We start from the raw sequence: 115,343 nt of genomic DNA on the forward strand, positions 1-115,343 counted from the left end.
GGTCGGCACCGGGTCCGCCGACGGCTGCGACACCTCGTCTCGGGGCGGGGTCGCCGGTCTCCGTCGGGCTCCGCCGGGTCCCGGGAGGATCCGACGGAGTCCGACGGCGGGCGTGCGGCGCTCCGCGGCCACCGGCCGCGTGGGCCGGGGTCGCCCGACACGGTACCCACCCCTGGTCGCATCGCAGGCGGCGTGCGGTCTCAGTGCTCGCGGGGCGCGGGCACCACGCGCTCCACCTCGGGGTGGACGGTGAGCAGTTGCCGCATGGCACCCTCGGCGGCCGCGCCGTCGCCCGCGGCGAGCGCGTCGACGATACGGGCGTGCTGCGACAGGGCCGCGTCGTTCGGGCGGTCGCACCCGGTGACCGGGCCGCCGGAGACCTGGAGCGCGGCCGAGACGATCCCCGAGAGGTGCTCCAGCATGCGGTTGCCGGCGACCTGGATGAGCAGCGAGTGGAACTCCGCGTCGGCGCGCGAGAAGGTCAGGGAGTCACCCTGCCCCATGGCGTGACCCATGATCTCGACCATGTCGCCGAGCCTCTGCTGCACCTCCTCACGCCCGTGCCCGGCGGCGAGGCGCGCGGCGAGCGGCTCGATGGTCCAGCGCAGCTCGCTCAGCTCGCGGCGCTGGTCGTCGCGCTGCGGCCCGAAGGCGCGCCACTCGATGATGTCCGGGTCCAGGAGGTTCCAGTCGCTGACCGGGCGTACGCGTGTGCCGACGTTCGGACGGGCGCTGACCAGGCCCTTGGCCTCCAGGACGCGCAGCGATTCACGGACGACGGTCCGGGAGACCTCGAAACGCTGGCCGATCTCCTCCGGCACCAGCGGGCGGTCGGCCCCCAGATCGCCCGAGACGATCATCTGGCCCAGCTGCTGGACCAGTTGGCCGTGCAGTCCGCGTCCGCGGCTGCCCGTGGCGCGCCGGCCGACGCGGCCGAGCTCCTGGTCCCCGCCCTCCCACGAGGGAGCACCGACGCGGTCGGCGGCGGGCGCCTCGGCGTAGGGGTAGCGGTCGAGTTCGCCCGGTCCGGCCAGGCCGGAGTCTGCTGAGCGGGCGGCGGTCATCATGGTGTGCGCAAGGGTACTCACGGATCCTTTGTCGGCGCCCTGTCCAACTCCCTTGAGGTCTTTGGTGAAAAGCACACGAAAGGGTGATCGCTCACGGCGTCGCAATTGACGCCTTATCGGAAAGAAATGGGCGCTTTTCAGGGGAGTTGTGACACGCGGGGACCGGATCGGCGTGCACTGTTGTCACCGGGCCCTGCTACGCAGGCTTGTGATCAGGTACGCGCACAGCAGTGCGGACAGGGACAAGGTCAGTGCTCCACCCACGGGTTGAGCGATCAGGTGCGCCGCCGCGGCCAGATACCGCTCCCCGCCGAAAGGCCACCGCAGCAGCGCCAGGGTGTGCATCCGCTCGGCGAAGCCCGTCGCCGCCCGCACGGACGGCCCCGTCAGCGCCTTCTCGACCAGGGGTACGACGACGACCGGCACCGCGAGGACGGCGGCGAGCCCCGCCGACGTGGACCGGAAGAGACCGGCGGCCAGCACACCGGCCCAGGCGCATCCTGCGACCAGCCCGCACCAACTCGCCGCAAGCGGAAGCCAGTCGGTGGGAGCACGGGCGACTTCCCGCCCGTAGACGAAGTGGAGCGCCAAGAGGTCGCAGACGGCGGTGAGGGCGGCCAGTGCCAGTGCTGTGGCTCCGGCGACGAGGAGTTTCGCGGTGAGCAGTCCCAGGCGGCGGGGGACGGTGCCGCGGTCCGCCGCCAGGGAGGGGTGGCGGAACTCGTCGCCGAAGGCGAGAGCGCCCAGCAGTCCGGCGCCGAGCCCCGCGGGCGGCAGGGGGAGCTGGTGCGGCCAGGCGGCCAGCAGACGGGGCTGCGGAGTGTGCCCGGTGCGGGCCAGGAGGACGCAGAGGAGGACCGAGCCGACAAGGACGGCGGCGGCGGTGGCGTAGCCGGTGCCGATCCCTGCGGCACGGCGCAGCTCGTAGCGCAGCGGACGCAGGGGACTCGGGGTGGACCGGACACTGACGGGCGGCGGCAGCGGCGGCGGCAGGTCGCCCTGCCGCGGTGTCCCGGCCGACGGGGGCGGGGCGGTCCGGGCACCGGTCGGCCCCATGTCGGCGACCTCGTCGGCCAGTTGGTGGACGAGGATGCCGTGCCGGAAGGCCGCCTCCCCGATGTCGGCGCACGTACTGCCGTACACCGACAGCCGGTTGCCGTCCTCCTGGACGATCTCCACGGAACGCTGAGCGGCTCTGGCCTCCTTGGCGAGCAGCGCGCCGAGGCGGGCGGCGTGCGGACTGCGAACGGCCACGCGGGGGCGCAGCCGGGTGCGGGCGAAGTCGGCGGCGGGCTGGTCGGCGAGGAGGCGGCCCTGGTCGAGGGTGACGACGTGATCGGCGGCGCGCGCCGCCTCCTTGGGGTCGGCCGTGGTGAACAGAACGGTGCCGCCCTGGGCGGCGTGCGCGCGCAGAACGCCGTGCAGCCAGCGCCCCTCACGGGCGGAAAGCCCGCCCGCGGGGTCGTCGAGCACGAGCGTGTGCGGGTCGGCGAGCAGAGAGCAGGCGAGACCGAGGCGGCGGTCCATGCCGCGCGAGAGGCCGCCGAGGCGCTGGTCGCGCAGCCCGGCGAGTCCCACCGCGTCGAGGACCTCGTCGGCGCGACGGGCCGGCACGCCCGCGGCGGCGCTCAGCATGCGCAGCTGTCCGCGGACCGTGCGCGCGGGGTGGCCCGGCATATCGCCGAGCAGAACGCCCACCTCACGGGCGGGGTGGGCGATGCGGTGCAGTGGACGCCCCCGGAAGTAGGTGATGCCGCGGCCCGGCTGAAGTTCGAGCATGAGCCTGAGCGCCGTCGTCTTGCCCGCACCCGGGGCTCCCAGAAGCGCGGTGACGTGGCCTGCGTGGGCCTCGAAGGACACGTCGTCGACGGCGGGCGGAAGGTCCTTGCGGGGGGTGCTGGTCAATCCGATCGCCTGGATCACTCGAAGCAAGATAGCGCGGTATGCCAGTTTTGTCGGGAACCTTGCGGGCGGATCGGCTCTCATTTTAATGAGAAATAAGATGATCGGACGTACATCCGGAGCGATTGCCGGCAGTCGGCGGTCAGACCTCAGGACGCAGCATCGGCGGGTTGAGCAGCGTGGCGCCGCCCGCGCGGAAGAGCTGTGCGGGGCGGCCCCCCTGCCGGGTCGTCGTACCGCCCGTGGGGACCAGGAAGCCGGGGGTACCGGTCACCTTGCGGTGGAAGTTGCGTGGGTCGAGCGCCACGCCCCACACGGCCTCGTAGACCCTGCGCAGCTCACCGACGGTGAACTCGGGAGGGCAGAAAGCAGTGGCCAGCGAGGAGTACTCGATCTTGGATCGGGCACGTTCGACACCGTCCGCGAGGATCTGGGCGTGATCGAAGGCGAGCGGAGCCACCGGCTCGCCGGCGCGGCCGTACCCGCCCTGCTGCAGCAGTTCCTCGACGGGCGCCCAGCGCACGTTGCTGGCGTCGCCGCCGGCCCGGGGCGCGGGCAGGTCGGGGGCGAGCGCGAGATGGGCCACACTCACCACCCTCATCCGCGGGTCGCGCTTGGGGTCGCCGTACGTGGCCAGCTGTTCCAGGTGCGCGCCGTTGTCCTGGGCCGGTGCGGAGGGGTCGTGGGCCCGCAGTCCCGTCTCCTCGGCCAGCTCGCGCGCGGCGGCCTGCGCCAGGTCCTCGTCCGCCCGGACGAAGCCGCCCGGCAGCGCCCACCGGCCCTGGAAGGGCGGCTCGCCCCTGCGTACCGCCAGCGCACACAGGGCGTGACGACGCACGGTCAGCACGACCAGGTCCACGGTGACGGCGAAGGGCGGAAAGGCTGACGGGTCGTAGGGCATGCCGCGATCATAGTCGTCTGCCTGACGATAAACACTCCCTTCCGAGCCCGCTTCGTCAGCCGGTCCGCCTGTGTCCGGCACAGGTCTCATCGACGGCCGCCCTCCGTTCTGCCGCGCCACGTCATCGGAGGTCACACACCCAGCTGCAGTCCTTCGGCGGCCTCCTCCACCATGGCGAGGCCGAGCCGGCCCACGCGCACGGAGAAGGGGGCGCCGGCGAGCCTCAGTCCGGTCAGGACGATCTCGCCGAGCGGGGCGCTGCGGACGGGACAGAGGGTCACCGTCCCGGCGGGCGCGTCGGGCCGGATTCCGGCGAGCGCGGTGAGCAGGAGCACCCCGGCGGCGGCCGCCGTGGCGGCGGGCCGGCAGGCCGCCGGATGCGGCAGCGGTGCGCCTCCTTCCGTCCGGGGCTCGCCGGCGAACATCTCGGGCAGCCGGTATCCGAACGCCTCCGCCGCCACCAGCATCCCGCCCAGCAGTCCGCCCGCCTCCTTCTCGTAACCGGCGGCGGCCAGCCCCGCGACGGCGACCGCCGTCTCCTGGACGCGCACCGCTCCCGCGCGGTGTCCGAAGGGGTTGTACGCCGCCTCCCTGGCAGCCAGGCCGCGCAGTCCCCAGCCCGAGTCCATGGCGGGGCCGCCGAGCAACCGCGCGAGCTGCTCGGTGCGTACCTTGTCCAGCAGGCCGGGCGCCAGGGTGCCGCAGCCGAGCAGTCCGGTGTCGAGGAGATGGGCGACGCTCGCCACGAGGTGCGGCACGAGACGGCCGTCCCTGGTCCGGGCGGCCGCCGGTCTGCCACCCGAGCGGTCCTCGATCCAGAAGTCCTCGCAGAACGCGTCGCGCAGCTCCTCGGCCCATTCGCGCAGCTCAGCCCCTCCGGATCGTCCGCAGGCGTCGAGCAGGTCCGCGCCGACCACAGCGGCGCGGTGGGCATGCGCCTGAGTCTCGCAGCGCAGCGGCCCGGCCGGCTGCGGATCGGGGAGGTAGAGGCCGTCGCCGACGGTGGTACGCAGCCACCGCAGACAGTGCTCGGCCGCCGGCAGCAGCTCCTCCGTCTCCCGCTCGGGAAGCCCCCAGCGCCAGGCCTCCGCGAGGAGCACGGGGAACAGCAGGGTGGCCTCGGTGCCCGTGCAGCCCGGTGGCAGATGCGCGCCCGCGTCCCGGCGGGGCCCCGGGATCATGCCCGAGCGGAGGCCCGGGCCGCCGAGTTGGGTACGGGCGAGGATCCGCAGCGTGCCCGCGGCCAGCCGGGTGCCGAGCGGCAGCGTCATCCGGGCCGCCGCCAGCGACTCCGCGGGCGCCGGGCCGCAGCGCCACGGTGCTCCGGCCGCCAGCTGCGCGTCGGAAGGGTGCGCCGGGTCCCGGAGCAGCAAGGCCCGGAGGTCCTCTACACAGGTGTGCAGCAGCGGCCGGATGCGGGGGTCGTCCCCCGTGGCCCGGGCCTGCGCGAGCGGGCTCGTCGCGCCACGTCCCACCGCTCTGGCCGGGCCCGCACCGTCCGACCGCACCCGTAGCTCCACGCTCCGCGTACCGCCGGGGGGCAGTTCCAGCTCCCAGCGCAGGAGTCCCGCCGAGGCGAGGGCGTCCGTGGGGGGCGGTGCGACCGTGACCGCGCAGTCGCCCTTCCGACCGGACCAGCGCAGCCCGGAGTCATGGACGGTGGCCGGGAGTTCGGGCCCGGTGCCGCCCGAGGCGATCTCTCCCAGCTCCGCGAGGTCCGTGCCGAGAGCCACCTCCACCGGCAGCCGCAGCGGGCGCGGGGCCGCGCTGTGCAGGGTGATCCGCTCTCTGCCGTCGGCATACCGGACACGCTCCACGACGACGTCGGGATCCGGTCCCGCGTCGGGGGACGCGTGCACCGTCCCCACGAATCGGGCCCGGTCGGCCGCGAGCATGCGGGCCTGCACGGGGAGCGGCTCGCGCCCGGCCACCCGCACCTGGCAGCGGGAGAGCACGCGCCGCCCCGCGCGGTAGAACCCCTGCAGGCCCTGTCCCGTCAGCTGTCCCTGCTCCGTGGAGATCACAAGACCTGGCAGGGCGACGCAGATCAGCGAGGTGTGGGCGGGCGGCAGGTCGGAGGCACGGCGCGGCGGAGCGGGCGGGGGCGGCGGGCAGGCCTGGAGCCGGTCGGCGTGCGGGGCAGGAGCCGGTGGGGTCCCCGGCAGCCTGGACGCGGCCGGCGGGGCGCCCGTGGACGGGCCGGACGACGCCGAGGAGCCGTGGCGGGGACGCCGGTTGCCGTCGGGAGCGAAGAACGGTGCGGGCAGGGGCATGGGGCGGCTTTCTCTGCGCTCGGTACGCCGGGGTGTGCTCGGAGCCGGGGAGCGGCTCCGGAAAGGGTCGTGAGCGATGCGGCGGCGCGACCCGAGCACGGGTTCCGCCACTCAGGTGAACGGGCCGTGCCTGCCCGGGGTCACGCCCGCGGGCGGGGAAGCCGACCGAACGGCGGTACGCCGCGCGGCAGGACGTGCTCATGTGCCGCCCTCCTCCGTACAGCGGCCGGAACGACGGCGGGCACCGGACCGGCCGGTCTCCTCCGTCGTTCCCCGCGCCCCTTCGCCACCGGGAGGGTTGTCGGCGGGGCGCCGGTGACGGACGCCGGGCGCCTTGACGGGGCCACGGGTGGCCCTGCTTCCGCTCGCCGGACGGACCGGACGCCTGCGCCGCGGAGCGCCAGGGGCGTGGGCGAGCTGCTGCGGGACGGGTGCCCCGTCCGCGGCGGGGGGCGCGGCCCCGCCCGGGAGCCCGGCCCCGTCGTCGGGCTCGGCGACGGGCCTCTGGTGCTTCTCTTCGCGGCCCGCCCGTTCCGCACGCAGGCAACGGCGGACGGTCTCCGGGCTGAGGCCCTCGTTGCAGGCCTGGTGCAGCAGGCGGGCGAAGAGGTAGTCCGGGTCCGCGCCCAGGGCCATCGCGAGGGCTTCCCGGGCCTCGAGCTCGTCACCGGTCGACCAGGCGACCCATCCGGCGAGCGTCAGCGGCGCCGCGGCGTGCTCCCCGTACGAGCCGACGCAGCGGCGGGCCAGGGCACGCCACAGCCGCAGCGCCACGGCGGCCTCCGCACCCTCCATCCACTCCGCCGCACGGTCCCGGGTCATGCGGTCCTGGAGGCCGACGATCAGGGCCGCGGCCTCGTCGTGGCCGAGCAGTTCGTCGTCGCGCCGGTCCGCCGCCGGGGCTCCGGCCACCGGCGGGGCCTCGGCAAGTCGGGCCATGACCCGCTCGGCGAGTGCGAGCGTCTCGGCGGCGGCCTCGTCACGGGTGCCGTCGTCCAGCATTCTCCGGACCAGCGCCATGCTCGCGGCGTCCAGCGCCACTTCCTGATCGAGAGCGGCCGCAGTCTGCCGGGGGCTGAGCCTGGCCCGGAACTCCTTGAGCGTGCCGCGCACCTGGAGGCCCGCGTAGGCCGCGGCGGCGGCCAGCACGGAGGTGCCGGGCAGGCCCATCGGCTGCCCCTCGGGAGGACAGCAGCCGGGACCTGGGCACACGTAGGACCAGAAACGGCCGCCGGAGAGGCACAGGGCTTCCACCACGGGGGCGTCGAGACTGCCGCAGGTCGTGCGCAGCGACTGGGCCAGTGGCCGAAGGCGCTCCATCACGTCGCGTCCCGTCTCACCGCTCGATGGTTCCTGGACGAGGTAGGCGACCATGCTCTCCGGCCGGGCTCCTCTGCGTTCGCTGCCGGTCACCAAGCCGTGCGCCAACTGCCGCGCCGCGGACGGCCAGTCGCCGGACTGGGTGGGGATGCCGAGCCGTGCTCGCCCGCCGAACCTGCCCCACCCGTCCCGGTCGTGCAGTGCCACCAGCACGATGCTGTCCTCCGGGCGGTACCCGAGCAGGTACGGCAAGGCGTCGGCCAGCTCGGCCGGAGTGCGCAGCGTGACCTGGGTCTCGCCGGGACCTCCCGCCGGGCGGCCGTGTCCGCGGTGCGCGGTGGGCTCGCCGCTGTGGTGTGCGGATCCGTGCATGTCTCCGATGCCGGAGGGGCCGGCCGCTTCGTCGTGGTTCGTCATGCGGCGACCATCTCGCGGATCTTGGAGTTCCGCTTGCCCTGTGGACAACCATGACCATGGGCACGCCAGGAGTTGTCCACAGGCAGGCGGGGTCGGTCGCGGGATGTCCGGCTGATCGGGTTGTCTTGACACCATGACCGACAACGGAAAAGGCCCCGGGCAGGCGGTGACGCCGGCCAGGGGCCCCTCGATCCGAACCGCTGTGTCAGCCGTCGGACTCCGACGACGGGATGTAGGCGCCCGGCACGTCGTTCGGCGCGTAGATCTTGTTCTCGCCGGGGTAGGGCGTGGTCCAGTTGTGCGTTTCGTACCACGTGAGGTGGTTCATCTGCGCGGGGTTCGCATAGTCCGGCACGGCGTTCGGTCCCGTCAGCCGCTGGTGCGACTCCCAGGCCTTCCACCGCGCAGCGACCTTCTGCTCGGCCGCCGGCACCATGGTGGACGTCGGCGCGGGCGCCGCCTTGGCGTCCTGCGGTGCCGGGGTGTCCGGACCGCAGGAGGGCTGGGTGCTCAGACCGAGGGTCAGGGACGTGCGGTTGGGCACCGCCTTGAACGGTGTGTTGTTCGCCTTCCGGGTGAAGGCACCGAACATCGGGGTGGCCGCGCTGTCCTTCTGGTTCATCGGGTGGATCCCGAGGATCTGCTCGATGGTGCGGATCATGGTGATCTGCGAGTAGTAGTGGTTGTCGACGGTGCCGTGCTTGGCCCAGGGGCTGATGATCTGGACCGGGGCACGGTGGCCGTCGACGTGGTCGAGGCCGGCCTGGGAGTCGTCCTCGACGACGAAGATCGCCGAGTCCTTCCAGTACTTGCTGTGCGAGATCTCGTCGACCATCTTGCCGACCGCGAGGTCGTTGTCCGCCACCTCGGCGGCCGGGCTCGGCGGACCACCGGTGTGGTCGTTGGAGAACCAGAACATGTTCAGGTTCGCCGGACCGTTCTTAGCGAAGTCCTGCTTCCAGATCTGTTCCTTGTAGATGTCCGGGACGCTGAGGTCGAACAGTGGGAAGCCGGGCACCGACACCTTGTTGAGCGACGGGATCGCCGAGCCCGTCTGAATGGGGTAGGCGGTCTTCTGCCCGGTCGCCTCCATGTTCTTGGCGTCGCAGTACAGGTTCTGCCAGGTCGCGCCGGACGGCTTGCTCTCGGACGACTGGAACTCGCCGAAGTCCTTGACGGACTTCCCGGCCGCCTGCGCACCGGTCCAGATGAAGCCGGACTTCTGGTGGCCGAGAACGTCGTCCTCGGTGTCGTAGCTGCGCGTGTACTCTCCGGCGGAGGACTCGGTGTACTCCGGGTTGTCGGACTGCATCAGCCAGTTGTGACCCTCGGCGGAGTTCGTGCCGATGTCGTAGAAGTTGTCGTACAACCCGAACTGCTGAGCCAGGGCGTGCTGGTTCGGCGTCACGTTCTGGCCGAACTGCGTGAGCGACGGATCGCCGTTGCCCTTCGGTATGTCACCGAAGACCTGGTCATAGGTGCGGTTCTCCTTGACGAGCAGGAAGACGTGCTTGATCGTCGAGGGGTCGCCCAGCCGTACCGGGACCGGCACCGGCTTCGCGTGGCTCTTGCCCTTGGCCGTCTTCACCGAGCCGCGGGTCCAGCCGTTCTGTTTGAAGACCTTGGCCGTCTCGGACCGGATGACGCGGTCGTCCGGCAGCTTGAACTGCGTCAGGCTGGACGTGGTGTCGTGAGTGCCGTGGCCGGCGCTGTTGGTGGGGCGGCGCGCGTCGATACCACGGGTGTTGGAGACGACCACCTTCTTGCCCACGGCGGCGATCTCCGCGGGGAAGTAGTCCGTCGGGAGCAGGCCGACGTAACCGGCCGGCTGCTGCGGGGAGGTGTACCGGTAGACGGCGACCGCGTTGGCGCGGCCGAGTGTCACCAGCAGGTGGCCGTCGTCGGTGAGGGTCACCGCGTCGGGCTCGTAGCCCACCGACGCCTCCGGCCACGGCTGGGTGGCGATGGTCTGCACGACCTTGTCGTTCGCGGTGTTGATGACCGACACGTTGTTGTCGGCGGTGTTCGTGACGAACACCGCGCCCTTCTTGGCGTACACCGCGGTGGGGTGCAGACCGACGTCGATGCTCGCGACGGCGCCGGACGGCTTCGCCAGGTCGATGACGCTGACCGTGCCGGTGGTGGCGGCGCCGCTCACCGGGTTGGCCGGCACCTGGGTGCCGTAGGAGTTCATCGTGGTGTCGCCGGCCTTGGCCGGACGCCCGCCCTCGTTGCTGACGTAGAGCTTGTCGCCGACCATGGCGATGCCGCGGGGGGCGTTGCCCACGGCCCAGCTCTGCTTGATGGCGCCGGTCGCCGCGTCGATGGCGACCACCCGGTTCTGGCCGTTGACCGCGGAGTACACGGTGGAGCCGTCAGCCGCGAACACCGCCGCACCCACCAGTGCGCGCCGGGATCCGTCGGCCGGGATGGAGATGGTCGTCGGGTTGGAGAGGGTGCCGTCCGGGTTCACGGTGAACTTGGTGTAGCCGTCGCCCTGGCCCAGCCACAGCTGCGAGCCGTCGGGCGAGTACGTCGGGCCCTCCTGGCCCACGGAGCCACTCTTGATGCGCAGGTCGTCCGCCGCGTTGGTGCCGACGCGCTGCTTCACCTGCCCGGTCCTGAGGTCCATGACGACCAGCGACGCGTCTCCGTCGGCGATCGAGGCCGCGAGGTGGCTGCCGTCCGGGCTGACCGTGGACGACATGATCTTGCCGTCGTTGATGACGGTGCGGTTGCCGTACGGGGCGATGTACTGGTCCGCGGAGACGACCTGGCCGTCCGCGGTGGCCTGTCCGACCTGCTGGGTGCCGAACCGGTACGTCTGGGCGACAGCGGTGCCCGTGACCCCGAGGGCGACGGCGATGCCCGCCGTCACCAGCAAGGTCCGGCGGCCGACGCGTCTGCCGAAAAGGCTGATCTGCTCCTTCTCGTTGATTCGGCGCTGCCGTGTTACCTGCATGCAACTATCCCTTCGAGGAGGTGTCGAGCAGGTCGACGTTGCCGTCGAACTGCCATAGGGGGTTCGGGGCGTCCCCGGTGGGGGTGCGGACCAGGAAGTAGCCGTTCACTTCCTTCGGTCCGTCGCCGTCGGCCACGAACCGCCCGTCTGAGCCGACGTCGAGTTGGTAGATGGCCGTCCCCGCGGCCTCGACGCCGGGGAGATGCCAGGTGACGGCGCAACGCCAGTCATTGCCCGCCCCCTGAGGGGCGACCTGGCCGTCGCCCTTGTCGCACGCCGCCGTGACCCGTAGCTGGGCCTCGGTGACGGCGGGGCGGTGGAGCTGCCGGGTCTGCATGCGGTAGAGGTGGGCGAATGCCGTGGCGAGTGACCGCTGGACCTTGTCCTGCTCGATGCCGGAGCCCATCGACGGGGTCGCCACGGCGACCACCGCGACGGTGAGGGCGGTCAGTGCGACCAGCGGCAGGAGCCCGACGGTGATCGCGCGACGCCCGGAACCGTCGTGGGCCGGATTGGTGAAGTCGCGGCGGAGGAAGAGAAGATACGCCAGCGCTGTCGCGAGCACGGCCCACACCAGGCTGACCACGACGCCGACCAGGAGCGGGCCGGCCTGTGCCGGGCTGGTGAACAGGCCGTTCCAGGAGATGAAGGCGTACCCGGGCAGGGCGAGGCGCACGGCGACGGGCAGCGGCAGCATCTGGGCGACCTGCATCGCGAGCGCGACGAGCGGGGGCAGCAACAACCCCATCGGGGACCGCCCCAACGCGACCGACCCGAGCAGTCCGATCGCGGCGAGGGCCAGAGCCGGGGCGAGGGCACAGACCCAGGCGAGCAGAACCTTGCCGGCGGCGTCCCCCGGGGTCAGCAGGTGGCCGTCCAGGCCGACCAGCGGCTGGTTGCCGACCGCCACGACCCCGCCGACCGTGCTGGAACAGACCAGCCCGGCCACCAGCAGCAGGATGACGGTGAGGCTGGCCAGTGTCTTCGCCGCGAAGATCCGCCCGGGCGACCGGACCGCCACGAGCAGGTGGCGCCAGGTGCCGAGGCGGTCCTCGGAGGCGAACACGTCACCGGCCACCACCGAAGTCAGCAGCGGGAGCGCCCAGGTGCCCGCGAAACCGAGCATCACCAGCGGTCCGGCCCACCCCGTCGCGTGCATCCAGCGACCGAAGAGGGTGTCGGCGGGGAGTGTGCTCTGCCGGCTCACCCCGGCGACGAAGAGCGCCGGTGCGATCCAGCAGGCGAGGACCAGCAGTCGGATCCGCCACTGTGAGACCAGCTTGACCAGTTCGAAGCGGTAGCCGCGGGAAACCGGGACGCGACGGGCACCGACGACCTTGTCGTCGGTGACGGTAGCGGTCATCGGGCTGCCTCCTGCTGCTCGGTGAGGGCGAGGAAGGCGGCTTCGAGGGGCGACACCACGGGGGCGAGCTCCCGCACCGCGATGCCCGCCTGAACGAGCCCCACCACCAGTTCGTCGAGTGCGGGCACCAGCGCACGCACGACGAGCACCTCGTCGTCGTGCCGTGCCCCGGCGACGTCGACCACGCCGATCCCGGCCGTGCCGGCGGCCAGTCGGCGCGCGGCCTGCGGGTCGGAGGTCCGCAGCCGGTAGTCGAGTTCACGGTTCTCGGCGGCCAGCTTGCCGGGCGGGCCGGAGAAGACGACCCGTCCGGCGGCGAGGATGGTGACTTCCGAGCACAGTGCCTCGAGGTCGTCCATGCGATGGCTCGAGAGCACGACGCCGGTGCCGTCCGACGCGAGCTGCGTGAGGACACCGTGCACATGTCTTTTGCCGGCCGGATCCAGGCCGTTGGAGGGTTCGTCGAGCACGAGCAGCCGGGGCCTGCTGAGCAGCGCGGCAGCGAGTCCGAGCCGCTGACGCATGCCGAGGGAGAAGCCGCGGGTCCGGTCGTCGGCGACAGCCGTGAGCCCGACCTGGTCGAGCACGTCGTCGATCGCCGCCGTCCGCGCGCCGCGGCCGTGGAGAGCGGCCAGCGCGGAGAGGTTCTGCCTGGCGGTGAGGGAAGGGTAGAGACCTGGCCCGTCCACGAAGCCCGAGACACCGTCGGGAGCGGCGAGCGCCCGCCCGGCCGGCGTACCCAGGATCTCGAGACGGCCGCTGTCGGCAACGGCGAGGCCCAGCAGGAGACCGAGCAGTGTCGTCTTGCCGGCGCCGTTCGGCCCGACCAGACCATGGATCTGACCTGGCGTCACATCCAGATCGATGCCGTCGAGGGCGATGACGTCGCCGAAGCACTTGGTGATCCCGCGAGCCCGGACTGCGAGGAGTGTGTCCATGAGTCCCTTCTTCGTAATCCGCAGGGACCCTAAGGAGGCCACACACCCCGGACGCAGACGACCGGTTGAACGTACGCAGAACGGATCGTCAAGGCGTCGGCAAGTCGTGCGCACGAGTAACCGGCATCGAGCCGGACTTGGGCGACGCCACCATGCGGACGTCAACAGCGGAGGGGCTCGAAGCCCACTGCCGTGGACGTCCGTCAGTCGCGCACGTGAACAATCAGCCGAGGAACTCGACTCGGGCGCGCATCACCCGGGCGAGCAGACCGATGAGAGAAGGACCTCGATGGGCGAGGCTCAGCCTGTCGCGGCAAGGACCAGCGGAAGGACCTGTTCGCTGCCTGCCCGGCGCAGGAGGCGGGCAGCTACCGCGAGGGTCCAGCCGGAGTCGGTGTAGTCGTCCACGAGCAGGACGGGGCCGGGAGAGCCGGCCAGGGCACCGGCGAGTTCCTCGGGGACGGCCAGTGCGCCGGACAGGGCCCTGAGGCGTTGGGCGGAGTTGCTGCGGCGCGCCGCGTGCGCGCCACTCGGACCGGCGTACGTCAGGGTGCCGAGAAAGGGAAGGCGACCGACGGCCGCGATGCCCTCGGCGAGGGAGCCCACCAGTTGCGGGCGGGTCAGGGACGGTACGGCGACGACTCCCACCGGCCGGGAAGACGCGCCCGGGGCGTTCGTCGCCCAGCCGCCCGGGGAGCGCGCCCAGTCGGCGAGGACGGCCACCGCGGCCCGCAGGACATCGTCGGGGACCGGACCGTCGGGCGCGTTCTCCGCCAGCAGCGGGCGCAGCCGGTTGCCCCAGCCGATGTCGGAAAGCCGCCCCAGGGCACGCCCGGTGGAGCACTGCTCGTCGGCCGGGATACGCCCCTTGAGGTCGATGCCCAGCGCGGGCATGCCCGTCGGCCACATGCGGCGAGGTTCGATCTCCGCCCCCGGGCGGTCCAGCTCCTTCGCCGCCCCGCTCAACGTCTCCGCCGAGACAGCGGAATCGGCCCAGGCCCCCGCGCAGTTGTCGCACCGCCCGCAGGGGGCCGCCCGCTCGTCGTCGAGCTGCCGGCGCAGGAACTCCATCCGGCACTGGGACGTGCTCGCATAGTCACGCATGGCCTGCTGCTCGGCAGCCCGCTGCCGAGCCACCCAGGCGTACCGTTCGGTGTCGTGGACCCACTGCCGGCCGGTGGACACCCAGCCGCCCTTGACCCGCTTGACCGCCCCCTCCACATCCAGCACCTTCAGCATCGTCTCCAGCCGGCTGCGCCGAAGATCCACCGCCGCCTCCAGCGCCGGCACGGACAGCGGTCGTCCCGCACCGGCAAGGGCCGAGAGGGTCTGCCGGACCTGCTCCTCGGGCGGGAAGGCGGTGTCCGCGAAGTAGCGCCAGATGGCCTCGTCCTCCTTGCCCGGCAGCAGCAGCACATCGGCATGGGTCACACCGCGCCCCGCACGCCCCACCTGCTGGTAGTAGGCGATCGGCGAGGACGGCGAGCCGAGGTGCACCACGAAGCCCAGGTCCGGCTTGTCGAAGCCCATGCCCAGCGCCGAGGTCGCCACCAGCGCCTTGACCCGGTTCTCCAGCAGGTCGGCCTCGGCCTGCAGTCGGTCGGCGTTCTCCGTGCGCCCGGTGTAGGAGGCCACCCGGAAGCCGCGCTGCCGCAGGAAGGCGGTCGCCTCCTCGGCCGCGGCCACCGTCAGCGTGTAGATGATCCCGGAGCCCGGCAGCTCGTCGAGATGCTCGGCCAGCCAGGCCAGGCGGTGTGCGGCATCCGGCAGCTGGAGCACGCCCAGCCTCAGGCTCTCCCTGTCGAGCGGGCCGCGCAGCACCAGAGCCTCACCGGCGCCGGTACCGAGCTGCTCGGCCACGTCCGCCGTGACCCGCGCGTTGGCGGTCGCGGTGGTGGCCAGCACCGGCACGCCGGGGGCGAGCTCGGCGAGCATGGCCCGCAGCCGGCGGTAGTCCGGCCGGAAATCATGCCCCCAGTCGGAGATGCAGTGCGCCTCGTCGACCACCAGCAGACCGGTCGTGGCCGCGAGCCTGGGCAGCACCTGATCACGGAAGTCCACGGAATTGAGGCGCTCGGGGCTCACGAGGAGTACGTCGGTCTCGCCACGCGAGATCTCCTCGTGGATGGAGTCCCATTCCTCCAGGTTGGCCGAGTTGATGGTGCGCGCCCGGATTCCGGCGCGCGCCGCCGACTCGACCTGGTTGCGCATCAGTGCCAGCAACGGTGAGACGATCACCGTCGGGCCCGAGCCGCGCCGGCGCAGCAGAGCGGTGGCGACGAAGTACACCGCCGACTTGCCCCAGCCGGTGCGCTGCACCACCAGGGCACGCCGACGCTCCTTCACCAGGGCCGACACCGCCTGCCACTGGTCCTCCCGAAGCCTCGCCGAGCCCCCCGGGTCACCGACGAGCTCGGCGAGGATGGCGTCGGCTTCTGTGCGGAGCTCGAGTTCGTCCATGTCCCCATGCAACCCGATGGCACTGACAATCGGCCACCTCACCCAGCGTGACGAGCGGCTCGCGGAAGGGCACGGCCGGGGACCGCCCTCGCCGTGCAGGCGTGACCCGCCCACTCGCCGGGAACACACCGGACAGAGAAGTGGAGGGGATATAGGCCACACATCACCAGAAACCGGCCAGCGGCACCAATTGCTCGTTGCCGCAACCAAGTTCGACGGGAAGAATTGAGGTCCGCTCCCCGCACGGCTCGTCCGTGATCCGGCAGGGCTCTGCTGCGGTGTGCGCGCCCCAGTCCCACCTCGCCCGCAGTGTGGGCGCGTCAGCCGAAGGGAGGATCGTGACCTTCGGATTCACTCCGTCCTCGGCGGCATCCCTGGCAGATTCCGCCGACCCGTCCGCCGCTTCCGCCCAACCGGTGGCCCGGTTGCTCGAGCCGGCGGAGTGGGCGGCCGCCGGGATTCCCCTGCTGCGCAACCCCCGCGAAGTCGTCAGCGGGCTGCACGCCCGGCACCGGCCACGGCCCTCCACGGCCGTGGTGGCCGTCCTGGACCCGGACGAACGGCTGTGCGCCAGCGCATCGTTCACCCGGCGTCCCACTCCCGCGGACGGATGGGTGTTCCGTAACGCGCTGCTGGCCCAGCTGCGCCGGGTGATCCCGCACGACCTGAGGCGCCGGACGCCGGTGCGGACGGCGGTGCTGCTCTACTGCCGCGAGGGCGACACCCGGTGGACGGAGGAGGACGGGGCGTGGATGTGGGGCCTGCGTGACGCGTGTACGTTGCACGGGCTGCGCTGTGGTGCGTACATCACGCTGACGCTCGGTGGCTGGCAGGTCCTCGGTGAGGACCGCGGCGGCCGCCGCCCCAATGCGGAGTCGGCGCCCGAGGAGTTCGATCCGGCAGGGATACCGCTGCAGCAGCCACGCACCGGGGGCGTTCCCTCGTACCTGCTGCGCCGGGCCGCCGCCCGCTGAGCGACACGGCAGCCGTCCGAAGCACGCCGCCGGCGTACGACAAAGCCCCCGCACCAGCCCGTGAGGCCCCCGACTCGAGGCATCGGTCATCGCCCGTGCCCCCGGTCCGCGAAGGGCTGCGCACCGGCGGGACGGGACCCGACCGCAGAAGGGCATGGCGGAGGGAGCGCCGTTCCGATGCCGTCGAGCGGCACTCACCGGCCGCCCGGCCGAAGCCCGAACCGGCCACCCGGCTCCAAGCCCCGGCACCGGGGACGGGGCACGAGCGGACCGGGCCGGACGACTCAGACGCCCGCGCCCAGCACCGAGTTGATCTGCTTCGGGTCGCCGCAGACGATCAGCAGGGCACCGGCCCGGGTGAGCGCCAGCGGAAGCACGGCGGCGACGGCGGCGACGGTGCCGCCGTTGACGGCGACCACGACGACCGGTCGGGCGGCCGCACGGGGCGCGACCGAGGCGTCGGCGTAGAAGACGTCGTCACCGGCGTCGTGCTGCGCCCAGTAGGCGGCCTCGCCGAAGGACAGTTCGTGCGCGGCCCACGGGTGCGGCTCGCCGGTGGTGATCACCAGCACGTCGCCGGGGGCGCGACCGGACTCCAGCAGCAGGTCGACGGCTTCCTCCGCGGCATCCAGCGCACCCTCGGCGGAGGCCGGGATCAGCTGGATCTGCGGAGTGGAGGCGGGAGCGGACGGTCCGGGCTTGGCCGGCTCGCGCGGGGTGCGCTGGGCCGGCACCGGCCGGATGGGCCCCGGACGGCCGGGGCGGACGGGGGCCGCGGGGCGGGGGCCCGGTACGGGACGGGGGGTCGGCGCGGTACGGCCGCCGGCCGGAGTGGCGCGGGGACCCTGGGCACTCTCGTGAATCTGAGGCTCCTCGGGAATGAGAGGCATGAGCTGATTTTTATCAAACGCCGAAGCGACCGGCATCGGCGGGTGGCACGTCAGTACGACCGGAACCGGTCAGAAGTCGAAGCCGAGCTGGCCCCCGATTTCCGGAACGCTTCCGTCCGCCCAACTGCGGACCTTCTTGAGGTGCCGCCACTGGGGCAACGCATCAAGATACGCCCACGACAAACGGTGGAGGGGGGTGGGGCCCCGTTCCTCCAGTGCGGCCTTGTGCACCGGTGAGGGATAACCGGCGTTGGCCGCAAAACCGAAGTCTGCATGGTCGACACCCAGTTCGGCCATCATTTTGTCGCGGTGAACCTTGGCGATCACCGAGGCCGCCGCGACCGCCACGCATGACCGGTCGCCCTTGATCACCGTACGGACCTTCCAGGGCTCGCCCAGGTAGTCGTACTTCCCGTCGAGGATGACCGCGTCGGGGCGGACGGGCAGCGCCTCCAGGGCGCGTACCGCCGCGAGTCGCAGGGCGGCCGTCATCCCGAGGTCGTCGATCTCCTCGGGGGAGGCATGACCGAGGGCGTAGGCGGTGACCCACTTCTGCAGCAGCTCGGCGAGCACGGTGCGCCGCTTGACGGTCAGCAGCTTGGAATCGGTGAGACCCTCGGGCGGTCGGCGCAGACCCGTGACCGCCGCGCAGACGGTGACGGGACCGGCCCACGCGCCGCGCCCCACCTCGTCGACACCGGCGACGACCTTCGCTCCGGTCGTTGCGCGAAGGGAGCGCTCGACGGTGTGAGTAGGGGGTTCGTACGGCATGGCGCCCTTAGCGTACGCCGCCGGGATCACCGAGCGACACCCCGGTTTCCCCGGGCGGCGGCACCTACGCCGGAGGCGGCCCGCAAGCGCGGCGACGGCGGCACCGCGGCCCGGTCGACGCGGTGTCCCACGGCCCCGGTCAGTCCTCCACCGGACGCAGCAGGGGGACCATCAGCCGGTCGACCAGCTCCTCGATGTCCTGGTCATCCCATTCACAACCGCTAACTTTCGCACGGTACATCATGATCGCCGGTACGACATCGAAGACATACCCGTTCGCCGCGTCGGGCCGCACCTCTCCCCTCTCGATTCCACGGGTAATGACCTGGCGCAGTAGCCTGATGCCCGGCTCGATGACCCCCTCGTGGATCACACCCTGGAAGCGCCCCACCTCCAATGCATCGCATTCGTGAATGACCGACCGGAGAGCGAATCCGGGACGTGAGTACATCGCGTCGCGCGCCTGACGGCACAGGACCAACATGGTCCCGCGGCCGCCCCCGGTACGGCCTTGGGGCGGCCGGCCGGTCACGCCCGCTTCGTCCTCGAAGCAGATGAACGCGCCGGTCGCCGCCCGGAGGGTTTTACCTCCTGCCAGGTCACCCCCGCCACGCGGTGACCTGGTCCGCATCGCGTTCGGCGGCGGGCCGGGCGGGCATCTGCACGCTGTAGCCCATGCGATGCAGCAGCCGGGACACGCCGGAGACACTGTGGGAGATGTGGAACTTGCGGCCGATCAGAGCGCGGACTCGCGCGGCCGTCCACACCTGGTCCTCGCTCCAGCCGTGCGCGGCGGGTCGTTCGTCGAGCCAGGCTGCGAGCTTCGCCTGCAGGTGCAGGCCGAGCCGGCAGTCGCAACCCGGGTGCCCCTTGGAACACCGCGCCTCGCGACCGCCGGCGGGCCGGATCCGGCTGCAGTTCCTCGAAGCGCGCGAGGGCCGCCTCGAACAGCGGGTACTGGATACTCGTCGCGAGCATCACCCCCACCAGAAGCTGGCCTCCGGGAGCCAGCCGATCGGCCAGGCCGGTAAGCGTGCGCGCCGGATCGGCTACGTGGTGCACCGATTCCTTCCGGGACATCTGAGTCACCGGTGCGGCCGCACCCTTCCTGACCCCCACGAATGCGGGTCCGAGAAGGGTGCGGCGGCATCTCTGGGACTTCTCCTGGACTTTGGACCGGGACCTTTCACTCAGTGGAGTTGTGTGCGCGGGGAAGTCTCCTGCTTGCCCGCGGTGACGACGAAGGCCATGATCAGCGCGCCTGCGAGGAACACCCCGGACCCGGCGATGAACGCTCGCGTGAAGCCGTATGTCATGGCGTCCTGGGCCCGCACGACGAGGGCAGTGTCGCCCCGGTCCACAGCGTCGAGGTACACCAGGCCGGCCCGCGGCAGACGGGTGTCGGCGACGGTGGCCGCCAGCATGGCGAGGCTGGCGACGCCGAGGGCGCCCCCGATCTGCTGGGCGGTGTTGAGCAGGCCGGACGCGCTGCCCGAGTCGGCCTCGTCGACACCGCTCACCGCGCCGAGCGTCAGCGGCACGAAGGCGCAGCCGAGTCCGGCGGCGGTGACGAACATGGCGGGCATCAGGGTGCCCACGTAGGCGGAGTGCGGGGTCAGCCGGCTCAGCCAGAGCATTCCGGTCGCGGCGGCGACCAGGCCGATCCCGGCCACCAGCCGAGGCTGCAGCTTGACCACGAGCTTCGAGGAGATCGGGGCCATCATGCCGATGCCGACGCTGAACGGCAGGTAGGCCAGGCCGGTCTTGACCGCTCCGTAGTCCAGCACGTGCTGCATGTAGAGGGTTAGGAAGTAGAAGGTCGAGAACATACCGAACCCGGTGAGGAACAGCGTCACGTACATGCCGGCGCGGTTGCGCTCCTTCAGGTTGTGCAGGGGCAGCATGGGGCGTGCGATGCGGGCCTGCCGCTCCATGAACACCACCAGCAGCACCGCGGCGACCGCGATGCAGACCGCCGTGACCAGACCGGTCCAGTGGGTCTGTCCGCCGCGGGTGACTCCGTAGATCAGGCAGAGCAGACCGGCCGTGCCGACCGCCGCGCCCGCGATGTCGAGCCTGCCGTTGTCGCGGTCGGCCTCTTCGAGCACCGTCGTCCCGGCCAGCACGGCGATGCCGATAGGGATGTTCACCAGCAGTACCCAGCGCCAGTCGAGGTACTCGGTGAGGAGTCCGCCGAGGATCAGGCCCATCACCGACCCGACGCCCGCCATCGCGGCGTACGTGCCCATCGCCCGGTTGCGCTGCTTGCCCTCGGGGAAGTTCGTCGCGATCAGTGCGAGCGCCGTGGGCGCCGCGATGGCCGCGCCCACGCCCTGGAGCACCCGGGCGCAGATGAGCAGCGCTGCGTTGGGGGCCAGGCCGCCGAACACCGAGGCCAGGACGAAGGTCACGATCCCGAGCCGGAAAACGCGGCGGCGACCGAAGAGGTCGCCGGCCCGGCCGCCGAGGAGCATCAGTCCGCCGAAGGTGACCGCGTACGCGTTGACCACCCAGGCCAGATTGCCGTCCGACATGTCGAGCGCGCTCTGGATGCTCGGCAGGGCGATGTTCACGATGGTGGCGTCGAGCACCACCATCAACTCCGCGGCGGCGATGACCAGCAGGGCGAGTACCGGACGGCGGCTGAACCGGGTGACGGCCGCCGTCTCGTGGCTCGTGCGTGTCTGTGCTGCCGATGACATGTGACCTCCAGGTCGTGGCCCCCGCTACCGTGGACGATCTCGCCCCCGCGGCGACTTGTGGAGCAAGAGCCGGATTAATCAAGTGAGGGAAGACTGATGCGTGTTCGTACGACAAAGGCCATCGCGGTCACGGCCACCGGACTGCTCGCCGGCGCGTTCGGCTATGGCGCGGTCAATCTGGGACCGACCTTCTGGAATGTGCCGCTGGACACGCGGCTGTCGTTCCATGCCGAACTAATGAAGATGAACTCTCCGGTGATGCTGACGGCGATGGGAACGGCCGCCCTCAGCTCCCTGGCGCTGACCCTGCAGACCAGTGGCCGCCAGCGCCGGCTCGCCGCAGGAACGACGGCGCTGACGGGGACTTCCTTTCTGGTCACGCGATTCGGCAACGTACCGATCAACGCACAGATCAAGGTGTGGGCTGACACCTCGCCGCCAGCCGACTACGCCGAGATCCTGCGCCGTTGGGACCTGTTCAACCGGACGCGCACCGTCACCGCGCTGGCCGCCTTCGTCCTGCTCGTGGTCGCTCAGAGCGGTTCCGGGCCGCGTGCGACCCGTTCCGCCACGCCTTCCAGCTGACGGTCGAGAGCCAACTCCGTCTCCGTCAAATACTGGTTCCCGGGTATGCATTCCGGGTGCCCCGGTGCGGCCGGTTCGCCGATGACCGGGGTGGGAATGAAGAACTGGCTCCGGCCGTAGGCGATCAGTGCATCCGCGCAAAAGCGCCACAGGGACCTCAAGGACAAACGCATGAAGTCATCGTGGCCGGTCGTGAAAAAGCACGGATAAAGCCCGGCTTTCGTCATGACCGGCCGTCGTCCTCCCGTCAGGCCGAGGCCCGCATCGGCCTGTGGAGCACCTCGTCGTCGGCGAGCACGCTCTGGTGGGCCATGCGCAGTTCCATCCCAGGTTCGATGCCGAGTTCCTCGATGAGATGCGCTCGGGTGCGGCGGTAGGAGGCGAGCGCGTCACCGCTGCGGCCGCTGCGATGGAGCACCGTCATGAGCCGCGCGCAGAATCCCTCACTGAGCGGGTTCTCGGCCACCAGCCTGCTGAGTTCGCCGATGAGTTCGAGGTGCCGACCGAGCTGCAGGTCCAGGTCGATCCGCCGCTTGAGGGCGCTCGTCCACGCCTCGTCGTACTGCAGCGCGGTGCCGGAGAGCGCGGAGCCCTCCCGCAGACCCTCCAGCGTCGGCCCCCGGCGCAGGTCCAGGGCTTCCCGGTACTGCTTCGAGGCCAGTGCGTGGTGGCCTGCCGCCGCCGACTCCGAGGCCATGGCACACAGCCGGTCGAAGCACACGGTGTCGAGGATGCCCTCGTTGACTTGGAGCTGGTAGCCGGGTACCCGGGTGCGCAGGGTGCACCAGCGGCCGTCGAGGTCGTAGCGGATCAGGAACTTGCGCAGCTGCGAGACGTACACGCGGAGCGCGGCGAGGGCCGTGGTCGGCGGTGTGTCGCCCCACAGTTCGCGGATGAGCGCCTCGTTGGACACGGTCGCGTTGGGCCGGATGAGCAGGGCGGCCAGCAGCTGCCGCAACTTGCGCTGGGGCAGCGGGACCTCCGCGGACCCCACGACGATTTCCAGCGGCCCCAGCAGGCGCAGCGCCACCCCGCGGGAGGAGACGTCCGGCAGACCGTACGTCGGCTGCTTGTCCAAGGTGAGGGTCATCCCAGCACCTCCAGACGCGGGTGGGTACTGCGGAAGAACGTCAGCGGCTGGTCCTCGCGCAGCAGGCCCAGGTCGACGACCTCACCGACGATGATCACGTGGTCCCCGCCCGGGAAGGCGGTGTGCAGCCGACAGTCGAGGAAGGCCAGCGCGTCGCCCAGAACCGGGGAGCCGGTCACGCCGGGGCCGTGCGGCAGGTCGCCGAAGTCCGCGGTGTCGCGGCGGGCGAAGGCCCGGCACAGGCCCGCCTGGTCGGCGGCCAGGATATTGACGGCGAATGCACCGGCTTTCTTGACGGCGGCGAGCGCCCGTGAATCCTTGTGCACGCAGAACAGCACCAGGGCGGGATCGAGGGAGACCGAGGTGAAGGAATTCACCGTGACCCCGACCGGCTCCTCTCCGACGGTCCGCTGACACGTCACCACTGCGACGCCGGTCGGATAGCGCCCGCACACCTCGCGAAGCACCCTTGTCTCCACGGGCGCAGCATCTCTTTCTTCCGTATCGGAAACGGTCAAGTCCAACGTGTCCCCCTAGAAAAGCCGTGCTCAACGGCGCAAAGCGGCGCCGTCAACGGGCAGTGCCCGTACCCGACCCTAACGAGACCGCGTCGGCAGCGCCTACGTCCCAAAGGACGAGGCAGGACGTACTTTCGGCCGGACCGGCCCTACCCGGGCACGGCTCCGGATCGCATAGGCCCTGTTCAAGGACGGGTCGGGAAGCTGCTCCGAGCTGGGACGGGATCGCCGACTGGGCAATCTGGGAGAGCGGCGCCGGGCCTGCCGCCGGGCTGCGGCCCCGGTCGACGCACGGCACCCCACTGGTCTGCGGCCTTTCCCGCGTGCGCTTTTCGCTGCCCTCATCCCCGCTTTATCACACCGCGTGATCCTGTTTTGGCCGGTCACCCAGCGGCCGGACCCGGAACCGAAGGAACAAAAATGCGCAGCACTCTCATCGTGGCTCGTATGAAGCCGTCCGCCGAAGCTGACGTGACGCGCATCTTCGCCGAATCCGACGCCGGCGAACTTCCCCGCCTGATCGGCGTGAAGGAACGCAGACTGTTCCGTTTCCACGATCTCTATATGCACTACATGGCGTCCGACGAAGACGTGCGCGAACCAATCTCCGAATTGAGGGGCCACGAGCTCTTCGTCGATGTCAGCAAGCGGCTGAGCCCCCACATCACGGCATACGACCCGGCGACGTGGCGCGGCCCTCAGGACGCCATGGCCCACGAGTTCTACACCTGGCGCGCGGAGGGCTGAGGCGGCCCGCGCCTACACATCCCGGCGACGAGACGTCACCGGTTGGGGGACCGCACAGCAGGTGCGGGACAGCGAGAGGAGGCTGGCGTGGCCAGCGAAGGAATGACCAAGATCGCGGCGAAGGACGTCGAGTCCAACAGGCGTCGGGGGGGCGACCTGCGCACGCTGCTCAGCCCGGCCACCGCCGAGGCCACCGCAGGCTTCATGGGGGTGCTCACCCTCCAGCCCGGCGAGGTCGTCACCGAGCACTACCACCCGTACTCCGAGGAGTTTCTGTACCTCGTCAGCGGAGAGCTGCTGGCGAAGATCGACGGGGAGCCGGTCCCGCTTGCCGCGGGCGAGGCACTGCACCTGAAGATCAACGTCCGCCACCGGCTGGAGAACCACGGCACCGAGCCGGCCTTCATGGTCTTCCAGTTGGGCCCGCTGGCGCCCCGTCCCGAGCTGGGCCACGTCGACACCGAGCCCCTGCCGGGCCAGGAGTCCGCGTGACCCGCCGCAAGGCCGTCGTCACCGGGATCGGAGTCGTGGCCCCGAGCGGAGTCGGCACCAAGGTTTTCTGGCAGCTGCTGACCGACGGCCGTACGGCCACCCGCACCATCTCCCACTTCGACGCCTCGGCCTACCGCTCGCGGATCGCGGCGGAGTGCGACTTCGACGCCGCCGCCGCGGGGCTGACCTCCGAGGAGATTCAGCGCATGGACCGCGCCGCGCAGTTCGCCGTGGTCGCCGCGCGGGAGGCTCTGGCGGACAGCGGCAGCGCGACCGACCGGGTGCGGCCGCACCGCATCGGCGTCTCGATCGGCAGTGCCGTGGGCGCCACCATCACGCTGGAACAGCAGTACGTCAAGGTCAGCGACCACGGCGACAACTGGGTCGTGGACGCGTCGAACCCGTACCCGCACCTGTACGGTGCACTGGTCCCCGGCGCGCTCGCCGCCGAGGTGGCGTGGACGGCCGGCGCGCAGGGCCCGGTCCGGGTGGTGTCGACGGGCTGCACCTCGGGGCTCGACTCCGTGGCCCAGGGCGCCCAGTTCATTGAGGACGGGTCGGCCGACGTCGTGCTGGCCGGTGCCACCGACGCGCCCATCTCGCCGATCACCGTGGCCTGTTTCGACGCGATCAGGGCGACCTCGGCCAACAACGAGAATCCCGGGTCCGCTTCGCGGCCCTTCGACCGCGACCGTGACGGCTTCGTGCTTGGCGAGGGCGCGGCCGTACTGGTCCTGGAGGACGAGGAGTCCGCGCGGCGCCGTGGTGCCCATGTGTACTGCGAGATCGCGGGATACGCGCAGCGCAGCAACGCATTCCACATGACCGGTCTTCGTCCGGACGGCAAGGAGCTGGCCGAAGCGGTGCGGGTGGCGCTGGACCGCGCCCGGTTGCCGGCGGACGCGGTGGACTACGTCAACGCCCACGGCTCCGGGACCCGGCAGAACGACAAGCACGAGACGGCCGCGGTGAAGGCCTCGCTCGGCGAGCACGCGTACCGCGTGCCCATGAGCTCGATCAAGTCGATGGTGGGTCACTCCCTGGGTGCGATCGGCGCCCTGGAGGTCGCCGCCTGCGCCCTCGCCATCGACCAGGACACGATCCCGCCGACGGCCAACCTTCACCATGCGGATCCCGAACTCGGCTTGGACTACGTCCCGTTGACGGCTCGCGAGCAGCGGACCGACAACGTGCTCAGTGTGGGCAGCGGCTTCGGCGGATTCCAGACGGCGATGGTGCTCACCGCGCCAGGGAAGGGAGCCCGCGATGTCTGACACGGCGACAGCCACGCGCCGTGCAGTGGTCACCGGCATCTCGGCCGTGGCGCCGAACGGTCTCGGGGCGAAGGAGTTCTGGGAGGCCGTGCTGGAGGGCCGCAGCGGCCTCGGCCCGGTGACGCACTTCGCGGCGGACGGCTTCCCCGTGCGTACGGTCGGCGAGGTCTTCGGGGACGGCAACCTGCCCGGTGTCGACCGCCGGCTGGCGGTGCAGACCGACCGCTGGAGCCAGTTCGCGCTGCTGGCGGCCGACGAGGCGCTGGCCGATGCCGGCGTACAGCCGGCGGAGTTCCCCCCGTATGACCTGGGGGTCATCACGGCGTCCTCTTCCGGCGGGAACGCGTTCGGCCAGCGCGAGATCGCGGCACTCTGGTCGAAGGGGCCGCGGCACGTCGGCCCCTACCAGTCGATCGCCTGGTTCTACGCGGCCACGACCGGCCAGTTGTCCATCCGGCACGGTATGAAGGGACCCTGCGGTGTCGCCGTGGCCGAGCAGGCCGGCGGCCTGGACGCGATCGCGCAGGCCCGCCACGCCCTTCGCCGGGGCGATGCCAGGCTCATCCTGACCGGTGGCACCGAGGCGCCGCTGAGTCCGTACGCGCTGACCTGCCAGACCACTTCGGGGCGGCTGAGTGACAGCGCGGACCCGGAGCGCGCCTATCTGCCGTTCGGCGCGACCGCCCGCGGCCACGTGCCGGGCGAGGGCGGAGCGATCCTCGTGCTGGAGGACGAGGTGAGCGCGCGTGAGCGCGGCGCCGGGACTCCGTACGGTGAGATCGCCGGTCACGCGGCCACCTTCGACCCCGCTCCCGGCACACCGGAGGCCGGGAGCGGTGGCGCACTGCGCCGGGCCGTGCTGCTCGCCCTGGCCGACGCCCGCATCCGGCCACAGGAGGTCGACGTCGTCTTCGCCGACGCGGCAGGCACCCCGGAACTCGACCGTGCCGAAGCGGACTGCCTGGCCGAGGTGTTCGGGCCGCACGGGGTGCCGGTGACGGCGCCCAAGGCCCGCTACGGACGGCTGTACGCGGGCGGCGCGCCGCTCGACGTCGTGACCGCCCTGCTGGCCCTGCGCGAGCAGGTGATCCCGCCGACCGGGCCGAGTGCCGTCGCGGACACGGCCTACGGCATCGACCTCGTGGCGCAGCCGCGGCCGGCGCGGCTGCACACGGCCCTGGTCGTCGCCCGCGGCCACGGCGGCTTCAACTCCGCGCTCGTCGTCCGGTCCCTCACCCCGTGACGGCGCATCTGACGGACCCTTACCCCGCGACTTCGAAAGGACCCCGCCCATGACCGCGGCGCCCCTTGAGTACGACGACTTCCTGACCATCGTCGAGCAGTGCACCGGCGTCCCGCTGGAGACGCTCCGGACGGACGACCCGATCGCGACCATCGACGACCTGGGCGTCGACTCGCTGGGCCTGATCAACGTCCTCACCGAGGTGGAGAACCGCTACGACATCCGCCTGGACGCCGAGGGCCTCACCCGCTTCCCGGAGATCTGCGCCCTGATCAACGAACAGCTGCGGCCCGCAGCCGCGCGCACCGAGAACAGCATCGTCGTCGACGCGCCGTTCGACCTGGTCTGGGACATGACCAACGACGTCGCGAACTGGCCGAACCTGTTCAGCGAGTACGCCCTCGCCGAGATCCTGGAGCAGCACGGCGACACTGTGCGCTTCCGGCTGGCCCTCCACCCGGACGCCGACGGCAAAGTCTGGAGCTGGGTCTCCGAGCGTGTCACGGACCGTGAGAACCGGTCCGTCAAGGCACACCGGGTCGAGCCCGGCCCCTTCGCCTTCATGAACATCCACTGGACGTACGCGCAGACCGACGCGGGTGTCGAGATGCGCTGGGAGCAGGAGTTCCGCATGAAACCGGACGCCCCGCTGGACGACGCTGCCATGACAGAGCGCATCAACAAGAACTCGAAGGTCCAGATGGCGCTCATCAAGGAGCACGTGGAAGCGGCAGCCCGGGCCGGCGCCGGTGCGGCGGTGGCCCGATGACCGCCTTGGACTTCAGCCTCAAGGGCCGGCACGCCCTTGTCACCGGCGGCGCCCGGGGCATCGGGCGAGCCACCGTGCTCGCCCTGGCGGAGCAGGGTGCCGCGGTGACGGCCTGCTACGTCAACGAGAGCGAGCAGGTCGAGTCGCTGCGCGAGGAACTGGCGCAGCTGGGCGCCCGGGGCACTCTTGTGCGCTGCGACATAGCCGACCACGAGCAGGCCGCTCGGCTGTCGGCCGAGGCACACGAGCGGTACGGAGCGATCAACACCGTCGTGAACAACGCGGGTGTCATCAGCCACCTTCCGCTCACCGACCTGGCTCCCGACGAGTGGCACCGCATCCTGGACACCAACCTGTCCGGCATGTACCACGTGATCCGCGGGGCGCTGCCGTACGTCGCCGGGACCGCCTCGATCGTCAACATCAGCTCCGCCGTGGCCCACCACGGCATGCCGGGCGCCGCCCACTACGTGGCGTCGAAGGCCGGCGTGATGGGCCTGACCCGGGCGCTGGCCAAGGAACTGGGCCCGCGCGGGATCCGCGTCAACTGCATCGCCTCCGGGCTGGTCGAGACCGACCAGATGAAGGCCGTCACCGCCGAGGGCCGGGCCGCGTACGAACAGCGGATCTCGCTGCGCCGGCTCGGGCAGCCGGCGGAGATCGCCGACGCGGTGCTGTTCCTCGCCTCGGACGCCGCCCGCTATGTCACCGGCGCCACGCTCGACGTCGACGGCGGCATCTGACCCGAAGGAGACCGCACGCCGTGCTCCGCACCGTGTTGGAGATGACGGTCCGGGAGGGCTGCGAGGACGAGTTCCGTGCGGCCTGGCTGGAGACCGCGCGGGCCGCCGCGCGACTGCCGGGCTCCGTGGCCCAGTCGCTGCTGCGGGACCCGCGCACCCCCCGTACGCATCTGGTCATGGCCGACTGGACCGACCGGGCCGCTCTGGAGGCATTCCAGAACGGCCCCGAAAGGGAGCGGCTCAGCGCCCGTCTGGAGCCGTTCCGTGAATCCGCCCGCAAGCACGTGCTCGACGTGGTCGAGCACGTGCCGGGCGCCGCATCGACGAAAGGTGGTCCGTCGTGACCGTACGCATCATGGTTTCCGCCCGTGTCCAGGAGAAGGACCAGGAAGCCTTCGAGGAGGCCTATCGACAGGTCACCGCCGTGGTCAAGGGCACCCCGGGCCACCTGCGCGACGAGCTGCTGCGCGACGCCGAGCAGCCCGGCCGCTACATCCTGCTTGCCGAGTGGGAGAGCGAGGAGGCGTTCCGCGCCTGGGAGGACGCCCCGTCCCACCGCGAGATGGCCGCCCCGATGTACCCGTACTGGAGCGGCGGCGAGATCGAGCGGCGGATCTTCGATCTGCGTGCTCGCCTCGACAGCGCGCCATCGCAGGTCTGAGCGGACCGCTTCCATGGCGACCATCCGCAAGACCCTGGTCATCGGGGCCGGCATCGGCGGGCTCACCACGGCGGCGGGCCTGCTGCGTCAGGGCATCGAATGCGAGGTCTTCGAGGCGCGTCCCACTCCGGGACGGCTGCTGACGGGCGGCGGATTCATGCTCTGGCACAACGCCTTCCTGGCGCTGCGGCGGATCGGGCTCGACGAGGCCGTCGCCGCCGACGCGGTGCGCATGCGCTTCCACGAGTTCCGTTCCGACTCCGGACGGCGCCTGGCGCGGTGGCACCTGGACGGCCCGACGGAGCAGGCCGGCGCGCCGGCCTGTGCGCTGCGGCGGTCCGCCCTGCACACGGTGCTCACCGAGGCGGTCGGTGAGCACCGGATCCGCCTCGGCCGCCGCCTCACCGGCTACGACGAGGACACCGACGGTGTCGTCGCGCACTTCGAGGACGGGTCCACGGCCCGTGGCGACGTGCTGATTGGAGCGGACGGCCTGCGCTCCACCGTGCGCGCCGCGATGCGCGGCGGGTTCGAGCGGCCGCCGCGGTACGCCCGCTATACGGCCTGGCAGGCCATCACCCGGCTGCCCGGGGAGTCGCTGGTGCCCACCGGCACGTTCTTCAACCTGTGGGGAAAGGGCGGACTGCGGTTTCTGTACTGCCGGTTGAACGAGGACGAGGTCTACTGGGACGCGATCACCAGTGACCGCGCGGCAGCAGGTATCGACACCCTGCGACTGTCGCGGGGGGCGGCGCTGGCGGCCGCGTACCGGCACTGGCCGGACCCGGTCGGAAGGATCATCTCCTCGACCGACGAGGAGGCGATCCTGCCGGTGCCCATCCACGACCGGTCGCCGACCGGCGGGTGGAGCAAGGGCCGGGTGGTGCTCGTCGGCGACGCGGCCCATCCGATGACCCTCAACCTCAGCCAGGGCGCGGGCCAAGCCATCGAGAGCGGTGTGGTGCTCGCCGACAGGCTGGGTCGCTGCGAGCCGGACGCCGTGCCCGCCACGCTGCGTGCGTTCGAGTCCGCGCGTCGCGCGCGGGCCGCGGACATGGTGACGACCTCGTGGCGCATCGGCACGCTGGGGCTCGCGCACAGCGGTCCGCTGTGCCGGCTGCGCGACATGTTCATGTACGCCTTCTTCGACTCGGTCGCGCGTGACCAGAGCTACTCGCTGATGCTGGACGACCGGCTGGAGCGGGCCCCCCTGCAGGCGGCCGAGCCGCTCGGCCACCGGGCGGGGTGAGCCCACCCGTGCTGATCGCCCCTCTGGCCGTCGTCTTCGTCCTGTGTACGGGCGTCCTCGCGGGCGCCTTGATCGCGGTGGAGCGCGCCATCGTCCCCATGCTGCTGCGGCTGCCGCGGCAGACATGGTCCGACGTACACCGGTTGCTGGACCCCGGCTTCGACCCGCTGATGCCGACCGTCAACAAGGTGGCCCTGGCCACCGGCCTCGGCCTCGCCGTGCTGGCTCCCGGTGCCGCCGCGAAGGCCGCCTTCGCGGCGGCACTGTCCGGGGTGGTGGGCGTCGCCCTGGTGTCCGAGCTGCGCAATGTCCGGATGAACCGGCGGATCGACAGCTGGGCCGCGGACGGGGAGATCCCCGACGACTGGGACGCTCTGCGCGCCAGATGGGCGCGCGCCAACCTGCTGCGGACCGTCTTCGCCGGCCTGGCGTTCTGCGTCGCGCTCGGCGGCTGCCTGCTGGTGTGGGCCTGAGCGGACCTGTACGCCGCCTCCCCGTCCCTTACCTGCATTTCGTTTCCGTACTCCGTCCCCTGACGGACGAGTACCCGTTCCCGATGTAAGGAGCTGATCCGGTGAATCCGGCACACGTGGAGCGCGAACCGAGCGCGTACGCCCCCGAGGTGGCCGGGCAGACGCCCGAGCCCGCGGAGTTCGCGGGCCGGGTCGCCCTGGTCACCGGTGCCGCCCGCGGCATCGGCGCGGCCACCGCGCGCATCCTGGCGGCCCGGGGGGCCCGCGTCGCGGTCAATTACCACAACAGCGCCGACCGGGCCGAGGAGCTCGTGGCCGAGATCCGCCGGTGCGGCGGGAAGGCGGTGGCCGTCCAGGGCGACGTCACGGACCCCGACGGGGTCTCCGCTCTGGTCGAGGGCGTCAGAACCGAACTGGGCCCGATCGACGTCCTGGTGCTCAACGCCGCCGGTCTGGGCGCCCACGAGGCGCGCATCGCCCCCGCGGCGGACCTAGCGTGGGAGGACCTTGAGCACGTGGTGAACCAGCAGCTCAAGGCGCTGTTCCTGACCGTGCACGCGGTGCTTGGCGACATGACCGCCCGGGGCGGCGGCTCGGTGGTGGCGGTCGGGGCGGCGCTCGCCCGCCGGCCGGCGCCGCGGTTCCTCCCGCTGACCGTGGCCAAGGCCGGGGTCGAGGCCGCGGTGCGCACCCTGGCCCTGGAGGCGGGCCCGCACGGGGTGCGGGTCAACGCGGTGGAGCCGAACCTCATCCTCACCGAACTCGCCCGTTTCATCCCCGAGGAGCAGCGCCGGGCCGCCGCCGAGCGCGCGGCGCTGCGGCGCAACGGCACTCCGGAGGACATCGCCGAGGTCATCGCGTTCCTCGCCTCGGAGCGCGCCTCGTACCTCACGGGCACTTGCCTGGTCGCCGACGGCGGCACGGCGCTCGCCTGACCCGTGACCGGGCGACGCCCGCCGCCATCGGGTTTTCCCCGTCTTTATCACCGCCTTTGCAGCCGCTGATTGCCTGTCACCAGGGGTGCCGTCCGCCATCGGGCGACCCGAGCGAAAGGAATGAACCTTGTCGAAGACCGAACGGAAGGTCGTCAGCCGGGACGACGTCGAGCCCGTCTGCTGGTTCGGTGAGGAAGGCCGGTTCCTGTTGCGCAAGGAGGACACCGGCGGCCTGTACAGCTTCTACCAGATCACCACGCAGCCGGGCAGCGGTCCGCCACTGCACGTCCACGAGACCGCCGACGAGGCGTTCTTCGTCAACAAGGGCACGTACGAGTTCGAGGTCGGCGGCGTCACCGAGACCATCGGCGAGGGCACCGTGATCTACGGCCCGCGCGGTGTGCCGCACCGCTTCCTCAACGTCGGTGACGAGCCGGGCCAGCTGCTGGTCATCGCGACGCCCGGTGGCGTGGAGAATTTCTTCATCGGGCTGTCCGAGCTCGTCTCCGGCCGCGGCATGCCGGACTGGGAAAAGATGCAGCAGCTCGCCACCGAGAACGAGATGCGCGGATTCATGCCGAAGCCGGGCGCCCGCGGCGACCTCGGCGGCCCGCCGGCCGGGCTGCACGGCCGCCCCAGTGCTCCGGCCGGCGCGCCGTCCCGCGGCTGACCCGCCCGGGTCTGCAAGGTCCGAGCCCGCCGCCTTCCGCCACCGGCCGTCCGTACACCCGCCGCGTGGCCAGGAGTACCCCGGCCGGGGCAGCGCGCCGTTCCGCGCTGCCCCGGCCGACCCCGTTCCGCTCCGGCGCACTTCAGGCGCCGCCACTCGCTTACCGTCCGACCAGGAGGACACCATGCCCGGACACCCCTCCGGCAACCGCGCCGGCCTGCGGCTCGCCGCGCCACCTCGACACGACGTGATCATTCTGGGTTCCGGCATCGCCGGGTCGACCCTGGGCGCCATCCTCGCCAAGCAGGGCGTTTCCGTCCTCCTCCTGGACGGGGGCACCCATCCGCGGTTCGCGGTCGGCGAGTCGACGACGCTCTACACGCTCAAGGTCTTCCGGCTGCTCGCGCGCCGCTACGGCATCCCCGAGCTGGAGTCGCTGACCTCCACTGACGGCATCCGCGACGACATCGCGCCGACGTCGGGCACCAAGCGGCACTTCGGCTTCATCCGGCACGAGGAGGGCAAGGAGCCCGACGCGGCCGAGTTCCTGCAGTTCAGTCCCCCGTCCAAGGCCCTGCAGACCGGCCATCTGTTCCGCCAGGACACCGACGCGTACCTCTTCCACGCCGCCATCCGCTACGGCTGCGACGTCCGGCAGGCGTTCCAGGTCGAGGACGTGGAGCTGGCCGAGGACTACATCGCCGTGGTCGGCAAGAGCGGCGAGCGGTACGAGGGCCGCTACCTGGTCGACGCCAGCGGGTTCCGGTCGCCGATCGCCAAGGAACTCGGGCTGCGCAAGCCGCCGGAGGCGCTCAAGCACCACTCCCGTTCCATGTTCACCCACATGCTGGGCGTACGGCCAACCGACGAATGCCTGCGCGTGAGGCCCGAGGACGCGCCGCCGATCCCGTGGGTGGAAGGCACCATGCACCACCTCTTCGACCGCGGCTGGTTCTGGTCGATCCCATTCAACAACGCGGCCGCGTCGAAGAACCCGCTGGTCAGCGTCGGGCTCACGCTCGACGAGCGAATGTACCCGAAGAACCACGACGTCTCCCCGGAAGAGGAGTTCCGCACCTTCGCGGCGCGCTTCCCAGCGGTGGAGCGGCTGTTCGCGGACGCCCGCACCGTACGGCCCTGGGTGTCGGCCGACAGGATCCAGTACGCGTCGACGAAGTCCGTGGGCCATCGTTGGTGCCTGATGTCGCACGCGGCCGGCTTCATCGACCCGCTGTATTCGCGCGGCCTCACCAACACCGGCGAAGTGGTCAACTCGCTCGCGTGGCGGCTGCTTGAGGCGCTCGCCGAGGACGACTTCGACGAGGAGCGTTTCCGGTACGTCGACGAGCTCCAGCAGGGGCTGATCCGGTACAACGACGAACTGGTCAACTGCTCCTTCATCTCCTTCCAGGACCACTCGCTGTGGAACGCCGTCTATCGCATCTGGTGCGCCGCCGAGGTGCCGATCAACCTGCGCTTCGACCGGTTCACCGAGCGCTTCATGGACTCCGGTGACGACGGCGTGCTCCGCGCGATGGAGAAGGCTGCCTACCCGGGTCTGCCGGTCCCCGGGTCCCCGGGCTACAAGGCGCTGTTCGACGACATGGTGCGGATCTGTGAGGCGGTCGACCGCGGCGAGCGCACCGCCGCCGACGCGGGCGCCGAGCTGCTGAAGACCGTGGTCGAGACCCCGGTGGTGCTGGACCACCTGGGGCTGCGCGACCCCGAGTGCCGGTTCGTCTACCCGATGCGCGACGATCTGCGGCGGATGGCGCAGTGGCTCCGCCACGACGGCCCCGACGAGCTGCGCTACCTCACCACGGGCGTCGACGTACACGGTGCGCCGCTGCCGGCCGAGCCCGACGCGGAGAAGGCGCTGCCGCACTGACCGAGACGCGCACCGCAGCACTGAGCGGGCGGCCCCACAACGTTGTGGGAGCCGCCCGCTCACTGCCGTGTACGGCCCGCGGGTACGCCGCGGGCCGCTCGTCAGGGCGTACGGGGGACGACGCGGAAGACGGGGCAGCGCGCCGCGGCCTCTTCGAAGTGCTCCGGGGAGCCGGACTCGACCAGCCCGTTGCGTACGAACGCGTCGACGCCGCGCGGGACCTGGCCCGGGAACTCCCGCAGTATGCGGCCCCGTTCCTCCTCGGGCAGCTCGACGAGGTCCACCCGCTGCGCCCGCCGGCCCCGGGTCAGCACCCCGTGTCCCGCGGCCCGGGCGTTCCTGACCCAGTCGGACTGCGGGTACGCCTGGAGGATGTAGCGGGTGCCGTCGACGACCACCGGGGCGACCGGATTGGTACGGGGCAGGCCGCTTTGCCGGCCGGGGACTGTGAGCAGGTGCATGGGCCCGAAGGGCAGCCCCAGCCGGTGGAAGAGGATGACGACCTTGTTGCGGACCTTATGCCGGGGGGAGAGCGAGCGCTGCGTGGTCATGCAGGTCACCTTTCGTGGACGCGTCGCGTGATGGCCCGCACTACGGACCGTGGCATGGCCCGCATGAGGGGGAGCCTGATCCGGTACGCCAGACCGGGCACCGTGGACGCCCGTCCTTCGGCCACCGCGTCCAGTCCCGCCCGGGCCACTTGATCGGCCGTCAGCCACTTTATGTTGGGCAGCGCATCGGCCGACACCCCGGCCGCCTGGTGGAAGCCGGAGCGGGTCAGACCCGTGTGCACGGTGGTGACGTTGACTCCGTGGCGGGCGACCTCCATGGCGAGGCTCTCGCCGAGCGACGACAGGAAGGCCTTGGAGGCGGCGTAGGTCGCGGAGCGCGGCTTGGGCAGGACGGCGACGAGCGAGGAGACGTTCACGATGCCGCCGGCGCCGCGGGCGATCATGCCCGGCAGGCAGGCGCGGGACAGCCGCAGGGGGACGATCGCGTTGAGCACCGCCGTGTGCAACTCGCGCTCGGCGGGCAGCTCCGCGAAGTAACCGGAGCCACTCGAACCGGCGTTGTTGACCAAGAGCTCCACGGGCCGCTCGGGATCCGTGAGCCGCTCCTCGGCCATCGCGAGCTGCTTCTCGTCGGTGAGGTCGAGCCGGAGCACCTCCACGGTCACACCGTGTGCGGACTCCAGCTCCCTCGCGAGCTGTTCGAGCAGGTGGCCCCGCCTCGCCACGAGGACGAGGTCGACACCCTCCTCGGCCAGCAGCCTGGCGAATCCCTCGCCGATCCCGCTCGACGCCCCGGTCACCATGGCCGAAGCGTACGGAAACCTCCGCATGACATTCCTCAAATCTCTTCGGAAATTCGACTGGAAACGTCCTGACACATTAGCCGCTGCCGTAGGTGATGAGCCAGCGAATGGAAAACATGGACAGCCCTGCGGGCCGGTTTATTCCGGCTTAAGCGAGGGTTCATCGGTCGATGGTGAAATACTTCCGCACGATTGGCAAGACTTCGAAAGTCCGCCACCTGTACCACGTTCCCATCCCCGTCGAAATGGCTGGTGTCGTTTCCATGAGTCCCTCCGCGCAAACGCGGGAATCACAGTCCCCGACGCCCCTCGCGCCCGGCGCCGGCACGGCCGACCGACTGCACTCCCTCACCGGCCTGCGCTGGATCGCGGCTCTCGCCGTCTTCCTCTCACACGTCGGCACCCTGCTGCCCATGCCCGACGCGAGGCCGGTACTGACCCTGGGCTCCTCTGGCGTGACGTTCTTCTTCGTCCTCTCCGGATTCGTCCTCACCTGGACGTACCTGGCAGGCGACCGGGCCGTTCCGTTCTACGGCCGCCGGTTCGCCCGTATCTGGCCGATGCTGCTGGTGGCCGTGCTGATCCCGCTCTTCCTGCAGCTTCCCGACGCGGGGCCGGGCCAGGGCGGCACCCTGAAGCTCATGGCGCTCTCCGCCGTCCTGCTGTACCAGGCGTGGGTGCCCACATACATCCTGGGCAGCACGAACCCGGTGACGTGGTCCCTCGCCTGCGAGGCGTTCTTCTACGTGGTCTTCCCGTTCGTCGCCAAGTTCACGGTGCGCCGGTCGCTGCGCTGGCTCGGCGGCGCGGCCGTGGCGCTGGTGCTGGTGGGCTGGGGCATCAAGCTGTGGCTGTGGCACGCCTACCCGCCCCAGCTGCGCCCGGTGTTCACCGGTGTGGACGGCCTGATCTTCGGCACCTACTCCCCGATCGCCCGGGTCTGGGAGTTCCTGCTCGGCGTGGTCGCGGCGACGGCCGTGCGCAAGGGCTGGCGCCTCCCGCTCAGCGTCGCCTCGGCCACCACGCTGCTGGCCGCCGGCTTCGTCGCCCTGTGGGTGCTGCGGTTCGAGACCTGGCGCATCATCGGCATATACGACGCCCTGCCCCAGGTCACCGCTCCGCTGTACGCGCTCCTAGTGGTCGCCGTGGCCCAGCGCGACCTCGCGGGTGGCCAATCGTGGCTGAAGGCGAAGCCGATGGTGGCGCTCGGCGAATGGTCGTACGCGTTCTACCTCCTGCACTTCACCGTGCTCTTCGAGATTGCCTCCAGGGTATTCGGCAGGAAGAGCATCATGGAATTCTATATGCGCCCCGCCGAGGCGAGCTGGTCGAATGCCGGTTGGGCGGCGCTCGCCCTCGTCATCAGCATTACGGTTTGCGCCCTGCTGTACCGGCTCTACGAGCGCCCCGTGGAGCATTGGCTGCGTTCCCGAATCGGCCGCCGCGACGTCCGCGTTCCGGCTCCCGGCCTTTCGGCTGCAGACGCCGGGCAGCTTCGCGACGAGAGCGGTAACGCACCGAAGAATGAGGTTCGACAGATATGACGTCGACAGCACTCGACACGGACGGGGCACTCTTTTGGCAGTCCCGTCGCACCGCGGAGCGCCCGGTGGAAGACCCGTTCGACGTGATGTTCGTCGGGTGGTCCTTCTTCCGGAGCAAGCTCCTGACCGCGGCGATGGAGCTGCGGATCTTCTCGGTACTGGGCGAAGGCACGCTCGACGCCGCCGAGTTGGCCGACCGTACGGATCTGCACCCGCGCGGCGCCCGGGACTTCCTGGACGCACTCGCCGCCGTCGGTCTCATGATTCGGGAGGACGGCCGCTACCGCAACAGCCCCGGCACCCTGCGGCACCTGCTGCCGGAGGGCGAGGAGTTCGTGGGCGGCTTTCTGCGGATGACCACCGAGCTCATGGGCCGCGACCAGGAGTCCTTCACCGGACTGCTGCGGGACGGCACCGCGCGCAACCAGGGCGCCGGCGGCGAGGTCCCGTTCACAAAGATATTCCACGACCCGGACCGGCTGCGCCAGTTCCTGTCCGCCATGGACAGCTTCAGCGGCGCCGTCGGGGTGGAGTTGGCGCGGGTCTTCGACTGGTCGCGGGTGGCGACGTTCAGCGATGTCGGCGGCGCCCGCGGCAACCTGGCGGCGCATCTCGCTGCCGCCCACCCCCAGTTGACCGGCACCGTGCTGGACCGTCCGTCCATGGCGGAGCACTTCGACCGCCTGGTGTCCGAGCGTGGGGTCGCGAACCGACTGCGCTACGTCGGCGCCGACTTCTTCGAGGTCGAACTGCCGCGTGCGGACGTCGTGATCCTCGGCAGCGTGCTGCACGACTGGCCGATGGAACAGCGCGCGATCCTGCTGCGCAAGGCGTACGACGCGGTCCATGACGGCGGCTGGGTGATCGTGTACGACACGATGCTGGACGACGAACGGCGCGACCCGGACAGCCTGATGCTCAGCCTCATCATGATGCTGCAGTCCGCTCAGGCCGCCGGCTTCTCACCTGCCGAGTGCTCAGGGTGGATGGCGGACGCGGGCTTCGCGGTCGAGCGCGTCGTACGGCTGCCCGCCCTGACGACGGCGGTGATCGGACGCAAGGTCTGACGGAAATGACGAGCACCCGCTCCCCGACCGGTGACCGGTCCTGGAGCGGGTGTTCAGCACATTTCGGCTTCCCGCCCGGGCTGCGCTGTCCCTCACGACGGCCCGGAGTCCGGCGGAAGGCCCGGCTCCGGCGAACACCCGCCAAAATCGACCGGGCTATCCTGGCGAGCGACTGCACAACCTCGGGGGAGATATATGTCCGTGCTGCCACAGTTCAGCGTTCTGGTGGTGGATTCCCATCCCATCTCACTGACGGGACTGCATACGATTCTCGACGCCTGTGCCGATCTGCGCGTGGTCGGCACAGCCCAGGACTGCGAGACGGCCGCCGCGCGGTACCGGGAGCTGCGTCCCGACGTGGTTGTCGTCAACACGCACAAAGACGCAGGCGGGGCGCTGGACATCGTGCAGGCAATGTCCAGGCCCCGGTCCCGGCTGCCTCCGGCCAACACCCTCGTCCTGGTCGACGACGTGGACGCCGCGACGGGCCAGGTGCTGCAGGCCGGCGTGCAGGGCGTGCTGTCGTGCAGATGCAGCTCCGAGGAACTCACTGCCGCGGTCCGCATCATGGCCACGGGTCGGTCCATGCTCATCCCGCGGGCCCGAAAGGAGGCCGGAGAATCTCCGCTGGAAATTCTCACGGCCCGGGAGTCCGAGGTCTTTCACCTCATGACACGTGGATACAGCAACACCGAGATTTCGGCGGAATTGGCGCTCAGCCAGAGCACCGTGAAATCCCATATTCAGAAAATAATGGAGAAATTAAAGCTTCGCAACCGCGTGCATGCTGTTATTTTCGCTTACGAAAACAACATCATCCACGCAGGCCCTTAGCGAACGGGGCCGGCCCCGGAGTCTTCCCCTCCGGGGTCCGCAGCTGGCCGAGGACCCGCTGCACGTCGAAGACATTCCGATCTTCGACGACGAGACCGTTCTCCACCCGCCACAGCTGAATTCCCTCCGAGGAGACCGCGCGTCCGGTGGGCGCCACGCCGGCGAACTCCCCCACGTGCGTTCCCCGCGTCGTGTACCAACTCGCCACCCACGGACCCTCGGCCACCTGCAGCCCGACCTCGACCGTGAGTCCGGAGAACGCCGCGCGCCGCAGCCGTACGCTCTCCTTGGGGCCTTCGGGGCCGACCGGCCTGCCGCCCAGCAGGAACTGTGGGGCGAAGATCTCATCGGCCACATCCAGTTCCCCACGGCTCCAGCCCTCGTCGAACCAGCGGCGGGCGAGCGCCTTGTTGGCCTCCTGGGCGCTCGTTCGGCCGTCCTGGGCCGCGGCCGTCATCGGACCGTCTTCCCGGGACGGGAGGCCGGCGCGGCACCCGCGGCGCGCAGCGCCTCCAGGCTCTCCCGGCCGATGGTGTTCAGCGCCGGAACGGGGGACCGCGCGGCCCATTGCAGGAAATCGGCTATCTGGTCGCGGTCAGGGTGGATGAACCGCCGGCTCACGTCCTTCCAGCCGAATCCCGCGTGCACCGCGTCGGATTCGTTGATCAGTCCGAGAATGATGTCCGCCGCCCGGTCGCCGTCGATCTCCTTCGCCTCGTACTGCGCGCAGGCCTTCGCCGTTCCGTCGAGGAGGGCCTTGAAATCGTCGTTGTCGGGCCACCAGAGGCCGGTGTGCGGAACCTTCTCCAAGGCGTCGAACACGCTCGCGTCGCGGTCGGTGCGGTACTTGCGCAGGGCGTTGTTGATCCGCAGGGTGCCGGGGGTGTTGCCGCTTCCCCAGATGCGGAATACCGCGTCCCAGAGGCGGAAGTGCGAGAAGGCGATGAACGAGCAATTGACAAGCGTGTCGTTGTAGTCGAGCAGGCCCTGCTCCAGCTCCTCGACGTAGCGGAAGCGCTCCTCGTCGAAGTCGTCGTCCGCGAGTGCGGCGAGGAGTCGCGGGGCGAGGGCGTGGATGATCTCGAACGTGTTGGACATGCCGCGCGAGTACAGCGGGTCGAGAAAGCCCGCGGCGTGCGACATCAGGCACCACCGCTGTCCCACGGTCTTGTTGGAGGAGTACTGCAGCCGGCCCGTGGACACCCACTCCCTGACCTTCCTGGCCCCCTCGAACTGCCGCTCCACCGCCGGGAACAGTCTCAGCAGCTGCGCGAACTCCTCCTCCGCGCCGACCCCCTCCGGCTTGGGGTGCAGCCGCGGGTCGAGCGTGACGCCCACGCTGCACAGCGGGTTGCGGGAAAGCTCATGGTTGTCGAAGGGGATGATCCAGAACCAGCCCCGCTCGAAGATGTGGTGCATGGTGCCGTTGTGCCAGGGCACCGGCGGCCGGCTCTTCTCGGACACGTCCAGCACGTCGTCGAACGGCTTCACGCCGATCATGTGCGTGAACAGTGACCGGGAGTGGTGCCGGAACCGGGCCGGCTGCTCGCGCAGGCCGAGGTGGTCGGCCAGCGGGGAGCGGAAGCCGCTCGCGTCCACCAGGTAGCGAGCCCGGACCACATACCCGTCGGCGCCGGTCACAGTGACGCCGTCGTCGTCGAAGTCGATCTTCTCCGCGCGCCACTGCTGGCGTGTGTCGCAACCGTGTCCGACGGCGACGCGCAGCAGGTAGGCGTCACTGTCCTGGCGGAACAGGTGGCTGGCGGACGTCAGCGCGTCGGGGATGACGAACTGGTGCGACTCATCCGGGTCGGGCTCCTGGCCCGGTCGGTGCAGCATGAAGCCGAAGTGCTGCTTGCGGCCGAAGGTGTTGCTCACCTTCTCGTTGATGGTCGTCGCGTCGGTGAGGGCCTCGAACTCGGGGATGTCGTAGCGTTCGGCGAGCACCTGGAGCCAGGAGACCAGCTGGGGAATCATGGACTCCCCCACCGCGAAGCGGGGGTGGGTGCCCGCGTCGGCGATCAGTACCTTGGCCCCGCTGCGAGCCAGTACCGCGCCCAGAGTGGATCCGGCGATTCCCGATCCCAGGATCACCACGTCGTGGCTGGGCTTCTGTGTGGACACTGTCGGTCCCCTTCGCACTCGTCCGGTCGGGCCGCCGTATTGCCGTCGACGCCCGCGGGACCAGCCTTGCGTACGCCGATGAAGCCGTGAGAAAGCGCGCGCAGGCCACCGCGCCGTGGCGCGGTGGCCTGCATCGTCAGGCGCGGCTCTGCGTGCCGGCCTGCGTGGCGGGGGCTGCGGCGTCGGACGCCGCCTCCTGCCCCCCGCACCCGGCCGCGTCGTCGTCGGCAGGGTGGGTCCTCGGGCCGGCTGCCTGTCCGGGGGTGGTAACAAGCAGCCGGCCCAAGGAGCGCGGGAACCACCAGTTGGACCGCCCGAGGAGGGTGACCAGAGCCGGGGTGAGAAGGCCCCGGACGACGGTGGCGTCGATGACGATGCCCGCGGCCAGAGCCGTGGCGAACACCTTCACGTCGGTGATCGGAATGGTGGCCAGCGCGGTGAACGCCAGGAAGAGGATGAGCGCGGCGGAGGTGACGAGCCGGCCCGTGCGGCTGATGCCGGTCACGACGGAGGGGACCACGGTGTCTCGCTCGCCCTCGGCCGTCAGGTCCAGGTGGGTCTCGCGGATGCGATGGAGGATGAACACCTCGTAGTCCATGGACAGCCCGAAGAGGAAGGCGAAGACCGCCATGGGGATCCAGATGGTCACCGCCCCGATCGCCGGGGTGTCGAACAGCGCCTCGCTGCCGTAGCCCTTCTGCCACACGAGGACGACCACACCATAAGCCGCGCAGGTGGACAGCGCGTTGAGGATGAGGGCCTTGATGGGCAGGACGACCGAACGCAGGGTTCGGGCGAGCACGACGAACGTGAGCAGGGCGACGAAGACCAGAATGAGCCCGAGGGAGCCGTAGACGGCGTCGATGAAGTCGACGTCCGTGGCGGGCCCGCCGCCGGCGAGGGCGCCGGGAGTGTCCTGGGCGAGGCTCATGACCTTGGTCACCGTGGACCGGCCGGCGCTGCTGGACGGGTCGGCCGTGGTCCACACGTCGATGACGCGCTGTCCGCCGCGCGCCCAGTCGGCCGGGGCCGCGGAACCCGCGACACCTTCGATCCCGGCGAGTTTCGCGTGCAGGGAGTCGCCGCCGCCCGCGGGCACGATGACCTCAAGGGGGCGGGCGATGCCCTCGCCGAAGCCCGCGTCGACGATCCGCTGGAACGCGGCGGCGGGCTTGCCACCCTGGGCGAGGGTCACGGTGGCCGGCTGCCCCAGGCGCAGGGCGAGGACGGGCGCGGCCAGGCACAGCAGCACGGCGCCGCTGAGCACGGCGCACAGCGCCGGGCGGCGGGTGGTGAGTCCGGCGATCCGGCCCCACAGCTTGCTGTCCGGGCGGTGGGCCCGGCGCGGCCGGTCGAGCTTGTCGCCCCAGGCATACAGCAGGACGGGCAGCAGGGTTACCGCGATGGCGACGCTGACCAGCGGGATGAGCAGACCCGCATATCCGACACTGCGCAGGAACGGGACGGGCAGGACCACGAGCGCGGCGAGGGAGATCGCCACCGTGGCGCCGCTGAGCGCGACCGCGTGACCGGCGCTGGCGACGGCCCGTACGACTGCCTCGCGGCGCTCGGCGGGGTCGGCACCGTCGGATCCGGGCTTGTGCCGCTCCTCGCGCCAGCGGGTGACGATGAGGAGCGCGTAGTCGATCGCGATGCCGAGGCCGATGAGCGCCACCAGGAACTGGACGATGAAGGAGACGTCGGTGATCCCGGTGATGCCGCGCACCAGCAGGAACGTGGTGGGGATGGCGACCATGGCCATCAGCAGGGGCACGATGGCGAGGCCGCTGGCGAAGACGAGGGCCAGGACGACCAGGGCGCCGAGGGCTCCGATCAGGGTCTCGTAGATCGGGCTGCGCGCGGCTCCGCTGTCACGGCCGGAGAGGACCGGCTGACCGGTCAGCTCGACCGGGGCGCCGGCGATCTTCGCGTGCTCGACCACCGCCTTGATGCCCGGGAGGGACTGGGCGTAGGGGACGTTGGAGCGGTTGGCCGGCGGGTAGACCAGAGCGACGGTGGTGCGCTTGTCCCGGGAGACCAGGGACTCGCCGCCGGGGTCCGCGTAGGAGACGTCGCGGCCGCCCTTCGGGGTGACCTTGGCCATCAGGTCGCCCCACTGCTTGCGTACGCCGTCGTCGTCGACGGTCGTGCCCTTGGGCACCGTCACCACGAGCAGGAGGGGCGCGTTCTTGCCGCCGGTCTGCGCGAAGCGCTGGGCCAGGGCGTCGTTCGCCGCCTGTGACTGCTTGTCAGGGAGCCGGGACTCGTACGAGAGCTTGTCGATGGTGCTGCCGGACAGGGCCCCTCCGGCCAAGGTGAGCACCACCCAGACCAGGACGACAGGCAGCCGATGGGCGAGCACCCATCGCGTCATGCGCTCCAAGGTAACCCCTCATGTAGGGACGCTACTGTGTAGCCACGCTACGTATGTCGGTGGACAAGTTAGCCCGGTGATCGCGATGACGCAACAGCAAAGTCGCTGCAGCACCGGTGAATTGACGTGGAGTGATGCGTTCCGGAAACGCGGAGAGCCCTCGGCGAGCGCATCCCGGGAAAGGAATGTCGCCCGTCGAGGGCTCTCTCTTCGCGGCCCGCTCGTGGGCGGACCGCGCAGCCGGCGGTTGCCGGTGCCGAACAGGGTGGGCGCTACCGGGAGTCGGTCCCGCGCAGGACGGCGAGGAAGCGCTTCAGAGCCGTGCCGAAGTACGCACCGGCCAGGAGCGTCAGAGTCGCGGGGATGGCGACCATCGGCCAGTCCAGGGACTCCGGATGGCTCAGGCCGCGGTTGAGCAGGAGCAGGATCAACGCCCCCAGCACGCAGAGCAGTCCGATGAGGGCCGCGAGGGTGCCGGTGGTGACCATCTCGTCGCGCCGGACGGCCGCCGCGGCGATGCCGGTGCCCTTCCGGAGCCCGGAGAACGCGCCCGCCAGGGACAGCACGCAGCCGAAGCCCACGATCGACAGCCCCGTCAGCAGCAGCGGCGGGTGGTACGGCCATGGCCCGGCCGGGCCATGGAGCAGCGCGGATGCCCAGGTCGCCGCGAGCAGCGGCAGAGCGCAGAGCGCCTGCAGGGACAGCCGGTTCGCGCTGAGGCGCAGCGTGGCGTCGTTATAGGCGCGGGCGACCTCCGACGGGGGACCCCACTCCAGGACGGCGCGGTGCGCCGCTTCCTCGATGTCGGTGCAGTCGTCCAGATTGCACTCCGCCGCGCACTGGAGGCCGTCCAACACCTCGTCGAGGATGGCCGAACGGCGCGAGTCCGGTCCGACCAGGTGCTCGGCCAGGTGGTCGGTGTAGCGCTGCAGTACGGCCGTCACGCCTGCCCGCCAAGGACGACCGAGATGAGGGAGGAGACCTCCTGCCACGCCGTCCGCTTGTCGGCCAGGGCCCGGCGACCGGCCGTGGTGAGGAAGTAGTTACGGCGGCGGCGGCCGTTGTGGGTGATCCACTCGCTGCCGACCAGTCCCGCGGCCTCAAGCCGGTGCAGAGCCGGATAGACAGTCCCGGTGGGGAGGTTGATGGCATCGCCGCTGCGCCGCCTGAGTTCTTCGATGACGGCATAGCCGTGCTGTGCGCCGGGTTCGAGCACCGACAGCAGCATGCCTTCCAGATTGCCTCGCAGGTTCTCAGCCTTCACGTTTCCCCACACTACACAGCGGGACCGGAACCGGACACGCCTGTTTGGACCGTGCGGCCCCCGGCCGGCCACGGTGGCGCGGGTACGGCGGCCACCTGCTGGTCGGCGTCGCGACCGAGCGCCGCCGCGAGGTCCCGGCGGGCTCCGACCTGCAGTTTGCGGAAGACGCGGGTGAGGTGCTGCTCCACTGTGCTGACTGTGATGTGCAGGCTTTGCGAGATCTCCTTGTTGGTGTGCCCGGCCGCCGCGAGTGCGGCCACCCGCCGTTCCGCGGCGCTGAGCGGGCCGGCCGCCCCGTCCACACGGCGGTTCCCCGGTCGCCGCCCGTACGGCTCCGGAGCTTCGAGCTCTTCCGCGAGGGCGGCCGCCGGCAGCCGCGCCCCGCACCGCAGGGCGAGCCGTGCGGCCGTCGCCAGGCCCGTCCGTGCCCGACCGGTGCGGCCCGCCCCAAGGTGCGCACGGGCGAGCTCGGCCAGGGCGTGCGCGGTCTGCAGCGGGTCGCCGGCGGCGCGCAGCACGGCGACGGCCTCCGTGAGCAGGGCGATGCGTTCGGCGCCGCACTGGGTGTCCGCGAGAACCCGCAGCGTGAGTCCGCGGGTTCGGGTGCGCGAAGGTCCCGCCAGGGTGAGCTGCTCCTGGGCCAGGGCATGGGCCGTGGTCGGGTCGCCCCAGGCCAGGTGTGCCCGGGCCGCCTCCGTCCGCCACGGCACGAGGGCGGGGCGGTCGCACCCCCAGCGGCGCATGAGGTCCGCACAGGCGGTGAAGTCGTCGAGGGCCTCGTCGGCCCGCCCGGTCTCCAGCAGGTGGCGGCCGCGGGCGTGCAGGAAGTGCAGCCCGAAGCGGGTTTCGAACATCGCGTCCGGCACGGGTACGGCGAGGTACTCGGCAGCGGCCAGATGGTCGCCGAGGTCCGTGGCGGCCTGCACCAGGTCGGCCAGCGGCCGGCCCAGGACCACCCCCCAGCTCTCGACGGGTACGTGCCTCAGAGCCGCCTCGGCCAGGCCGCGCGCCGCCACGGGATCCCCTCGACGGCGCCGGATGCCGGCCAGCAGGGACGAGAACTCCGCCTGCCACAGCGAGACCTGGCGGGTACGGGCCTCGGCCAGCCAGTGCCGGCACCAGTGCTCGGCGGCCTCGGTCCGCTCGGCGTAGATCAGGGCCGCGACGGCACACGCGATCCATTCGGAGGTGTTCCTGCCCAGCCGCATGCCGCGGAGCGCGGCCTCCGCTTCGGCGGCCGCCGAAGCGCCGGGGCCGTGCGCGAGCACCTCGGTGAGGGCCGATGCCGCCCGGATCCGCGGATCGCCCCTGTCACCGCCGGCGGCCACCAGCACCGGGGGGTGGATCGTCGACAGCAGGCTGCGGGTGGCCCGGACCTCGGTGCCGGCCGGGGGATCCGCGGCCGGTCCCCCGGCCCGCGGCGTCGCCCGCCGGACGGCCAGCGCGGCTTCGTCGAACCGACCGTGCCACAGCAGGTGCCGGGCCAGGGCCAGGGCGTACCGGCCGGGAAGCAGGCCGTCGCGCAACGCCGTTGCGAGTTCCGCGAAGTGGCGCGCGCCGAGAGCCGGGTCGAGCAGCCAGGCAGTGGCCGCCAACCGGGCTCTGAGCACCGCGCGTTCGCCGTCCTCCCGGCACCCGGCGAGAGCGGCGGCGAGGCAGTCCCGCGCCTCGCGGATCCGGTCGGCGGCCAGGTGCGGGGCCGCGGCGTCGCGCAGCACGGCCGTGGCCCAGGGCAGGTCGTCGTATGCCGTCGCGAGCAGATACGGGGCGATCCGCGCGGCGGTGGCCCCGTCGGCGTGCAGCAGTTCGGCCGCCCGGCGGTGCAGGTCCCGGCGGGCGGGGGCGGAGAGGCTGCGCAGTACCGCCGCACGTGCCGCGGGATGCCGCAGCCGCGTACCGTCGAGGAGTCCGGCCGTCTCCAGCTCCCCGCAGCGCTCCGCGACGGCCGCGGGCTGCTCGTCGAGCATCCGGGCCGGCAGGTCGGTGTCCGTTTCCGCCTGATCGAGTACGGCAAGGACCTGCGCGAGCGCGAGGACGGCGGGCCCGCCCCGGTACAGGCAGCTCAGCACGGCGTCCGCGTAGGCGTCGGCGAGAACGGGCTGCGCCGCGCCGGCGCCGCCCACCGTGGGGCCGGCTCGCCGCTGGTCCGCCACGACCGCCCGCAGGAGCAGGGGGTTGCCGGCGGTGATGCGGTGGCAGCTCGCGGCCAGCGCCGCTGCCGCGGTCTCGCCGAGGGAGCGGGCCAGCACGGTGGCCACCGCCGGGAGTGAGAGGCCTTCCAGTACGACCTGGCGGTAGCGGGGGTGGCGCCGAAGCTCGGCGTGCAGCTGCGGGTGGGTCGGCGGGGAGGCGGTGCACTCGGCGACCACCACGGCGATGCGCGACGAACGCGGCTGCCGCACCAGTTGGAGGATCGCGTGCACGGAGAGAGGGTCGACGAGGTCCATGTCGTCGACGCACAGCAGGACCGGCACCTGCTCGGCGAGCCGAAGGAGCCCCGCCGTCAGGTCGTGCAGTGCTGCTCCGGTCGCGCGGTCGGGCGGCCACTGGGCCGGGCCACCGCCGGGCACCTCTCCGGGCGGCCGCCCCAGGGTCCGGGCAAGGACCTCGCCGTGGTCTCCCGGGAGTTCCGCGTACCGCACCAGCTGACCGAGCACGCCGCCCTGCGTATCCCGCTCCGGCCTGGAGCCGGTGGCCCGCAGCACGGCGTGCCCCGCCCGGAGGGCTTCGCACCGCAGCGCGTCGAGTAGTTCGGTGCGCCCGCAGCCGATGCCGCCGCTGACGACCGCGACGCCGCCCCGGCCCTGGGCCGCGTCCTTGAGTGCCCCGGCCAGTTCGGCGAGTTGGGGAGCCTGTTCAACCGGCCGCACGGGTACCTCGTTCGGGGTCGGCCCCGCCCTCCTCGGCCGCGTCGCAGCCGACGGCGCCTTCCCCGGTCACGACGGCCAGGCCCCGCCGGGAGCTCTTGGCGCGGATCAGGTTCAGCACCGGGCCGGTCATGACGGTGGTCACCAGGGCCATCACGACCATCAGGGAGTACAACGGGCCGTCGAGCAAACTGAGTTGCAGGCCCACCTCGAGAATGACCAGCTCGGTCAGGCCGCGGGTGTTCATCAGCGCGGCCAGGGTGCCCGAGTCCTCGGAACTGAGCCCCTGCGAGCGGGCGCCGAGGTACGTGCCGCCGAACTTGCCGACGATGGCGACGAACAGGATGACGGCGAGCTCGGTGAACCCTTCGACGCCGACGCTGCGCAGATCGACCTTGAGACCCGCGACCACGAAGTAGACGGGGAGCAGCAACGAGGTGATCTCGCCGGTGCGCTCGTAGATCTCCTGGCGCAGCGCCTCGGTCCCCTCGCGGGGCATCAGCGCTCCGAAGAGGAACGCGCCGAAGATGTACTGCATCCCCATTACCTCGGTCGCCACGCCGGACAGGAAGATGCCGACCATCACGACGGCCATGCCCGTCGGCGTGAGGGAGCCGGATCCGTCGTGGGTGAGCACCCACCGCAGCAGCGGCCGTACGGCCAGCAGGAGCAGCGTGAACGGGATGAGCAGGGAGACCTTCCAATAGTCGGCTGCTCCGCCGACGGCCGCCTGCACACCGGCCAGCGCCGACCAGGCGAAGACGTCGACGACCGCCGCGGCGGCCAGAGCGAGGCCGCCGATCGCCAGGCGGGACATGCCCCGGCTGACCAGAATGCGGGCGAGGACGGGGAACGCAGTCACCGAGACGGACAGGCCGGTGAACACCACGAACGCGGCGCGCTGTTCGGTCGGGTGGTGACGCAGCAGGAAGAAGGCGAGCGGGATGCCCAGGGCGAACGGCACCAGCGTCGAACCCAGCGCCGCTCCGAGGGTGATCCTGACCCGGCCGCGGAGGAAACGGTGTTCCAGTTCCAGTCCGACGACGAACATGAAGACGGCCACTCCGATGTTCGCCAGTGCGCCCAGCAGCGGCCGCACGTCGGCCGGGACGAGGCGGTCGGAGAACTCGGCGCCGAACAGCGTGGGGCCCATGAGGATGCCGGCGAGAATCTCGCCGACCACGGGCGGCTGGCCGATGCGGCCGGCCAGGGCACCCAGGCTGCGGGCGAGCAGCAGGGTCAACCCGAAGTCCAGGAGCAGGAACTGCACTTGATGGCTGGTCATGATCGGTACGGTCCTCGCTTGGCCGGCGTCGATGAGCAGGTGATGGCAGAGCGCGACCCGCGCAGCGGCAGCGGCAGCGGCGGGGTGGTGGTGGTGGTTCCGACATGAGTGCGATCACATGACAGCCCACTCACGTGGTGTCTCGCGGCGCTACGGCCCTTCCTCGGTACGGGACAGACGCGGGCGGCGGGCGCCCTGCGCACCGCTGCCCCGTTCAGCAGCCACGCGGCGGCCTCCCGGCAGGAAGGGCGCGCGTCCCCTGTCGGCGCCCCAGCCTGGTGCGGGGACCGCTCCCGTGTCATCGCCCAGATTGCTCACGTGCCCGGTACACACCGGCCAGGATCAGGCTCGGGCCGGGGGGACCGGACGACCGCGCCCGGGTACCGTATTCCTTCCGGCCTCAGGACATACGCGGATTTCTCCTCGGGCCCGGCAGAGCCCGCCCCCTAATGGGCTCTCAACAAATACTCATCCACCGAGTCGGCTTGACGGTTGCTTCGAGGCGGACAGGTGTGCGAGGCTCGAACCCTTAGTGACAGATTGCAACGGGGGTTGCCAACATGCCCAAGGATGACCGCAGGCGCCTGCGACGCCGACTCTGGTTCGGTGGACCGCACAACCAGTCTGGCTGATTCGCCGCACATCCCTTCAGCCGTGCCCTGACCGGAGTTCCTGCTCGCGATCCGGCAAACGTACGGCACGTTTGGTTAAACAATCAATCTTCCGCACAGCCGTCCCCACGGGCCGAAGCGCCCCTTCGGCGGCTGACCTGCGCGGGTCGTCATCCCCGTGCGGGTGTGCGGCCTGCCTGAACGGGGCCTCATCCGCTCCGTAGCCGAACTCAGCGAGCGTCACCACGCCTTGCACGGGTGTGTTCCATGCTGCCGTGACACGTCTCTGCGTGACGGTACGGCGCAATAACGACCCCACACCCGTTTCGTACCGTCGTCGACCAGCTCAGGGAGTGCGGAGAATATGGAGCATCTCGCCCACCGCGCCATCAAGACCATTCGCGAAAATTACCACGAGCCATTGGTACTGGACGACCTGGCCCGGTCGGTAATGATGAGCAAATTCTATTTCATCCGGGTATTCCAGCGCACCACGGGTGTGACGCCCGGGCGTTTTCTGAGCGCCGTACGCCTGCACGAGGCCAAATCCCTCCTGGTGCACAGCTCTTTGAATGTGGCCGAGATATCCGCGCAGGTGGGTTACAGCAGCGCCAGCACGTTCTCCCGGCGCTTCACGGCCTCGGTCGGGCTCTCGCCCACCCAGTTCCGGCGGATCGGCCGGGGCGATACGTACGAGGACCCCCGGATCACTCCCTCTCCCGTCGAGCGCGGGCCCCTCGCGTCCGTGGCGGGGACGGCCCATGTACTGGGGACTTCGCGGTCCCCGCTCGTCATCGGCCTCTTCGACAGCCCCATCCTCCAGGGGCAGCCCGCGGCCTGGACGAAGCTCCACGGTGCCGGGCCCTTCCAGCTGGAGAGCGTCCCGCCGGGCACGTGGTACCTGCACGCGGTGACGCTCGGCGCCCGCACGTCCGGTGACCAGTGGGGCGACTCCCCGCTGCTCGTGGGAACGGTCGGCCCCGTGGACATCCGTGCCGACACCCGCACCGGCATCGACGTGGCGCTACGGCAGGAGGACTGGACCCGGCCGCCGGTCCTGCTCGCCCTACCCGGATTCGGCTCGCGCCCGGCCCGGCCGCGAGCGGCTCACGATGCCCCTGAAGCCGACCTCGACGTCCCCGAGGCCACGTACCGCGCCCAGCGCCGGCGCACGGCGGCCGACACGCGACTCGTCGGCGTATGAGACCGGCCGGCCCTGGCACGGGAGGGGGACCGTAACCCCGCCGCGCTACGGGTCAGCCCCGCCAACTGTGCGGCGGCTGGAAGCCCCTGCTTCGCCAGCCGGCCTTGCGGGGGCTTTCGTCCGGCCCGGTGGCGGCCCGTGCCGCAGCCCGGGACAGCAGGACCGCGGTGACGGCCGCGACCTCCTCCGGCTCGGCATGGCCCTTCTCGACGCGCAGGACACCCTCGACGGAGATGGCGCTCATGTATTTCCCACCCTTCTCTCGTGCGGTGAACAGGCCCTCTACAGCGGGGGGTTGCCGTGCTTGCGGGACGGCAGATCGGCGTGCTTGGTCTGCAGCATCGCCAGGGAGCGGATGAGGATCTCGCGGGTCTCGGTCGGATCGATGACGTCGTCGACCAGGCCGCGCTCGGCCGCGTAGTACGGGTGCATCAGCTCGGACTTGTACTCCTTGACCATGCGGGCCCGCATGGCCTCCGGGTCCTCGGCCTCTGCGATCTGTCGCCGGAAGATGACGTTGGCGGCCCCTTCGGCCCCCATCACGGCGATCTCGTTCGTCGGCCAGGCATACGTGAGGTCCGCACCGACGGACTGGCTGTCCATGACGATGTACGCACCTCCGTACGCCTTGCGCAGGATCAGCGAAATCCTCGGCACGGTCGCGTTGCAGTAGGCGTACAGCAGCTTCGCGCCGTGACGGATGATTCCGCCGTGCTCCTGGTCGACACCGGGGAGGAACCCCGGGACATCCAGGAAGGTCACGATCGGGATATTGAAAGCGTCACACATCTGGACGAAACGAGCAGCTTTTTCCGATGCCTCGATATCCAGAACACCCGCGAGGGTCTGCGGCTGGTTCGCGACGATGCCCACCACCTGGCCGTCCAGGCGGCCCAGCGCGCAGATGATGTTGCGGGCCCAGCGCTCGTGGACCTCCAGGTACTCGCCGTCGTCGACGATCTCCTCGATCACCTCGGCCATGTCGTACGGCCGGTTGCCGTCCGCCGGGACCAGGTCGAGCAGCACGTCGCTGCGGCGGTCCGCCGCGTCCGTGGACTCCACCCGCGGCGGGTTCTCCCGGTTGTTCTGCGGAAGGAGGGAGAGCAGGTAGCGGACCTCGGCGATGCAGGTCTCTTCGTCGTCGTAGGCGAAGTGGCACACGCCGGAGGTCTCCGCGTGCACGTCCGCGCCGCCCAGGCCGTTCTGGGTGATCTCCTCGCCCGTCACCGCCTTGACCACGTCCGGGCCGGTGATGAACATCTGCGAGGTCTCGCGGACCATGAAGACGAAGTCCGTCAGGGCCGGCGAGTACGCGGCGCCGCCGGCGCAGGGGCCGAGCATCACCGAGATCTGCGGGATGACGCCGGACGCCTTGGTGTTGCGCTGGAAGATGCCGCCGTAGCCGGCGAGCGCGGAGACGCCCTCCTGGATGCGGGCGCCGGCGCCGTCGTTCAGGGAGACCAGCGGGGCGCCTGCCGTGATGGCCATGTCCATGATCTTGTGGATCTTGGTGGCGTGGGCTTCGCCCAGCGCGCCGCCGAAGATGCGGAAGTCATGGGCGTAGACGAAGACCGTGCGGCCCTCCACCGTGCCCCAGCCGGTGATCACACCGTCCGTGTAAGGCTTCTTGGCCTCCAAGCCGAAGCCGACCGCGCGGTGCCGGCGCAGCTGCTCGACCTCCTGGAAGGAACCCGCATCCAGCAGCAGCTCAATACGCTCCCGGCCGGTCAACTTCCCCTTGGCGTGCTGCGCCTCGGTCGCGCGGTCACTCGGTCCGCGACGCGCCCGCCCGCGCAGGTAATGCAATTCAGCCACCCGCCCGCGGGCTCCGGCTCCGGCTCCCGGAAAAGCAGCATGCCCGGGAATTTCATTGGCAATTTCCGTCTTCATCGACCGCCCTCGTAGGTCGCGCGCACCCCGGCGCACCCATTTCCTTTCTCACGCTACACGCTGGTCACGACGGGAAGAACCCCTGTTCACCACCCCCCTCTGTTTTACCGGGGCTTAATAGTGGTCCCCTATTCCAGGGCGCGCACGAAAAGAGGGCCGCCCGTCAGCTTGCCGGGCGGCCCTCAAAGAGGTCGCAGGTCGTTCAAGTGAGGGTGAAGCGGTCCGCCAGGGGCCCGTCGAGCCGCCCCTCGGGCAGCTTGCGGCCGAAGGTGAGGAGCAGGAGGTCCTGTGCGGCGCCGATGACCGGCGTTCCGCTCCCGAAGGTCCAGTCGAGGTCGTCGGCGCGCAATTGGACGCCGTCGAGCCGCGCACCGAAGAACTTGAAGGCCTTGGGGTCGACGGCGTCCAGCAGGATGCGAAGCCGGTCTTCGGGGACCGCGCGGCCGACACCGGTCGGCACCGTGACGTCGAGTCCGTGTACGACGTCATGGCCGAGCGCCGCGACGAAGCCTCCGACCGGCGGCTTCCACGGATGAGTGGCGTTGTCCCGGAGGAAGGCCGCGAGCCGTTCGGCGGAGAACTCGGCGGCATCCTTGCGCGCACAGCGGTCGGTCATGCGGTGCAGACTGCCGCGGGCCCTCACGAGCTCCTTGGCCACCTGGGGAAGGGAGTACCGGAACCCCAGCGACATGTGGGCGACGACTTCCCGGACCCGCCAGCCGGAGCACAGAGAAGGCTCGTCCCATTTCTCTGCGGGCAGATCGTCGAATACGGCGGCGAGTTCCCGGCGTTCGGCCGCTATCGCTGCACGGACCTCGGATTCCGGTTGCCCGTTTGACACGTTAGCCATGCGCTCACCCTACAGTCGGATTGCAACGGGGTCGAAGAATGATCCTCTACCGGCCCCATTGAGAAACGTTATGACTGCCCGTCACGTGCTCCGATTCGCCGCCACCGCGAAAACCCGCCAGAACCACACCTGGCCCAGAGCCACGAGGACCAGCGCCGGAAGCACGGTCGCGGTCAGCAGCGTCAGAGAGGCCGATTCGGCGATCGCACGGGACAGCTCCAGGCCGCCCTCGCCCGCGCGGGTGGCCAGCACCGTGGTGCCGTTCACCGCGCCGACCATGGCGGGCAGGGCCACCAGCGGTGCGGCACCCAGCAGCAGGGCCACTCCGGTGCGTCCGGTCGCCTGGACGCGGTCGGAGGCGTACACGCCGGCCACGGCGAGGGCTGCGGTGATGCCCACTGCCACGGGGGCGTCGGTCATCATCGCACCGGTGACGACGACGAGGAGCGGCAGCACGAGCAGGATCGGGGTCAGCACCCGGGTCAGGCGGCCGCACTCACCCCGCAGCGTGCTGCCTTCCGGCAGGCCGCGGGCCGCGTGGAGCGAGCCCTGACGCAGGCTGCCGGTGACGGCCAGGGCCCCGCAGAGCAGCGTGAAGGGGTGGGTCAGATCGGCCATGGCGGCCACCGGGTGCCCGTCGGACGAGGTGGACAGGCCCCGGGCCAGCATGCCCAGAACCATGCCCCAGCCGGCCGCGAGGACCAGACTGGCAGCCGCCAGCACCGCGTCCCACGTCCGTCGCCAGCCGGCGCCCTCCTGCGCGGCACGGAACCACAGCGCGCCGTCGCGCAGGAACCACGCGGCGAGGACGGCGAGGATGGGCAGTCGCAGCGCGTGCAGCACCTCGCCCTCCGCCACGGGCAGGACTCCGAAGAGAAGTCCGCCGAAGGCGACGAGCCACACCTCGTTCGCCAGGAAGAGGGGGACGATCGTGCGCCGCATCCGTGCGCGGCCGGACTCCGTGTCGGCGAACGGCATCAGCATGCCCACACCGAAGTCGACGCTTTCCAGGGCCAGATAGCCGGCGAGGAGGAGCCCGACCAGGGCGTACCAAAAGACATCCACGGTTGATTCCCCGTCAGCTGGGCGTGAGTGCGTTCATGGGATGGTCAGTAGGATGGGCGGACGTCCGCCGGGGGTGTCCCCCGGCCGTCCTCCCGTAGTACCCGTCGCTCTTCGGCGTTCGGGAAGAGCCCGGCGTCGCCGAGCAGCCCCACGTCCGGTCCGAGGCGCGCGAAGCGGGTCATCAGCACCCAGTCGACGACGGCCAGGACACCGAGTACGAGTGTGAAGAGGACGAATGAGGCGAGCATCCCCCCGTAGGAGACGTCGGCGACGGCGTCGCGGACGGTGAGCTCCCCGGTGACCATCCACGGCTGCCGGCCGACCTCTCGGCTGAGCCAGCCGCAGACCAGGGCCAGGAAGCCGAGTGGCAGCAGGATCGAGGGGAGTCGCAGCCGGAACTTTCGGCGGGCGAGCGTCTCGCCCGGGGCCTGGCTTCGGGCAGCCGTGGCCGGGATCCAGGCCAGGAAGGCCAGCAGCACGCCGATGACGAGCATGAGCACGGACGCCCCGCCGACCCAGGCGGGCGGCATCCAGTCGCCGGCGCCGTACCGGGCCGCCGCGTCGGCGCGCACCCGGTCGAGTTCGGCACCGGTCTGGCCCATCAGGACGGCGTACTTCTCCGGCTGGTAGTCCTTCAGTGCTCCCAGGTGGACGAAGCCCGCCACCACAGTGACGAGCGCGCCGCAGCCCGCGAGCAGCGATCCCTGGACAAACGTCGGGCGGAAGAAGTCGGTGTCCCGGCTGCGGCGCAGGTGGTAGGCGCTGACGGCGGCCATGAGCAGTCCGGCGAGCAGGGCCACGGCACCTGCGATGTGCAGTACGGCATACCAGGTCGCGCCGTTGGTGAGGAGGGCGCCCCAGTCGGTGACGTACGCGGTGCCGTGGCGCATCTCGTAGCCGACGGGCTTCTGCATGAAGCCGTTGACCACCATGACCCAGAAGGTGGAGGCGTACGCGGTGAGGGCGACGCCCCAGATCAACGCGAGGTGGGCGCGGGGCGGCACGCGGTTGAACCCGAAGGCCCAGAGCCCGAGGAAGGTCGATTCGAGGAAGAAGGCGGCCACACTCTCGACGGCCAGCGGAGCGCCGACGACGTTGCCCATGACACGGGAGAGGCCGGACCAGTTCAGGCCGAACTGGAACTCCTGCGTCAGTCCGCTGACGATGCCGAGTGCGTAGTTGATGACGTAGAGGCCGCCCCAGAAGCGCACGCGGCGCATACGGATGGCACGCAGGGCGAGTTCCTCGGTGCGCATCGCCCGGGTCTGGATCAGGGCGACGACCGTGACCAGTCCGAGGGTCACCGCGACGAAGAGGAAGTGCAGCGTCGCGGTGACGGCGAACTGGAGGCGCGCGAGGTCAACTGCGTTCACGTGGCGCTTTCCGGTGAGAGGGATCAGGAACGGTCGGTCTGCGGTTCGCGGTGGGGTGTCGGCGTCACGGGCCGGCCGAGCTCGGTGCGCGCCCGGGCCACAAGTGCCCTGGCGGCCGGACTCATGCGTCCGCTGGACCGCCAGGCCAGGGCGAGGCCGCCCCGCAGGTGCATGCTGGAGATCTCGACGGGGTGCAGCAGGTCCGGCTGGGAGAGCACGAACCGCTCCGGCAGGATAGCCATTCCCGCGCCGCGGGCGGCGAGTTGGGCCAGTACCCGGGGGTCGCTGGCCTCGAAGGCGACCCGGGGCTTGACTCCCGCGGCCGCCCAGGCGGCGTCGGACGCGGCACGCATGGCGCTGCCGCTGGGCAGGCACATCATCGCGTGGCACTCCACCTCGTCGACGGTGATGCTGGTGCGCTGTGCGAGCGGGTGGTCGTGGCTCACGGCCCCGATCAGCAACTCGTCGGCGATGACCAGCGTTTCGAGGCCGGCCGGCGGGTCCGAGCCGACGCCGATGATCGCGACGTCGATGCGGCCCGCCCGCACGGCGTCGACCAGCTGTTCCGTGCTCCCCTCGCTGAGGGAGATCTCCACGGCGGGGTACTGCTCGCTGAAGTCCGCGACCAGTTCCGGAAGCCGCAGGGAGAGGGAGGAGGCGACGGAGCCCAGCGCCACCTGTCCGCGCACGACGCCGGAGGTGTTCTCCACCGCGTCCCGCACCCCGTCGAGGGAGGCCAGCACCGCGCGCGCGTGCGGCAGCACCGCCGCGCCCACATCCGTCAGCTGGACCGTCCGGCCGCCGCGGTCGAGCAGGTCCTGCCCCAACTCGCGCTCCAGTCGCCTTATCTGCGCACTCACGCAGGGCTGGGTCACGAACACCCGCGCGGCCGCCTTCGTAAAGCTGGCTTCTTCGGCCACCGCTACGAGGTACTCCAGCTGACGCAGTTCCATACGGTGATCGTACCGGCCGGGTCTCCACGGAGACTTCGCATCCGGGACAACTGGCGAACGGTATGTCCACGTACCTTCAAATCCATGTGCGGGGAATGTCAGATCCATGTGAACCCGACGCCGGAACCGGTCAGGCCCCGCCGGACGGCACGGCGAGCCAGCTCAGGGTCCCGGCCTGGTACTGCTCGCGGCAGGGGCGGCGGCGCACCTTCCCGCTGGTGGTCTTCGGCAGGGTTCCGCGGCGGATCAGGACCACGTCCGCCACGTCGATCCGGTGGTTGAGGCGCAGCGCCTCCCGCACGGCGGTCGTCACCTCCTCCGCGCTCGCGTACCTGGCCACCCGGCTGTCGCCCTCGACCACCACGACCACGGACTCCTGGGTGCCGTCGTCGACCGGAAACGCGGCGGCGGACGCCGGGCGCAGCAGTGGATGGCTGCCCTCGACGGTGTGCTCCAGGTCCTGCGGGTAGTGGTTGCGGCCCTTGACGATGATCAGGTCCTTCAGGCGGCCCGTGACGAAGACGTCGCCGCCGTGCAGGAAGCCCATGTCGCCGGTGCGCAAGTAAGGCCCGTCCGCCTCGGCACCGGCGATGCGCGCCCGGAAGGTCCGCTCGCTCTCCTCCTCGCGTCCGAAGTAGCCGGCCGTCACGCACGGACCGGACACCCAGATCTCGCCGACCTCGTCGGCTGCCGCCTCCCTGAGGGTGTGCGGGTCGACGATGCGCACCCGGGTGTCCCCCACGGTGCGGCCGACGCTCATGACCGTGCTGGTCACCACCGTCGGAGCCGGCTTGTCGGCAACCGGGACCACCTTGCCCCGGCTCAGTGCCCGCGCGTCCAGCGCGAGCGGCGCCGGCTCGGCGTCGGGCGCGCTGCCACTGACCTTCAGGGTGTGCTCGGCCAGGCCGTAACTCGGGGAGAGAGCACGGCTGTCCAGCCCGCTGGCGGCGTACTTGCCGATGAACTCCCGCAGCGTGTGCTCGCGGACCGGCTCGGCACCGTTGGCGGCCATCCGCCAGCGCGAGAGGTCGATCGGGCCGCGCACACTGTCGCTGCGCACGCACAGGTCGTAGGCGAAGTTCGGGGCCGAGGAGTGGGTGCCGCCGAACCGGGACAACGCCTCCAGCCAGCGGCCGGGACGGCGTATGAAGGCCTCAGGCCCCATCAGGTACGACGGCCTACCCGCCCACAGGGGCAGCACGATGCCCAGCAGGAGGCCCATGTCGTGGAAGAACGGCAGCCAGGACACGACGCAACCGTCGTCCTCCACCGGCCAGAGGCGGTCCGTCTCCCAGGCGTTGAACCAGAAGTTGGCGTGCGTGACCATCACGCCCTTGGGGGTTCCGGTGGAGCCGGAGGTGTACTGCAGGAGCGCCACGTCCGAGAGCCCGGGCACGGGCAGGCCGGTCCCGGCGGCCGGCGCCGGCAGCTCGTCGGTCGCGACGATCTCCAGGCCGGCCAGTTCGGGCAGCTCGGCGAAGTCCGCGAGCACCTGGTCGCGCACCTCACGGGTGGTCAGGACCAGGGTCGTCCGTGCGTCGTCGGCGACGGTACGCAGGCGCTGCACCGCGAGCCTGCGCGTCGGCACCTGGACGGGAGCTCCCATGAGGCCGGCTGTGGTACAGGCCAGCCAGGCCCTGATGAACTCCAGCCCGTTGGGGTACATCAGTACGGCGCTGCGGCGCTCACCGGCCAGTTCGGCGAGGGCGCCGGCCCGTGCCCGCACATCTCCGTGGAGTTGCCCGTAGGTGACCTGCTCACCGATCTCCTCCCCGTTGCGCAGGTAGACATAGGCGACGGTGTCGGGCATCTCGTCCGCCCGCCGAGCCAGCAGGGCGGGCAAGGGCAACGGAGTGCGCTCTGTCATGGCATCAGTGGTCATTGTCGTCCGTTCATCAAGCGTGGCAGGCGGACATCCCGGAAGGGCTGCTCAGGCGAGGTCGGTGAGCCCCGCCCGCGGCGCGTTGATCAGCGCCGCCATGTTGCCGGGGGGCTGGCGGTTCTCGTGCATCAGCTGGTGGGCGTCACCGATCTCCTGCAGGCTGAACAGCCCGGAGAGGCAGGGGTCGAGCTGCCCGGACGCGACCAGGTGGATCACCGCGCGGCACTGGGCCGGGTTGAACCCGTGCGAGCCCTGCAGCCGCTTCTGCCGCATCCACAGGAAACGCAGGTCGACGTCGGCGGCATAACCGGAGGTCCCGCCGCAGATGGTGACCATGCCTCCCGTTTCGCACAGGTACATGGAGGTGGGGATGGTGTCCTGGCCACTGTGCTCCAGGACGATCTTCGGCGCACGGCGCTCGCCCAGGGCGTCCCAGTAGGCGCGCCCGAAGCGTCGCAGCTCCCCCATCCAGGCGCCGAACGCCCCCAGATCGTTGAGGTCGGGCATCCGGCCCCAGTGGGAGAAGTCACGGCGGTTGACCGTGCCGACGGCCCCGAGGCCGCGGCAGTACTCGGCACGCTCCTCGCTGGAGACCACCGCGACGGGCAGCCCGCCGGCGTTGCGGACCAACTGGATGGCCATGGAGCCCAGTCCGCCGGCACCGCCCCAGATCAGCACGGGGTCACCGGGCTTGACCGTGTTCGGCGACCAGCCGAACAGCTGGCGGTACGCGGTGGAACCGGTCAGGATGAAGGAGGCCGCGGACTCCCACGTGAGGTTCTTCGGCTTCGGGTGGCACTGGTAGTCGTTGACGAGCGCGAACTGGGCGAAGGTGCCGTAGTTGGACTCGTATCCCCAGGCCTGGAGAGTGGGCGAGAAGGTCGGGTCCCCGCCGAGGCGGATGTCCTGCGCGGTCTCGTCCCACTGACCGCCGGAGAGCACGACCTGGTCCCCCACCGAAACGCCGGCCACGTCCTCGCCGACGGCGAAGACCACGCCCGAGCCCTCGGAGCCGCCGATGTGGAAGTCCTCGGGCTCGCCGCGCTTCTGCCGGGCGCCGATCACGTCAAGGGGGTAGCCGAGGCCGGCCCAGACGTTGTTGTAGTTGATGCCCGCCGCCATCACCCAGACGAGGACCTGGCCACGCCCCGGCCTGGGGGTGTCGATGACCTCGGTGGCGAACGACTTCCGTGGCTCGCCGAAGCGGTCCTGGCGGATCACGGATGCGTACATCTTCTCCGGAACGGTGCCGAGCGGCGGCATCTCACCCAGCTCGTACAGGCTCTTGCCCATGGTCACTGCTCTCCTGGTCCACGTGGTCGATTGGGTCGAATTCACTGCGAATGTGCGAAAGTTGGGCGGTCAGGCCGCGGGTACGGGGAACGCGGTGCGTTCGTAGGGGTAGCCCGGCAGGGACGTCCTGCGAGGGGCGCGCAGCGGGTGCAGCGCCGGCCACTCGATGTCGACGCCGGCGGCCCACAGCGCGCCGAGCGTCGACAGCAGGACCTTCGGGTCGGGCGTCTCGTCGGTCGGATGCGGCAAGGCCTGAAGGATCGGGTGGCTCCAGCGCAGCTCCGCGTGGCGACGGGCCAGCGACGTGAGGGTGGTGCCCGGCCCTACCTCGACGAGGGCGCAGCCCTGGAAGGCGTTCAACGTCTCCAGGACGTCGTGGTAGCGCACGGCGTGGCGCATGTGCCGGCACCAGTAGGCCGGCGTGCGGATCTCCTCCGGGTCGGCCCAGGTCCCCGTGGTGTCCGAGACGACGCGGACCGCGGGCCGGTGGAAGGTGATGCCGCCGAGGAACACCTCGTACTCGTCCAGCACGGCGTCGACCAGACAGGAGTGGCCGGCGCCCGGCACCTTCAGCAGGCGTGTTTCCAGCCCCTTGGCCGCGTGCTCCTCGACGAACCGCTCCACCGGCTCGCGCGGTCCGGAGACGGTCACCTGGTCGGGGCCGCTGATCACGGCGATCCCGACGCCCTCCGGGAGCAGCGGCAGCAGCTCCTCCTCGGGCAGCCGTACGGCCGCCATGGCGCCGGGCGCCAGGGTCAGCAGCAGCTCGGTGCGCTTGAGGACCATCCTGACCGCGTCGGGGAAGGAGAACACCCCGGCGATGCACGCCGCGGCATAGCCGCCGAGGCTGTGGCCGACGACCGCCGCGGGGCGGACGCCCCAGCGGATGAAGGCCTTCGCGAGGGCGTACTCCAGGACGAAGACGGCGAGTTGCGCGATCCGGCCGTCGGCGACGGAGCGCCGGGCCGCCTCCTCGGCCGTCTCCCCCTCGGGGTCGAAGATGACACCGAGTTCCACGCCGGAGGCGTCCCGGACGTGCGCGACGCAGGCGTCCAGCTCGGCCCGGAAGCGCGGATCGAGACGGTAGAGCCCGCGTGCCATGCCGACGTGCTGACCGCCGTGTCCCGGGAAGGTGAACACCACGGGCGGCGGGCCTTCCGGCGACGTCGCCGCGGACCGGTCCTTCGTCCTGACCTTGACCTCGGCGAGCGCGGCGGCGGCCTCGGCGGGGTCCCTGGCCACGAGGAAGCCCCGGTGGGCGTACTGCGTCCGGCCAGTCTGCAGGCTCCAGGCCGCGTCCTGGAACTCCTCGCCGCTCCCGGCCCGCTCCAATCGGCGGCCGAGCCGCGCCGCCACCGCTGCCAGCGCGGTCGCCGACTTGGCGGAGTACGGCAGCAGTTGCCAGGCCTCCGCGAGGGCCGCGGGCGATCCGGCGGTCCCCGCGGGCGCCTGCTCGACGATCGCGTGGGCATGGGTGCCGAAGGGACCGGAACCGCTTACGGCGGCGCGCCGCGGTCCGGCGTCGCCGGCCGCCCGGCCTGCTCCGTCGTACACCGCGAGGACGGCCCGTACGAAGGCGGCCGCGACCGGTGCCGTGTCGGTGACGCTCGCTCCGGCGGGGGCGTCCTCGGCGGCCTCCGGGTCCGCGGCGAGGCCGCTCACCGCCAGGGCGTGCCGGGCGACGCGGGCCCGGCCCGCTGCTGCGGACTCGCCGGCTCCCGTGGTGCCGACGGCTGTGCCGCGGACGACGGCGTAGATCCGGTCCCCGGCCTCCAGGGCCGCCCGGAGCGGCTTCAGCACGGCGACCGCGCAACCGCCGCCCGGGGCAGTGCCCTCGGGGCCGTGCACGGTGACCGACCCGGCCAGGGCGAGGTCGCACTCGCCGCCGAGCAATGCCTGGGCGGCCGTGTGCACCGCGACCAGGGCCGTCGCCCCGGCGGCCTGCACGGAGACGGCGGGGCCGGTCAGCCCCAGCTTGTAGGCGACCCGCGAGGCCAGGAAGTCGGCCCCGGTGGCGGCCCGGACCTGCCGGTCGTCGATGTGGGCAGGCCCGCCGGTCCGGCGGCGCAACAGCGCGGCGTGGGCTGTGGTCGCGCCGCCCGCGTAGATGCCGATGACCGTCTCGTCGCGGGCCGGGTCATGGGCGGCGTCCTCAAGGGCGTGCTGGGAGCACTCCAGGAGGACGCGCTGCTGCGGGTCGAGGATCGCCGACTCGCGCGGGGAGATGCCGAAGAACCTGTGGTCGAACGCGTAGGGGTCGGCCAGCGGGCCGGGGGTCGTGTCCGCCGGGTGGGCGGACCGGCTCCCGCGGAACGCGTCGAGGTCCGCGGCCTGCCCGAAGCGTGCCGCCATGCCGATGACGGCGACGTGGTCCTCGGGGTCGAAGTCGGGCTGGCCCGGTGCGAGGTCCGTCATGCGGTCCGCCTTCCCTTCTCGTCTGGGGTCCGTACTCACTCGGGCCGGTCAGGCCACGGGAGTGGCCGGGAGGATGAATCGGCCGGATGTGCGGCCCAACGCGGCGTCCTGATGGCCGGCGATCAGCTCGTAGGGCTGTCCCAGCCGGATCGCGCCGGCCTGGTCCAGGCGCTCGATGTGCGCGTCGTCGAGGGTGAGTTCCAGCGCGGCGAGATAGTCCTCCAGCTGGTCGACGGTGCGCGGGCCGATGACGGGCACCATCGCGGTGGCCGAGCGTGCCGCCCGGGCGCGCAGCCAGGCCATGGCGACCTGCCCGGCCGGGGCGCCGGTCTCCTCGCCGACGGCGAGTACGGCGTCGACGACCGCGGTGCGCTGCTTGGAGTCCTCGACCCGGATGGCCTGGCCCTCCCAGTCGCTGAGGCGGCCGCGGCGGCTCTGGCGGTATTTGCCGGTGAGCAGCCCGCCGCCGAGCGGCGCCCACAGGGCGGTGCCCAGCCCCAGGGCCTCGGCCATGGGGATCAGCTCGCGGTCCGCGCCGCGCTCCGCGAGGCTGTACTCGAACTGGACGCCCACGAGACGGGTCGCCTCCCGCAGTTCGGCGAGGGTGACGGCGCGGGAGACTCGCCAGGCCGGGAAGTTGGAGAGCCCGGCGTAGAGGATCTTGCCGTCCCGGACGAGGCCGTCGAGGGCCCCGAGGATCTCCTCGACCGGGGTGATGGAGTCGGGCAGGTGGGCCCAGTACACGTCGATGTAGTCGGTACCGAGACGGCGGAGGCTGGACTCGACCGAACTACGGATGTTCTTGGCGCTGTTGCCCGTGTTGGATATCCGGGCGCGGCCGGCGCCGAGAGAGAACTTGGTGCTGACCACGAAGTGGTCGCGGTCGGCGCCGAGGAACTCTCCCAGCAGCTTCTCCGACTCGCCGATCTGGTAGTTGTCGGCCGAGTCGATGAAGGTGCCGCCGGCCTCCGCGAAGCGGTCGAAGATCTTGCGGGACTCCTCGCGGCTGGCGCCGCCGCCCCACAGTGTGCCGAAGTTGGCGGTGCCGAGCGCGTACTCGGAGACGCGCAGGCCGGTTTTGCGGCCGAAGGTGGTGTAACGCATGGGTGTCCTTCAGATCTCCGTTTTGAGTGCGTCGCCGATGAGGCTCAGCAGTTCGGCCTGCGACTGCGGGTCGCGGAAGTAGAAGTGGCCGCCGGGCACGAGGTGCGCGGCGAAGGCCTTTCGGGTGTGGGCTGCCCAGTCGAGCTGCCCGGGGTCCTCCTCGTCGCCGGCGAACGTGGTGATCGGGATGTCCAGCGGGTCCTCGGCGACGTACTCGTGGGAGTCGGCGAGTTCGGCGTCGGCGCGCAGGTAGCGCAGCGCGAGCCGCTTGAGGTCGGGCTCCTCGTGAACGAGCATGGGCAGCGCGCCCCAGCGGCGCTCGATCTCGGCCAGCAGCTCGTCGTCGGGCAGCTGATGGACGTTGCGTCGGGTCTTGACGGGCGGCGGCTGCATGGAGGACAGGAGCAGGGCGCGGGGCTGGCGCAGACCGGCCCGGCGCAGTGCCCGCGTGGTCTCGAAGGCGATCAGCGCGCCCAGGCTGTGGCCGAAGAAGGCGAAGTCGCGCTGCCCGAAGTCGACCTGTTCGACGAGGTCCCGGACGAGGTGGCTGATCTTCCTGTACGGCGCTTCGTCCTGCCGCGGCGCGCGGCCGGGCAGCTTCACCGCCCACAGGCGGATGTCCGGCAGGGCGCCGGCCCAGCGTACGAACTCCCCTGCCGAGCCTCCGGCGTGGGCGAAGCAGTACAGGTCGAGCGTGGTCTCCGTCCTGGGCCTGCGGCCGGAGAGCCAGCGGGCCTGCAGGTCGGCCGTCGTGCCGGCCGCGGGGCCGGCCCCGGCCACGGCTCCGGTGGCGGTCATGCGGACTCCTCTTCCGTGTCCAGGTGCGGGTCGGTCAGCTGCCGCTCGATCAGCGCGGCAAGATCGGCCGCCGTCGCGGACTCGAACAGGGAGCTCATCTTGATCTCGACCGGGTAGATCTCCTTGAGCTGGGCGAAGAGCTTCACGGCGATGAGGGAGTCGCCACCGAGCTCGAAGAAGCTTTCGTCCGGTTCGATGTCGGGCAGTCCGAGCGCCTCGCCGAACAGCCGCAGCACCACGCCGAGGGGGGTGTCGTCGGCAGGGCGGTCGCCGGACTGCGGCCAGCTCTCCTCCACCGGGGCGCCCACGGCGGGTTCCTCGTCGGTGGCCCCGTCGGCCGCGACACCACTCTCGGCGCTGCCGCCGGTGGCCGTCTGCGCCTCCTCGGCCGGGTGGCGCACCAGGTACGGGAGCCGCTCGAAGGGGTAGGTGGGCAGGGGCACCTTGGCCCGGCGCTCCCCGTCGTGCACGCCCGGCCAGGAGACCCGGGCGCCGGACAGCCACAGCCGTCCGAGCGCGTCGTAGAGGACCGCCAGTGCGTCACCGCCGTCGTCAAGGCCGGTGAGAGCGGCCAGCAGGAGGTGCCGGTCGGTGTGGCGGGGCTGCTGCCGGGCGAGCGTGACCAGGCCCGAGTCGGCGCCCACTTGGAGGAGGACGCGCTCGGGGTCCGCCAGTACCGTGTTCAGCGCGGCGTCCGGGTCGGCCGCCCCGCGCAGCTCACCGGCCCAGCGCTCGGCGGTGACCGGTGTACCGGTGGCGTTCCAGGTGCCGTCGCCGAGGACGACGGGGATCCGGTGCGGCTGCGGGCTCAAGGACTCCACGAGCGTGCGGAGGCCGTCCTCGCCGCCACGAGAGCGGGCCGGATCAGCGAGCAGCCGCACCGCGTCGGCGACCGGGAAGACACCCGCGACGACGGCCGCGACCAAAGAGCCGATGCCGGTGCCGAAGACCGCGGCCGGTCGTACGCCCCAGCGCCGCCAGAGCGCTGCCAGGGCGTACTCGAAGGCGAAGACGGACGTGTCGCGCACCACCGCGTCGTCGGGCCGGGCCAGCCCTCTGGCGACCTCCCGTACGGAGCGGGCCATCCGGTCGTCGGCGCAGTCCGTGACAGAGTCGAACGCGGCCCGGAAGGCGGGTTCGGAAACATACAGCCGCCACGCCTCCGCGGGTCCGATCCGGCCCGGAAAGAGGAACACCACAGGCCGTTCACGCGGGGGTTCGGCCGAGCGGACCGGCTCACGGGCCGGACCGTCACCGACGACGGTGAACGCGCGGTACTGGTGCTCGCGCCGGCCCGTCTGCAGGGTCCAGGCGATGTCGGCGTACGCCGGGACCTCGGCGGCGGCCAGGTGGTCGTCGAACCGGGCCGTCCGGGCGCGCAGCGTGGAGGGGGTACGCGCGGAGTGCACCAGGAGGTGGGCGCGACGCTCGGACTCGCACGGCAGCCGCTGTGGGGCCTCTTCCAGGACCAGGTGGGCGTTGACGCCGCCGACCGCGAAGGAGCTGACCCCTGCGCGTCGGACGAGGCCGGCCGGTTCCCAGTCGGCGAGTTCGGTCGCGACCTTGAACGGGCCGGTCTCGAAGTCGATCTGGGGGTTGGGCTCGGTGAAGTGGAGGCTCGGCGGGATCTGCCGGTAGCCGAGCGCCAGCACCGTCTTGATGAAGCCCGCGGCACCGGCCGCCGCGTCGGCGTGCCCGATGTTGGTCTTCACCGAGCCGATGGAGCAGAAGCCCTGCTCGTCGGTGTCGGCCCGGAAGGCCTGGGTGAGGGCCGTGATCTCGATCGGGTCACCGAGCGGGGTGGCGGTGCCATGGGCCTCGACGTAGGTGATGGTGCGCGCGTCGGTGCCGGCGGTGAGCTGCGCCTCCCGTACCGCGGCGGCCTGGCCCGCCACGCTGGGCGCGGTGAAGCCGATGCGGCCGGAGCCGTCGTTGGTCACGGCCGACCCGCGGACGACCGCGCGGATGTGGTCACCGTCGGCCAGCGCGTCGCACAGGCGCTTGAGGACGACCACGCCGACTCCGTTGCCGGCGACGGTGCCCTGCCCCTTCGCGTCGAAGGCGCGGCACACGCCGTCGGGCGCCAGGGTGCCGTCCGGTCCGGTCCATGTGATCTTCTTCGGCGGTACGTGCACGGCGACGCCGCCCGCCAGGGCCATGTCGCAGTCCCCGGCGAGCAAGGCCCGCCCGGCCGTGTGGATGGCCACCAGCGCTGTCGCGCAGGCCGACTGCACGGCGACCGCGGGGCCCCGCAGACCGAGACGTTCGGCCGTGCGTGAGACCAGGAAGTCCGGAGCGGTGCCGAGGACGATGTCGTCCTCGGTGACCGGGGCCAGCTGCGCTCGCTGGGCCCGGAGCGCCTCCGCGTACCGGGTTTCGGTGCAGCCGCCGTAGACGCCTATCGCGCCGGGGAAGCGGTCGGGGTCCGCTCCGGCGTCCTCCAGGGCCGCGACCGCGCATTCCAGGAAGACCCGGTGCTGCGGGTCAATCAGGAACGCCTCCTTCGCGGAGTAGCCGAAGTAGTCGGCGTCGAACCACTCGGCGCCATCCAGCCGGCCGCGGGACGGCACGTAGGTGAGGTCGCCGCCGTCGGGTGCGCCTGCCGGAAATATCTGGGGGACGTCGCGGGTGATGGAGTCGATCCCGGCCGAGAGGTTGTCCCAGAATTCGTCGAGGTCTGCGGCACCGGGGAAACGGCCGGCCATTCCGACGACGGCGATGAATCCGTCGCCGGCTTCCTGGGTCTCGAAATCACTCACCGAATTCTCCGGGGGTGTCCGATGCGTTTTGGCCGAGCTGGGCCCGTCGGTTCCCCAGGCGGTTCAGTCGGCCGGTAGGGCGGCGTCGGCCTGCGGTGGCCGCGGCGGGCCCCTCGCTTTCGAGGCGGTGCGCGAGCGACCGCACGGTCGGGTAGGTGAAGAACTCGATGGGCTCGATGTCCTTGCCGGTGCGCTCGACGACTCGTTCGCGAACCATCTGGAGCAGCAGGGAGTGTCCGCCGAGATCGAAGAAGTTGTCCTCGTCGCCCACCTCGGGGACTTCCAGAACTTCACACCAGATCTCGGCGATGACGGCTGCGAAATCTACTTCTCGTGGATTCGCATGGGATGCGCGCACTCCACTCCTCCCCTTCGGATCACCAATTGGTGGCTCCCTAGGATCATCTGCCGCACACCGGGAAGTGTCCAATAAATACCTTCCCGGCCGGGCAGAACTATCGTTTATGGCAATGGGCATGGCACAGCAGCACGACCCGGCCGGTGTTCCGAAACGGAATTCCTGCCGGGTTGTGCTGCCTGGGTTCAGACGGTGGCGCCCTGGGCGGCCATGACGGCGCGGTGGATGTCCAGCGTCGCCGTGGAACGGTTCAAAGTGATGTAGTGCAGCCCCGGGGCCCCTTCCGCGAGCAGCCGTTCGGACATGGCGACGGCATGCTCCACACCGATGCGGTGGCCCTCGGCCGGCCTGTCGCGTGCTGCGTCGAGCCGGCCGGCGAGCTGGGCCGGGAACGCCGCGTTGCTGAGTTCGGCAAAGCGGCGGATCTGCCGTACGTCGGTGGCCGGCATGATCTCCGCGATGATCGGGATGTCGCAGCCCGCGGCGGCCACCCGGTCGCGCAGCCGCAGGTAGTCCTCGACGTCGAAGAACATCTGTGTGACGGCGTAGTCGGCGCCGGCCCGGCACTTGGCCACGAAGTGGCGGATCTCGCTGTCCCAGTCGGGCGAGCGCGGATGGCGCTCCGGGAACGCCGCCACGCCGACGCTGAACGCCCCGGCCTCCCGTACGAGGGTGACCAGTTCGTGGGCGTATGTGAGGCCCTCCGGGTGCGGCACCCACGGACCTCTCGGGTCACCGGGCGGATCCCCCCGCAGGACCAGGACGTCACGCACGCCGGCATCCGCGTACTGGCCGATGATGCGGCGCAGTTCGGCGACCGAGTGCCCGACGGCGGTGAGATGGGCCACCGGCCGCAGGGTCGTATCGGACGCGATCCGCTTCGTCAGTTCGACGGTCCGGTCCCGTGAGGAGCCGCCGGCTCTGTAGGTGACGGAGACGAACGTGGGCGCCAGCGGTTCGATGCGCCGGATAGCGTCCCACACGTTGCGGTGACCGGCCTCAGTCCTGGGCGGGAAGAACTCGAAGGAGAAGGACCGGATTCCGGAGGCGAGCGTCTCGCGCAGCGTCATGCGCCCAGCCCCAGGACAGGCCGCAGCTGTGCGGCGGCCGCCGCCCCGTACGCCGTGCGCACGCGCTCTTCCAGCCGGGCCGGGTCCGTCTCGTATCCCTGGGGGCCGACGGTGTCCAGCACCGACGCCGCCACCGCGCAGCCGAGCCGGCCGGCCGCGATCAGCGGCAGGCCGGCCGCGACGGCCGTGAGGAAGCCGGCGCGGAAGCCGTCGCCGGCACCGGTCGGATCGGTCACGTGGTCGCACTGGGCGGCGGGGACGAGAAACGCCGGCTCCCCCTCCCGCTCGATCCGAACGCCGCGCCCGCCGAGGGTCGTCACCCAGGTGCCGACGCTCGCGAGGAGCTCCTCGCGGGCGTGGCCGGTGCGCTCGACCAGCAGTGCGGCCTCGTACTCGTTGGTGAACAGCCAGGTGGCGCCCGTCACGAGCTCGGTGGCCTCCGGGCCGGTCAGCCGGGCGAGCTGTTGGGAGGGGTCGGCGGCGAAGGGGATGCCCAGTGCCTGGGCCTGCCGGGTGTGGCGGATCATCGCCGCCGGGTCGTTCGCGCAGACCAGGACGAGGTCGGGCCGGTCCTGCGCGGCCAGTGGCGCCAGGTCGATCTCCCGGGCCTCGCTCATCGCGCCCGCGTAGAAGGCCGCGATCTGGTTGCTGTCCTGGTCCGTGATGCAGACGAACCGTGCGGTCTGCGCCGTGTCCGAAACCCGCACCGCGCTGGTGTCGACACCGTGGTCCTTGAGCCAGACCTCGTACGCGTCGAAGTCGAGGCCGACGGACCCCACGAGCAGGGGGGCCAGGCCCAGCCGGCCGAGTCCGTAGGCGATGTTGGCCGCGACACCGCCGCGGCGCACCTCCAGGTCGTCGACCAGGAAGGACAAGGAGATGTGGGCGAGCTGATCAGGGATCAGCTGGTCGGTGAATCGGCCGGGGAAGGCCATGAGGTGGTCGGTCGCGATCGACCCTGACACCGCTATGCGCATCGCTGCGTGCTCCCGTCGAGTCTCGTCCGTGCCTCGTCAGATGCCCGCGGCCCGGCGCAGCGCGTCGACGCGGTCGGTGCGCTCCCAGGTGAAGTCAGGGAGCTCTCGGCCGAAGTGGCCGTAGGCGGCGGTCTGGGCGTAGATCGGGCGCAGCAGGTCGAGGTCGCGGATGATCACGGCCGGGCGCAGGTCGAAGACCTCGGAAATGGCGTCCTCGATCAGGCCCACGTCCACGGTGTTGGTGCCGAAGGTCTCCACGAACAGGCCCACCGGCTCGGCCTTGCCGATCGCGTAGGCGACCTGCACCTCGCAGCGGGAGGCGAGGCCGGCCGCGACCACGTTCTTCGCCACCCAGCGCATGGCGTACGCGGCCGAGCGGTCCACCTTCGACGGGTCCTTGCCAGAGAAGGCGCCACCGCCGTGCCGGGCCATGCCGCCGTACGTGTCGATGATGATCTTCCGGCCGGTCAGACCCGCGTCGCCCATCGGCCCGCCGATCTCGAACCGGCCCGTCGGGTTGACCAGCAGGCGGTAGTCCTCGGTCGCCAGCTTGATACCGTCCGCGGCGAGCTCCGCCAGCACGTACTCGACCACGTGCTCGCGGATATGCGGCGCCAGCAGGGACTCCAGGTCGATGTCCGGGGCGTGTTGTGAGGAGACCACGACCGTGTCGAGGCGGACGGCCCGCGCGCCGTCGTACTCGATGGTGACCTGGGTCTTGCCGTCGGGGCGCAGGTACGGGAGCCTCCCGTCCTTACGGACCTCCGTCAGCCGTCGCGACAGCCGGTGCGCGAGATGGATCGGGAGCGGCATCAGCGCGGGCGTCTCGTCGGTGGCGTATCCGAACATCAGGCCCTGGTCGCCCGCGCCCTGCCGGTCCAGCTCGTCCCGGTCCTCCCCCTGGGAGGAACCCTCGACCCGCTGCTCGTACGCCGTGTCCACACCTTGCGCGATGTCCGGGGACTGCGCGCCGATGGAGACCTCCACGCCGCACGAGGCGCCGTCGAAGCCCTTCTGCGAGGAGTCGTAGCCGATGTCCAGGACCTTGGTGCGGATCAGCGTCGGGATGTCGGCGTACGCCTTGGTCGTCACCTCACCGGCGACATGGACCAGACCGGTCGTGATCAGGGTCTCCACGGCGACGCGCGAGGCGGGGTCCTGGCGCAGGAGCTCGTCGAGGATGGCGTCACTGATCTGGTCAGCGATCTTGTCGGGGTGACCTTCGGTCACGGACTCCGAGGTGAACAGGCGGCGGGACACATCGCTCCCTGGGTTTGCAGCGGCTGCTGGCTGGACATTGCTCCGGCCGCCCGGGGGGGGCGGACGGTGTGCGTCTGCGGTCTGCGTGCCTCGACCTGGGCCTCGGCTGTCGCCTGTGCTTCAGACGCGGACGACGGTCTTGCTTCGCATCAGGAACTCGCCCAGGTAGCCGTCGTGCGGCAGACCGGGGCGGTGCCAGTGGGTGGCATGGCTTCCGACGTGCACATTGCTGATGGTCGGTTCGTCGATCAGTGCCTGCACGAGGTTCTCGTCCTCGGTGACGGCGGTCAGGACCAGGGTGTCGCGCAGCGGCTCCACATCGTCCTCGCGGCTCCACGGCCCCACCCACACGCAGGGAAAGGGGACTTCCGAGGCGAGCTGGGGGGCCGAGGCGGAGTCGACCTGGTGGACGGCCGGGCGCAGGACGGCGCTGCCGTCTCCGAGCTCGTCGACGAACCCGGTGCCGCCGAGCCAGGCGCGGGTGCCCTGGGCCCGGTCGAGCACGAACTTCTCCAGCGCCCGCGCCGCCTTGGTGTTCTGCACCGGCAGGACGGCCTTCTCGTCGTAGGGCGGCAGGCTCGGCAGTGCGGCCAGCCGCTCGGCGATCGCGCCCGCGAGCGGGGCCGGGTCACCCTCGACCAGTACGGCGGTGGCGTTGACGCAGCCGCTGCCAGCGTGCCGGGCCACCGAGTCGACGATCATGTCGAGGTGGTCGCGCCAGTCGGTGTCGGCGGTCAGCAGGATCTTCGAGCGGCCCGGCTGCAGGGAGAGCACTCCGATGTCGTCGGCGTACCGGCGGATGATCTCGTCCCCGCCGTAGGCGAGGTCGGCGCCCCGCACGACGGCGTCGGCCGCCTCGTGGCCGCAGGGCAGCAGAACGACGTGGTCGCCGCCGAACCCGGCCTCGCGCAGGGCGAGGACCAACCTGTGCGCGGTGAACGGCTCGCGGGCGGCAGGGCGGACGCCGACGCGGTAGCCGAGCGCCAGCGCCTCCGGCCAGAACCCGTGCGTGCCGGGGTGGTTGCCGGGGACATGGACGGCCAGCACCTCACCGCGCCGCGTCCACACGGCCTGGGAGGTGCGCACCAGCGGGTCGCGCCAGTCGGAGACCGCTCCCTGAGGCCGCGCGAGCTGGACGCTCCGGTAGGAGTTCGCGACCCGCTCGGCACAGGTCGCGGTCGCGACCCGGACGACTTCGATCGGCAGGCCGGAGACCCGGCTTACGGCCGCCTCGTACTCCTTGACGGCGAGCCCGCCCAGCGTTGCCGTGCGGAACAGCTCGGCGGCGCGGGCCAGGGCGCCTGCCCGCTCGGCGGCGGGCAGCGGGGTCGCGGCGTGCAGGGCCTTCATCGCCCGGTTGACGTAGAGCGCGGGCACGAGACTCATCTCGGCCATGACCGCGCCGGTCACATCGGTGATCTCCTGACGGCTGTGGGCGCGGTACGGGCCGGCCGGGCCGAGCGCGTCCAGTACGGGCACCGCGGCGTCCGGCCCGTCCGGTCCCTGCGGCTGCCGCGGTTCGGCGGTCATCAGTAGACCCCCTCGATGACGACCTCGTCGTCGAAGCGGGCGACCGGGGCGATACCTGCGGCCGAGTCCCCGATCCTGCCCGCGGGCGCCGGCACCCGGATCGCGGTGTCGCGTTCGAGGTTGTTGGGCAGCAGCATGGCCTTGCTGACGTGGTGCATGACGACCTGGCCGCGCTGCCCGTACGCCACCGGCTCTCCGGTGGCGGGGTCCACGACCTGGAACGTGATGTAGGGCGAGAAGGTGTCGAACACGCAAGGCTTGCCCAGCGGGGTGCCGTGCCGCTGGCCGGCGATGCCCAGGATCATCGTGCTGCCGTAGTGCCCGTAGAGGATGGCGTCGGGGAAGATCTCGGTGCGGTAGAGGGCTTCGGTGTCGGGGTCCAGCTGGGTGCCGCCCCAACGGATGGCCTTCACCTTCCGGTTGACGAGCTCGACGAGTTCCTCACGCTGGGCGATGCGCTCCAGCAGCGGCGGGGTGACCGTCATCACGCCGATGTCCTGGGTGCGCAGGATGAACGCGGCCTGGTCGATGACGTGCTCGGCGTAGGCGTCCGCCTGACTGCCCTTGCCCTCCGAGATCAGGCGCTTGACCCACCGGGGGTCGAGGTCGATCTGGAAGGCGTACCGGCCGTGGGTACGGGCCGAGCGCCGGAAGATCTCACCGACGACGTGGGGCCCGGAGGGCGTGATGCCCAGCCAGTCGACACCGCGCGGGAAGCCGTGCACGTCGAGGTTGGCGTTGCTCCAGCCGACCAGCTTCTCCAGCCAGTCGGCCGGGCAGACCACCCGCTTGGGCGCACCGGTGGTGCCACCGCTCTCGAAGATGCCCACGATGTCGAGGTGTTCGCCGTAGCCGCGCGGCACCAGGTCGGCCGCCGGCACGTCCCGCAGCTCGTTCGCGACATGGGGGAAGAGGGACAGGTCGGCATGGCTCTTGACGTCCGACAGGGGGTCGAAGTCGAGGGTCTCGGCCCGCTTCAGCCAGTACGGCGAGCCGGTCTCCGGGTTGAAGTGCCACTCCATCGCCGCCCGCACCAGCTCGTCGGGGTCCGGATTCGCGTCGTAGGGCAGGTCCAGGATCGACAGGTCGGTTGGCGCCACTCGTCCTCCAATGTCAACAGCCGGCAGGGCGGGTCCGGCCGGACCCGCTCATCGCGTCCCCCGCCGGCCGTGACCGATATCCCTTATTCGATCAGCGGCCCGCCGCCCACGCCTGAGTAATGACTACTCAATTCATGGGCACCGTACGTGTTTTGACTGAGTACTGCACGACGGTCGGCAGTCGGCACCGCATACACTGGTGCGATGAAGGCAATGATTGCGTGGTGGGACCTCACCGAATCACAGCAGACCGCCGGAACTCTCCGCGATTTCATTCGCGAGGAGTCGGAGCACTGGACGGGCATACCGGGTCTGCTCCTGAAGATCTGGCTCTCGGATCCGTCGACCGGACGATGGGGCGCGCTCCTGCTGTGGGAGTCGGAGGAAGCCGCGCGAACTGCGGCGCTGCCCCGAAGCCCGGCCCACCTCATCGGCCATCCGGTGGACTTCCGGGCCTGGTTCGACGTGGAGGCGACCGCCGAGGGACTGCATTCCCTGGATTCCCTGGGGGGCCTCGGCCCCGCCTTGGGCGGGCAGGTCCCCGCCGGTTCCGAAAAATAGGGAATGACGAAGCGGCGCCCTGGATTTCCGGGGCGCCGCACACTGTGCCGGTGCTTTTCGATAGCTTCTCCGTTCAGCCCGCCGGCTCGATATTGCGATTGAAGCGGAACATATTGGCAGGGTCGAATTCGGCCTTCAGTGCGGCCAGTCGGCGGAAATCCGCAGGCTCCCAGAAATCCGTGGCCGGCGCGGTCGGAGCGCCGTCCTCGCACCCGCCGTACACCAGGCTCTGGAACCGGCCGCCCACGGACTCGGCGGCAAGTGTCCCCAGCACCTTGCCGGCCGTGGCCCGCGCCTCGTCCGGCGCCGCCCCCGTCAGGGGCATCAGCACGCGCAACAGGTACCGGGCCGATCGGTGCCCCACCGCGTTGGGTACCTGGGCAGGCCGGCCGAGCGCCCCGCCCAGGTGGCGGACGTCGAGCACACACGGCACCGCGGCGCCCGGCCCCACCAGCTCCGTCACCTCGGCCGCCTGCTGCGGGCCGAAGGCGCGCAGCAGGACGTTGTCGCCCTGGTAGGCGTGCGGCTGCGGTGGGTCGTTGTAGATCGCACCGCACTCCGTGTACGGCATCTCCGCGACGGTGTCCGACAGACGGGGGCCGAGCGCGCGCAACGGCGCGACCAACTGCTCGCCCGTGCGGGAGTCGCCGGTGTACGCGATGCGCACGTGGGCCGCGAACCGGCCGCGCAGCACGGCCGGGAAGAAGGGCAGATCGGGATAGTTGAGCAGCGACACCGAGGACGTCAGCTGCGGAGGGAGCGTCGAGGTCCAGCTCAGGTAGTCGGCGAGCAGGTCCGGAGTGCGGGCCAGGTCGAAGACCAGCTCTCCGCCGTACAGCCGGCTGACCGGGATGAGGTCGATCTCCATGCCGGTGACCACACCGAAGTTCGCTCCGGCGCCGCGCAGCGCCCAGAACAGCTCGGGGTCGCTGTCCGCGGTGACCCGTCGCGACCGGGCGTCGGCGGTGACGATGTCGATTGCCCTGACCCGGTCGGCCGCGTAGCCGAACTCCCGTGCCAGCAGCCCCAGTCCACCGCCCAGGACGTATCCGGCCACACCCACGCCGGGCGCCGAGCCGTTGAGCGGGGCCAGCCCGTAACGGGCCGCCGCGTCGACGACGGCGGCGAAGCGGGTGCCCGCTCCGACCCGCGCCGTGCGGGCCTCGGCGTCGACCGTGACCTCCGCCATCCGCGCGGTGTTGATGAGCACGCCCCCGTCGGTGGGCACGGAGAGGCCGTGCCCGGTCGCCTGGACCGCCACCGGCAGCCCCTGCGCGGCGGCGTACGCCACGGCGGCCGCCACATCCTCGGCGTCGGCGGCGCGGACCAGTACGCGGGGCCGGTGCCGGTAGGCGGTCTGGAACCCCGCGCACCGGGCGGCGAACCCGTCGTCACCCGGCAGCAGTACCTCACCGCGCACGCGGTCGCGCAGGGTCGCGATCCCGGCGGCGTCGTTCATCTGCGGCGTTCCTTTCTGTTCTGAGACCTTCCCGGAGAGCCTCGAAGCCCTGCTCACAGGAGGACCGGCTCCAGCTCTCCGGACTCGACCTGTCGGCGTAGTGCCTTGCGGTCGACCTTGCCGTTGTCGTTGAGCGGGAAGGTGTCCAGCAGGTGGTAGGTCAGGGGGATCATGTAGGGGGGCAGCGTCCGGCGCAGCTCCTCGTCCACGTCGTAGACGTCGAGGCCGTCGCCCGCCAGGATGCCGGCGAGCACCGTCACCCCCTCCTCGTCCCCCGGGACGGCGACGACGACGGCCTGGTCGATGCGCTCCTGCCGGAGCAGGTGCGCCTCCACCTCGCCCGTCTCGATGCGGTGGCCCAGGATCTTGACCTGGGTGTCTAGCCGGCCCACGTAGCCGTGCTCGCCGTTCTCCGTGCGGCGCACGAGGTCGCCGGTGCGGTACCAGCGGTGGTCGGGGCCGAACGCCGAGGGGGTGATGTGGAAGGCGCTCTCGGTCTGTTCGGGCGCGTTCAGATAGCCCTCGAAGACCTGGTGCCCGGAGAGGCAGAGCTCGCCGGTCTCACCGTGCGGAACCGGGCTGCCGTCCTCCGCGAGTACGGCCGCTGCCATGCCCGGGTAGGGCGAACCGATCGAGACGACGCCGTTGACGACACCGGCTGGCGAGGTCTGCGGATTCCAGCGGTGCACCAGGCAGGCGATGGTCGCCTCCGTCGGCCCGTACAGGTTCTCCACCACGGAAGCGGACGCCGCTTCCTGCCAGGCCTGGGCGGTGGCCGCGGGCAGCGCCTCTCCGCAGAACAGGCTCCACCGCAGCGACGGCATGCTGTCCGGCTCCAGCGCGCCGCGGCGGTGCTGGAGCACCGCCACCGACGGGACCGAGAACCAGACGGTGATGTCGTTGTCGCGTACGAAGTCCAGCGGGGTCATCAGCTCGAAGGTGTCCATCGGGACCAGGCAGCCGCCGCTTCCCCAGGCCATGAACAGATCGAAGACCGACAGGTCGAAGGTCTGGTCGAAGGTGTTGGTGAACCGGTCGTGCTCAGTGAACCGGTACCGCTCGGTGTTGGCGGCCAGGAACGCGGTCACGTTGGCGTGCGAGATCGGCACACCCTTGGGACGGCCCGTGGTGCCGGACGTGAAGAGCAGGTACGCGCCGTCCTCGGGAGCCGCGGCCACGGGCTCGGCCAGCGGGACGCAGGCCGCCAGGTCGGCTCCGGTGAGGACCCGTACCGCCGCGGGGAGGGTGCCGGGCGCCTCGTCGCTCTCCGGCAGCACCACCGTGGGAGCGTCGGTCAGGCCGTCGAGGAGCGGGCCGAGCTGGGCGGTGGAGCCCCCGTCGGCCAGCACGGCGTCGGCCTCCGCGCGCTCCAGGATGTCCCGGTTGCGGGCGACGGGGTACTTCTTGTTCAGCGGGACCACGGTCGCGCCCGCGTACAGCGCGGCCAGGAATCCCGCGTAGGTGACGATGCTGCGGTGGCCGAGTACGGCCACGCGCTTCGGCCGTGCCACCGACTGCGTGAGCGCGGCGGCCCAGCGGCGGGCGATGCCGTCCAGTTCCCGGTAGGTCCACGTCCGCCCGCGCAGGGTCAGAGCGGGGTTCTCCGGAACGCGCCGGGCCGAGGCCTGGAATCCGGAGTGGAGAAAGGGGGCGGCTGACTGCATGGTGTACTCGCGTTCCGCTTCGATGGGTTCGATGGGTTCCGGTGCGCGGTCAGGGCTGGAGGCGGCCTACGCGCCAGCCGTCGCCGTCGCGGTCGTACCGCAGCCTCTCGTGCAGCCGGTCGGAGCCGTTGGCCCAGAACTCCACGCCGGCGAACCGAAGTTCGTAGCCGGCGAAGCCCTCCGGGCGAGGCAGCGGCGCACCGCTCTCTCCCAGTTCGAGGGCCCGCCTCAGCAGCGCCTCGACTTCGTCGAGGCCGCTGACCGGCTCGCTCTGGCGGGAAGCGGTCGTCATGGCGTGGGTGAACACGGGGCGGGCGTGCCACAGGGCGTCGGCCTCCGCGTCGGACAGCTTGACGACGGGCCCGTCGACAACGACCTGCTGGCTCGTCTCGCGCCAGTACAGGACACCCGACGCCCACGGGTTGACTGCCAGCTCGCGGCCCTTGCGGCTTCCGTCGTGCGTGATGAACACGAGCCCGGTGTCGGTCACCTGGTTGATCACCACGATCCGGGTCGAGGGCCGGCCGGCCGCGTCGGCGGTGGCCAGCGCCAGGGCCCGGGGCTCCCGGACACGGTGGTGCGCCGCGTCGGCGAGCCATGCGCGGAGCAGGCCCACCGGCTCGGCGGGCGGCGTCGTGTACTCGGGGAAGGAGACCTTGACGGTCCCGGTCATGCTCTCCGACCTGGTGCTGCTCATGCGTCTCTCCGGAGTGCCTGCGCTTTGGGGGGATGGACTGTCTGCGGGCGCGTCACAGGCGCAGCGCCCCTTCGAGCGCGATGACTCCGTCGCCACCGACCTCGACTCGGGTCACCTGCTCGCCGCTGCCCTCGGCGAGCGCGTGCATGGGCGAGGGCCGGCCCATTTCCACGCCCTGTGTGATGACGATCCACTGCCCATACTCGATCATGCCGTGCCGGGCCAGGTGGATGGCGATCGGGCCGGCCGCGGAGCCCGTGGCCGCGTCCTCGACGACACCGTACGCGGGCGAGAACATCCGGCTGCGCCACTGCGTACCGGAACCGGCGAAGCAGTTGGCCGCCATGTCCTCGAACGCGCCCAGCGCACGGTGGTCGGGGCGGAGCGCGGACAGCTCCGCCACGCTGTTCAGGCCGACCAGGACGTGCCGGGGCCCGTTGCGGTAGATCTCCACCGGCAGGGCCGTGTCCGGTACCCCGAGCGCGGCCAGCAGTTCCTCGCGCCGGTCGAAGGGTTCCCAGTCCGGTACGGGCTGCTGCATCCAGGCGGAGGTGACCACGCCGTCCGTACGGACCAGCTCGAAGGGGATGAGCCCCTTGGCCGTCTCCAGCTTGAGCTGGTCCAGCGGGCCCCGGTTACCGATCGCGATGGCGGTACCGAGGAGCGGGTGCCCGGCGAAGGGCAGTTCGTTGACCGGGGTGAAGATCCGGATGCGGGCGTCGCCGCCCTGTTCGGGCGTGAGGACGAACGTGGTCTCGGAGAGGTTCATCTCCCGGGCGATTACCTGCATTTGAGCAGTGGTCAGGTCGTCCGCCCCGAAGTAGACGGCGACCGGGTTGCCCTTGAGTACCTCGGTCGCGAAGGCGTCGACAACCACATAGGTGTGCATGGGGATCTCCCGCTGTTCTTTCGTCATGGGGTGAGGACGTCCTGAAGGGCGGCGGCCAGGATGCCTGGGCCGTTCTGGGTGAGCACGGACTCGGCGTGGAACTGCATGGTCATGAAGTGCGGACCGCGCAGCCCGTAGACCTCGCCGGTCGACGGGTCCCGGCTGATCTCGACCACGCCGACGCCCTCGACCTCGCGTTTGTCGTCGTCGCTCACGGCGGCGAACGCGTTGTAGAAGCCCACCCGCCGGACGGCACCGAAGTAGTCGAGCTCTCTCTGCAACCCCTGGTTGGGAGCGGGCAGCCGGGACACCTCAAGGCCGAGCACGAGGCTGAGCACCTGGTGGCTCAGGCAGACCGCGAGGAACGGCCGACGCTCGGCGAGCAGGGTGCGTACGGCAGCGTGAAGGTGGCCGATCCGGGGGTGGGCCGTGTCGCCGGGATCGCCGGGCCCGGGGCCCATGACGACGAGGTCGTGGTCCTCGAAGGCGTATTCCTCGTCGAAGCGTCGTACCGCGACGTCCAGGCCCAGGGCGCGCAGTTGGCCGGCGATCATGGCCGTGAAGGTGTCCTCCGCGTCGACGACCAGGATGCGTCGGCCGGCCAGTGCGGCGTGTTCCCGCAGACCGTCCCCGGCACCGTCCAGCCAGAACCCTGCGATGGAGTCGTTTCGCCGCTCCAGGGCGGCCCGCACCTCGGGATGCTCGGCGAAGCCCCCGGTCCTGCCGGATTCCAGCGCGCCGACCAGAGCGGACGCCTTGGCCCGGGTCTCGGCGGCCTCACGGGCCGGGTCGGAGTGCCGCACCAGGGTGGCGCCGACACCGATCTCGACACGGCCGGTCGCGTCGATGTCCGCGGTGCGGATGAGGATCGCGGAGTCCATCGCACGGTTGCCGTCCTCGTCGCGCCCCACGAGGGCCGCGACGCCGCTGTAGTAACCGCGCCCCGTGGGCTCGTACGCGTCGATGATCCGGCAGGCGCTCTCCAGCGGGGAGCCGGTCACCGTCGGGGCGAACATGGTCTCGCGCAGGATGTCGCGCACGTCGTGCCCGGTGCGGCCCTCGATGAAGTACTCGGTGTGCGCGAGGCGGGCCATCTCCTTGAGGTACGGCCCCTTGACACGGCCGCCCGTCTCGCAGATCCGGGCCATCATCTTGAGTTCCTCGTCGACGACCATGTACAGCTCGTCGGCCTCCTTGCGGTCGGCGAGGAAGTCCGTGACACCGGACAGGGTGGGACCGGACGGCGGGTAGCGGTAGGTGCCGCTGATCGGGTTCATCACGGCCGTGCCGGCGTCGAGGCTGATGTGCCGCTCGGGCGAGGCGCCGACGAGCGTGCGCTCCCCGGTGTGGATCAGGAACGTCCAGTGTGCGCCGACCTCGCGCTGGACGAGCCGGGAGAAGAACGACAGAGCGCTGCCGGGCCGGTAGTCGGTGATGGTGGCGACGAAGGACCGTTTGATGACGAAGTTGGCCCCCTCGCCCGCGCCGATCACGTCGTCGACGACCTTGCGCACGATCTCCTGGTACGTCTCGTCGTCCACGTCGAAGCGTGCGTCGGCCAGCTCGGTCGGCACCTGCGGGATACGGCGCAGGGCGTCCGTCAGGAGGATGCGTTCCTGCCCGGTCACACTGAGCGCGACCAGGGGTGTGCCGTCGTCGGTCGCCACGAAGCCGCGCTCGGTGATCTGCCGGTACGGCACGACCGCGAGGACCTCGTGGCGTGCGCCGGCCGGCTCGGCGGGAGCGTCCGGCAGCGGTATCTCCGACAGCAGACTGGGGGTCGTGACGTCGCCGACCAGCACGTCGAGGGTGCCGGGGCCGCCCGACTTCGGCCGGTACAGCAGGGCGAAGGCACCGGCGCGGCCGGCCAGTACGCGGTCGAGCAGGTCGCCCGTCGCCTCGGTCATGCGAAGACCTCCTTGGCCGGGACCACCATCGCGCAGCGACCGGCGGCGTATTCGAGCGCCATGCGGTGGTGGCTCTCGTTGAAGTCGGCGACGGCGTCCGCGACGAGGAACGGCTGGATGTCGTGGGTGAAGGCCTCGACCGCCGTCATCAGGACGCCGATGTGGGCGTAGACACCGCACAGGACCAGCTGGTCGCGCCCATCCTTCCGCATCCGCTCCAGCAGGGACGACCTGTGGAAGGCGCTGTAACGCCACTTCGTCAGCTGCCAGTCGGCCTCCCGGGGGGCCAGGTCGTCAGTGACGCCGCGGTCCGCGGGATCCCGCCGCATGCCGGAACCCCAGAAGTCGGCCAGCAGACCGCGCTCCTCGCGGGTCATGCTGCCGGGCTGGGCGGTGTACGCCACCGGAACGCCGAGGGCGGCGGCGCGGTCGCGTACGGCCACCGCGTTGTTCACCAGTGGTCCGCGGACACTGTCCGGGAAAGGTGCCAGGAAGAAGCGCTGCATGTCGTGGACGAGCAGCACGGCACGGTCGGGGTCAGCGGTCCACTGGGCGGTGTTGGCGGGCAGGTCGCCCGCGATCGGCAGCACATAGGGCTCGATGGGGGGAATTCCGACCATTTCTGCCTTCCATGTCCGACTCGGAGAGAGCGGGGTTCGACGCGTCTGAGGTCAGGCGTTCCAGGCGGACACGACGGAGACGGCCTGCTGCGGATTGAGCCGCGGATCGCAGAACGTCGTGTACTTGTCGCCGACCCGGTCGAGGTCCGCCTGGCACGAGACGCACTCGGTCACATCGGTGGGGGTGGTCTCCAGCTGCAGGCCCCCGCACACGCCCCCGGCACCTGTGACGGCCTCCTGGAAACGCCGGACCTCGTCCGAGACGATCTCGACGTGGCGGGTCTTGTTGCCGTCCGGCGCCGTGACGGTGTTGCCGTGCATGGGGTCGGTCAGCCAAATGACCGGGTGGCCGGCCTCGCGTACCACCTCGACCAGCCGGGGAAGCTGCTCCGACACCCGGTCGGCGCCCATCCGGGAGATGAGCGTCAGCCGTCCGGGGCTGCGCTCGGGGTCGAGGCGTGCGCACAGCGCCACGAGCTCGGCGGGGTCCATCGAGGGACCCACCTTGCAGGCCACGGGGTTGCTCACCTGGGCGAGCAGTGCCACATGCGCGCCGTCGAGTTGGCGGGTGCGCTCACCGATCCAGGGCCAGTGCGTGGAACCCAGGAACAGCGTGCCGTCCTCGGCCGTGCGCAGCATGGCGATCTCGTAGGTGAGCAGCAGTGCCTCGTGGCTGGTCCACACGGGCGGCCCGAGGGGGTCGTGCAGCGGTGCGTCCCGCTGCCAGCCCAGGTGCTTCATGATCTCGTCTGCCGCCATGTGGCAGGTCAGCATGCGCAGCGGGTCGGGGCGCCTTGCCTCAAGATCCGGTTCGGGCCCATTGACCATGTGCCCCCGGAAGACGGGCAGGAGGGTGCCGCCCACCGACTCGGTGGCGCTGGAGCGGGGCTTGGTGAACTGCCCGGCGATGCGGCCGACCCGGATGACGGGCTTGTGCGCGTTCATGCGCAGCGTTCCGGCGAGCAGATCGAGGAGCGCGGCCTTGCGGGAGACGTCCGCGGCCGTGCACTCGGCCGGGTCCTCGGCGCAGTCGCCGGACTGGACCACGAGCGCCTCGCCGGCCGCGACGCGGGCCAGCGCGGCGCGCAGCACCGCGAGGTCCGGGGCGCGTACGAGCGCCGGCCCGGCCGCCAGTGCGTCTCCCACCTGCTCGGTTTGGCCCGAATCGGGCCACTCGGGCTGCTGCAGTGCCTTGCGGATGCGGATGTCGCGCAGGACTTCGTCCACAGGATCCTCCTAGGCGCGGGGCGACGGACGGTCAGGTGGGTATGCCGGCGCGCTTGATCTCGGGGACGGGGATACCCAGGGAGCGCAGTTGCTCGAAGGGGTTCATGAACTCGCGCTGCAGCTTGATCCGGCCGTTCTCCAGCTCGAACGAGTGCAGGAAGTGGTTCTCGTAGTGGCCCTCGGGGTAGTCCGCGAAGCGGACCTTGCCACGGCCGTCGCACTCCACCCAGAAGCGGTTGGGGTCCTGGGTCTCGAAGATCTGGACGTTGTACCACTCCCAGTCCGGGAAGGTCTTCAGCGACCACACCGCGTGCTCGCCGAGCCGGTCGCGGCCGCGGATGGCGATCGGGGCACCGGTGTCGGTGGTCCAGAGACCGCCGACACCGTCCTCCGTGAAGAGCAGGTGGCGCTCCAGGCGCGCCTGGCCGAGGGCGGCCATGTACTTCTCCACGGTCGCGCGGTTGACTCTGCGCAGCTCCGCTTCGTCGGCCAAGGCGATGCTCTGAGCGGATTCAGACATGGAAGAACTCCAAACCGTGCGCTGGCTGTTCCTGTGGGAGGGCGAGAAGGCGCCTTGGGCCGATCGACCGGCGCGGGGAGAGCGCGGTCGGGCACGCTGAGGCACCACTGATCCTGCCGGGTGCCATCGATACGCTCAAGAAGCAAACACTCAACTCGAAGTCAGGCTGAGTGCAGGTTCCTCAAGCGGCTTTCGGGTTACGTCAGAGAAGTGTCAACTCGCGATTTCCGTAATGGAGTTGATGCCGCGGACAGGGGTATGCAAGCGGCCCCCGGGACGGCGTCCCGGGGGCCGCTCAAAGGACGCGGGCGGCGGTCGCGGCCGCTGTGGAAGGAGCCGGCGAGGCTCAGGCGCAGCCGAGCTGGAAGCCGACGCCACGGACGTTGCGGATCCAGTCGCTGCTGCCGAGTTTGCCCCTCAGGCTGCTGATGTGCGTGTCGATGGTGCGCCGGGACCAGACGTCGCCCCAGACGGTCTGCATGATCGTCTTGCGTGAGACCACGGTGTCGGGCTGGGCCGCCAGCAGGTACAGGAGGTCGAACTCCTTGCGCGTGACGTCGATCGGCCGGCCATGCAGGCGCACGCGGCGGGCGGCCGCGTCGATGTGCAGGGGGCCCCTGACGATCACCGACGGATCGGCGGTCGAGAGCTGAACACGCCGCATGACGGCTTCCATCCGAGCCAACAACTCCTGAAAGCCGTACGGCTTGACGAGGTAGTCGTCGGCGCCGGCCTGCAGTCCGAGAACCCGGTCGAGCTCCGTGCCCCGGGCGGTCACGGCGATGACCGCCGTGTCTCCCTCGGCGCGAATCTGCCGGCAGACTTCCAGTCCGTCCAGGTCCGGTAGTTCGAGATCCAGCAGGACCAGGTTGACCCCGGCGTAGGTGTCAAGGGCCGCGATGCCGCCGGAGACTCGTTCCACGTGGTGCCCGTGCCGCCGCAGCCCCCGCATCAGGGGCTCGGCGTCCTTGTCACTGTTCTCCACCACGAGGATCCGCCAGACGGCCGGCGCATGACGCAACTGCTGCCGCGGGCCCGGCACTTCCGTATCGGTCCGGCCGGTTCTGTCCGCCGCGACCACCGCAGTCGGCGGACGATGACGGTCCATCAAGTCGGAACGGGCAGCCACGATCTCCCCTTTCAGCGGTCCGCACGGCGGGCCGGGCACCCATGGGTGCGTGCACGAGAGCCTTTCCTGATTCTCTCCGAGCTCTGAAAATCCGCGCACAGGTAGTCGATCAATTACCAAGCCCATACTCTCCCCCGCACTACGAACCGAAATGACGCGGCCCCTGACAACCCCGCCCCCATAAGGGCGGAAAAGGCCGACAACTCCGCACGAAGCCTTCCCCGTCGGACCCTGGATCGGGCCCATTCGAGATGCACCCCGCAACGCGGAGAAGCAACCTCAAGTCCGCACCATCCTACACAGCGACGGCTGAGGCTCCGGAGAAACCATGGACAAGGCTGTTAAGCGCCCATAAAACCAATGCCTGCACGGTCGCCGCTCATCGCCCCGGGCGCTTGGCGAGCCCGGCCCGAACCGGGCCCCTCCCTGCGTAGGGCCCGGTCGGGCGCCGACGATCTGAGTAGCCGGTACTCAGGCGCGGGGACCGCGGACCGTGGTCGTCTTGGGGCGACAAAGCACACATCAGGCCACGCAGCATCTGCATCGGTGCGCGTCGGGAGGGATCCACGATGAGGTTTGAGGGCGTCCACCTGTCGGGCCTGGGCACCTATGTGCCCGACCTGGTCACGACAGAGCAGGCCGTGAAGTCCGGCTGGTACGGCGCTGACGTCCGAGAGGCCTCGGGACTTGAGTCAGTCGCGGTCTCCGATTCGCTGTCGGCCCCCGAAATGGCCGTACTGGCCGCCAAGGAGGCAATTCAGCGGTCGGGGCACGCGGCCGAGGATTTCGGCGCGTTGTTCCACAGCTCCGCCTACCACCAGGGGCCGGACGGCTGGTCCCCGGCTCACTACATTCTCAGCAATACACTGAACACGTCGATCACGGCGCTGGAAGTCAAGCAGGGCTGCCAGGGAATGCTGTCCGCCCTGGCCATTTCCGCGCACCGGCTCGCCTGCGACTCGCGCAAGTCGGCGGTTCTCCTCACCGCGGCGGACAATTACTCCACTCCTCTGGTCAACCGCTGGACCACGTCGCGCCTTTCCATCTTCGGTGACGGCGCCGCGGCCGCGGTCGTCTCGCGCACCGGCGGCATCGCCAAGCTGCTGTCCATCGGCACCTACTCCGCGCCGGGCATGGAAGCGCTGCACCGCGGCAGCGAGCCGATCTTCCCGCCGGCGGTGACCATCGGCAAGGAGCTGGACTACGAGGCCCGGGTCAAGTTCTGGATGGAAGAGTGGGCCAAGGGCAACACTCCCCCCATGGAGCACCCGGGCGAGGTGCTGCAGAAGGCCCTCGACGAGGCGCTGGAGGACGCGGGCATCACCGCCGGGGACATCAAGCGGGTCTGCCACCCGAGCGCCACCATCGACGCGCTGCGCGACCAGTTCCTCGACCCGATCGGCTTCACGGTCGACAGCGGGATCTGGGAGCACACCAGCAAGGTCGGCCACATCAGCGCCGCCGACGTCTTCGTCGGCCTGGAGCATCTGTGGAGCACCCGGCAGGTCGGCCCGGGCGACAAGGTGATGCTCTTCACCGGAAGCCCCGGCTTCGAGGCCGGCGTGGCGATCCTGGAGATCGTCGCCGAACCCACCGAGTGACCCACTGCCACCAGGCCGGGAAGGACGACGCCAACCACCATGACTGACAGCAACAACCCGAACAACGCCGCGGCCCGCGCGGCCCTCACAGGTGAGAACCTGCGCGCGGCGCTGGCCGAGCTGATCGGCATCAGCCCGTCCGAGATCGAGGACGACGCCAACCTCATCCAGCTGGGCCTCGAATCCCTGACGATGATGCGGCTGGTCACCAAGTGGCGCCGCGCGGGCCTTGCCGTGGCCTTCGGCGAGCTGACCGGCACCCCGACGTTCGCGGCCTGGAACGAGCGGATCACACAGGAACTGGACAAGGCGGACGCCTGACCGGTCACCTCACGAAAGCGGGCGGGCCGGGGTGTCGGCACCCCGGCCCGCCCGCGCTCGCCACTCGCTCGGCTCAGGCGATGCGCCTGCCCCGGACGGACCTCATGCCCAGTACAGGAGCGAGTTCCGTCCTCGCGGTGACGCCGAGCTTGCCGTACGCACGGTAGAGGTGGTTCTCCACGGTGCGGACGGAGAGCACGAGCCGGTCGGCGATCTCCTGGTTGGACATCTGGGAGGCGGCAAGGGTCACGACCTCGCGCTCCCGGGCGGTCAGTTCCGTACAGATGCCCGCTGCACGGCGGTCGGCGGGCACGGCCCACACCGGCGGCTCGGCGCCGCCACGGGCGGCGAACTCGGCGGCGGCGGCCTGCGCCGCCCGGGCCCGCCGACGGTTTCCGGAGGCCTGATGGGCCCGGTCGCCCTGCCCGGCGGCCTCCGCCGCGAGCGGCAGCAGCCCCATACCGTCGAACCGCCGGGCGACGTCGTCCAGGGCGTCCCCGTCACCCTCCGCGAGCGCGAACACGTGCCGCAGGACCACCTGTTCCGCCAGCGGCGCGCCGAGGCCCGCGGCCTGCCAGACCGCAGCGGCCCGGGGCGCCGCACCCGCCCGGGCCGCGAAATGCAGTGCGGACAGCGCCTGGGCGCGCCGGCCGGCGGACAAGGCCCGCCCGGCGACTTCGAGCGCCTGGCCGGCGGCCCCCGCGGGGTCGCCGAGACACGCCGTCACCAGCGCCGCCTCCAGCTCCACGGCGTCCGCCATCAGCGGGTACGCGCACTCGTCCCGCTGCGCTTCCCGGGCCTCGGCCAGCAACGAGGCGGCCTCCCGCACGTTTCCCGACTCGGCCACCGCACCGGCGAGCCTGGCCAGACGCACGGAGCGGGTGCTGAGCCAGTCGGTGGTCCCGCGGTACGCGGCCGCCTGCCGGAGCACCTCGGCGGCCTCGGCCGTGCGGCCCGTGGCACGCAGGATGCGCGCCTCCAGGAGTCGGGCGTACGCACCCGTGCGCGGGCCGCCGCTCGTCGCCTGCTCGCCCAGTTCCTCCAGCACGGCCCTGGCCTCGGTCAGCCCCCTGGCCTGCACAGTGACCCAGCCGGTGACATAGAGATGCTCCAGGCGCGCCGATTCGCCCCGGCCGGCCAGGGCCGGCCGGGCCGCGGCCAGCACGGCCAGGGCGCGCTCGTCATCGCCCGACTCGTGACAGAGCAGCGCAAGCAGGGCTTCGGCCCCGTCCGCCGTCGCGGCCAGCTGCCGTGCCTCACCCATCCGGTCCTTGAGCAGCCGTATCACGGCCCTCGTTCCCCGGTCCGTCTCGGCGACCGCTTCCGCCTCCGCGAGCCGCCCCAGACCGAGGCCCATGTTGAGGGCTCGCGGGCGCAGTACCGCGGCGGAACGCGGAGCCTTCGCGAAGCATGCCTCGGCCTCCACGTGACGGGACTGGCCCGCCAAGGCCTCGCCGAGGGTCACGGCCGCGCCCTCGTCGGCTCCGGCGGCCAGCGCCGCGCGGCTCAGCCGCTCGGCGAGCGGATGGTCCTCGGCGCCGAGCGCGTCGGTGGCAGCCTCGCGCAGCCGGGCAGGCGCGGGCAGCGCTCCGGTTCCGAGGCCGAGCCGGACGATGCGGGCGGCGTCGTCGCGCCGGCGGGCCCCGGTGCTCCTGATCGCGTCGGCGATCTCCTGCCGCAGCCGGCGGGCCGTCAGTTCGGGCAGGGTGGCCGCGACGACGGTCGCGCAGAGGGGATGCGCGAGCCGCAGGGAGAGCCGGTACCGAGAGCGCTCGGCGACCAGGACGCCCCGGCGGTTCAGCGACTCCGCCGCCTCGCCCAGTGCGTCGACGACGGGCAGTCCGGCCTCCAGCGGCCCGGCGAGCGCCAGCATGTTCACGAGCTCTCGCTCGTCGAGGGACAGGTCGCCGAGGAGCAGGTCCACCAGGTCGACCAGTCTGCTGTCGGGCGTGCCCAGCAGGCCGGGCCAGTGCCACCGGCCCCGCACCTGGCGCAGGGTTCCCTCGGCGAGGGCCTGGTCGGCGAGTTCGCGGAGGGTGAGCGCGTTCCCGCGGGTGAGGTCCCAGAAGCGTTCCGCCGTGTCGACGGCCACCGGTCCGCCGAGCCGGGCGGTGAGCATCCGTACGGTGCCCGAGCGGTCGAGGGCTTCGACGGTGAGCCGCCGCAGGCGCTTGCCGATCAGCAGGCGGCGCAGGGCGTTGGGCAGGGCGGCATCGGGCTGGGCGGTGGCCAGCAGCATCGCCTGGCCACCGCCCACCATCCGGCACACCAGCCCGAGGATCATCGGGTCGACCAGGTGCACGTCGTCGATCGCCACGGTGACCCGGCGGCGCGCCAGCTGCGGCCGCGTACCTCCGGACAGGTGGTCGCGTAAGGCGTCCCCGCGCACCACCAGGGTTCCGGCCCGCTCGGCCTGCTCCAGCGCGGCGTTCAGGAGGGTGGTCTTGCCCACCCCCTGCTCGCCGACCAGCAGCGCGCCGACCCGCGCGGCCGCCCATTCCTTGATCTCCGAGAGTTCTGCCTCCCTCGCGGTGACGGGCCAATCACCTTCGACCAGTCCTGCCACGTCTCCCCCATGCAGACCGCAGACGACTCGCGAAATATTCCGAACGAATTCTTCAAAAGGCCGACATCAGGCCTTCGGGGCGCTGGCCCGCATGTAGACGATCGGCACCGGAACGGTGATGACGCCGTTTTCGTCCCGCAGGGTGTCCAGTCGCCGGGAAACCTCGGCGATCACCTCGCGGCGCTCGTTCTCCTCGATGCGCTCCCACATTCCACGCATTCCGGTGGTGTAAGTGAATTTAACCCACTGCTCACCCGAATTCACAACGACCGGCAGTTCTTCCTCGACCACCTCGACATCGACGAATCCGGCATCCACGAGCGTCTTCTGGATCGACTCCGCAGTGATGAGCCAGTTTGCGCCGGCGTTGGCGAACTGCGAGTCGTACGCACCGCTCTGCTTCAGCGACTGCAGCATGTACGGCATCAGGAGTTCGTTGACGACCTCGGGGAAGAGCGCCCACTTGCCGCGTGCGGTCGAGAAGAACGACGGCGCAGCCGTCGCGAACCGCCCGCCGGCATGCAGCAGCTCGAGATAGGGGCGCACGTCATCGGCGCTCTTGACCCAGATGAAGAGGCTGCAGCTGCCGATCACCGCGTCGAAGCGGCCCGCCTCGAACTCGGGCTTCTGTCCGTTCATGACCTGCAGGCTGACGTGCTTCAGGCCGAGTTCGTCCGCGTCCTGCTGCGCGTACTTGACCATCTCCTCGGAGATGTCGATGCCGACGACCTCGCCGCGCTCGCCCACAGCGACGGCGGCCGGGAAGAGCGCGGCCCCGCGGCCGGCACCGACATCCAGCACGGACGCCCCGGCGGGAATCCCCGAGAACTCGACGAGGCGGCGTCCGATGGGGCGGAAGAACTCCACACCGCTCTGGTCATAGGCCTTCGCCGTCTTGTTGAAGAGGTTGTACATCTCTTCGGTGTTCTCCACGGTCCCCATACGAGTCTCCAGAGTCCAAAGGGCCAGCACCCTGGCCACCCATCGCATTTCCCGGGCTATATCAACACGATGTCGGCCACCTGTCCAATACGGAGCAATACTTTCAACCATCAAGAATCGTTATGATGCCGCGCGGCATCCATCCGGAATTAATTCCTCCGTTCGATCGGCACACATGCGCAGCAGCCCGACATAGTAGGCCAAAAGGCTATCTGGTCTCTTCCGGGACACTTGATATGCGAATGCCGCCGCAGCCCGTCTGACCTGCCGTTTAGCGGGTCAGGAACAGGTGCGGCGGCATCTCTGGGACTTTGGGCCTGCGGCGGGCTACGAGCCACGTCCCACGGACCCTGCCGACCGGCCGCGGCTACGCGAAGATCGCGTCGATGGCGGCGTTTCCTCGTACGTCGGCGAGGGGCAGGAAGTGGGTGCACCTCCCCTCCTACTGTGGAGACCGTGACCGGAGGGATAGTTGGGGGTCATGGCATCCATGAAGCGCATCTGCGACGCCGAGTTCCGCGAGGGGGCGGTGCGGATGGTGACGGAGACCGGGAAGCCGATTCCGGAGGTGGCCGAGGATCTGGCCCCCATTCCGGGACGCTGCGCAGCTGGGTGAAGTAGCTGGGGCGGACCCGGCCGTGGCGGTGCGGGGTGATCAGCAGCTGCAAGGCCGAGGAGGGCGTACCGCACCGCGTCGCCTGTCGGGCTCCGGGGGTGTCGGAGTCGTGGTACTACAAGTGGCGTCACCGGCCGCCGACCGAGCGGGAGATGCGCCGACAGCACCTGGCGGAGGAGATCGAGGAGATCTTCCGCGACTCCGGGGGCACCTACGGCTCGCCGAAGGTGTTCATCGAACTGGTGCGCCGGGGCTGGCGGGTGTCGGTGAACACCGTCGCGAAGCTGATGGCCGAGCTCGGGCCGGCGGGCCGGAAGGTCAAGCGCCGCCGGTTGCTGACCAGGCCGGGCAGGCGGCCGGCCGCCCCGGACTTCGTCCGTGGGGACTTCACCACCGCGGAACCGGATCTCGTCTGAGTGGGTGACATGACCGAGATCGACACCGGCGAGGGCAAGCTCTGCCTGGCAACGGTGGAAGAGCGACCTGGAGGCCCTGGCGGGCGCGGCGGGCCCCGGGGTCGGCTGAATGGACCCGTCCGCCTTGCCCCCGCTCCGGAATCACGAGGCAAGGCGGACGTCCGGACACACCCGGGCGGGGAGGGCCGGTGGGCCGGTCCGGCTGGCGTCCGGTGCAGCCGGGCCGCCCCGCGGGCGGGGTTCCCCTCAGCGGTCGCCGCTGTCTACGAGATCGACGGCGCCCACTGCGGCAGCCGCTCCGTTCGCTCCAGCCACTCCCCCGGTGGAGCTCCCGCCTTTCCGGCGGCCACCACTCCGCCGACGATCGCGCACGTGGTGTCCATGTCACCACCCACCCGGGCGGTGGTCCAGAACGCCTCCGGGTAGTCGCCGAGGGCGCGTGCGGCCGACCACAGCGCGAACGGCACCGTGTCGTGCGCCGTCGTACGCCGCCCGCAGCCGAGGACGGCCGCGACCGTGGTCGCGTCGCCGAAGTCGAGCATGTCCCGGGCCCGGCGCAGACCCGCCGCGACGGCGCTCTTCGGCACCAGCGCGATCACCCCGTCGAGCAGGGCCCCCGCGCTCGGCGGGCCCGCCGGGTCGGCGGCCAGGGCGGCCGCCGCGGCCACGGCCATCGCGCCGGCCACGGCTTCGCGATGCTGGTGCGTGGTGTACGCGGAGATCTCCGCCTGGTGGGTCGCCTGCTCGGGGTCGTCGGCGTACCAGGCGCCGAGCGGCGCGATCCGCATCGCCGCGCCGTTGCCCCACGACCCCTGCCCCTTGAAGAGCGCCGCCGCCAGCTCGCGCCAGTCGCCGCCCTCCCGGACGAGCCTGAGGAGGCGGCCCACCGCCGGCCCGTAGCCGCGGTCGAAGTCGTGGTGCTCGGCGAAGGAGCGGGCCAGCTCGTCCTGGTCGATGCGCTGGTGCGAAGCCAGCACGGACACCACCGAACAAGCCATCTCGGTGTCGTCCGTCCACTGCCACACGCCCGGCGGCAGCTCACGGCGCTTGAGGAGCGGATAGTTCGCAGGTACGAAGAACTGCGAGCCGAGCGCGTCCCCCACCGCGAGTCCACGCAGACAGGCGAGCGCGCGTTCCAGGCGCCCGAGCGGAGAGAAGTCAGAGGTCATCGCCCTGCCACTCTAACCGGTGACCCAGTACGGATCCGGGTCGCGCCAGCGGTCGAAGGGCCGGTCGAGCCGGTACCTGTCGTTCTCCTGCAGCAGGAGCATGCGCGTCTCGCCGTTCCCGGGGTTGGACAGCGACTCGAATTCCGCGACCGTCCAGTGGAACCAGCGCATGCAGAACAGCCGCATGGCGAGCCCGTGGGTCACCAGGAGCACGTTCGGCGGATGGTCGGGCTCCTCGAAGCTGCGGAACAGGCTCTCCAGGAAGCCGCCCACCCGGTCGTACACGTCGGCCCCGGACTCGCCCTGTGCGAAGCGGTAGAAGAAGTGCCCGTAGGCGTCCCGGTACGCCTTCTGCAGCCGTACGTCCTCGCGGTCCTGCCAGTTCCCCCAGTCCTGCTCGCGCAGCCTGGGCTCCTCGCGCACCCGGACGAGGTCGGGGTCGAGGTGGAAGGCGCGGAGCGTCTCATGGGTGCGGCGGTACGGGGAGACGTACACGCTGACGCGTTCCCTGCCGAAGAGCTCCCGCAGCCGCTTGCCCGTCTCCTCCGCCTGCCGCCATCCCCTCTCGGTGAGCGGCAGCGCGTGGTCGGGTTCGCGCTCGTACACGGAGTCATCGGCATTGCCCACCGACTCGCCGTGCCGGACAAGGACGATGCGCCGTGGTCGTGCCATGCCGAAACCCTAGATCGAGTGAGGGCCGAACGGGCACTCGAGGGTCTCCCATAAGGCGCAGGTCACACCGGGGCCACACCGAGAGGTCCGTCCGGTTTTCCAACCATCGACGTCCGGCCGTTCAGACCGTCCACGACGGCTCCAGATCCACGATGTCCCCGGTGAGCGCCGCGACATCCGCCTCCGTCTGCGCCCGCAACGCCAGCCGCTCCACGCGCTCCTCCCGGTACTTGCCGTGCTCCGCCGCCGACCGCCACATGGACAGGATCAGGAACTCATGGCCGGGCGCCTCGCCGAAGAGCCCGCGGATCATACCGGGTGAGCCCGCCATGGCCGGGTTCCAGACCTTCTCCTGCATCAGCGCGAAGTGCTCGACGCGCTCCTCGTGGATCCGGCAGTGCGCGACACGCACCACGTCGGCGTCGGTGAAGCGGGGCTCGAAGCCGGTCTTCACATCGAAGCGATGATCGAAGAGCCGGACCTGCTGGTCCTTGAACGTGCCCGCCTGCGCGGTGGCCAGCCGGTCGTGCGACCGTGCCATGAAAGAGTCGTAGAAGGCGCGGCTCTCCCAGAACCCGAAGATGTGCGCCACCCCGGGCCTGACCCGGCTGAAACCCCCGCCCTGTCCCCTGAAGCCCGGCTCCCCCAGAAGCCCCGCCCACTTTCGCTGCCCCCGTTCGAAACCGCGGCGGTCGACCACGGTGCAGCGAATCCACTTGACCAGCACCGCGCCATCGTAAGGCCAGCTTGCGTGGCGTTGGTCACGCTCCTGCGGAGTGCACCCGAGCGAGCGCCCCCGCGCGCGGGGCACAATGGACAACTGGCCCTCTTGGAACGGGAGTTCCCACACGGGCACATGGCAACGGGGAGGGGATGGGAGATGAGCGGTCTCAACAAGGGCATCCGCAAGGTCGAACTGGCGGTGAAGTGGGACCCGAGTCCCTCCGGACAGCCGCCCACCGACCTCGACATAGTGGCCGCGACCTACCTGGCGGATGATCCCTATGGGGTCCCCGCCTATGTGGTGCACTTCGACAGCCGCTCTCCGGACGGCACGATCTACCTCAACCGCGACAGCCTCGACGGCAAGGGCTTCGGCTGGGACGAGGTCATGACCGTGGAGCTGTACCGGCTCGACGACCGGTACGCGCGCGTGGTGGTCGGCGTCGCCATCCAGCAGCGCGTCGGCCGCAGGACGTTCGTGGGAGTGCTGAATCCGGCACTGCGGATCCGCGAGGGCTACGACGTCCTGGCGCAGGACGACTTCGGGGGCGTCCTCGGCGCCACGGCGGCGCGGGTGGCCGAGTTCGTGCGCGATTCCTCCGGGGAGTGGACGTTCCACCCGGGCGTCCATGGCTTCGACACGGACCCGGAGGGCTTCGCCCGCGTCATGGGCAGTCCCGTCCCCTAGGGTGCGCCCGCCCTCCTGGCCGGTGGACACCGCGCCAGGGGTGTCAACGCCGAAGGGCGGCACGACCACCGGTCGTGCCGCCCTTCGGGTGTCGGTCAGCTGCAGCCGCTCGTCGAGCCGCAGCCCTCGCAGATGTAGCAGGAGCCCGCCCGCTGCATCTTCGTACCGCAGGAGAAGCACAGCGGCGCGTCGGCCTGGATGCCCAGCTGCATCTCCACCAGCTCGGCGCTGGTGTGCGCCTGCTGCGGGGCCGGCTTGGCCGCCGCGGTCTCCGTCCGGGGTGCGGCGACCGCCTTCAGCTCCTGGGTGCGCGGCGCCGACTGGGCCAGGCCCTCGACGTCGACCTCCTCGTCGTCGATCGGCTCGTAGGAGCCGGTCTCCAGGTGGCGCTGACGCTCCTCGGCGGAGTGGATGCCGAGCGCGGAGCGCGTCTCGAAGGGCAGGAAGTCCAGCGCCAGGCGGCGGAAGATGTAGTCGACGATGGACTGTGCCATCCGCACGTCAGGGTCGTCCGTCATACCGGCCGGCTCGAAGCGCATGTTGGTGAACTTCGAGACGTACGTCTCCAGCGGCACGCCGTACTGCAGACCCACCGAGACGGCGATGGAGAAGGCGTCCATCATGCCCGCGAGGGTCGAGCCCTGCTTGGACATCTTCAGGAAGACCTCGCCGAGACCGTCGTCCGGGTAGGAGTTGGCGGTCATGTAGCCCTCGGCGCCGCCGACGGTGAAGGAGGTGGTGATGCCGGGACGACCCTTCGGGAGGCGCTTGCGGACCGGGCGGTACTCGACCACCTTCTCGACCCTGGCCTCCACGGCGGGCTGCTCGGCCTTCTCCTCCGCGGACTCCTTCTTCTTGGCGGAGAGCGGCTGGCCGACCTTGCAGTTGTCACGGTAGATCGCGAGCGCCTTGATGCCCAGCTTCCAGGCCTCGAAGTAGATCTCCTCGACCTCCTCGACGGTCGCCGACTCCGGCATGTTGACCGTCTTGGAGATGGCGCCCGAGATCCACGGCTGGATCGCGGCCATCATGCGGACGTGGCCCATCGGGGAGATGGCGCGCTCGCCCATGGCGCAGTCGAAGACCTCGTAGTGCTCGGGCTTGAGGCCCGGCGCGTCGATCACATTGCCGTGCTCGGCGATGTGGGCGACGATCGCCTCGATCTGCTCCTCCTGGTAGCCGAGGCGGCGCAGCGCCTGCGGCACGGTGCCGTTGACGATCTGCATCGAGCCGCCGCCGACCAGCTTCTTGAACTTGACCAGCGCCAGGTCCGGCTCGACACCGGTGGTGTCGCAGCCCATGGCGAGACCGATGGTGCCGGTCGGGGCGAGGACGGACGCCTGGGAGTTGCGGAATCCGTTCTTCTCGCCGACGCGGAGCACGTCCTGCCAGGCCTCGGTGGCCGCGGCCCACACCGGGGTGTCCAGGTCGTCCATGCGGACGGCGGCGGCGTTGGCGTCGGAGTGCTGCTTCATGACGCGCAGGTGCGCCTGCTCGTTGCGGGCGTAGCCGTCGTACGGGCCGACGACCGCGGCGAGCTCGGCGGAGCGGCGGTAGGCGGTGCCGGTCATCAGGGAGGTGATGGCACCGGCGAGGGCGCGCCCGCCGTTGGAGTCGTAGGCGTGGCCGGTCGCCATGAGCAGCGCGCCGAGGTTGGCGTAGCCGATGCCGAGCTGGCGGAAGGCGCGGGTGTTCTCGCCGATCTTCTGGGTCGGGAAGTCCGCGAAGCAGATCGAGATGTCCATCGCGGTGATGACCAGCTCGACGACCTTCGAGAAGCGCTCGACGTCGAAGGACTGGTTGCCCTTGCCGTCGTCCTTGAGGAACTTCATCAGGTTCAGCGAGGCGAGGTTGCAGGACGTGTTGTCCAGGTGCATGTACTCGCTGCAGGGGTTGGAGCCGTTGATGCGGCCGGACTCCGGACACGTGTGCCAGTGGTTGATCGTGTCGTCGTACTGGATGCCCGGGTCGGCGCAGGCCCAGGCGGCCTCGGCCATCCTGCGGAAGAGGGCCCTGGCGTCGACCTCCTCGATGACCTCTCCGGTCATGCGGGCGCGCAGACCGAACTTCTCGCCGTTCTCGACGGCCTTCATGAAGGTGTCGTTGACACGGACCGAGTTGTTGGCGTTCTGGTACTGGACGGAGGTGATGTCCTCGCCGCCGAGGTCCATGTCGAAGCCCGCGTCGCGCAGCGCGCGGATCTTCTCCTCTTCCTTCACCTTGGTCTCGATGAAGTCCTCGACGTCCGGGTGGTCGACGTCCAGGATGACCATCTTGGCGGCTCGGCGGGTGGCACCGCCCGACTTGATCGTTCCTGCGGAGGCGTCGGCGCCGCGCATGAACGACACCGGGCCGGAGGCGTTGCCGCCGGAGGAGAGCAACTCCTTCGAGGAGCGGATGCGGGAGAGGTTCAGGCCGGCGCCGGAGCCGCCCTTGAAGATCATGCCCTCTTCCTTGTACCAGTCGAGGATCGACTCCATGGAGTCGTCGACGGACAGGATGAAACAGGCGGAGACCTGCTGGGGCTGGGGCGTGCCGACGTTGAACCAGACCGGGCTGTTGAAGCTGAAGATCTGGTGCAGGAGGGCGTACGCCAGTTCGTGCTCGAAGATCTCCGCGTCGGCGGGCGAGGCGAAGTACTTGTGGTCCTCACCGGCCTTGCGGTAGGTCTTCACGATGCGGTCGATCAGCTGCCTGAGGCTGGTCTCGCGCTGGGGGGTGCCGACGGCACCGCGGAAGTACTTGCTGGTGACGATGTTGACCGCGTTCACCGACCAGAACTCGGGGAACTCGACGCCACGCTGCTCGAAGTTGACCGAGCCGTCGCGCCAGTTGGTCATGACGACGTCACGGCGCGCCCACTCGACCTCGTCGTACGGGTGCACGCCCGGAGTCGTGTGGATGCGCTCGATGCGCAGCCCCTTGGTGGCCTTGGCGCCCTTCGCTCGGGAACCTCGTGCCGGACCGCTCGCCGTCTCTGTCATGCCGCCTCCCTGTATCGGGCAAAAACGCCCTGAAGTGCCCTTTTCTTCCCATGGCACGGTGTGGTGTCTGCTTGTCACGCGCGTCGCACGCGAGCGCGCGTGACGGGTCTGTGTGCGCCGCCGACGGGGCCGAACCGGGCCGGCCCACCCGTCAGTCGGCGGTGGCGGCGGGCACGAGGGCGTCGGCCGCCCCTCCGGACCCGCGGTCGGTTCCCTGCCGCTCCGCGTCAGGGAACTCGTGGTCGTCTTCGTCCACGGCGGCGCGCTCCCGCTGCTGCCTGAGTTCCGCGATGGCGGCCTCGAAGTCCTCCAACGAGTCGAACGCCCGGTAGACGGACGCGAACCGCAGATAGGCGACGAGGTCGAGCTCCTGCAGGGGGCCGAGTATGGCCAGACCCACGTCGTGGGTGGTCAGCTCGGCACTCCCGGTGGCTCGCACGGCCTCCTCGACCCGCTGGCCGAGCTGGGCGAGTGCGTCCTCGGTGACAGGCCGCCCCTGGCATGCCTTGCGCACGCCGTTGATGACCTTGGTACGGCTGAAGGGCTCGGTGACTCCGGACCGCTTGACGACCATCAGCGAACACGTCTCCACGGTCGTGAAACGACGGGAGCAGTCGGGGCACTGGCGGCGCCTGCGGATCGACGTGCCGTCGTCGGTCGTACGGCTGTCGACGACGCGACTGTCGGGGTGCCTGCAGAAGGGGCAGTGCATGGCTCCAACCCTCCTTTTCAGCACGACGCATGGACCTCATGGGCCTCACTGGCCCCACGAAGCAGCCCCCAGCATAGGCGATCTCAGTGACCGCGATGACCGGGGGACCACAACTTGTGGGTCACTACTGCAATCCAACCACTAGATGTAGCGATTGGCTCGTACATTCGGTGGCGACACGCGCGTCAAGGACGAAGAGGCATGTGCGACGCGGCCATACCCATTCGGGCCATGCGCGGATACGGTGGACGCCACATGGAGAAGCGGGACCGGTACACGGTCCGCGGCGTGCCGGATGGCAGACTGGGGGCGTCCACGACGGCCCACAAGGCCACCGCCCCGGCGGTGAAGAGTACAGCAATGGGCACTTTCGCCCCGCCCGCCCCCGGCTTCGGCAGCGCGGCCACCTCCGCGAAGAAGCGTCGGCCATACACCTGGACACCGGATCACGTCAGGCAATTCGCGGTTTTTCACTCGAACGTGTGTTTGGCGCAACCTTTCGAAAGCAACTACCGTTGTGCTGCACGGGAGACCATCGAGAGGGGCCGACGACGTGACCACCACCGCAGACAGTGCCGCCATCACTGCCCAGGACCGCCCCCAGGGCCGACTCGAGCCGGTGCATGCCATGAACGAAGCCACGAACCCCGAGGGGCCCAAGAGGTCCCTGCCCGGCCGACCTCCGGGGATCCGGGCGGACAGCTCCGGGCTGACCGAGCGGCAGCGCCGGGTGATCGAGGTCATCCGGGACTCCGTGCAGCGGCGCGGCTACCCACCGTCGATGCGGGAGATCGGCCAGGCCGTCGGCCTCTCCAGCACCTCCTCGGTCGCACACCAGCTGATGGCGCTGGAGCGCAAGGGTTTCCTGCGCCGTGACCCGCACCGTCCCCGCGCGTACGAGGTGCGCGGCTCCGACCAGGCGTCCTCCGTGCAGCCCACCGACACCGCGGGCAAGCCCGCCGCGTCGTACGTCCCGCTGGTCGGCCGGATCGCGGCAGGCGGCCCCATCCTCGCCGAGGAGTCGGTCGAGGACGTCTTCCCGCTCCCGAGGCAGCTCGTCGGCGACGGTGAGCTCTTCGTCCTGAAGGTCGTCGGCGACTCCATGATCGAGGCCGCGATCTGCGACGGCGACTGGGTCACGGTCCGCCGCCAGCCGGTCGCGGAGAACGGTGACATCGTCGCCGCGATGCTCGACGGCGAGGCCACCGTGAAGCGCTTCAAGCGTGAGGACGGCCACGTCTGGCTGCTTCCGCACAACTCCGCGTACCAGCCGATCCCGGGTGACGAGGCGACGATCCTCGGCAAGGTGGTGGCCGTACTGCGGCGGGTGTGACCCTCCGCTGCGGGCGCACGGACGCCCGCCCCTGATCCGGGCCCCGGGACCCCTGCGCCGGTTCCGGGGCCCCATGCTGTCCGCGGCCGCGCACTGCGGGCCTGCGACCGCATCGGCACACGGTGGCGCAGGTGGACGGAGACGGAGCTACGCTCCCCGGGCCTTCGCCGCCGCGTCGATCGCCGCCAGGGACTTCCGGACCTGGTTGCGGTCCGTCGTGTACCAGAAGTCGGGCAGAGAGGCCTTCAGATAGCCGCCGTAGCGAGCGGTGGCGAGCCGCTGGTCCAGTACCGCGACCACACCTCGGTCCCCGGTCGCCCTTACGAGCCGGCCGGCGCCCTGGGCCATCAACAGCGCCGCGTGCGTGGCCGCGACGGCCATGAAGCCGTTGCCGCCCGCCTCCTCGACGGCCTTCTGGCGGGCGCTCATCAGCGGGTCGTCGGGGCGCGGGAAGGGGATCTTGTCCATGACGACCAGCTGGCAGCTGGCCCCGGGGACGTCGACGCCCTGCCAGAGCGACAGTGTGCCGAAGAGGCAGGTCCTCGGGTCCGCTGCGAAGTTCTTGATCAGCTCGCCGAGGGTCTCCTCGCCCTGGAGCAGGATCGGGAACTCGGGGATACGGGCGCGCAGCTCCTCCGCGGCGAGCTGGGCGGCCCGCATCGACGAGAACAGGCCCAGGGTGCGGCCGCCGGCCGCCTGGATCAGCTCCGTCAGCTCGTCCAGCATGTCCGCGCGGTCGCCGTCCCGCACGGGGCGTGACAGATGCTTCGCGACATACAGGATGCCCTGCTTCGGGTAGTCGAAAGGGGAGCCGACGTCCACCCCCTTCCACTGGGGCACGTCGTCGCCCTCCGTGCCCTCGGGGAGGAGGCCCAGGGACGCCCCGACGCCGTTGAAGTCGCCACCCAGCTTCAGCGTGGCGGAGGTGAGGACGACCGAACGGTCGGCGAACAGCTTCTCCCTCAGCAGCCCCGACACCGACATGGGGGCGACGCGCAGCGACGCACCACCGTATCGATATGCGGCTCCGCCGCGGGGCTCGTGACGCTCGTACCAGACGACGTCCCACTCGGAGCCGTTGGTGATCCGTTCCGCCACGTCGTGCACGCTCTCCACGGAGGCCAGCGCCTGCTTGCGGACCGCGTCCTCGTCCTGGACCGACTTGTCGCGGGTCGCGCCGATCGCGGAGATGACTGTGCGACAGGCGTCGCGCAGCGCCATCAACGCGTAGGCGAGGTCCTCCGGGATCTCCTCCAGACGGCCGGGCAGGGCCAGCTCCATCAGCCGCTCGAAACCCTCGGCTGCCGTCTGGAGCTGGTCGGCGGCCTTCTCGTTGACGAGTTTCGCCGCGCGGCGCACCGCACGGTTGACCTGGCCGGGGGTGAGCTCGCCGGTGGCGACGCCGGTGACCCGGGAGACCAGCTCGTGGGCCTCGTCGACGATCAGCACCTCGTGTTGTGGGAGGACCGGGGCGCCCTCGATGGCGTCGATCGCGAGCAGTGCGTGGTTGGTGACGACGACCTCGGCGAGCTTCGCCCGCTCGCGGGCCGTCTCGGCGAAGCACTCGGCGCCGTACGCGCACTTCGAGGCGCCCAGGCATTCCCGGGACGACACCGACACCTGGGCCCAGGCGCGGTCGGAGACACCCGGGGTGAGGTCGTCGCGGTCGCCGCTCTCCGTCTCCTCGGACCAGTCGCGCAGCCGCAGCAGGTCCTGGCCCAGCTTGCTGGTCGGCGCGGCGGCCTCGAACTGGTCGAAGAGGCCGTCCTCCTCGTCCTGCGGCATCCCCTCGTGCAGGCGGTGCAGACACAGGTAGTTCGACCGGCCCTTGAGCATGGCGAACTCCGGGCGGCGGCGCAGGAGCGGGTGCAGCGCCTCCACCGTGCGCGGCAGGTCGCGCTCGACCAGCTGCCGCTGCAGCGCCAGAGTGGCGGTGGCCACGACCACGCGCTCCCCGTGCGCGAGCGCGGGCACCAGATAGCCCAGGGACTTTCCGGTGCCGGTGCCGGCCTGGACCAGCAGATGGGAGCCGTCGTCGATCGCCTCAGCGACGGCCTGGGCCATGGCCACCTGGCCGGGGCGCTCCGTGCCGCCGACTGCTGTGACGGCTGCGTGGAGGAGTTCGGGGAGTGCGGGCTTTGTCATAGCGCGACCACCCTACGGCGCCGCACTGACAAACGGGGGCTCCTTCCCCTCGGCGCACGGGAGGCTCACGAGTGGTGCGGGGGTGCGCCGACACACGATCTCGGGCGCGATCCCTCCGACGGGGAACCTGGGCGACGGCAGCACCGTTACACAGAGTGACTCAACTGGTGCAGGGCGCTAGAGCAGACGGCGCAGGGCCCGGTCTCGGACCATCAGGGCGGCCCGCTTGTCGGGCAGGTCGACCTCGGCGGAGAACCGGAAGCCGGCGCTCAGGAACGCGGCGACGGAGGGGGTGTTGCGCAGGTCGGGTTCGGCGACGACGCGCGTGCAGGCAAGGCGCCGGTCGAGGATGAGGTCGGAGACGCAGCGGAGCAGTGCGGAGCCGAGGCCGCGCCCGCGGTCGGCGACACCGCCGATGAGGAGGTGGATTCCGGTGTCGTGGGGACGGGCCGGGTAGTTGCGGGCCAGCGGGTCGAGGTCCGCGCGGTAGATCTCCCAGTAGCTCATGGGGGTGCCGTCCAGCACGCCGAGGCAGGGCACGCTGCGTCCGTCACCGGCGAGTTGGGCGCGCAGGTGCCGCTCGGTGACCGAGGCGTCTCCGGCGAGTTCCCAGAAGACCGCCACGGCGGGGTCGTTCATCCAGCGTGCGATCAGCGGGAGATCGCGGCCGAGGTGGACCGGCACGAGCTGGAACACCCCGACGGGGGTGGTCGTGGCGCCCCAGTCGGAGACGTGGTCGAGGAGGTCGTCGTCGGGCAGGAGGGCCGACAGGCCCGGCTGGTCCTGGACGCGGAGCGCCAGGAACTCACCGGGCAGCCGAAGATCGAGGGTTTCCTCGCCGTCGGCGCCGGAGTTCGGACCGGTGTCGGTGCTCGCGTCGGTGGGGGGCACGGCGACGCTCCTCTCAGAAGACGGGACGGGTCGTGTGCCTCGGGGATGAAGGCGGTCGATGGCGGCCGGGTCAGAGACGCAGGGGGTTGGTGATGGTGACGTAGACGGACTGCGTGTCGACCGGTCCTACGAGTTCGTCCAGGCCGTGCAGCCGGGTCAGCAGATTGGCCTTGCACCGCAGGACGGGTGAGTCGAGCAGGCGGGCCGGCAGGGGCGTGCGCAGCCGGTCGGGGCCGGTGGCGGTGTCGGAGAGGAAGCGGCGGAAGGCGGCGAGCAGTACCCGCTCGTCGGCGAGGTGCTGGGAGCCGAACGCTCCGATGAGACCGAGCACGTTGTTGACACCGAGGTAGTAGGCGAAGCGTTCGTCGGTGACCTCGTCGGAGACGAACGTGTCGCTGTTCTCGCCGATACCGGGCAGCCGTGCGTCGAGTTCGGCGCGGCGGGATACACGGAAGTAGTAACCCTGGTTGTCGCGGTAGCGTCCGCCCGCGGGCCAGCCCTCGGCGTCCAGCAGAAGCACGGTGTTCTGCTGGTGTGCCTCCAGGGCGATGCCTGTCTCGCCGTCCAGCCAGAGCACCGGGCGCACCACATGGTGGAGATAGCGCAGGAACCACTCGGTGGCGACGGCCCCGCGCGAGCGTCCGGTGCGCCCGGCGAGGCGGGTGACGACCTCGGCGAGCCGGGAGCGCAGGGCGGGGCTCTGCTGTCCGTCGGGACACGGGCGGGGCCTGGGCGAGACGAGTCCGGCGACACAGGAGGCGTCGTCCGCCGGGGCGAACGGGTTGTGGCGGATCACCACGTCGAGTCCGGCCACGGCGTTGCCGGCCTGGTCGTCGACGGCCACCCAGGCCGGGTCGCGGACGATGTCGAAGCCCGGGTGCGCCGTGCGCCACTGCCTGCCGAGGCCGCCGCGCAGCAGACGATGCACCTCGACACCCCGGTGGAGCTCCTTGCGGAGGTTCTCGCGCCGGGAGTTGGTGATGCGCAGGCCCAGCGACAGCTTGAGCATCGCGGGCGCGAGCGAGCGGTGGACCGTGCGGACGGAGGAGGTGGGGTGCCAGAGTGCGCCGTGGGGGCCGAGGTCCCGGAGCAGGCCGGCGTCCAGCAGGGCTGCCGCCTCGGGGCGGTGCCGGATCTCGCGCGCCTGCCAGGGGTGCAGCGGCAGCGCGGTGAAGCCGGCGGGCAGCGGGAGGTCCGGGCCGGCGAGCCGTTCGGTGAGCCGGTCGGCGGGCACGGGCCGGCCGCCTTCCGTCCAGGCCGAGTCGGCCGCGCACACCGAGGGCGCGACCGCGAACCAGTGCAGCGGGAAGGAGCCGCGCAGCTCCGGTGAGTAGAGCCGCGCCTCGGTGTCCGAAAGGTCCTCGCGGCTCTTGGCCGTGGGGTGCAGTGGATGTCCGAGCAGCAGCGCCTGTTCGGCGGAGAGGAAGAGGTCCGCTCCGTCCTCGGGACGCCGGCGGCGATCGGTCAGGAAGGTGGCGGTGCGGCGTACGGAGTCGGCGACGCGGGCCAGCAGGTCGGTGACGTGGGGTGGCAGGGCACCGGGCTCCGGGCACGGTGCGGCCGCGGCCGGCGCCGTCTCACGTGCCAGCAGTGCCGCCACCGTCACCGCGTCCACCGGCGGGGTCTGCTCCGGAGCGCCGGCCAGGCGGGGCAGGCCGAAGCGGTGCCAACCGGTCGGGGACCAGTGACGGACGGGGACGAGAAGGGCCGTACCGCTCGCGGGGAGCGGAATGCGCAGAGTGCCGTCGGCGGGAGCGGCGAGGTCGTTCTCGCGGACCCAGCAGCGCAGCAGGTTCTCCGCGGTCGCGGCCTGGGCCGCTGTGTGCGGGTCGGGGTGGGCCAGAGGGTCGGCGGTGCCGCCGTGCGCGTGGTCGGCCTCCGGTGACGTCGCCTGCTGCGAGGGCAGCAGGCCGGGTCCCGGTGCGGACACGGTTGCCCGCCCGCGGCCGGTGGCCTGCGTGGCGGCACGACGGTCGCCGTCACGGGCGGAGTAGTCGCCGTCACGGGCGGAGTAGTCGCCGTCACGGGTGGGGGTGGCGTTCAAAGGCGGTACCTCATGAGGCCGTTCCGGCTCGTACGGCGGCGGGCCGGACGATGCGGGTGTGGGCGGGTGCGGTGTGGGCGGGCGCGGTGTGGGCGGGCGCGGGGCCGGTGGTCCTGGGTGCCGGTGACGGTCGTACGGGGACCGACCGGGGTCGTACCGGGCCAACGCCGTCCTCGTGCCCGGGCCGGGGACCAGGCGGACCGGGCGGCTCACGGATGAGCCATCGGCCCTCCGGCCACCGCCGCCACGGCGTCCGCGAGCCGGTCCAGGACCGCGTCCGTCTGCTCGTCACTGATTGTCAGCGGTGGCAGCAGCCGGATCACGCTGGCGTGCCGCCCGCCCAGCTCCACGATCAGACCGCGCCTCAGGCACTCCCGCTGCACGGCGACGGCCAGCGAGGGCGCGGCGGGGCGCGGTCCGGTGCCCTCGAGGGGGGATGGCGGGGAGTCCGGGTACGCCGGATCGGATGCGGACTCGGGGTTCACCAGTTCGATGCCGATCATCAGCCCCCGGCCGCGCACGTCCCCCACGCACGGGAATTCGGCGGCGAGGCGGCGGAGGCAGTCCAGCATGCGGGCACCGAGCGCGTCCGCGCGCTCGGCGAGGCGGTTCTCACGGACGTAGGCGAGGGTCGCGGTGCCGGCCGCCATGGCGAGCTGGTTGCCGCGGAACGTTCCGGCGTGGGCGCCGGGCTTCCACACGTCGAGGTCGTCGCGGTAGACGACGACGGCGAGCGGCAGGCTGCCGCCGATCGCCTTGGACAGGACCATCACATCGGGCACCACCCCGCTGTGTTCGACCGCCCAGAAGCGTCCGGTGCGGCCCACGCCCGTCTGTACCTCGTCCGCGACCAGCGGGATGGCCCGGGCCTCGGTGATCCGCCGCATACGGCGCAGCCACGCGTCCGGCGCCGGGTGCACCCCGCCCTCGCCCTGGACCGGTTCGAGGATCATCCCGGCGGGCAGCGGCACCCCCGACTTGGTGTCGTCCAGGAGGGACTCCGTCCAGCGCGCGGAGAGTTCGGCGCCGCGCTCGCCGCCGACCCCGAACGGGCAGCGGTAGTCCTGGGGGAACGGCAGACGGGTGACACGGACGTCGCCCGCGCCCCCGGACGCCTCGAGCGCCCCCGCGGTCATGCCGTGGTAGGCGCCGGTGAAGGCGAGGATGCCCCGTCGTCCGGTGGCGGTGCGCACCAGTTTCAGTGCCGCCTCGACGGCGTCCGTCCCGGCTGGTCCGCAGAACTGCACACGTGCGCGATCGGCCAGGGCGGGCGGCAGGGTGCGGAACAGCTCCGTGGTGAAGGCGTCCTTCACGGGTGTGGCCAGGTCCAGGACGTGGAGCGGCGCACCGGAGTCCAGGACCTTCCGGATCGCTTCCAGGACCACCGGGTGGTTGTGGCCGAGGGCCAGCGTGCCCGCGCCGGAGAGGCAGTCCAGATAGCGGCGCCCGTCGGCGCCCTCGATGGTGAGCCCGCGCGCCCGCACCGGCACGATCGGAAGGGCGCGCGCGTACGTTCGCGCCGCGGACTCACGCGCCGACTGCCGCCGCAGAATGCCTTCGTGCGCCCCGCGCACACGCTCGGTTCCGTCAGCCCCCTCACGCCCCTTCTCGGCTCCCGCGCGCCCCTTGGACGCGCCCTCCACCGGCACCACCGCAGTCTCCGTCACGGTCACGACGTCAGTTCCTCCCGCTGCTCAGAGGCGATGGCCGAGGGCTGGAGCCGGGACGGCAGGCCCCACACCTACCAACGACCCGAGGAGCGCGGGGAAGCGGGCGGGCGGAAGATCTTTGCGTTGGCCGCCGCCGTGACGCAACCGTTGCGGTTCCGTGGGAGCTCCCGCACAGCGAACGCATAGTCTGTGATGCCGTTCGGCGGAAGCCCGTGATCATCCGTTGCCCACCGTCGTCCTCGGCGGTACGTCACTTTCCGACGCCGTTGTCTCCAGGGGGAGTTCCACCATGCGACCGATACGACCGCTCTTCGCCGTCCGCTCGAAAGGCGGTGCGCACCGCAGAACCTCCCCCGTGCCGGCTGCGGTCGGTCTCGCGACGGCGCTGGCGCTGACGGTGACCGCGTGCGACTCGGGCGGCAGCAGCGACACGAACGCGGGGGCGAGCGCGTCCGCGTCCACCTCCGCTGACGGCAAGATCAAGATCCCGGACGACATCAGGCAGAAGCTCAAGCGGCATGGGATCGACATCGACAAGTGGAAGCACGGCGCCTGGAAGAACTGGAACAAGGACGACTGGCTGCGCGAGGCCGACGATTTCATCAACCCGATCATCAAGGGCCTGTGGAACCCGGACCGGATGCGCAGGGCCAACGACCCGGCCAAGAAGGTCGGCGCGGGCGACCTCTCGGGTGACCAGGGCGTCACCGACCCCACCCCGGCACCGGTGAAGGCGCAGGCGGTGCCGGCCGCGTACCACGACAACGCTCCCCCGGCGGGGAAGGTGTTCTTCGACTCCCCCAAGGGCACGATGGTCTGTTCGGGAACCGTGGTGGAGGACCCGGCGCACCCGGGAAAGTCCAACCTCGTGTGGACGGCGGGCCACTGTGTGCACGCGGGCAGGGACGGCGGCTGGTACCGCAACATCGCCTTCGTACCCGCGTACAACAACTCCGGGCTGGCAGCGGCAGAGCTGCGGAACGCGACGCGGCAGGAGGTCGCCCCGTTCGGAGTCTGGTGGGGTGACTGGGCGCGAACCTCCCAGCAGTGGATCGAACAGGGCGGCGAGACGGGTGGCCGGGGCGCGTCGTACGACTTCGCCGTCATCCATGTGACGCCGGAGCAGGGCAACGGAGGCAAGTCCCTGGAGGAGACCGTCGGTTCGGCGCTCCCGGTGAACTTCGACGCGCCGGCCGTTCCGAAGGTCGGCAGCATCACCGTGACCGGCTATCCGGCCGCGCCCCCGTACGACGGCCAGAAGCTGTACCGCTGCCAGGACAAGCCGGGCCGGCTGTCGCTCGCACGGACGGACCCGACGATGTACCGCATCGGCTGCACCATGACGGGCGGTGCGTCCGGCGGCGGGTGGGTGGAGACGGGTGCCGACGGCAAGCCCGCCCTGGTCTCCAACACCTCGATCGGCCCGGTGACATCGGGCTGGCTGGCCGGTCCGCGGCTGGGAGCGGTGGCCAAGGGCGTCTACGAGGGGGTCAGCAGGAAGTTCGCGCACCCGTGAGGCGCCGCGCCGTCCTTCGGCCCCGAACACCCGTGAAGGCGCGAAGCCCGCTCCCTGTCGCAGGAAGCGGGCTTCGACACTTCGCGCCACGGGGCGCGGTGGATCAGAGCGCGGAAGCCGGCGTGTACGGCGCCAGTTCCGCCGCCAGTTCCTCGTGCACCCGGGCCTTGAGCACGGTGCCCTCCGGGGTGTGCTCCTCGGAGATCACCTCACCCTCGGAGTGGGCGCGCGCGACCAATCGGCCGTGGGTGTAGGGCACCAGGGCCTCGATCTCCACCGACGGCCTCGGCAGCTCGTCGTCGATGAGTGCCAGCAATTCCTCGATGCCCTGGCCGGTGCGGGCCGAGACCGCGAGGGCGCGCTTCTCGATCCGCAGCAGTCGCTGGAGCACCAGCGGGTCCGCCGCGTCCGCCTTGTTGATGACGACGATCTCGGGTACGTCGGTGGCGCCGACGTCCGTGATCACCTCGCGCACGGCGGCCAGCTGCTCCTCCGGGTTCGGGTGCGAACCGTCGACCACGTGCAGGATCAGGTCGGAGTCGCCGACCTCCTCCATCGTGGAGCGGAACGCCTCGACCAGGTGGTGCGGCAGGTGCCGCACAAAACCGACGGTGTCCGCCAGCGTGTACAGCCGCCCGCTCGGGGTCTGGGCCCGGCGCACGGTCGGGTCGAGGGTCGCGAACAGCGCGTTCTCGACCAGGACGCCCGCGCCGGTGAGGCGGTTGAGCAGGGACGACTTGCCGGCGTTGGTGTAGCCCGCGATGGCGACCGAGGGCACCTTGTGGCGCCTGCGCTCCTGGCGCTTGATCTCGCGACCGGTCTTCATCTCCGCGATCTCCCGGCGCATCTTCGCCATCTTCTCGCGGATCCGCCGACGGTCCGTCTCGATCTTGGTCTCACCGGGGCCACGGGTCGCGAGGCCGCCGCTGCCGCCGCCCATCTGCCTCGACAGCGACTGGCCCCAGCCGCGGAGCCTCGGCAGCATGTACTGCATCTGGGCCAGTGCGACCTGTGCCTTGCCCTCGCGGGACTTCGCGTGCTGGGCGAAGATGTCGAGGATCAGCGCCGTACGGTCGATGACCTTGACCTTGACGACGTCCTCGAGATGGATCAGCTGGGCCGGGCTCAGCTCACCGTCGCAGATGACGGTGTCGGCGCCCGTCTCGAGGACGACGTCGCGCAGCTCGGTTGCCTTGCCGGAGCCGATGTAGGTGGCCGCATCGGGCGTGTCGCGGCGCTGGGTCACGCCGTCGAGCACCAGCGCGCCCGCGGTCTCGGCGAGGGCTGCCAGCTCGGCGAGGGAGTTCTCCGCGTCCTGCACGGTCCCCGACGTCCACACCCCGACGAGCACGACGCGCTCCAGGCGCAGCTGCCGGTACTCGACCTCGGTGACGTCCTCGAGCTCGGTGGAAAGGCCCGCTACACGGCGCAGAGCCGCGCGCTCGGAGCGGTCGAACTGGTCGCCGTCCCGCTCTCCGTCGAACTCGTGGCTCCAGGCGACGTCCTCTTCCATCAGGGCATCGGCCCGAAGACCTTCGGGGTAGGCGTGCGCAAGGCGCTTGGCGTCCTGGGAAGGGGAAGAAGAGGAGGTCATTGGGTCCTTACGTCGATTGATCCGATGGCGATGACGGGGTGCCGGCCCCATGGGCCTGTCACAGGACTCGTCACCGGTGACAACGCTCGGGTGCCCCGGAAGATTCCCGGTCACCCGCCCCGGAGGGCCGCGCCGCCGACCTGATGATGGTCCCACGGCACGGCCGGTCCCGTCATCCGAGTTGTTCGGCGCCTTTGCCGTCGACGGGGTCGGTCTTCCAGTCCGGGTGGCCCGGCATCGGCGGGGTCTTCTCGCTGTGGAGCCAGCCCCTGAAGAAGGCGCCGAGGTCGCGTCCGGCGGTGGCGGACGCCAGGCGCTCGAAGTCGGCCGTGGTCGCCGTGGAGTCGTGGTGCAGGGCCACCCAGGCCCGCTCCAGGCGCTGGAAGGCGGTGGCGCCGATCTCCTGGCGCAGGGCGTAGAGCACCAGGGCGGCTCCGTCGTAGACGTTGGGCCGGAAGATGCCGATCTTGTGGCCGGGCTTCGGGGCCTTGGGCGCGGCGGGCGGTCCGCCCGAGGCGCGCCAGCGGTCGGAGAGGGTGTACGCCGCCTTCATGCGCTGCTGAAGGGACCGGTGCGCCGTCTCGTCCGCGTAGAGGGCCTCGTACCAGGTGGCATGTCCCTCGTTGAGCCACAGGTCGGACCAGGCGCGCGGGCTGACGCTGTCGCCGAACCACTGGTGGGACAGCTCATGCACCATGATCGACTCGACGTACCACTTGGGGTAGGCGGGTTCCGTGAACACGTGTTCCTCGAAGAGGGAGAGGGTCTGCGTCTCGAGTTCGAACCCGGTGTCGGCCTGGGCGATCAGCACCCCGTAGGTCTCGAAGGGGTACAGACCGACCTTCTTCTCCAGCCATGCGATCTGGTCGGGTGTCTTCTTCAGCCAGGGTTCGAGTTTCGCCCGGTCCTTGGCCGGAACCACGTCGCGAAGGGGAAGACCGTGGGGTCCCTTGCGGTGCAGAACGGCGGTGCGGCCGATGGACACCTGGGCGAGTTCCGTGGCCATGGGGTGTTCGGTGCGGTAGGTACGGGTGGTGGTCCCCCCGCTGCGCCGGGTGCTCACCGGGACTCCGTTCGCCACGGCCGTGTAGTCGTCCGGCGTGGTCACGTGAAGGGTGAACATCGCCTTGTCGGAGGGGTGGTCGTTGCACGGGAAGACCAGGTGGGCGACGTCGGCCTGATTGGCCATGGCGAGCCCGTCGCCGGTGCGTACCCAGCCGCCCTGCCGGTCCTTGCCGGAGACGGGGTCGCTGGTGTGCCGCACCGTGATGCGCAGCAGGCGGCCCTTGGGGAGCGGGGCATCAGGTGTGATCACCAGATCCTCCCCCGCGAAGGTGAAGTCCGCGGGCGTGCCGTTGACGTCGACGGACGCGACCGTGCCGTGCGCGAAGTCCAGGTTGACGCGCTCCAGTCGCTGGGTGGTGCGGGCGTCGATGGTGGTCACGGCGGCGAGCGGCTTGCGGTTGTCGCCGGTGTAGGTGAAGGACAGGTCATAGGCCCGGACGTCGTATCCGGGGTTGCCGAGCGTGGGGTAGAGCCGGTCACCGATGCCGAGGGGAACGGCGGGCGAGGGGGCGTTCGCGGCGATCAGACAGCCGGAGACGGCACAGGCGAGGAGGGCCGCCTGTGCACGGTGGACACGTGCTGTGACGGAACGAAGGCTGAGCGGCATGGACCACCGCTATCAGCGCGCACCCTCCGCACGTGCCCGACGCGCATCGGCCCCACTCGAACGGGTTCAGCCGGGGGGAGGGCCGACCGGGCGGGGGCCGCATGGCCGTCCGGAGGCGGCCCGTCCGGAGGCGCCGGTCGCCGGGGACGGCCGGCGGGTCTTGCACGCGGGACGGCCGACGGGCCGTACGGGAGTCGGCCGACGGCCCGACGCCTCCCGTGACAGCCTCAGTGCACGGTCGTCGCCGGATGCCGGGCTCTGCTCACGTCGTACACCCCCGGGACGTTCCGCATCGCCCGCATCAGGGCCGGGAGATGGGTCGCGTCCGGGAGCTGGAGTGTGTACGTGTGGCGTACGCGCTGCTGGCTCGGGGGTTCGACCGTGGCCGAGACGATGGCGACGCCCTCCAGGGCGATGGCCTCGGTGAGGTCCGCCAGCAGGTGCGGACGGCCGAAGGACTCCGCGACGAGCGTGACCCGGCATTCGGTGGTGTCCCCCCAGCGCACGCCGACCTCCTTACGCCCGGCGCTCTTCATGCGCTCCACTCCGGCGCATTCGACGCGGTGCACGGTCACCACGCCCCCGCGCACGGCGAAGCCGGTGACCTCGTCCGGCGGCACGGGCGTACAGCAGCCCGCGAGGCGCACGGATGCGCCGGGCAGGTCCACGACGGCGTTGGCGGCCCGCAGGGCGGGCGCCTCCGGGGTGGGGCGCGCGGGCAGCGCGGGCGGGCGGGCGGCGCTGCCGAGCGCTGAGTCGTGCGTGGCACTGTCGTCGAGCGAGCCCCGGACGCCCGGCGCCGACGCGTCACCCGGTGTCTCGGCGGGCGCCGGATGCGCCGCCAGCCAGCGCTGGATCGCGATGCGCGCGGCCGGCGTGTGGGCGTGCTCCAACCATTCCCGGGACGGCTCCGAGGCGGGGTCCTGACCCATGAGGAGCTGCACGGTGTCGCCGTCCTTCAGAACCGTGCTCAGCGTCGCCAGCCGGCCGTTGACCCGGGCGCCGATACAGGCGTGCGCGTCCTCCCCGTACTGCGCGTAGGCCGCGTCCACGCAACTCGCGCCCTCGGGAAGCCCCATGGCGCCCCCGTCGGGGCGGAACACGGTGATCTCCCGGTCCTGGGCGAGGTCCTCGCGCAGCGACGACCAGAACATGTCGGTGTCCGGCGTCGCCTGCTGCCACTGAAGCAGCCGGGAGAGCCAGCCGGGCCGGGTGGGGTCGGCGCGCTCACCGTCGGCCGGATCGTCGGAGGCGGGGGCGTAGGGATTGCCGAGCGCGATCACTCCCGCCTCGGCGACCTTGTGCATCTGGTGGGTGCGGATGAGCACTTCGGCGACCTCGCCGTCCTCCCGCGCGACCGCCGTGTGCAGGGACTGGTACAGGTTGAACTTGGGGACGGCGATGAAGTCCTTGAACTCGGAGACCACCGGGGTCAGGCAGGTGTGCAGTTCGCCGAGGACCGCGTAGCAGTCGGCGTCCTCGTTCACGAGTACCAGCAGGCGCCCGAAGTCCGCTCCGCGCAGCCGGCCCCGCTTGCGGGAGACGCGGTGGACGGAGACGGAGTGGCGTGGCCGGATGAGGACTTCCGCCGGGATCCCGGCCTCGCGCAGCACCGTGCGCACCCGGTCGGCGGTCTCGGCGAGCGGATCGTCGCCGTGCGCCGCGTTCTCGGCGATCAGTTCCCTGGTGTGCTCGTACTCCTCGGGGTGCAGGACCGCGAACACGAGGTCCTCGAGTTCGGTCTTGAGCGCCTGCACGCCGAGGCGTTCGGCGAGCGGGATCAGCACGTCCCGGGTGACCTTCGCGATGCGTTCCTGTTTCTCCCGGCGCATCACGCCGAGAGTGCGCATGTTGTGCAGCCGGTCGGCGAGTTTGATCGACATGACGCGGACGTCGTTGCCGGCGGCGACGAGCATCTTGCGGAAGGTCTCGGGCTCGGCGGCCGCTCCGTAGTCGACCTTCTCCAGCTTGGTGACACCGTCGACGAGGTAGCGCACCTCCTCGCCGAACTCCTCGCGCACCTGCTCGAGCGTCACATCCGTGTCCTCGACGGTGTCGTGGAGGAGGGAGGCGGTCAAGGTCGTGGTCTCGGCGCCGAGTTCCGCCAGGATCAGGGTCACGGCAAGGGGGTGGGTGATGTACGGCTCGCCGCTCTTGCGCATCTGCCCCCGGTGCGAGGACTCGGCCAACAGGTAGGCGCGGCGCAGCGGTTCGAGGTCGGCCTCGGGGTGGTGGGCGCGGTGGGCCTCGACGACGTGGCCGATCGCGTCGGGCAGCCGGTCACGGGTGGCCGGGCCGAGCACTGCGGCCCGGCCCAGCCGGCGCAGGTCGAGCCGGGCGCGGCTCTTCCTTCGGTGGGCCCCGGGCGTAGCAGGGGCGGGGTCGGCAGGGTTCGTGGCCTCCGCACTCATGGGCACCTCCGGCTGCGTGGACCGGCGGACGGGGTGCCTGATGGCGATTCGCGGCGCAGGGGCTCGCGACGGTCCCCGTCCCGGCCGGTGCTTGATGCTATCGAGCCCACCACGCCCGCCCGACCGGCTCTCGTCGAGCGTGAAACGGATCACCCATTCGAGCGACATCCTGAAGGTTTACGCGTTTCAGCCAGGGGAAATCGCCCAGTCCGTCGATTACGACTCTCCCACCGGCCTCGAGCTGCGGATCCGAGCACCGGAAGCGGCCGTCTCTGCGATCCGGAGGCGTACGGCGAAGCGGCCGACCACGCTTTCCAGCCACCACGCGAGGCGCAGCGTCATCGCCCGCGTGCCACACCGTGCTTCGGCGCTCCATCCGTTCGCCCCCCAAAGGCCAACGCCGGGACTTCAGTTCGCGGGCGCGTCAGCGGATACCGCGGTCCTGAGCCACTCGGCGTCGATCTCGCCCTCGGCGACGATCACCGCCGGACCGGTCATCTCGATCTCGCCGTCCGGGCGCTCGGTGATCACCAGGGTGCCGCCGAGGACGTCCACGGTGTACGTGACGGGGGTGCCCGTCACGGCCGGGTCCGCGCCGTCGCGGCGGGCCGCGGCGACGGCCACCGCGCATGCGCCGGTGCCGCACGAGCGGGTCTCCCCGGAGCCGCGTTCGTGGACGCGCATCGCGACGTGGCGGGGAGCGCGGTCGACCACGAACTCGACGTTCACCCCGTCCGGGTAGGCGGAGGCCGGGCTGAACGGGGGCGGGGTGAACAGGTTCCCCGCGTGCGCGAGGTCGTCCACGAAGGCCACCGCGTGCGGGTTGCCCATGTTCACGTTGCGCGCGGGCCAGCTGCGCTCGCCGACACCGACCGTGACCTCCCCTTCGGGCAGCACGGCACGGCCCATGCCGACGGTGACCTCACCGTCCTTCGCGATGTGGACGGTCTTGACGCCGCCGCGCGTGGCGACCGTTAGATCGCCCTCGGTCACATGACCGGCGCGCTGGAGGTAGCGCGCGAACACCCGTACCCCGTTGCCGCACATCTCCGCGACCGAGCCGTCGCTGTTGCGGTAGTCCATGAACCACTCCGCCTCCCCGGCCATCTCCTCGGCCTCGGGGTGCGCCGCGGAGCGCACGACGTGCAGCAGACCGTCGCCGCCGATGCCCGCGCGGCGGTCGCACAGGGCGGCGACGGTGGCCGGGGGCAGGTCGATGACGTTCTCGGGGTCCGGGACGATCACGAAGTCGTTCTCCGTGCCGTGCCCCTTGAGGAAGGCGATCCGCGTGCTCATTCCTCGATCGTACGGGGTCGGTACGACAGCCACGGACCGCGCGGCGCAGGTCAGCGCAGCCGCGCCACGCGCCAGACCGCCAGGACGACGACCGCGACGACCACCACGGCGTACGCGAGGACGACACGCCAGTCCGGGCGCCGCCCCGATCCGCGCTGCGGCAGGCCTGGGTACGTGTAACCGACGCGGCGCGCGGCCATCATGCCCCAGCCGGCCGCGCAGGAGCAGATCAGCAGGCCGAGCATGGCGACCACGGCGCCGCCGTCGCCGAACTCGAACGCCAGCGGGAAGGCGAACATCAGGGAGCCGACCGCGGCCAGTCCCACGATGGGGGCGAGCTGCCAGATCCGCAGCCGGCGCTGCGGGCGCAGCTCGACCTCGACCTCCGGTCCGGTGGACAGCTCGTCCGCCTCCGGCCCGTCGTCGACCACACCGTCCGGGGGCTGTTCGTCGGGACCGTCGGAACTGAGCCTTGGGTCCTCGTCCTGCGCGGTCCCGTGCTGCGCGCCTTGTGTGGTGTCGCGAGGGCCGGCCTCCATCGCCACGCGCCCTCCCAACTCGGACTCACTCGGTCGATCGAAGCTCGATGATGGCATGCCGGGTGAGGCCCCGATGACGGCCGGAGCGTCCCGATGCCATCACGTGATCAGGCTGTGACCGGTCGTTCGATCAACGCCAGCGCGAGGTGCGGAAGTTCCCCGAGGTCGTCCGCGGCGCCGCTGAGCCAGTGCACGCGTGGATCACGGCGGAACCAGGAATCCTGACGGCGCGCGAAGCGCTTGGTGGCGCGCACGGTCTCGGTGCGCGCCTCTTCCTCCGTGCACTCCCCCGCGAGCGCCGCGAGCACCTGCTGGTATCCGAGCGCGCGCGAAGCCGTGCGCCCCTCGCGCAGGCCCTGCGCCTCCAGCGCCCGCACCTCGTCCACGAGCCCCGCCTCCCACATCCGGTCCACCCGGCGCGCGATCCGCTCGTCGAGTTCGGGCCGGCCGACGTCGACGCCGATCTGGACGGTGTCGTAGACCGAGTCGTGCCCGGGGAGGTTGGCGGTGAAGGGCCGACCGGTGATCTCGATGACCTCCAGGGCCCGGACGATACGGCGGCCGTTGCCGGGCAGGATCGCCTGCGCGGCCTCCGGGTCCGCGGCGGCCAGGCGCGCGTGCAGGGCTCCGGAGCCGCGCAGCGCCAGCTCCTCCTCCAGCCGGGCGCGCACCTCGGGGTCGGTGCCGGGAAACTCCAGGTTGTCGA

Annotated in this window: 95 protein-coding genes and 3 pseudogenes (1 of these 98 cut by a window edge); 28 read left to right on the plus strand and 70 right to left on the minus strand. The window is 71.0% G+C overall.

The annotated features are described in order from the left end of the window. Nucleotides 1-200 precede the first annotated feature (200 nt). The 9 genes from AC5WS8_RS10340 to AC5WS8_RS10380 all read right to left on the minus strand — a co-directional run bounded on the left by AC5WS8_RS10340 (nucleotide 201) and on the right by AC5WS8_RS10380 (nucleotide 15,603). Nucleotides 201-1,088: a FadR/GntR family transcriptional regulator gene (locus AC5WS8_RS10340; protein WP_496103020.1), complete on the minus strand. Its 888-nt coding sequence runs from the start codon at nucleotides 1,086-1,088 to the stop codon at nucleotides 201-203. 162 nt (nucleotides 1,089-1,250) lie between these two features. Then, nucleotides 1,251-2,990, minus strand: a complete 1,740-nt coding sequence (locus AC5WS8_RS10345) for an ABC transporter ATP-binding protein (protein ID WP_496103021.1) — start codon at nucleotides 2,988-2,990, stop codon at nucleotides 1,251-1,253. Nucleotides 2,991-3,111: 121 nt separating this feature from the next. Further along, on the minus strand, nucleotides 3,112-3,870 hold the full coding sequence (locus AC5WS8_RS10350; RefSeq protein ID WP_263232473.1) for an NUDIX hydrolase: 759 nt from the start codon (nucleotides 3,868-3,870) through the stop codon (nucleotides 3,112-3,114). A gap of 131 nt (nucleotides 3,871-4,001) precedes the next feature. Continuing rightward, complete coding sequence (locus tag AC5WS8_RS10355) at nucleotides 4,002-6,143, minus strand: glycogen debranching N-terminal domain-containing protein (protein WP_496103022.1); 2,142 nt, start codon at nucleotides 6,141-6,143, stop codon at nucleotides 4,002-4,004. A gap of 198 nt (nucleotides 6,144-6,341) precedes the next feature. After that, nucleotides 6,342-7,880, minus strand: coding sequence for a DUF4192 domain-containing protein (locus AC5WS8_RS10360; protein ID WP_496103023.1), 1,539 nt, complete (start codon nucleotides 7,878-7,880; stop codon nucleotides 6,342-6,344). Nucleotides 7,881-8,085: 205 nt separating this feature from the next. Further along, nucleotides 8,086-10,842: an alkaline phosphatase family protein gene (locus AC5WS8_RS10365; protein WP_496103024.1), complete on the minus strand. Its 2,757-nt coding sequence runs from the start codon at nucleotides 10,840-10,842 to the stop codon at nucleotides 8,086-8,088. A gap of 4 nt (nucleotides 10,843-10,846) precedes the next feature. Next, the gene (locus AC5WS8_RS10370) at nucleotides 10,847-12,205 is read right to left on the minus strand and encodes an ABC transporter permease (RefSeq protein WP_496103025.1); all 1,359 of its coding nucleotides are present in this window, start codon (nucleotides 12,203-12,205) and stop codon (nucleotides 10,847-10,849) included. Further along, a complete protein-coding gene (locus AC5WS8_RS10375) occupies nucleotides 12,202-13,143 on the minus strand; it encodes an ABC transporter ATP-binding protein (RefSeq protein WP_496103026.1) in 942 nt (313 codons plus the stop codon). The genes AC5WS8_RS10370 and AC5WS8_RS10375 overlap by 4 nt, the downstream gene beginning before the upstream one ends. A gap of 300 nt (nucleotides 13,144-13,443) precedes the next feature. Continuing rightward, a complete protein-coding gene (locus AC5WS8_RS10380; RefSeq protein WP_496103027.1) occupies nucleotides 13,444-15,603 on the minus strand; it encodes a RecQ family ATP-dependent DNA helicase in 2,160 nt (719 codons plus the stop codon). Nucleotides 15,604-15,941: 338 nt separating this feature from the next. Between AC5WS8_RS10380 and AC5WS8_RS10385 the strand changes: the two genes are divergently transcribed. Next, on the plus strand, nucleotides 15,942-16,577 hold the full coding sequence (locus AC5WS8_RS10385) for a hypothetical protein (protein WP_496103028.1): 636 nt from the start codon (nucleotides 15,942-15,944) through the stop codon (nucleotides 16,575-16,577). Between the two features lie 284 nt (nucleotides 16,578-16,861). Here AC5WS8_RS10385 and AC5WS8_RS10390 read toward each other — a convergent pair whose 3' ends face one another. From AC5WS8_RS10390 to AC5WS8_RS10410, 5 genes and pseudogenes are all read right to left on the minus strand, one after another. Further along, a complete protein-coding gene (locus tag AC5WS8_RS10390) occupies nucleotides 16,862-17,467 on the minus strand; it encodes a hypothetical protein (RefSeq protein WP_496103029.1) in 606 nt (201 codons plus the stop codon). Nucleotides 17,468-17,536: 69 nt separating this feature from the next. Further along, nucleotides 17,537-18,238, minus strand: a complete 702-nt coding sequence (gene rnhB / locus AC5WS8_RS10395) for a ribonuclease HII (RefSeq protein ID WP_496103030.1) — start codon at nucleotides 18,236-18,238, stop codon at nucleotides 17,537-17,539. Between the two features lie 139 nt (nucleotides 18,239-18,377). After that, nucleotides 18,378-18,722, minus strand: a pseudogene (locus AC5WS8_RS10400) (TetR-like C-terminal domain-containing protein); the annotation flags it as partial. A gap of 12 nt (nucleotides 18,723-18,734) precedes the next feature. Continuing rightward, a pseudogene (locus AC5WS8_RS10405) lies at nucleotides 18,735-19,134 on the minus strand (transposase); the annotation flags it as partial. 294 nt (nucleotides 19,135-19,428) lie between these two features. Continuing rightward, nucleotides 19,429-20,940, minus strand: coding sequence for an MFS transporter (locus AC5WS8_RS10410; protein WP_496103031.1), 1,512 nt, complete (start codon nucleotides 20,938-20,940; stop codon nucleotides 19,429-19,431). Nucleotides 20,941-21,036: 96 nt separating this feature from the next. On the opposite strand from AC5WS8_RS10410, the gene AC5WS8_RS10415 reads away from it, so the two are divergent. After that, entirely contained in the window at nucleotides 21,037-21,525 is a 489-nt protein-coding gene (locus tag AC5WS8_RS10415) for an anthrone oxygenase family protein (protein WP_496103032.1), read from the plus strand. On the opposite strand, the gene AC5WS8_RS10420 is transcribed toward AC5WS8_RS10415, so the two are convergent. From AC5WS8_RS10420 to AC5WS8_RS10430, 3 genes are read right to left on the minus strand one after another with little or no spacing between them, the layout of a single operon-like run. Next, nucleotides 21,474-21,752, minus strand: a complete 279-nt coding sequence (locus AC5WS8_RS10420) for a DUF6059 family protein (protein ID WP_496103033.1) — start codon at nucleotides 21,750-21,752, stop codon at nucleotides 21,474-21,476. The two genes, AC5WS8_RS10415 and AC5WS8_RS10420, sit on opposite strands and share 52 nt — an antisense overlap. Before the next feature lie 20 nt (nucleotides 21,753-21,772). After that, on the minus strand, nucleotides 21,773-22,615 hold the full coding sequence (locus AC5WS8_RS10425) for an AfsR/SARP family transcriptional regulator (RefSeq protein ID WP_496103034.1): 843 nt from the start codon (nucleotides 22,613-22,615) through the stop codon (nucleotides 21,773-21,775). Then, nucleotides 22,612-23,094, minus strand: a complete 483-nt coding sequence (locus AC5WS8_RS10430) for a flavin reductase family protein (RefSeq protein ID WP_496103035.1) — start codon at nucleotides 23,092-23,094, stop codon at nucleotides 22,612-22,614. The genes AC5WS8_RS10425 and AC5WS8_RS10430 overlap by 4 nt, the downstream gene beginning before the upstream one ends. A gap of 459 nt (nucleotides 23,095-23,553) precedes the next feature. Between AC5WS8_RS10430 and AC5WS8_RS10435 the strand changes: the two genes are divergently transcribed. The 14 genes and pseudogenes from AC5WS8_RS10435 (at nucleotide 23,554) to AC5WS8_RS10500 (ending at nucleotide 34,277) form a co-directional block, all read left to right on the plus strand. Further along, entirely contained in the window at nucleotides 23,554-23,880 is a 327-nt protein-coding gene (locus AC5WS8_RS10435; protein ID WP_496103036.1) for a TcmI family type II polyketide cyclase, read from the plus strand. Nucleotides 23,881-23,967: 87 nt separating this feature from the next. After that, nucleotides 23,968-24,372, plus strand: a complete 405-nt coding sequence (locus AC5WS8_RS10440; protein ID WP_496103037.1) for a cupin domain-containing protein — start codon at nucleotides 23,968-23,970, stop codon at nucleotides 24,370-24,372. Continuing rightward, nucleotides 24,369-25,646, plus strand: a complete 1,278-nt coding sequence (locus AC5WS8_RS10445; protein ID WP_496103038.1) for a beta-ketoacyl-[acyl-carrier-protein] synthase family protein — start codon at nucleotides 24,369-24,371, stop codon at nucleotides 25,644-25,646. The genes AC5WS8_RS10440 and AC5WS8_RS10445 overlap by 4 nt, the downstream gene beginning before the upstream one ends. After that, entirely contained in the window at nucleotides 25,639-26,889 is a 1,251-nt protein-coding gene (locus AC5WS8_RS10450) for a ketosynthase chain-length factor (protein WP_496103039.1), read from the plus strand. The genes AC5WS8_RS10445 and AC5WS8_RS10450 overlap by 8 nt, the downstream gene beginning before the upstream one ends. Before the next feature lie 49 nt (nucleotides 26,890-26,938). Further along, nucleotides 26,939-27,133, plus strand: a pseudogene (locus AC5WS8_RS10455) (acyl carrier protein); the annotation flags it as partial. Between the two features lie 39 nt (nucleotides 27,134-27,172). Continuing rightward, nucleotides 27,173-27,658 (plus strand): SRPBCC family protein, encoded by a 486-nt coding sequence (locus AC5WS8_RS10460; protein ID WP_496103154.1) that lies wholly within the window; start codon nucleotides 27,173-27,175, stop codon nucleotides 27,656-27,658. Next, a complete protein-coding gene (locus tag AC5WS8_RS10465) occupies nucleotides 27,655-28,401 on the plus strand; it encodes an SDR family oxidoreductase (RefSeq protein ID WP_496103040.1) in 747 nt (248 codons plus the stop codon). The genes AC5WS8_RS10460 and AC5WS8_RS10465 overlap by 4 nt, the downstream gene beginning before the upstream one ends. A gap of 20 nt (nucleotides 28,402-28,421) precedes the next feature. After that, nucleotides 28,422-28,745 carry a putative quinol monooxygenase gene (locus tag AC5WS8_RS10470; RefSeq protein WP_496103041.1) on the plus strand — a complete coding sequence of 108 codons (324 nt, stop codon included), beginning with the start codon at nucleotides 28,422-28,424 and terminating at the stop codon, nucleotides 28,743-28,745. Further along, nucleotides 28,742-29,062: an antibiotic biosynthesis monooxygenase family protein gene (locus AC5WS8_RS10475; RefSeq protein WP_496103042.1), complete on the plus strand. Its 321-nt coding sequence runs from the start codon at nucleotides 28,742-28,744 to the stop codon at nucleotides 29,060-29,062. Before AC5WS8_RS10470 ends, AC5WS8_RS10475 begins: the two co-directional genes overlap by 4 nt. A gap of 13 nt (nucleotides 29,063-29,075) precedes the next feature. Beyond that, entirely contained in the window at nucleotides 29,076-30,311 is a 1,236-nt protein-coding gene (locus AC5WS8_RS10480) for an FAD-dependent monooxygenase (protein WP_496103043.1), read from the plus strand. A gap of 8 nt (nucleotides 30,312-30,319) precedes the next feature. Next, entirely contained in the window at nucleotides 30,320-30,784 is a 465-nt protein-coding gene (locus tag AC5WS8_RS10485; RefSeq protein ID WP_496103044.1) for an anthrone oxygenase family protein, read from the plus strand. Between the two features lie 101 nt (nucleotides 30,785-30,885). Continuing rightward, nucleotides 30,886-31,719, plus strand: coding sequence for an SDR family NAD(P)-dependent oxidoreductase (locus AC5WS8_RS10490; protein WP_496103045.1), 834 nt, complete (start codon nucleotides 30,886-30,888; stop codon nucleotides 31,717-31,719). Between the two features lie 127 nt (nucleotides 31,720-31,846). Then, nucleotides 31,847-32,389, plus strand: a complete 543-nt coding sequence (locus AC5WS8_RS10495; RefSeq protein ID WP_496103046.1) for a cupin domain-containing protein — start codon at nucleotides 31,847-31,849, stop codon at nucleotides 32,387-32,389. A gap of 184 nt (nucleotides 32,390-32,573) precedes the next feature. Then, on the plus strand, nucleotides 32,574-34,277 hold the full coding sequence (locus AC5WS8_RS10500) for an NAD(P)/FAD-dependent oxidoreductase (protein WP_496103047.1): 1,704 nt from the start codon (nucleotides 32,574-32,576) through the stop codon (nucleotides 34,275-34,277). A 101-nt stretch (nucleotides 34,278-34,378) separates the two neighbouring features. Here the strand turns inward: AC5WS8_RS10500 and AC5WS8_RS10505 are convergent, their stop codons facing one another. Both AC5WS8_RS10505 and AC5WS8_RS10510 read right to left on the minus strand, forming a co-directional pair. Next, entirely contained in the window at nucleotides 34,379-34,828 is a 450-nt protein-coding gene (locus AC5WS8_RS10505) for a nitroreductase/quinone reductase family protein (RefSeq protein ID WP_496103048.1), read from the minus strand. A gap of 5 nt (nucleotides 34,829-34,833) precedes the next feature. Next, nucleotides 34,834-35,592 carry an SDR family NAD(P)-dependent oxidoreductase gene (locus tag AC5WS8_RS10510; protein ID WP_496103049.1) on the minus strand — a complete coding sequence of 253 codons (759 nt, stop codon included), beginning with the start codon at nucleotides 35,590-35,592 and terminating at the stop codon, nucleotides 34,834-34,836. A gap of 263 nt (nucleotides 35,593-35,855) precedes the next feature. On the opposite strand from AC5WS8_RS10510, the gene AC5WS8_RS10515 reads away from it, so the two are divergent. From AC5WS8_RS10515 to AC5WS8_RS10525, 3 genes are all read left to right on the plus strand, one after another. Further along, nucleotides 35,856-37,136 (plus strand): acyltransferase family protein, encoded by a 1,281-nt coding sequence (locus tag AC5WS8_RS10515; protein WP_496103050.1) that lies wholly within the window; start codon nucleotides 35,856-35,858, stop codon nucleotides 37,134-37,136. Continuing rightward, nucleotides 37,133-38,203 (plus strand): methyltransferase, encoded by a 1,071-nt coding sequence (locus AC5WS8_RS10520; RefSeq protein ID WP_496103051.1) that lies wholly within the window; start codon nucleotides 37,133-37,135, stop codon nucleotides 38,201-38,203. Before AC5WS8_RS10515 ends, AC5WS8_RS10520 begins: the two co-directional genes overlap by 4 nt. A gap of 201 nt (nucleotides 38,204-38,404) precedes the next feature. Further along, a complete protein-coding gene (locus AC5WS8_RS10525; RefSeq protein ID WP_496103052.1) occupies nucleotides 38,405-39,037 on the plus strand; it encodes a response regulator transcription factor in 633 nt (210 codons plus the stop codon). Here the strand turns inward: AC5WS8_RS10525 and AC5WS8_RS10530 are convergent. The 7 genes from AC5WS8_RS10530 to AC5WS8_RS10560 form a co-directional block, all read right to left on the minus strand. After that, nucleotides 39,018-39,494, minus strand: coding sequence for an ester cyclase (locus AC5WS8_RS10530; protein ID WP_496103053.1), 477 nt, complete (start codon nucleotides 39,492-39,494; stop codon nucleotides 39,018-39,020). The two genes, AC5WS8_RS10525 and AC5WS8_RS10530, sit on opposite strands and share 20 nt — an antisense overlap. After that, nucleotides 39,491-41,161: an NAD(P)/FAD-dependent oxidoreductase gene (locus AC5WS8_RS10535; protein WP_496103054.1), complete on the minus strand. Its 1,671-nt coding sequence runs from the start codon at nucleotides 41,159-41,161 to the stop codon at nucleotides 39,491-39,493. Before AC5WS8_RS10535 ends, AC5WS8_RS10530 begins: the two co-directional genes overlap by 4 nt. A 136-nt stretch (nucleotides 41,162-41,297) precedes the next feature. After that, nucleotides 41,298-43,535, minus strand: coding sequence for an MMPL family transporter (locus AC5WS8_RS10540; protein WP_496103055.1), 2,238 nt, complete (start codon nucleotides 43,533-43,535; stop codon nucleotides 41,298-41,300). A 272-nt stretch (nucleotides 43,536-43,807) separates the two neighbouring features. Continuing rightward, on the minus strand, nucleotides 43,808-44,479 hold the full coding sequence (locus AC5WS8_RS10545) for a hypothetical protein (protein ID WP_496103056.1): 672 nt from the start codon (nucleotides 44,477-44,479) through the stop codon (nucleotides 43,808-43,810). After that, nucleotides 44,476-44,799, minus strand: a complete 324-nt coding sequence (locus AC5WS8_RS10550) for a PadR family transcriptional regulator (RefSeq protein ID WP_468570199.1) — start codon at nucleotides 44,797-44,799, stop codon at nucleotides 44,476-44,478. Before AC5WS8_RS10550 ends, AC5WS8_RS10545 begins: the two co-directional genes overlap by 4 nt. Before the next feature lie 11 nt (nucleotides 44,800-44,810). Continuing rightward, nucleotides 44,811-47,669 (minus strand): helix-turn-helix transcriptional regulator, encoded by a 2,859-nt coding sequence (locus AC5WS8_RS10555; protein WP_496103057.1) that lies wholly within the window; start codon nucleotides 47,667-47,669, stop codon nucleotides 44,811-44,813. Continuing rightward, nucleotides 47,656-48,951, minus strand: a complete 1,296-nt coding sequence (locus AC5WS8_RS10560) for a cation:proton antiporter (RefSeq protein WP_496103058.1) — start codon at nucleotides 48,949-48,951, stop codon at nucleotides 47,656-47,658. The genes AC5WS8_RS10555 and AC5WS8_RS10560 overlap by 14 nt, the downstream gene beginning before the upstream one ends. A 975-nt stretch (nucleotides 48,952-49,926) precedes the next feature. On the opposite strand from AC5WS8_RS10560, the gene AC5WS8_RS10565 reads away from it, so the two are divergent. Further along, complete coding sequence (locus tag AC5WS8_RS10565; protein WP_496103059.1) at nucleotides 49,927-50,766, plus strand: helix-turn-helix domain-containing protein; 840 nt, start codon at nucleotides 49,927-49,929, stop codon at nucleotides 50,764-50,766. A 52-nt stretch (nucleotides 50,767-50,818) separates the two neighbouring features. Here AC5WS8_RS10565 and AC5WS8_RS10570 read toward each other — a convergent pair whose 3' ends face one another. The 18 genes from AC5WS8_RS10570 to AC5WS8_RS10655 form a co-directional block, all read right to left on the minus strand. Next, entirely contained in the window at nucleotides 50,819-51,010 is a 192-nt protein-coding gene (locus AC5WS8_RS10570; protein ID WP_496103060.1) for an acyl-CoA carboxylase subunit epsilon, read from the minus strand. A gap of 38 nt (nucleotides 51,011-51,048) precedes the next feature. Then, nucleotides 51,049-52,581, minus strand: coding sequence for an acyl-CoA carboxylase subunit beta (locus tag AC5WS8_RS10575; protein ID WP_496103061.1), 1,533 nt, complete (start codon nucleotides 52,579-52,581; stop codon nucleotides 51,049-51,051). Nucleotides 52,582-52,858: 277 nt separating this feature from the next. Then, on the minus strand, nucleotides 52,859-53,506 hold the full coding sequence (locus AC5WS8_RS10580) for a maleylpyruvate isomerase family mycothiol-dependent enzyme (protein ID WP_496103062.1): 648 nt from the start codon (nucleotides 53,504-53,506) through the stop codon (nucleotides 52,859-52,861). Between the two features lie 81 nt (nucleotides 53,507-53,587). Continuing rightward, nucleotides 53,588-54,571, minus strand: coding sequence for a cytochrome d ubiquinol oxidase subunit II (locus tag AC5WS8_RS10585; protein WP_496103063.1), 984 nt, complete (start codon nucleotides 54,569-54,571; stop codon nucleotides 53,588-53,590). Nucleotides 54,572-54,615: 44 nt separating this feature from the next. Beyond that, nucleotides 54,616-55,944: a cytochrome ubiquinol oxidase subunit I gene (locus AC5WS8_RS10590; RefSeq protein WP_496103064.1), complete on the minus strand. Its 1,329-nt coding sequence runs from the start codon at nucleotides 55,942-55,944 to the stop codon at nucleotides 54,616-54,618. A gap of 23 nt (nucleotides 55,945-55,967) precedes the next feature. After that, on the minus strand, nucleotides 55,968-56,897 hold the full coding sequence (locus AC5WS8_RS10595; protein WP_496103065.1) for a LysR family transcriptional regulator: 930 nt from the start codon (nucleotides 56,895-56,897) through the stop codon (nucleotides 55,968-55,970). 130 nt (nucleotides 56,898-57,027) lie between these two features. Then, on the minus strand, nucleotides 57,028-58,764 hold the full coding sequence (locus AC5WS8_RS10600) for a fatty acyl-AMP ligase (RefSeq protein WP_496103066.1): 1,737 nt from the start codon (nucleotides 58,762-58,764) through the stop codon (nucleotides 57,028-57,030). 63 nt (nucleotides 58,765-58,827) lie between these two features. Continuing rightward, complete coding sequence (gene ccrA / locus AC5WS8_RS10605; RefSeq protein WP_496103067.1) at nucleotides 58,828-60,072, minus strand: crotonyl-CoA carboxylase/reductase; 1,245 nt, start codon at nucleotides 60,070-60,072, stop codon at nucleotides 58,828-58,830. 69 nt (nucleotides 60,073-60,141) lie between these two features. Beyond that, nucleotides 60,142-62,487 carry an acyltransferase domain-containing protein gene (locus AC5WS8_RS10610; protein ID WP_496103068.1) on the minus strand — a complete coding sequence of 782 codons (2,346 nt, stop codon included), beginning with the start codon at nucleotides 62,485-62,487 and terminating at the stop codon, nucleotides 60,142-60,144. Between the two features lie 48 nt (nucleotides 62,488-62,535). Continuing rightward, the gene (locus AC5WS8_RS10615; RefSeq protein ID WP_496103069.1) at nucleotides 62,536-63,591 is read right to left on the minus strand and encodes an aldo/keto reductase; all 1,056 of its coding nucleotides are present in this window, start codon (nucleotides 63,589-63,591) and stop codon (nucleotides 62,536-62,538) included. 9 nt (nucleotides 63,592-63,600) lie between these two features. Then, on the minus strand, nucleotides 63,601-64,389 hold the full coding sequence (locus AC5WS8_RS10620) for a thioesterase II family protein (RefSeq protein WP_496103070.1): 789 nt from the start codon (nucleotides 64,387-64,389) through the stop codon (nucleotides 63,601-63,603). Beyond that, a complete protein-coding gene (locus AC5WS8_RS10625; protein ID WP_496103071.1) occupies nucleotides 64,386-67,148 on the minus strand; it encodes a type I polyketide synthase in 2,763 nt (920 codons plus the stop codon). The genes AC5WS8_RS10620 and AC5WS8_RS10625 overlap by 4 nt, the downstream gene beginning before the upstream one ends. Continuing rightward, complete coding sequence (locus AC5WS8_RS10630) at nucleotides 67,141-67,506, minus strand: acyl carrier protein (protein WP_496103072.1); 366 nt, start codon at nucleotides 67,504-67,506, stop codon at nucleotides 67,141-67,143. The genes AC5WS8_RS10625 and AC5WS8_RS10630 overlap by 8 nt, the downstream gene beginning before the upstream one ends. A gap of 185 nt (nucleotides 67,507-67,691) precedes the next feature. Next, a complete protein-coding gene (metF, locus tag AC5WS8_RS10635) occupies nucleotides 67,692-68,576 on the minus strand; it encodes a methylenetetrahydrofolate reductase [NAD(P)H] (RefSeq protein ID WP_496103073.1) in 885 nt (294 codons plus the stop codon). Then, nucleotides 68,573-69,553 (minus strand): carbohydrate kinase family protein, encoded by a 981-nt coding sequence (locus AC5WS8_RS10640; protein WP_496103074.1) that lies wholly within the window; start codon nucleotides 69,551-69,553, stop codon nucleotides 68,573-68,575. Before AC5WS8_RS10640 ends, metF begins: the two co-directional genes overlap by 4 nt. Before the next feature lie 36 nt (nucleotides 69,554-69,589). After that, nucleotides 69,590-70,813, minus strand: coding sequence for a methionine adenosyltransferase (gene metK, locus AC5WS8_RS10645; protein ID WP_496103075.1), 1,224 nt, complete (start codon nucleotides 70,811-70,813; stop codon nucleotides 69,590-69,592). A 120-nt stretch (nucleotides 70,814-70,933) separates the two neighbouring features. Beyond that, nucleotides 70,934-72,343, minus strand: a complete 1,410-nt coding sequence (locus AC5WS8_RS10650; RefSeq protein WP_496103076.1) for an aldehyde dehydrogenase family protein — start codon at nucleotides 72,341-72,343, stop codon at nucleotides 70,934-70,936. Then, nucleotides 72,343-73,443 carry a phenylacetate--CoA ligase family protein gene (locus tag AC5WS8_RS10655; protein ID WP_496103077.1) on the minus strand — a complete coding sequence of 367 codons (1,101 nt, stop codon included), beginning with the start codon at nucleotides 73,441-73,443 and terminating at the stop codon, nucleotides 72,343-72,345. Before AC5WS8_RS10655 ends, AC5WS8_RS10650 begins: the two co-directional genes overlap by 1 nt. Before the next feature lie 204 nt (nucleotides 73,444-73,647). Here AC5WS8_RS10655 and AC5WS8_RS10660 point away from each other — a divergent pair, with 204 nt between their 5' ends. Continuing rightward, nucleotides 73,648-74,004, plus strand: coding sequence for a hypothetical protein (locus AC5WS8_RS10660; RefSeq protein WP_496103078.1), 357 nt, complete (start codon nucleotides 73,648-73,650; stop codon nucleotides 74,002-74,004). A gap of 73 nt (nucleotides 74,005-74,077) precedes the next feature. Here the strand turns inward: AC5WS8_RS10660 and AC5WS8_RS10665 are convergent, their stop codons facing one another. The 9 genes from AC5WS8_RS10665 to AC5WS8_RS10705 form a co-directional block, all read right to left on the minus strand. Further along, nucleotides 74,078-75,463, minus strand: coding sequence for an FAD-binding oxidoreductase (locus tag AC5WS8_RS10665; protein ID WP_496103079.1), 1,386 nt, complete (start codon nucleotides 75,461-75,463; stop codon nucleotides 74,078-74,080). 53 nt (nucleotides 75,464-75,516) lie between these two features. Next, complete coding sequence (locus tag AC5WS8_RS10670) at nucleotides 75,517-77,127, minus strand: amino acid adenylation domain-containing protein (RefSeq protein WP_496103080.1); 1,611 nt, start codon at nucleotides 77,125-77,127, stop codon at nucleotides 75,517-75,519. 49 nt (nucleotides 77,128-77,176) lie between these two features. Next, on the minus strand, nucleotides 77,177-77,824 hold the full coding sequence (gene phzG / locus AC5WS8_RS10675; protein WP_496103081.1) for a phenazine biosynthesis FMN-dependent oxidase PhzG: 648 nt from the start codon (nucleotides 77,822-77,824) through the stop codon (nucleotides 77,177-77,179). 52 nt (nucleotides 77,825-77,876) lie between these two features. Next, complete coding sequence (locus AC5WS8_RS10680; RefSeq protein ID WP_496103082.1) at nucleotides 77,877-78,740, minus strand: PhzF family phenazine biosynthesis protein; 864 nt, start codon at nucleotides 78,738-78,740, stop codon at nucleotides 77,877-77,879. Beyond that, on the minus strand, nucleotides 78,737-80,620 hold the full coding sequence (locus AC5WS8_RS10685; protein ID WP_496103083.1) for an anthranilate synthase family protein: 1,884 nt from the start codon (nucleotides 80,618-80,620) through the stop codon (nucleotides 78,737-78,739). Before AC5WS8_RS10685 ends, AC5WS8_RS10680 begins: the two co-directional genes overlap by 4 nt. After that, a complete protein-coding gene (locus tag AC5WS8_RS10690) occupies nucleotides 80,617-81,240 on the minus strand; it encodes an isochorismatase family protein (protein ID WP_496103084.1) in 624 nt (207 codons plus the stop codon). The genes AC5WS8_RS10685 and AC5WS8_RS10690 overlap by 4 nt, the downstream gene beginning before the upstream one ends. 51 nt (nucleotides 81,241-81,291) lie before the next feature. Then, on the minus strand, nucleotides 81,292-82,467 hold the full coding sequence (locus AC5WS8_RS10695; RefSeq protein WP_496103085.1) for a 3-deoxy-7-phosphoheptulonate synthase: 1,176 nt from the start codon (nucleotides 82,465-82,467) through the stop codon (nucleotides 81,292-81,294). 31 nt (nucleotides 82,468-82,498) lie between these two features. Then, nucleotides 82,499-82,987 carry a PhzA/PhzB family protein gene (locus tag AC5WS8_RS10700; RefSeq protein WP_496103086.1) on the minus strand — a complete coding sequence of 163 codons (489 nt, stop codon included), beginning with the start codon at nucleotides 82,985-82,987 and terminating at the stop codon, nucleotides 82,499-82,501. 346 nt (nucleotides 82,988-83,333) lie between these two features. After that, the gene (locus tag AC5WS8_RS10705; protein ID WP_496103087.1) at nucleotides 83,334-84,116 is read right to left on the minus strand and encodes a response regulator transcription factor; all 783 of its coding nucleotides are present in this window, start codon (nucleotides 84,114-84,116) and stop codon (nucleotides 83,334-83,336) included. Nucleotides 84,117-84,685: 569 nt separating this feature from the next. On the opposite strand from AC5WS8_RS10705, the gene AC5WS8_RS10710 reads away from it, so the two are divergent. Both AC5WS8_RS10710 and AC5WS8_RS10715 read left to right on the plus strand, forming a co-directional pair. Next, nucleotides 84,686-85,717 (plus strand): ketoacyl-ACP synthase III family protein, encoded by a 1,032-nt coding sequence (locus tag AC5WS8_RS10710; RefSeq protein WP_496103088.1) that lies wholly within the window; start codon nucleotides 84,686-84,688, stop codon nucleotides 85,715-85,717. 39 nt (nucleotides 85,718-85,756) lie between these two features. Continuing rightward, a complete protein-coding gene (locus AC5WS8_RS10715) occupies nucleotides 85,757-86,038 on the plus strand; it encodes a phosphopantetheine-binding protein (protein WP_496103089.1) in 282 nt (93 codons plus the stop codon). Between the two features lie 73 nt (nucleotides 86,039-86,111). Here the strand turns inward: AC5WS8_RS10715 and AC5WS8_RS10720 are convergent, their stop codons facing one another. Next, entirely contained in the window at nucleotides 86,112-88,604 is a 2,493-nt protein-coding gene (locus AC5WS8_RS10720; protein WP_496103090.1) for a helix-turn-helix transcriptional regulator, read from the minus strand. Nucleotides 88,605-88,670: 66 nt separating this feature from the next. Continuing rightward, complete coding sequence (locus tag AC5WS8_RS10725) at nucleotides 88,671-89,585, minus strand: class I SAM-dependent methyltransferase (RefSeq protein WP_496103091.1); 915 nt, start codon at nucleotides 89,583-89,585, stop codon at nucleotides 88,671-88,673. A gap of 442 nt (nucleotides 89,586-90,027) precedes the next feature. Here AC5WS8_RS10725 and AC5WS8_RS10730 point away from each other — a divergent pair, with 442 nt between their 5' ends. Together AC5WS8_RS10730 and AC5WS8_RS10735 are read left to right on the plus strand one after the other, a co-directional pair. After that, the gene (locus tag AC5WS8_RS10730; RefSeq protein ID WP_496103092.1) at nucleotides 90,028-90,162 is read left to right on the plus strand and encodes a transposase; all 135 of its coding nucleotides are present in this window, start codon (nucleotides 90,028-90,030) and stop codon (nucleotides 90,160-90,162) included. A 98-nt stretch (nucleotides 90,163-90,260) separates the two neighbouring features. Next, nucleotides 90,261-90,578 (plus strand): IS3 family transposase, encoded by a 318-nt coding sequence (locus AC5WS8_RS10735; RefSeq protein WP_496103093.1) that lies wholly within the window; start codon nucleotides 90,261-90,263, stop codon nucleotides 90,576-90,578. Nucleotides 90,579-90,841: 263 nt separating this feature from the next. Here the strand turns inward: AC5WS8_RS10735 and AC5WS8_RS10740 are convergent, their stop codons facing one another. The 3 genes from AC5WS8_RS10740 to AC5WS8_RS10750 form a co-directional block, all read right to left on the minus strand. Beyond that, entirely contained in the window at nucleotides 90,842-91,747 is a 906-nt protein-coding gene (locus AC5WS8_RS10740) for an ADP-ribosylglycohydrolase family protein (protein WP_496103094.1), read from the minus strand. A 12-nt stretch (nucleotides 91,748-91,759) separates the two neighbouring features. Continuing rightward, nucleotides 91,760-92,419 carry a histidine phosphatase family protein gene (locus tag AC5WS8_RS10745; RefSeq protein ID WP_496103095.1) on the minus strand — a complete coding sequence of 220 codons (660 nt, stop codon included), beginning with the start codon at nucleotides 92,417-92,419 and terminating at the stop codon, nucleotides 91,760-91,762. A gap of 121 nt (nucleotides 92,420-92,540) precedes the next feature. Then, the gene (locus tag AC5WS8_RS10750; protein WP_496103096.1) at nucleotides 92,541-93,146 is read right to left on the minus strand and encodes a YdbC family protein; all 606 of its coding nucleotides are present in this window, start codon (nucleotides 93,144-93,146) and stop codon (nucleotides 92,541-92,543) included. Between the two features lie 153 nt (nucleotides 93,147-93,299). Between AC5WS8_RS10750 and AC5WS8_RS10755 the strand changes: the two genes are divergently transcribed. Continuing rightward, complete coding sequence (locus tag AC5WS8_RS10755; protein ID WP_496103097.1) at nucleotides 93,300-93,830, plus strand: TerD family protein; 531 nt, start codon at nucleotides 93,300-93,302, stop codon at nucleotides 93,828-93,830. A gap of 95 nt (nucleotides 93,831-93,925) precedes the next feature. On the opposite strand, the gene AC5WS8_RS10760 is transcribed toward AC5WS8_RS10755, so the two are convergent. Then, nucleotides 93,926-96,814, minus strand: a complete 2,889-nt coding sequence (locus tag AC5WS8_RS10760) for a vitamin B12-dependent ribonucleotide reductase (RefSeq protein ID WP_496103098.1) — start codon at nucleotides 96,812-96,814, stop codon at nucleotides 93,926-93,928. A 151-nt stretch (nucleotides 96,815-96,965) separates the two neighbouring features. Then, the gene (nrdR, locus tag AC5WS8_RS10765) at nucleotides 96,966-97,526 is read right to left on the minus strand and encodes a transcriptional regulator NrdR (RefSeq protein WP_496103099.1); all 561 of its coding nucleotides are present in this window, start codon (nucleotides 97,524-97,526) and stop codon (nucleotides 96,966-96,968) included. 553 nt (nucleotides 97,527-98,079) lie between these two features. Here nrdR and lexA point away from each other — a divergent pair. Further along, on the plus strand, nucleotides 98,080-98,859 hold the full coding sequence (gene lexA / locus AC5WS8_RS10770; protein ID WP_496103100.1) for a transcriptional repressor LexA: 780 nt from the start codon (nucleotides 98,080-98,082) through the stop codon (nucleotides 98,857-98,859). 147 nt (nucleotides 98,860-99,006) lie between these two features. Here lexA and AC5WS8_RS10775 read toward each other — a convergent pair whose 3' ends face one another. The 4 genes from AC5WS8_RS10775 to AC5WS8_RS10790 all read right to left on the minus strand — a co-directional run bounded on the left by AC5WS8_RS10775 (nucleotide 99,007) and on the right by AC5WS8_RS10790 (nucleotide 105,513). Beyond that, nucleotides 99,007-101,004, minus strand: coding sequence for an ATP-dependent DNA helicase (locus AC5WS8_RS10775; RefSeq protein WP_496103101.1), 1,998 nt, complete (start codon nucleotides 101,002-101,004; stop codon nucleotides 99,007-99,009). Nucleotides 101,005-101,181: 177 nt separating this feature from the next. After that, nucleotides 101,182-101,895, minus strand: a complete 714-nt coding sequence (locus AC5WS8_RS10780; RefSeq protein WP_496103102.1) for a GNAT family N-acetyltransferase — start codon at nucleotides 101,893-101,895, stop codon at nucleotides 101,182-101,184. 70 nt (nucleotides 101,896-101,965) lie between these two features. Beyond that, a complete protein-coding gene (locus AC5WS8_RS10785; RefSeq protein ID WP_496103155.1) occupies nucleotides 101,966-103,801 on the minus strand; it encodes an IucA/IucC family protein in 1,836 nt (611 codons plus the stop codon). A 347-nt stretch (nucleotides 103,802-104,148) separates the two neighbouring features. Continuing rightward, nucleotides 104,149-105,513 carry a diaminobutyrate--2-oxoglutarate transaminase family protein gene (locus tag AC5WS8_RS10790; RefSeq protein ID WP_496103156.1) on the minus strand — a complete coding sequence of 455 codons (1,365 nt, stop codon included), beginning with the start codon at nucleotides 105,511-105,513 and terminating at the stop codon, nucleotides 104,149-104,151. A gap of 385 nt (nucleotides 105,514-105,898) precedes the next feature. Here AC5WS8_RS10790 and AC5WS8_RS10795 point away from each other — a divergent pair, with 385 nt between their 5' ends. Then, nucleotides 105,899-107,125, plus strand: a complete 1,227-nt coding sequence (locus AC5WS8_RS10795) for a trypsin-like serine peptidase (protein ID WP_496103103.1) — start codon at nucleotides 105,899-105,901, stop codon at nucleotides 107,123-107,125. Between the two features lie 103 nt (nucleotides 107,126-107,228). On the opposite strand, the gene hflX is transcribed toward AC5WS8_RS10795, so the two are convergent. The 6 genes from hflX to miaA form a co-directional block, all read right to left on the minus strand. Then, a complete protein-coding gene (gene hflX / locus AC5WS8_RS10800) occupies nucleotides 107,229-108,719 on the minus strand; it encodes a GTPase HflX (RefSeq protein WP_496103104.1) in 1,491 nt (496 codons plus the stop codon). A gap of 172 nt (nucleotides 108,720-108,891) precedes the next feature. After that, complete coding sequence (locus AC5WS8_RS10805) at nucleotides 108,892-110,391, minus strand: M1 family metallopeptidase (RefSeq protein ID WP_496103105.1); 1,500 nt, start codon at nucleotides 110,389-110,391, stop codon at nucleotides 108,892-108,894. Between the two features lie 227 nt (nucleotides 110,392-110,618). Then, the gene (locus tag AC5WS8_RS10810) at nucleotides 110,619-112,802 is read right to left on the minus strand and encodes a RelA/SpoT family protein (RefSeq protein ID WP_496103106.1); all 2,184 of its coding nucleotides are present in this window, start codon (nucleotides 112,800-112,802) and stop codon (nucleotides 110,619-110,621) included. A 408-nt stretch (nucleotides 112,803-113,210) separates the two neighbouring features. Next, complete coding sequence (gene dapF / locus AC5WS8_RS10815; protein ID WP_496103107.1) at nucleotides 113,211-114,098, minus strand: diaminopimelate epimerase; 888 nt, start codon at nucleotides 114,096-114,098, stop codon at nucleotides 113,211-113,213. Nucleotides 114,099-114,148: 50 nt separating this feature from the next. Further along, a complete protein-coding gene (locus AC5WS8_RS10820) occupies nucleotides 114,149-114,643 on the minus strand; it encodes a hypothetical protein (protein ID WP_496103108.1) in 495 nt (164 codons plus the stop codon). 101 nt (nucleotides 114,644-114,744) lie between these two features. Next, nucleotides 114,745-115,343: the 3' portion of a tRNA (adenosine(37)-N6)-dimethylallyltransferase MiaA gene (miaA, locus tag AC5WS8_RS10825; RefSeq protein WP_496103109.1), read on the minus strand. It continues 340 nt past the right edge of the window; 599 of the gene's 939 nt are visible here — the last part of the coding sequence; its start codon lies beyond the right edge, outside the window — the gene reads right to left on this strand; it ends in the stop codon at nucleotides 114,745-114,747.

The sequence above is a fragment of the Streptomyces sp. PTL18 genome (assembly GCF_059510295.1).

What these genes read in the sequence shown, in the direction of transcription:
- AC5WS8_RS10425 (WP_496103034.1), bottom strand. Translation starts at nt 22,615, where the DNA reads ATGACCCTCACCTTGGACAAGCAGCCGACGTACGGTCTGCCGGACGTC.
- AC5WS8_RS10610 (WP_496103068.1), bottom strand. Translation starts at nt 62,487, where the DNA reads ATGACGGACCTCGCACCGGGCCAGCCCGACTTCGACCCCGAGGACCAC.
- AC5WS8_RS10350 (WP_263232473.1), bottom strand. Translation starts at nt 3,870, where the DNA reads ATGCCCTACGACCCGTCAGCCTTTCCGCCCTTCGCCGTCACCGTGGAC.
- rnhB (WP_496103030.1), bottom strand. Translation starts at nt 18,238, where the DNA reads ATGCCGTACGAACCCCCTACTCACACCGTCGAGCGCTCCCTTCGCGCA.
- AC5WS8_RS10565 (WP_496103059.1), top strand. Translation starts at nt 49,927, where the DNA reads ATGGAGCATCTCGCCCACCGCGCCATCAAGACCATTCGCGAAAATTAC.
- AC5WS8_RS10435 (WP_496103036.1), top strand. Translation starts at nt 23,554, where the DNA reads ATGCGCAGCACTCTCATCGTGGCTCGTATGAAGCCGTCCGCCGAAGCT.
- AC5WS8_RS10650 (WP_496103076.1), bottom strand. Translation starts at nt 72,343, where the DNA reads ATGACCGCCGAACCGCGGCAGCCGCAGGGACCGGACGGGCCGGACGCC.
- hflX (WP_496103104.1), bottom strand. Translation starts at nt 108,719, where the DNA reads ATGACCTCCTCTTCTTCCCCTTCCCAGGACGCCAAGCGCCTTGCGCAC.
- AC5WS8_RS10805 (WP_496103105.1), bottom strand. Translation starts at nt 110,391, where the DNA reads ATGCCGCTCAGCCTTCGTTCCGTCACAGCACGTGTCCACCGTGCACAG.
- AC5WS8_RS10640 (WP_496103074.1), bottom strand. Translation starts at nt 69,553, where the DNA reads ATGCGCATAGCGGTGTCAGGGTCGATCGCGACCGACCACCTCATGGCC.
- AC5WS8_RS10710 (WP_496103088.1), top strand. Translation starts at nt 84,686, where the DNA reads ATGAGGTTTGAGGGCGTCCACCTGTCGGGCCTGGGCACCTATGTGCCC.
- AC5WS8_RS10580 (WP_496103062.1), bottom strand. Translation starts at nt 53,506, where the DNA reads ATGGCTAACGTGTCAAACGGGCAACCGGAATCCGAGGTCCGTGCAGCG.
- AC5WS8_RS10370 (WP_496103025.1), bottom strand. Translation starts at nt 12,205, where the DNA reads ATGACCGCTACCGTCACCGACGACAAGGTCGTCGGTGCCCGTCGCGTC.
- AC5WS8_RS10480 (WP_496103043.1), top strand. Translation starts at nt 29,076, where the DNA reads ATGGCGACCATCCGCAAGACCCTGGTCATCGGGGCCGGCATCGGCGGG.
- nrdR (WP_496103099.1), bottom strand. Translation starts at nt 97,526, where the DNA reads ATGCACTGCCCCTTCTGCAGGCACCCCGACAGTCGCGTCGTCGACAGC.
- metF (WP_496103073.1), bottom strand. Translation starts at nt 68,576, where the DNA reads ATGACGCTGCGCGAGACGCTCGCCTCCGGAATCCGGTCCTTCTCCTTC.
- AC5WS8_RS10700 (WP_496103086.1), bottom strand. Translation starts at nt 82,987, where the DNA reads ATGTCTGAATCCGCTCAGAGCATCGCCTTGGCCGACGAAGCGGAGCTG.
- AC5WS8_RS10505 (WP_496103048.1), bottom strand. Translation starts at nt 34,828, where the DNA reads ATGACCACGCAGCGCTCGCTCTCCCCCCGGCATAAGGTCCGCAACAAG.
- AC5WS8_RS10530 (WP_496103053.1), bottom strand. Translation starts at nt 39,494, where the DNA reads ATGACGGCCGCGGCCCAGGACGGCCGAACGAGCGCCCAGGAGGCCAAC.
- phzG (WP_496103081.1), bottom strand. Translation starts at nt 77,824, where the DNA reads ATGAGCAGCACCAGGTCGGAGAGCATGACCGGGACCGTCAAGGTCTCC.
- AC5WS8_RS10520 (WP_496103051.1), top strand. Translation starts at nt 37,133, where the DNA reads ATGACGTCGACAGCACTCGACACGGACGGGGCACTCTTTTGGCAGTCC.
- AC5WS8_RS10540 (WP_496103055.1), bottom strand. Translation starts at nt 43,535, where the DNA reads ATGACGCGATGGGTGCTCGCCCATCGGCTGCCTGTCGTCCTGGTCTGG.
- AC5WS8_RS10410 (WP_496103031.1), bottom strand. Translation starts at nt 20,940, where the DNA reads ATGTCATCGGCAGCACAGACACGCACGAGCCACGAGACGGCGGCCGTC.
- AC5WS8_RS10510 (WP_496103049.1), bottom strand. Translation starts at nt 35,592, where the DNA reads ATGGTGACCGGGGCGTCGAGCGGGATCGGCGAGGGATTCGCCAGGCTG.
- AC5WS8_RS10600 (WP_496103066.1), bottom strand. Translation starts at nt 58,764, where the DNA reads ATGACAGAGCGCACTCCGTTGCCCTTGCCCGCCCTGCTGGCTCGGCGG.
- AC5WS8_RS10665 (WP_496103079.1), bottom strand. Translation starts at nt 75,463, where the DNA reads ATGAACGACGCCGCCGGGATCGCGACCCTGCGCGACCGCGTGCGCGGT.
- AC5WS8_RS10680 (WP_496103082.1), bottom strand. Translation starts at nt 78,740, where the DNA reads ATGACGAAAGAACAGCGGGAGATCCCCATGCACACCTATGTGGTTGTC.
- AC5WS8_RS10755 (WP_496103097.1), top strand. Translation starts at nt 93,300, where the DNA reads ATGAGCGGTCTCAACAAGGGCATCCGCAAGGTCGAACTGGCGGTGAAG.
- AC5WS8_RS10670 (WP_496103080.1), bottom strand. Translation starts at nt 77,127, where the DNA reads ATGCAGTCAGCCGCCCCCTTTCTCCACTCCGGATTCCAGGCCTCGGCC.
- AC5WS8_RS10745 (WP_496103095.1), bottom strand. Translation starts at nt 92,419, where the DNA reads ATGGCACGACCACGGCGCATCGTCCTTGTCCGGCACGGCGAGTCGGTG.
- AC5WS8_RS10420 (WP_496103033.1), bottom strand. Translation starts at nt 21,752, where the DNA reads ATGACGAAAGCCGGGCTTTATCCGTGCTTTTTCACGACCGGCCACGAT.
- AC5WS8_RS10355 (WP_496103022.1), bottom strand. Translation starts at nt 6,143, where the DNA reads ATGCCCCTGCCCGCACCGTTCTTCGCTCCCGACGGCAACCGGCGTCCC.
- AC5WS8_RS10730 (WP_496103092.1), top strand. Translation starts at nt 90,028, where the DNA reads ATGGCATCCATGAAGCGCATCTGCGACGCCGAGTTCCGCGAGGGGGCG.
- AC5WS8_RS10365 (WP_496103024.1), bottom strand. Translation starts at nt 10,842, where the DNA reads ATGCAGGTAACACGGCAGCGCCGAATCAACGAGAAGGAGCAGATCAGC.
- AC5WS8_RS10570 (WP_496103060.1), bottom strand. Translation starts at nt 51,010, where the DNA reads ATGAGCGCCATCTCCGTCGAGGGTGTCCTGCGCGTCGAGAAGGGCCAT.
- AC5WS8_RS10690 (WP_496103084.1), bottom strand. Translation starts at nt 81,240, where the DNA reads ATGGTCGGAATTCCCCCCATCGAGCCCTATGTGCTGCCGATCGCGGGC.
- AC5WS8_RS10450 (WP_496103039.1), top strand. Translation starts at nt 25,639, where the DNA reads ATGTCTGACACGGCGACAGCCACGCGCCGTGCAGTGGTCACCGGCATC.
- AC5WS8_RS10810 (WP_496103106.1), bottom strand. Translation starts at nt 112,802, where the DNA reads ATGAGTGCGGAGGCCACGAACCCTGCCGACCCCGCCCCTGCTACGCCC.
- AC5WS8_RS10715 (WP_496103089.1), top strand. Translation starts at nt 85,757, where the DNA reads ATGACTGACAGCAACAACCCGAACAACGCCGCGGCCCGCGCGGCCCTC.
- AC5WS8_RS10390 (WP_496103029.1), bottom strand. Translation starts at nt 17,467, where the DNA reads ATGCCTCTCATTCCCGAGGAGCCTCAGATTCACGAGAGTGCCCAGGGT.
- AC5WS8_RS10415 (WP_496103032.1), top strand. Translation starts at nt 21,037, where the DNA reads ATGCGTGTTCGTACGACAAAGGCCATCGCGGTCACGGCCACCGGACTG.
- AC5WS8_RS10560 (WP_496103058.1), bottom strand. Translation starts at nt 48,951, where the DNA reads ATGACCAGCCATCAAGTGCAGTTCCTGCTCCTGGACTTCGGGTTGACC.
- AC5WS8_RS10515 (WP_496103050.1), top strand. Translation starts at nt 35,856, where the DNA reads ATGAGTCCCTCCGCGCAAACGCGGGAATCACAGTCCCCGACGCCCCTC.
- AC5WS8_RS10795 (WP_496103103.1), top strand. Translation starts at nt 105,899, where the DNA reads ATGCGACCGATACGACCGCTCTTCGCCGTCCGCTCGAAAGGCGGTGCG.
- AC5WS8_RS10375 (WP_496103026.1), bottom strand. Translation starts at nt 13,143, where the DNA reads ATGGACACACTCCTCGCAGTCCGGGCTCGCGGGATCACCAAGTGCTTC.
- AC5WS8_RS10380 (WP_496103027.1), bottom strand. Translation starts at nt 15,603, where the DNA reads ATGGACGAACTCGAGCTCCGCACAGAAGCCGACGCCATCCTCGCCGAG.
- AC5WS8_RS10595 (WP_496103065.1), bottom strand. Translation starts at nt 56,897, where the DNA reads ATGGAACTGCGTCAGCTGGAGTACCTCGTAGCGGTGGCCGAAGAAGCC.
- ccrA (WP_496103067.1), bottom strand. Translation starts at nt 60,072, where the DNA reads ATGGGCAAGAGCCTGTACGAGCTGGGTGAGATGCCGCCGCTCGGCACC.
- dapF (WP_496103107.1), bottom strand. Translation starts at nt 114,098, where the DNA reads ATGAGCACGCGGATCGCCTTCCTCAAGGGGCACGGCACGGAGAACGAC.
- AC5WS8_RS10740 (WP_496103094.1), bottom strand. Translation starts at nt 91,747, where the DNA reads ATGACCTCTGACTTCTCTCCGCTCGGGCGCCTGGAACGCGCGCTCGCC.
- AC5WS8_RS10615 (WP_496103069.1), bottom strand. Translation starts at nt 63,591, where the DNA reads ATGCGTTACACCACCTTCGGCCGCAAAACCGGCCTGCGCGTCTCCGAG.
- AC5WS8_RS10760 (WP_496103098.1), bottom strand. Translation starts at nt 96,814, where the DNA reads ATGACAGAGACGGCGAGCGGTCCGGCACGAGGTTCCCGAGCGAAGGGC.
- AC5WS8_RS10360 (WP_496103023.1), bottom strand. Translation starts at nt 7,880, where the DNA reads ATGACGAACCACGACGAAGCGGCCGGCCCCTCCGGCATCGGAGACATG.
- AC5WS8_RS10775 (WP_496103101.1), bottom strand. Translation starts at nt 101,004, where the DNA reads ATGACAAAGCCCGCACTCCCCGAACTCCTCCACGCAGCCGTCACAGCA.
- AC5WS8_RS10620 (WP_496103070.1), bottom strand. Translation starts at nt 64,389, where the DNA reads ATGACCGCCACCGGAGCCGTGGCCGGGGCCGGCCCCGCGGCCGGCACG.
- AC5WS8_RS10660 (WP_496103078.1), top strand. Translation starts at nt 73,648, where the DNA reads ATGAAGGCAATGATTGCGTGGTGGGACCTCACCGAATCACAGCAGACC.
- AC5WS8_RS10685 (WP_496103083.1), bottom strand. Translation starts at nt 80,620, where the DNA reads ATGACCGAGGCGACGGGCGACCTGCTCGACCGCGTACTGGCCGGCCGC.
- AC5WS8_RS10465 (WP_496103040.1), top strand. Translation starts at nt 27,655, where the DNA reads ATGACCGCCTTGGACTTCAGCCTCAAGGGCCGGCACGCCCTTGTCACC.
- AC5WS8_RS10500 (WP_496103047.1), top strand. Translation starts at nt 32,574, where the DNA reads ATGCCCGGACACCCCTCCGGCAACCGCGCCGGCCTGCGGCTCGCCGCG.